Origin of the sequence: Microcoleus sp. PH2017_35_SFW_U_B, assembly GCF_020737865.1 — a bacterium.
Classification (GTDB): Bacteria; Cyanobacteriota; Cyanobacteriia; order Cyanobacteriales; family Microcoleaceae; genus Microcoleus.
On the sequence record NZ_JAEQDE010000034.1, the window covers coordinates 1 to 115343 of the forward strand.

The 115343-nt window shown below is 44.9% G+C and carries 98 protein-coding genes and 1 CRISPR repeat array (1 of these 99 running past the window's edge); of the genes, 44 read left to right on the forward strand and 54 right to left on the reverse strand.

Features of this window, described 5'->3' with window-relative positions:
- The first annotated feature begins 188 nt into the window (after nt 1-188).
- Nucleotides 189-635 (forward strand): HNH endonuclease, encoded by a 447-nt coding sequence (locus JGK36_RS08685; protein WP_293183517.1) that lies wholly within the window; start codon nt 189-191, stop codon nt 633-635.
- A 37-nt stretch (nt 636-672) separates the two neighbouring features.
- Here JGK36_RS08685 and JGK36_RS08690 read toward each other — a convergent pair whose 3' ends face one another.
- The 11 genes from JGK36_RS08690 to JGK36_RS08740 form a co-directional block, all read right to left on the reverse strand.
- The gene (locus JGK36_RS08690; protein ID WP_293196514.1) at nt 673-2595 is read right to left on the reverse strand and encodes a CHASE2 domain-containing protein; all 1923 of its coding nucleotides are present in this window, start codon (nt 2593-2595) and stop codon (nt 673-675) included.
- A gap of 71 nt (nt 2596-2666) precedes the next feature.
- Nucleotides 2667-3338 carry a response regulator transcription factor gene (locus JGK36_RS08695; protein WP_293196512.1) on the reverse strand — a complete coding sequence of 224 codons (672 nt, stop codon included), beginning with the start codon at nt 3336-3338 and terminating at the stop codon, nt 2667-2669.
- 172 nt (nt 3339-3510) lie between these two features.
- On the reverse strand, nt 3511-3648 hold the full coding sequence (locus JGK36_RS08700) for a hypothetical protein (RefSeq protein WP_293183511.1): 138 nt from the start codon (nt 3646-3648) through the stop codon (nt 3511-3513).
- 173 nt (nt 3649-3821) lie between these two features.
- Nucleotides 3822-4856 (reverse strand): porphobilinogen synthase, encoded by a 1035-nt coding sequence (gene hemB, locus JGK36_RS08705; RefSeq protein WP_293196510.1) that lies wholly within the window; start codon nt 4854-4856, stop codon nt 3822-3824.
- Nucleotides 4857-4930: 74 nt separating this feature from the next.
- The gene (locus JGK36_RS08710; protein ID WP_293196508.1) at nt 4931-6160 is read right to left on the reverse strand and encodes an FAD/NAD(P)-binding protein; all 1230 of its coding nucleotides are present in this window, start codon (nt 6158-6160) and stop codon (nt 4931-4933) included.
- Between the two features lie 143 nt (nt 6161-6303).
- Nucleotides 6304-6954, reverse strand: coding sequence for a GTP cyclohydrolase I FolE (gene folE, locus JGK36_RS08715; protein ID WP_293153275.1), 651 nt, complete (start codon nt 6952-6954; stop codon nt 6304-6306).
- 322 nt (nt 6955-7276) lie between these two features.
- Nucleotides 7277-8332, reverse strand: coding sequence for a GTP-binding protein (locus JGK36_RS08720; RefSeq protein WP_293196506.1), 1056 nt, complete (start codon nt 8330-8332; stop codon nt 7277-7279).
- A 269-nt stretch (nt 8333-8601) separates the two neighbouring features.
- On the reverse strand, nt 8602-9171 hold the full coding sequence (locus JGK36_RS08725; RefSeq protein ID WP_293183503.1) for a Crp/Fnr family transcriptional regulator: 570 nt from the start codon (nt 9169-9171) through the stop codon (nt 8602-8604).
- 96 nt (nt 9172-9267) lie between these two features.
- The gene (locus JGK36_RS08730) at nt 9268-9948 is read right to left on the reverse strand and encodes a metallophosphatase (protein ID WP_293200889.1); all 681 of its coding nucleotides are present in this window, start codon (nt 9946-9948) and stop codon (nt 9268-9270) included.
- A gap of 237 nt (nt 9949-10185) precedes the next feature.
- A complete protein-coding gene (locus JGK36_RS08735; RefSeq protein ID WP_293196502.1) occupies nt 10186-11001 on the reverse strand; it encodes a metallophosphoesterase family protein in 816 nt (271 codons plus the stop codon).
- A complete protein-coding gene (locus tag JGK36_RS08740; RefSeq protein ID WP_293183497.1) occupies nt 10998-11774 on the reverse strand; it encodes a GTP-binding protein in 777 nt (258 codons plus the stop codon). The genes JGK36_RS08735 and JGK36_RS08740 overlap by 4 nt, the downstream gene beginning before the upstream one ends.
- Nucleotides 11775-12079: 305 nt before the next feature.
- Here JGK36_RS08740 and JGK36_RS08745 point away from each other — a divergent pair, with 305 nt between their 5' ends.
- Entirely contained in the window at nt 12080-12901 is an 822-nt protein-coding gene (locus JGK36_RS08745; protein ID WP_293196500.1) for a class I SAM-dependent methyltransferase, read from the forward strand.
- 202 nt (nt 12902-13103) lie between these two features.
- Here the strand turns inward: JGK36_RS08745 and JGK36_RS08750 are convergent, their stop codons facing one another.
- Nucleotides 13104-13805: an alpha/beta hydrolase gene (locus tag JGK36_RS08750; RefSeq protein ID WP_293183493.1), complete on the reverse strand. Its 702-nt coding sequence runs from the start codon at nt 13803-13805 to the stop codon at nt 13104-13106.
- Between the two features lie 145 nt (nt 13806-13950).
- Between JGK36_RS08750 and JGK36_RS08755 the strand changes: the two genes are divergently transcribed.
- The gene (locus tag JGK36_RS08755; RefSeq protein ID WP_293149848.1) at nt 13951-14430 is read left to right on the forward strand and encodes an NUDIX domain-containing protein; all 480 of its coding nucleotides are present in this window, start codon (nt 13951-13953) and stop codon (nt 14428-14430) included.
- Between the two features lie 337 nt (nt 14431-14767).
- Nucleotides 14768-16438, forward strand: coding sequence for a hypothetical protein (locus tag JGK36_RS08760; RefSeq protein ID WP_293183491.1), 1671 nt, complete (start codon nt 14768-14770; stop codon nt 16436-16438).
- A 248-nt stretch (nt 16439-16686) separates the two neighbouring features.
- Here the strand turns inward: JGK36_RS08760 and JGK36_RS08765 are convergent, their stop codons facing one another.
- Nucleotides 16687-17424, reverse strand: a complete 738-nt coding sequence (locus JGK36_RS08765) for a class I SAM-dependent methyltransferase (protein ID WP_293183489.1) — start codon at nt 17422-17424, stop codon at nt 16687-16689.
- A gap of 122 nt (nt 17425-17546) precedes the next feature.
- Here JGK36_RS08765 and JGK36_RS08770 point away from each other — a divergent pair, with 122 nt between their 5' ends.
- Entirely contained in the window at nt 17547-18761 is a 1215-nt protein-coding gene (locus JGK36_RS08770) for a transposase (protein WP_293183487.1), read from the forward strand.
- An 11-nt stretch (nt 18762-18772) separates the two neighbouring features.
- Here JGK36_RS08770 and JGK36_RS08775 read toward each other — a convergent pair whose 3' ends face one another.
- Nucleotides 18773-18970, reverse strand: coding sequence for a hypothetical protein (locus tag JGK36_RS08775; protein WP_293149854.1), 198 nt, complete (start codon nt 18968-18970; stop codon nt 18773-18775).
- A gap of 19 nt (nt 18971-18989) precedes the next feature.
- Here JGK36_RS08775 and JGK36_RS08780 point away from each other — a divergent pair, with 19 nt between their 5' ends.
- A complete protein-coding gene (locus JGK36_RS08780; RefSeq protein ID WP_293183485.1) occupies nt 18990-19253 on the forward strand; it encodes a hypothetical protein in 264 nt (87 codons plus the stop codon).
- A gap of 106 nt (nt 19254-19359) precedes the next feature.
- Here the strand turns inward: JGK36_RS08780 and JGK36_RS08785 are convergent, their stop codons facing one another.
- Nucleotides 19360-19500, reverse strand: a complete 141-nt coding sequence (locus JGK36_RS08785) for a hypothetical protein (RefSeq protein WP_293183483.1) — start codon at nt 19498-19500, stop codon at nt 19360-19362.
- An 89-nt stretch (nt 19501-19589) separates the two neighbouring features.
- On the opposite strand from JGK36_RS08785, the gene JGK36_RS08790 reads away from it, so the two are divergent.
- Both JGK36_RS08790 and JGK36_RS08795 read left to right on the forward strand, forming a co-directional pair.
- Nucleotides 19590-22133, forward strand: a complete 2544-nt coding sequence (locus tag JGK36_RS08790; RefSeq protein WP_293183481.1) for a mannose-1-phosphate guanyltransferase — start codon at nt 19590-19592, stop codon at nt 22131-22133.
- A 253-nt stretch (nt 22134-22386) separates the two neighbouring features.
- The gene (locus JGK36_RS08795) at nt 22387-22938 is read left to right on the forward strand and encodes a single-stranded DNA-binding protein (RefSeq protein ID WP_293183479.1); all 552 of its coding nucleotides are present in this window, start codon (nt 22387-22389) and stop codon (nt 22936-22938) included.
- A 210-nt stretch (nt 22939-23148) separates the two neighbouring features.
- Here the strand turns inward: JGK36_RS08795 and lipB are convergent, their stop codons facing one another.
- The gene (lipB, locus tag JGK36_RS08800; protein WP_293183477.1) at nt 23149-23922 is read right to left on the reverse strand and encodes a lipoyl(octanoyl) transferase LipB; all 774 of its coding nucleotides are present in this window, start codon (nt 23920-23922) and stop codon (nt 23149-23151) included.
- 151 nt (nt 23923-24073) lie between these two features.
- Between lipB and raiA the strand changes: the two genes are divergently transcribed.
- Complete coding sequence (gene raiA / locus JGK36_RS08805) at nt 24074-24727, forward strand: ribosome-associated translation inhibitor RaiA (RefSeq protein ID WP_293183475.1); 654 nt, start codon at nt 24074-24076, stop codon at nt 24725-24727.
- A gap of 104 nt (nt 24728-24831) precedes the next feature.
- Here raiA and JGK36_RS08810 read toward each other — a convergent pair whose 3' ends face one another.
- The 5 genes from JGK36_RS08810 to JGK36_RS08830 all read right to left on the reverse strand — a co-directional run bounded on the left by JGK36_RS08810 (nt 24832) and on the right by JGK36_RS08830 (nt 35398).
- The gene (locus JGK36_RS08810) at nt 24832-25290 is read right to left on the reverse strand and encodes a peroxiredoxin (RefSeq protein ID WP_293183473.1); all 459 of its coding nucleotides are present in this window, start codon (nt 25288-25290) and stop codon (nt 24832-24834) included.
- A gap of 33 nt (nt 25291-25323) precedes the next feature.
- On the reverse strand, nt 25324-28338 hold the full coding sequence (locus JGK36_RS08815; protein ID WP_293183471.1) for a hypothetical protein: 3015 nt from the start codon (nt 28336-28338) through the stop codon (nt 25324-25326).
- 17 nt (nt 28339-28355) lie between these two features.
- Nucleotides 28356-31985: a helicase-related protein gene (locus JGK36_RS08820; protein WP_293189919.1), complete on the reverse strand. Its 3630-nt coding sequence runs from the start codon at nt 31983-31985 to the stop codon at nt 28356-28358.
- Nucleotides 31982-35002 (reverse strand): hypothetical protein, encoded by a 3021-nt coding sequence (locus JGK36_RS08825; protein ID WP_293189917.1) that lies wholly within the window; start codon nt 35000-35002, stop codon nt 31982-31984. Before JGK36_RS08825 ends, JGK36_RS08820 begins: the two co-directional genes overlap by 4 nt.
- 126 nt (nt 35003-35128) lie before the next feature.
- On the reverse strand, nt 35129-35398 hold the full coding sequence (locus JGK36_RS08830; RefSeq protein WP_293183463.1) for a YciI family protein: 270 nt from the start codon (nt 35396-35398) through the stop codon (nt 35129-35131).
- 164 nt (nt 35399-35562) lie between these two features.
- On the opposite strand from JGK36_RS08830, the gene JGK36_RS08835 reads away from it, so the two are divergent.
- Complete coding sequence (locus JGK36_RS08835) at nt 35563-36135, forward strand: Uma2 family endonuclease (RefSeq protein WP_293196498.1); 573 nt, start codon at nt 35563-35565, stop codon at nt 36133-36135.
- 136 nt (nt 36136-36271) lie between these two features.
- On the opposite strand, the gene pheT is transcribed toward JGK36_RS08835, so the two are convergent.
- Nucleotides 36272-38737 (reverse strand): phenylalanine--tRNA ligase subunit beta, encoded by a 2466-nt coding sequence (gene pheT / locus JGK36_RS08840; RefSeq protein ID WP_293196496.1) that lies wholly within the window; start codon nt 38735-38737, stop codon nt 36272-36274.
- A gap of 113 nt (nt 38738-38850) precedes the next feature.
- Nucleotides 38851-38994, reverse strand: coding sequence for a hypothetical protein (locus JGK36_RS08845; RefSeq protein WP_293196495.1), 144 nt, complete (start codon nt 38992-38994; stop codon nt 38851-38853).
- Between the two features lie 279 nt (nt 38995-39273).
- On the opposite strand from JGK36_RS08845, the gene JGK36_RS08850 reads away from it, so the two are divergent.
- From JGK36_RS08850 to JGK36_RS08870, 5 genes are all read left to right on the forward strand, one after another.
- Complete coding sequence (locus JGK36_RS08850) at nt 39274-40905, forward strand: serine/threonine-protein kinase (RefSeq protein WP_293149884.1); 1632 nt, start codon at nt 39274-39276, stop codon at nt 40903-40905.
- 296 nt (nt 40906-41201) lie between these two features.
- Nucleotides 41202-44297 carry an MASE1 domain-containing protein gene (locus tag JGK36_RS08855; RefSeq protein WP_293196494.1) on the forward strand — a complete coding sequence of 1032 codons (3096 nt, stop codon included), beginning with the start codon at nt 41202-41204 and terminating at the stop codon, nt 44295-44297.
- Nucleotides 44298-44650: 353 nt separating this feature from the next.
- Nucleotides 44651-46435, forward strand: a complete 1785-nt coding sequence (locus JGK36_RS08860; protein ID WP_293189913.1) for a PAS domain-containing sensor histidine kinase — start codon at nt 44651-44653, stop codon at nt 46433-46435.
- Between the two features lie 260 nt (nt 46436-46695).
- Nucleotides 46696-47181, forward strand: a complete 486-nt coding sequence (locus tag JGK36_RS08865; protein WP_293196493.1) for a hypothetical protein — start codon at nt 46696-46698, stop codon at nt 47179-47181.
- 5 nt (nt 47182-47186) lie between these two features.
- Nucleotides 47187-47483, forward strand: a complete 297-nt coding sequence (locus JGK36_RS08870) for a hypothetical protein (RefSeq protein ID WP_293196492.1) — start codon at nt 47187-47189, stop codon at nt 47481-47483.
- On the opposite strand, the gene JGK36_RS08875 is transcribed toward JGK36_RS08870, so the two are convergent.
- Entirely contained in the window at nt 47476-47964 is a 489-nt protein-coding gene (locus JGK36_RS08875) for a WbuC family cupin fold metalloprotein (RefSeq protein WP_293196490.1), read from the reverse strand. The two genes, JGK36_RS08870 and JGK36_RS08875, sit on opposite strands and share 8 nt — an antisense overlap.
- A gap of 76 nt (nt 47965-48040) precedes the next feature.
- On the opposite strand from JGK36_RS08875, the gene JGK36_RS08880 reads away from it, so the two are divergent.
- Nucleotides 48041-49267 carry a tetratricopeptide repeat protein gene (locus tag JGK36_RS08880; RefSeq protein ID WP_293189905.1) on the forward strand — a complete coding sequence of 409 codons (1227 nt, stop codon included), beginning with the start codon at nt 48041-48043 and terminating at the stop codon, nt 49265-49267.
- A 282-nt stretch (nt 49268-49549) separates the two neighbouring features.
- Here JGK36_RS08880 and JGK36_RS08885 read toward each other — a convergent pair whose 3' ends face one another.
- Complete coding sequence (locus JGK36_RS08885) at nt 49550-50422, reverse strand: S-methyl-5'-thioadenosine phosphorylase (RefSeq protein WP_293189903.1); 873 nt, start codon at nt 50420-50422, stop codon at nt 49550-49552.
- Nucleotides 50423-50629: 207 nt separating this feature from the next.
- Here JGK36_RS08885 and JGK36_RS08890 point away from each other — a divergent pair, with 207 nt between their 5' ends.
- The gene (locus JGK36_RS08890; protein ID WP_293149903.1) at nt 50630-50836 is read left to right on the forward strand and encodes a hypothetical protein; all 207 of its coding nucleotides are present in this window, start codon (nt 50630-50632) and stop codon (nt 50834-50836) included.
- A gap of 549 nt (nt 50837-51385) precedes the next feature.
- Here the strand turns inward: JGK36_RS08890 and JGK36_RS08895 are convergent.
- Nucleotides 51386-52219, reverse strand: a complete 834-nt coding sequence (locus JGK36_RS08895; RefSeq protein WP_293196488.1) for a Tab2/Atab2 family RNA-binding protein — start codon at nt 52217-52219, stop codon at nt 51386-51388.
- A gap of 104 nt (nt 52220-52323) precedes the next feature.
- Nucleotides 52324-53750: a CRISPR direct-repeat array (repeat unit 37 nt; unit sequence GTTTCAATCCCTGATAGGGATTTATGGGTTTTCCGGC).
- Nucleotides 53751-54221: 471 nt separating this feature from the next.
- Between JGK36_RS08895 and JGK36_RS08900 the strand changes: the two genes are divergently transcribed.
- A complete protein-coding gene (locus tag JGK36_RS08900) occupies nt 54222-55520 on the forward strand; it encodes a valine--pyruvate transaminase (RefSeq protein WP_293183441.1) in 1299 nt (432 codons plus the stop codon).
- A gap of 456 nt (nt 55521-55976) precedes the next feature.
- Here JGK36_RS08900 and JGK36_RS08905 read toward each other — a convergent pair whose 3' ends face one another.
- Entirely contained in the window at nt 55977-56147 is a 171-nt protein-coding gene (locus tag JGK36_RS08905; RefSeq protein ID WP_293183439.1) for a hypothetical protein, read from the reverse strand.
- Here JGK36_RS08905 and JGK36_RS08910 point away from each other — a divergent pair.
- Nucleotides 56136-56696 carry a Uma2 family endonuclease gene (locus JGK36_RS08910; RefSeq protein WP_293183437.1) on the forward strand — a complete coding sequence of 187 codons (561 nt, stop codon included), beginning with the start codon at nt 56136-56138 and terminating at the stop codon, nt 56694-56696. The genes JGK36_RS08905 and JGK36_RS08910 overlap by 12 nt on opposite strands.
- A gap of 179 nt (nt 56697-56875) precedes the next feature.
- On the opposite strand, the gene JGK36_RS08915 is transcribed toward JGK36_RS08910, so the two are convergent.
- The 5 genes from JGK36_RS08915 to JGK36_RS08935 all read right to left on the reverse strand — a co-directional run bounded on the left by JGK36_RS08915 (nt 56876) and on the right by JGK36_RS08935 (nt 65445).
- Entirely contained in the window at nt 56876-59086 is a 2211-nt protein-coding gene (locus JGK36_RS08915) for a caspase family protein (RefSeq protein WP_293183435.1), read from the reverse strand.
- A gap of 526 nt (nt 59087-59612) precedes the next feature.
- The gene (gene sat, locus JGK36_RS08920) at nt 59613-60794 is read right to left on the reverse strand and encodes a sulfate adenylyltransferase (RefSeq protein ID WP_293183433.1); all 1182 of its coding nucleotides are present in this window, start codon (nt 60792-60794) and stop codon (nt 59613-59615) included.
- 557 nt (nt 60795-61351) lie between these two features.
- Nucleotides 61352-62434 (reverse strand): DUF6745 domain-containing protein, encoded by a 1083-nt coding sequence (locus tag JGK36_RS08925; protein ID WP_293189892.1) that lies wholly within the window; start codon nt 62432-62434, stop codon nt 61352-61354.
- A gap of 242 nt (nt 62435-62676) precedes the next feature.
- The gene (locus tag JGK36_RS08930) at nt 62677-63222 is read right to left on the reverse strand and encodes a hypothetical protein (RefSeq protein WP_293178481.1); all 546 of its coding nucleotides are present in this window, start codon (nt 63220-63222) and stop codon (nt 62677-62679) included.
- Nucleotides 63223-63972: 750 nt separating this feature from the next.
- Nucleotides 63973-65445, reverse strand: coding sequence for a site-2 protease family protein (locus JGK36_RS08935; RefSeq protein WP_293189890.1), 1473 nt, complete (start codon nt 65443-65445; stop codon nt 63973-63975).
- 30 nt (nt 65446-65475) lie between these two features.
- Between JGK36_RS08935 and JGK36_RS08940 the strand changes: the two genes are divergently transcribed.
- From JGK36_RS08940 to JGK36_RS08950, 3 genes are all read left to right on the forward strand, one after another.
- The gene (locus JGK36_RS08940) at nt 65476-66195 is read left to right on the forward strand and encodes an MBL fold metallo-hydrolase (RefSeq protein ID WP_293178475.1); all 720 of its coding nucleotides are present in this window, start codon (nt 65476-65478) and stop codon (nt 66193-66195) included.
- Nucleotides 66196-66373: 178 nt separating this feature from the next.
- Nucleotides 66374-66934 (forward strand): sugar O-acetyltransferase, encoded by a 561-nt coding sequence (locus tag JGK36_RS08945; protein WP_293178472.1) that lies wholly within the window; start codon nt 66374-66376, stop codon nt 66932-66934.
- Between the two features lie 176 nt (nt 66935-67110).
- Nucleotides 67111-67575, forward strand: a complete 465-nt coding sequence (locus tag JGK36_RS08950) for a hypothetical protein (protein WP_293178469.1) — start codon at nt 67111-67113, stop codon at nt 67573-67575.
- 238 nt (nt 67576-67813) lie between these two features.
- Here the strand turns inward: JGK36_RS08950 and JGK36_RS08955 are convergent, their stop codons facing one another.
- The gene (locus tag JGK36_RS08955) at nt 67814-67978 is read right to left on the reverse strand and encodes a hypothetical protein (protein WP_293178467.1); all 165 of its coding nucleotides are present in this window, start codon (nt 67976-67978) and stop codon (nt 67814-67816) included.
- A 289-nt stretch (nt 67979-68267) separates the two neighbouring features.
- Here JGK36_RS08955 and JGK36_RS08960 point away from each other — a divergent pair, with 289 nt between their 5' ends.
- Nucleotides 68268-70646: a cache domain-containing protein gene (locus tag JGK36_RS08960; protein ID WP_293189887.1), complete on the forward strand. Its 2379-nt coding sequence runs from the start codon at nt 68268-68270 to the stop codon at nt 70644-70646.
- A 162-nt stretch (nt 70647-70808) separates the two neighbouring features.
- On the opposite strand, the gene JGK36_RS08965 is transcribed toward JGK36_RS08960, so the two are convergent.
- The 3 genes from JGK36_RS08965 to JGK36_RS08975 form a co-directional block, all read right to left on the reverse strand.
- On the reverse strand, nt 70809-71087 hold the full coding sequence (locus JGK36_RS08965) for a hypothetical protein (protein ID WP_293189885.1): 279 nt from the start codon (nt 71085-71087) through the stop codon (nt 70809-70811).
- An 8-nt stretch (nt 71088-71095) separates the two neighbouring features.
- Nucleotides 71096-72676 (reverse strand): SDR family NAD(P)-dependent oxidoreductase, encoded by a 1581-nt coding sequence (locus tag JGK36_RS08970; protein ID WP_293189883.1) that lies wholly within the window; start codon nt 72674-72676, stop codon nt 71096-71098.
- Nucleotides 72677-73004: 328 nt separating this feature from the next.
- Nucleotides 73005-73604 (reverse strand): cytochrome b/b6 domain-containing protein, encoded by a 600-nt coding sequence (locus JGK36_RS08975; protein ID WP_293196486.1) that lies wholly within the window; start codon nt 73602-73604, stop codon nt 73005-73007.
- 659 nt (nt 73605-74263) lie between these two features.
- On the opposite strand from JGK36_RS08975, the gene JGK36_RS08980 reads away from it, so the two are divergent.
- The gene (locus JGK36_RS08980; protein ID WP_293178452.1) at nt 74264-74818 is read left to right on the forward strand and encodes a glutathione S-transferase family protein; all 555 of its coding nucleotides are present in this window, start codon (nt 74264-74266) and stop codon (nt 74816-74818) included.
- 159 nt (nt 74819-74977) lie between these two features.
- Here the strand turns inward: JGK36_RS08980 and JGK36_RS08985 are convergent, their stop codons facing one another.
- The 3 genes from JGK36_RS08985 to JGK36_RS08995 all read right to left on the reverse strand — a co-directional run bounded on the left by JGK36_RS08985 (nt 74978) and on the right by JGK36_RS08995 (nt 76979).
- Entirely contained in the window at nt 74978-75115 is a 138-nt protein-coding gene (locus tag JGK36_RS08985) for a photosystem II reaction center protein K (RefSeq protein WP_293149949.1), read from the reverse strand.
- Nucleotides 75116-75175: 60 nt separating this feature from the next.
- Nucleotides 75176-76306, reverse strand: a complete 1131-nt coding sequence (gene tgt / locus JGK36_RS08990; protein ID WP_293178449.1) for a tRNA guanosine(34) transglycosylase Tgt — start codon at nt 76304-76306, stop codon at nt 75176-75178.
- A 226-nt stretch (nt 76307-76532) separates the two neighbouring features.
- The gene (locus JGK36_RS08995; RefSeq protein WP_293178446.1) at nt 76533-76979 is read right to left on the reverse strand and encodes a hypothetical protein; all 447 of its coding nucleotides are present in this window, start codon (nt 76977-76979) and stop codon (nt 76533-76535) included.
- A 548-nt stretch (nt 76980-77527) separates the two neighbouring features.
- Between JGK36_RS08995 and cobS the strand changes: the two genes are divergently transcribed.
- A complete protein-coding gene (gene cobS / locus JGK36_RS09000) occupies nt 77528-78322 on the forward strand; it encodes an adenosylcobinamide-GDP ribazoletransferase (protein WP_293178443.1) in 795 nt (264 codons plus the stop codon).
- Here the strand turns inward: cobS and JGK36_RS09005 are convergent.
- On the reverse strand, nt 78319-78945 hold the full coding sequence (locus tag JGK36_RS09005; RefSeq protein WP_293178440.1) for a hypothetical protein: 627 nt from the start codon (nt 78943-78945) through the stop codon (nt 78319-78321). The two genes, cobS and JGK36_RS09005, sit on opposite strands and share 4 nt — an antisense overlap.
- Nucleotides 78946-79187: 242 nt before the next feature.
- Here JGK36_RS09005 and JGK36_RS09010 point away from each other — a divergent pair, with 242 nt between their 5' ends.
- Entirely contained in the window at nt 79188-79487 is a 300-nt protein-coding gene (locus tag JGK36_RS09010; RefSeq protein ID WP_293189879.1) for a hypothetical protein, read from the forward strand.
- Nucleotides 79488-79683: 196 nt separating this feature from the next.
- Complete coding sequence (locus JGK36_RS09015; RefSeq protein WP_293178434.1) at nt 79684-79851, forward strand: hypothetical protein; 168 nt, start codon at nt 79684-79686, stop codon at nt 79849-79851.
- Between the two features lie 273 nt (nt 79852-80124).
- Here the strand turns inward: JGK36_RS09015 and JGK36_RS09020 are convergent, their stop codons facing one another.
- Nucleotides 80125-81873 carry a hypothetical protein gene (locus JGK36_RS09020; protein WP_293178431.1) on the reverse strand — a complete coding sequence of 583 codons (1749 nt, stop codon included), beginning with the start codon at nt 81871-81873 and terminating at the stop codon, nt 80125-80127.
- A gap of 373 nt (nt 81874-82246) precedes the next feature.
- Between JGK36_RS09020 and JGK36_RS09025 the strand changes: the two genes are divergently transcribed.
- Nucleotides 82247-82480, forward strand: coding sequence for a hypothetical protein (locus JGK36_RS09025; RefSeq protein ID WP_293149962.1), 234 nt, complete (start codon nt 82247-82249; stop codon nt 82478-82480).
- A 44-nt stretch (nt 82481-82524) separates the two neighbouring features.
- Nucleotides 82525-82740 carry a hypothetical protein gene (locus JGK36_RS09030; RefSeq protein WP_293178495.1) on the forward strand — a complete coding sequence of 72 codons (216 nt, stop codon included), beginning with the start codon at nt 82525-82527 and terminating at the stop codon, nt 82738-82740.
- Nucleotides 82741-83349: 609 nt separating this feature from the next.
- On the opposite strand, the gene JGK36_RS09035 is transcribed toward JGK36_RS09030, so the two are convergent.
- The 5 genes from JGK36_RS09035 to JGK36_RS09055 all read right to left on the reverse strand — a co-directional run bounded on the left by JGK36_RS09035 (nt 83350) and on the right by JGK36_RS09055 (nt 86979).
- Nucleotides 83350-84426, reverse strand: coding sequence for a transposase (locus JGK36_RS09035; RefSeq protein WP_293178428.1), 1077 nt, complete (start codon nt 84424-84426; stop codon nt 83350-83352).
- A gap of 219 nt (nt 84427-84645) precedes the next feature.
- The gene (locus JGK36_RS09040) at nt 84646-85302 is read right to left on the reverse strand and encodes a hypothetical protein (RefSeq protein ID WP_293178424.1); all 657 of its coding nucleotides are present in this window, start codon (nt 85300-85302) and stop codon (nt 84646-84648) included.
- Between the two features lie 33 nt (nt 85303-85335).
- Complete coding sequence (locus JGK36_RS09045; RefSeq protein WP_293178421.1) at nt 85336-85530, reverse strand: hypothetical protein; 195 nt, start codon at nt 85528-85530, stop codon at nt 85336-85338.
- Between the two features lie 50 nt (nt 85531-85580).
- Complete coding sequence (locus JGK36_RS09050; protein WP_293178418.1) at nt 85581-86546, reverse strand: N-acetylglucosamine kinase; 966 nt, start codon at nt 86544-86546, stop codon at nt 85581-85583.
- Nucleotides 86547-86622: 76 nt separating this feature from the next.
- Complete coding sequence (locus tag JGK36_RS09055; protein ID WP_293178492.1) at nt 86623-86979, reverse strand: zinc ribbon domain-containing protein; 357 nt, start codon at nt 86977-86979, stop codon at nt 86623-86625.
- A gap of 216 nt (nt 86980-87195) precedes the next feature.
- On the opposite strand from JGK36_RS09055, the gene JGK36_RS09060 reads away from it, so the two are divergent.
- Both JGK36_RS09060 and JGK36_RS09065 read left to right on the forward strand, forming a co-directional pair.
- Nucleotides 87196-87522 (forward strand): phasin family protein, encoded by a 327-nt coding sequence (locus tag JGK36_RS09060; protein ID WP_265235356.1) that lies wholly within the window; start codon nt 87196-87198, stop codon nt 87520-87522.
- A 256-nt stretch (nt 87523-87778) separates the two neighbouring features.
- On the forward strand, nt 87779-88384 hold the full coding sequence (locus tag JGK36_RS09065) for an FKBP-type peptidyl-prolyl cis-trans isomerase (RefSeq protein WP_293178415.1): 606 nt from the start codon (nt 87779-87781) through the stop codon (nt 88382-88384).
- A 178-nt stretch (nt 88385-88562) separates the two neighbouring features.
- Here JGK36_RS09065 and JGK36_RS09070 read toward each other — a convergent pair whose 3' ends face one another.
- From JGK36_RS09070 to gloB, 4 genes are all read right to left on the reverse strand, one after another.
- Nucleotides 88563-92663, reverse strand: coding sequence for a replicative DNA helicase (locus tag JGK36_RS09070; RefSeq protein WP_293178412.1), 4101 nt, complete (start codon nt 92661-92663; stop codon nt 88563-88565).
- Between the two features lie 277 nt (nt 92664-92940).
- Nucleotides 92941-93399: a 50S ribosomal protein L9 gene (gene rplI / locus JGK36_RS09075; protein ID WP_293127513.1), complete on the reverse strand. Its 459-nt coding sequence runs from the start codon at nt 93397-93399 to the stop codon at nt 92941-92943.
- 350 nt (nt 93400-93749) lie between these two features.
- Nucleotides 93750-98843, reverse strand: coding sequence for a PAS domain-containing protein (locus JGK36_RS09080; protein ID WP_293196484.1), 5094 nt, complete (start codon nt 98841-98843; stop codon nt 93750-93752).
- 731 nt (nt 98844-99574) lie between these two features.
- Entirely contained in the window at nt 99575-100348 is a 774-nt protein-coding gene (gloB, locus tag JGK36_RS09085; protein WP_293178406.1) for a hydroxyacylglutathione hydrolase, read from the reverse strand.
- Nucleotides 100349-100572: 224 nt separating this feature from the next.
- On the opposite strand from gloB, the gene JGK36_RS09090 reads away from it, so the two are divergent.
- The 7 genes from JGK36_RS09090 to JGK36_RS09120 all read left to right on the forward strand — a co-directional run bounded on the left by JGK36_RS09090 (nt 100573) and on the right by JGK36_RS09120 (nt 108011).
- Nucleotides 100573-100776, forward strand: a complete 204-nt coding sequence (locus JGK36_RS09090; RefSeq protein ID WP_293178403.1) for a hypothetical protein — start codon at nt 100573-100575, stop codon at nt 100774-100776.
- Nucleotides 100777-101128: 352 nt separating this feature from the next.
- Nucleotides 101129-102130, forward strand: coding sequence for a UDP-glucose 4-epimerase GalE (galE, locus tag JGK36_RS09095; RefSeq protein WP_293196480.1), 1002 nt, complete (start codon nt 101129-101131; stop codon nt 102128-102130).
- A 47-nt stretch (nt 102131-102177) separates the two neighbouring features.
- Nucleotides 102178-103101, forward strand: coding sequence for an alpha-1,2-fucosyltransferase (locus JGK36_RS09100; RefSeq protein ID WP_293196478.1), 924 nt, complete (start codon nt 102178-102180; stop codon nt 103099-103101).
- Nucleotides 103101-103928 carry a hypothetical protein gene (locus JGK36_RS09105; RefSeq protein WP_293178394.1) on the forward strand — a complete coding sequence of 276 codons (828 nt, stop codon included), beginning with the start codon at nt 103101-103103 and terminating at the stop codon, nt 103926-103928. Before JGK36_RS09100 ends, JGK36_RS09105 begins: the two co-directional genes overlap by 1 nt.
- A gap of 116 nt (nt 103929-104044) precedes the next feature.
- Nucleotides 104045-104752, forward strand: coding sequence for a bifunctional 2-polyprenyl-6-hydroxyphenol methylase/3-demethylubiquinol 3-O-methyltransferase UbiG (locus tag JGK36_RS09110; RefSeq protein ID WP_293178489.1), 708 nt, complete (start codon nt 104045-104047; stop codon nt 104750-104752).
- Nucleotides 104753-104766: 14 nt separating this feature from the next.
- Nucleotides 104767-105924, forward strand: coding sequence for a glycosyltransferase family 4 protein (locus JGK36_RS09115; RefSeq protein WP_293178391.1), 1158 nt, complete (start codon nt 104767-104769; stop codon nt 105922-105924).
- A gap of 86 nt (nt 105925-106010) precedes the next feature.
- On the forward strand, nt 106011-108011 hold the full coding sequence (locus JGK36_RS09120; protein WP_293178388.1) for an ABC transporter ATP-binding protein: 2001 nt from the start codon (nt 106011-106013) through the stop codon (nt 108009-108011).
- Nucleotides 108012-108046: 35 nt separating this feature from the next.
- Here the strand turns inward: JGK36_RS09120 and JGK36_RS09125 are convergent, their stop codons facing one another.
- Complete coding sequence (locus JGK36_RS09125; protein ID WP_293200893.1) at nt 108047-108199, reverse strand: hypothetical protein; 153 nt, start codon at nt 108197-108199, stop codon at nt 108047-108049.
- Nucleotides 108200-108210: 11 nt separating this feature from the next.
- Between JGK36_RS09125 and JGK36_RS09130 the strand changes: the two genes are divergently transcribed.
- From JGK36_RS09130 to JGK36_RS09145, 4 genes are all read left to right on the forward strand, one after another.
- Nucleotides 108211-109410 carry a glycosyltransferase family 4 protein gene (locus tag JGK36_RS09130; RefSeq protein ID WP_293196474.1) on the forward strand — a complete coding sequence of 400 codons (1200 nt, stop codon included), beginning with the start codon at nt 108211-108213 and terminating at the stop codon, nt 109408-109410.
- A 91-nt stretch (nt 109411-109501) separates the two neighbouring features.
- Nucleotides 109502-110452, forward strand: coding sequence for a glycosyltransferase family 10 (locus JGK36_RS09135; RefSeq protein WP_293196472.1), 951 nt, complete (start codon nt 109502-109504; stop codon nt 110450-110452).
- Nucleotides 110453-110567: 115 nt separating this feature from the next.
- Nucleotides 110568-111542, forward strand: a complete 975-nt coding sequence (locus tag JGK36_RS09140) for an Npun_R2821/Npun_R2822 family protein (protein WP_293196470.1) — start codon at nt 110568-110570, stop codon at nt 111540-111542.
- Nucleotides 111539-112411: an Npun_R2821/Npun_R2822 family protein gene (locus JGK36_RS09145; RefSeq protein ID WP_293193359.1), complete on the forward strand. Its 873-nt coding sequence runs from the start codon at nt 111539-111541 to the stop codon at nt 112409-112411. Before JGK36_RS09140 ends, JGK36_RS09145 begins: the two co-directional genes overlap by 4 nt.
- A gap of 15 nt (nt 112412-112426) precedes the next feature.
- Here JGK36_RS09145 and JGK36_RS09150 read toward each other — a convergent pair whose 3' ends face one another.
- The gene (locus JGK36_RS09150; RefSeq protein ID WP_293196468.1) at nt 112427-112669 is read right to left on the reverse strand and encodes a hypothetical protein; all 243 of its coding nucleotides are present in this window, start codon (nt 112667-112669) and stop codon (nt 112427-112429) included.
- A 79-nt stretch (nt 112670-112748) separates the two neighbouring features.
- Here JGK36_RS09150 and JGK36_RS09155 point away from each other — a divergent pair, with 79 nt between their 5' ends.
- Nucleotides 112749-113774, forward strand: coding sequence for an Npun_R2821/Npun_R2822 family protein (locus JGK36_RS09155; RefSeq protein WP_293193361.1), 1026 nt, complete (start codon nt 112749-112751; stop codon nt 113772-113774).
- A 52-nt stretch (nt 113775-113826) separates the two neighbouring features.
- Here JGK36_RS09155 and JGK36_RS09160 read toward each other — a convergent pair whose 3' ends face one another.
- Nucleotides 113827-114207: a hypothetical protein gene (locus JGK36_RS09160; protein ID WP_293178373.1), complete on the reverse strand. Its 381-nt coding sequence runs from the start codon at nt 114205-114207 to the stop codon at nt 113827-113829.
- A gap of 19 nt (nt 114208-114226) precedes the next feature.
- Here JGK36_RS09160 and JGK36_RS09165 point away from each other — a divergent pair, with 19 nt between their 5' ends.
- Complete coding sequence (locus JGK36_RS09165) at nt 114227-114385, forward strand: hypothetical protein (RefSeq protein WP_293178370.1); 159 nt, start codon at nt 114227-114229, stop codon at nt 114383-114385.
- Here the strand turns inward: JGK36_RS09165 and JGK36_RS09170 are convergent.
- Nucleotides 114382-115343: the 3' portion of an AarF/ABC1/UbiB kinase family protein gene (locus JGK36_RS09170; RefSeq protein ID WP_293193362.1), read on the reverse strand. 715 nt of this gene lie beyond the right edge of the window; the window shows 962 of its 1677 coding nt (coding positions 716-1677); its start codon lies off the right edge, out of view — the gene reads right to left on this strand; its stop codon occupies nt 114382-114384. The genes JGK36_RS09165 and JGK36_RS09170 overlap by 4 nt on opposite strands.

Consider the following 115343-nt stretch of genomic DNA (forward strand, 5'->3'; position numbering starts at 1 on the left):
ATACAGGTGAACCCTAATTAAATGTTTTGTAGTTACTCAATAATTCTTGTCCAATATACCATATTCTGTTAATATAAAGTTTAGATGCGTTCGCCCTGAACTCACTCCAGATGAAGTTACAGAACTAGACGCGATCGGAGAGTTAGATCGAATTTTTACCTATATCAACGCTATGCTTGCTGCCCAAAATGCCAATCAGTGATGTAGCCAAACAAGCCATACGCAAAAGAGCCAGCTATTTGTGTGAATACTGTCATTCGCCAGAACGTCTGAGCGCAAATCGGTTCACATTTGATCACATTATCCCAAAATCTCTGGGTGGGCCTGACGAAATAGATAATCTTGCACTTGCCTGTCGTCGTTGTAATGAAAGACGGTATAACTTTGTGGCTGGAGTCGATCCAGAAACCCAGGAAATTGTCCCTATTTTCAATCCTCGTCAGCAGAAGTGGGAGGAACATTTTGTTTGGCTAGACAACGGAGTTGTGATTCAAGGGATTACACCCATCGGTCGAGCAACCTGCATCCGCCTTGATTTAAACGATACACGCTATCCAGATGATGATTCTATCCGAGCAACCAGACGATTTTGGATTCAAACGGGGTTGCATCCTCCAGCAAGCGATCTATCCTAGATTTTGAAGACCCGCACCCACGATCGCTTCTCGAAAATCACCAGAACCACCGCCGTTTGGCTGACCAACTTAACTCGCACACGGTTCCCTTCGGTACATTTTGATAGCGCCGAAACGTTCCACCTAATTGTTTAGCTAAATTGTTTGCCAATTGCGTTCCTAATCCTGAAGATTGAATGTTAGTGTTTGAATCTTGAATTGTCGCTTCTATTTCAGACAGTTTCCCATTGCCATTATCTACCACCCGAATTACTTGCCGATCGCCTTCTTGAGTGCAAATTACTGTCAACCGAGTGGTTTCAATCGCGTGTTTGCCGACATTGCAAAGCGCTTCTTCGAGAAAGCGGCAGAGTCCTCGTTTGTGTTCCAACCGCAGATGCGATGTGTTCAAAGGATCGAACTGCACTATTTTGAATTTGATCGTTTGGAGGTAGGGCAGTTCTTGTTCGAGGGTGTTGGAATAGACCTTGTATAGCAATTCATGCAACGGGGCTTGCAGGGCTAATTCGATCGCACTTCCCATTCGCAAATGCGGTTCATCGGCGATCGCATCTCGCTGCACCGATCCGTAAACTTCCCGTAATTCTTGATTCAGGCGTTGCAAATCCGTTAAAAATGATGGGGGTGGATCTTGCTCCTGAGCAGTTCTCAAAATCACTACCAATGTTTGTAAAGGCCCGCTATGAATCGCATTAAAAGTTTGCTCGATCGCAAATTGACGTTCTTCCAACCGCAGTCGCAATTCCTGCTGGTGACGATAGAAAAGTGCCGCCGCCCGGCCAGCCCCATTTAGCACCAAAATCAGGAACACAGGTACGATCGGCATCCACCACCCCATCAAAATTAATCCGTAACAAATCGCGATCGAGCTAATACTGGCGATTAAGAGCCCCAACAAAATTTTCCACGGCGATCGCAGAAATCGCCCCAAACTCATCCCCAAGAGTCCCCAGACCCCAATCCAGAGAGTTTCCCAGTCATCTCCCCAAACCTGAATCAACGGTCTGCGATCGAGCACCGCGCTAATAATCTGGCTGGTTTCGTGGGCTTGCATTTCCACTCCGTAAATCCGTCCGGGATTGATACCTGCGATCGCACCTGAACTTGCCAAATCCTTTGCACTAAAAGACATCATCCCAATCAGCACAATCTTGCCTCGAATCCAGTTTGGATCTACTTTTCCCGCCTTGATTTGTGCTAGAGAAATGACTCGAAAAGGTGCCAAACCGCTGCGAACATTCAGCAAAATCTGATTACCGCCTGCATCCGCCCCCACATATCCGCCAGAATTGGGCCGCATTCTGGTCAATTCAATATTGCCAAATCGCATCGCCTCTCGATCGCGAATTCCATTACCTGCCTTAATTCCTCGGTTTGCTAAATAGCGCTCAGCCAGACGGATTGCGAAGGAAAAACGGTATTCTTGGCGATCGTTGTAAGTGCCCAATAAACTGCGGCGCTGATAGCCATCCCCATCGAGGACGAAATCTGCAAAGCCAATTTGTTCCGATCGCAGTGCGGGTGGAGGTGCGACGATAAAGCCATTGCGATCGGGCAAAGCAATCTCCACTCCGATCGCATTCTTGCTGTTACGAAACACCGATGCTAGTTCAGCGTGGCCCGGTTCAACCGGAATATCGCGGACAATATCCAGCCCGATCGCGATCGGTTCATAAGTCTGCAATCGTTTGAGTAAATCGGCAATTTCGCGATCGGGAATCGGATAAGTTTTGGCGCGTTGAATATCTTCCTCAGTGATAGCGACGATCGCAATCCTTTCATCCATTGGCTCAGGAGGACGTAGCCGCAGAAATCGATCGAACGTCACCAACTCCAAAAACTGAAGCGCACCGGTCAATCGAGCGATCGTCACAGCGACAATCACCATCAACCCTGGAAGCGATCCTCGCCCCCAAGTCGCGAGTTCTGCTTTCACTGCTTGCCATCGATCGGGCTTCACTAATAGACCTCTACAATAATTATTGTGGAACAGGCATCTTGCCTGTTCGAGACTGGCTTTTTTGGAGAGGTCTAATCAATCAGTCCTTCTTCCCGAGCTCGAACTTCCGTTTGAATCCGCAGATTTTTGTCATCTTCGGGATAAACTTCTAGCACATCTCGAATCTTAGTCCAGTAGTATTGCACAGTGCGTTCGGAAACATTCATGCGTTTGGCGATCGCAATATCCTGCAAGCTCTCTTGAAAAGCAAATTGTAACACCTGCATCCAGGCGGGTTTGAGTTGCAGCCCATTGCGAATCTCTCTAGGTGTATAAATCCGCTCGTGCAGCGCCCAATCTACCATTGCCAGCAAGTCTTTCATCGGCTGACTCTTATCAACAACCGTGAATCCGCCCATGTGATTGTCGATCGACGGTTTCAGCCAAACCAATGTGCGAACATGGGCGCTTTGCACCACAATATTCAAACTCGGATAATGCTCCATCAGCGTTTTCAGGAGTTGAAGCCCTGAATTAGCCTGAGCAGTTTCGCCGATCGCCTCTGGCATCACCAAATCCACAATCACCAGATCCGGGACGATCTGCGCTACTTGCTGAAGGGCTTCCTGAGCCGTTGGAGCCGTCAGAATATCTGCCTGTGGATACTCCTGCCTTAAAATATTAAGCGTGCCGTCTAACACCATCGCATGGTCATCCACGACTAAAAAAGTTCGTTTGTCCGATCGAGGTAAAGTCTGGGGCATAGTTGATTCGTTGCCGCACAACATCATCATTGGATTTTAGATTTTAGATTTTAGATTTTAGATTTGTGACAAGCGTTGAAACTAGGGGATTCAAACTGCTGAAATTCTCATTCAAAATTTGTACTGAGTGAGGTCGAAGTATCCCAAATCCCAAATCGTCTCGGTCATCTTCTTACCATAGAGTAATTACCGGGCATCCGTCCTGCATCTGTCCGCCAAATGTGGTTGTGGAAGTCAGCAACCAGAATTGCACTAAAGCGCAGTTCTGTTGATTATGTTCCAAAATCTGCACTTCATCGAAATTATTCATCTCTCTCCTCTGCGCTCTCTGCGCTCTCTGTGGTTAAATCATTCCCATACCACAATGATATTACGTACAGATAACTCGATCGGAGATTTGATTATATTTCCATCGTAATTCTCCCATAATTCTTGTGGAACAGGCCAGAGAGCCTGTTCCTAAAAGCGCTTAAAACAATTCCCTTATTTCAACATCAAAGCAACTTCCTTGGCAAAATAAGTCAAAATCAAATCGGCACCAGCCCGTTTGATACTCGTCAAAGTCTCCAAAATAATCCGTTTTTCATCAATCCAACCCAACTTTCCAGCAGCTTTGATCATTGCATATTCGCCGCTGACATTATAAGCAGCTACGGGTAAATTAGTTGCTTGGCGCACTTGGCAGATAATATCGAGATAAGCCAAAGCAGGTTTTACCATCACAATATCTGCACCTTCTGCGATATCCAAAGCAACTTCTTTCAGCGCTTCTTTAGCATTAGCAGCATCCATTTGATAAGTCTTTTTGTCTCCAAATTTGGGGGCAGAATCGAGGGCATCCCGAAACGGGCCATAATAAGCAGAGGCATATTTTGCGGAATAAGCCAAAATTGCTGTATCGATGTATCCTGCGGCATCTAAGGCTTTGCGAATTGCACCAATTCTGCCGTCCATCATGTCGGAAGGTGCGACCATATCTGCACCAGCGGCGGCTTGAGAAACTGCCATTTTTACTAACACTTCAACAGTCGGATCGTTGAGAATTTTACCGCTTTCATCAACTAAACCATCGTGTCCGTGTGATGTGAAAGGGTCGAGGGCTACGTCGGTAATTACTACTATTTCGGGGATGTTTTGTTTAATGGCTTTGACTGTTTGTTGAACCAATCCTTCTGGATTATAGCTTTCAGTTCCGGTGTCGTCTTTTTTGGTTTCTGAGATTACTGGGAAAAGGGCGATCGCACATATCCCCAAATTCCAACATTCGGCGATTTCTGTTAGCAATAAATCCAGGGAAAAGCGATAACAACCAGGCATCGAAGCAATCTCAACTTTTTGCCCTTCTCCTTCCATCACAAACATCGGATAGATGAGATCGTCAACTGTCAGATGATTTTCCCGTACCATGCGACGCAAACCGGGGGTGCGACGCAGGCGGCGGGGACGAATGGCGATCGGGGAGGGATTTTGATTATTCTCGGTGGGAAGGGCGGACTCGACGTTATTTGCGGATGACATAGGAACTGGAGTTTATAGAGAATGATAATCATTATTATCGCAGTTCCGTCACCCAAATCTATATTTATTAGGAATTACCCAGCAATTTGAGCTAATGAAACCCTAGCCCTAGACTTAATTAAAGCTGGCACAATGCGCGAACTTGCCATCCTTGCACCGGAAAGATTTCGACCAACCGGCCCTACTTGCAAAGCGGCTAAACCACCCATAATAAATAACTCGCATCCTGGCCAACGCAAATACTCGTCCAAAACAGGCAATCCTTTAACTATTTTAGTTGGATAAGCTTCTAAAATTTCTGTCAGCAATGGTTCGGCTGTTACATCTAATTTTGTTCCTGTTGCTAACCAAATTCTATCAACGAATAGCTGATTTCCATCCTGACAGTAAACAGTCCATTGATTGTCATCCCATTTAACCTCAATAATTTGACATTCTGGGTGAAATTCAAGACACGAATCCCGCGAAATTCGACGCAATTGTGTCATAATTTCAGGAGTCATAGAGCCGCCGTTGCGAGCTTGTTGAATCATCTCCCACCGCTTCTCCCAGTCTGGTTCATTTTCAAAACCTTTGAGATATTTGGGCCCTAACCAACCCGGTTCGGCATCAAATAATTTTTCTTGTAACTTTCGTCTTGACATTAATATTACTTGGGCACCGCGCCCGATCGCACCTACTGCCAAATGTCCGCTAGTTAAACCGCCCCCAACGATTAAAATCCTTTCTCCCTGCAACTTTAATCCCTGCAAATTAACTTGATGGGAATGGCAAAGTTTGTCTGGTGGATAGGGCGTTTGAATTTGATTTGTCCACTCCGGTAGTTGGGGTTTACCGCCGCCTGTGGCGATCGCCACACGACGCGCAATCGCACTTTCTCCATCCTCAAACCAAAGCCGAAAACTCCGTTGTAACGGTTCAATCCGAGTTATTTTTGCCTTGATGACGCGATCGCCCAATTCCCATCTCTTAACCACATCGCCACAAAATTCCTTAAACAGCCGACTTCCTGGCAAATCGTAGGGCGCAAACAACTCGTTAGGGCGAGATTCGGCAAACCGTCGCAACTCAAAAGCATTGGGATCGGGATGGTGCACCGCAGGCGATCGCAAGTGTGGAATTTCCAAAGCCGCAAACTGCCTCTCCCACTGAGTTAGCCAGCCACCACTGGGGTCAAAAACCCAAAATTTGTCCCGCTTCTTCTGGCATTTTTGCAGCAAATGAGTAACCAGGGTTAAAGCGTGAGGCCCCGCCCCGACTACCGCTAAATCGATTTGCGATCGCGTAACACTGGTGATTTCCATTTCAGTTTAGATAAGATTTTTTACCGCAGAGGGCGCAGAGGGCGCAGAGGGAGGAAAGGAAAAGAGAGAAATATGGTAATCTAATATGACTCTCTTTTCTTTGTTCAGCCTGCAAATACGGAAGTTTTCGCAGACAATTCTAGCTAGTGAAAACTTGATTTGTGTGCGATTAAACTCATAAATTCTTGACGAGTTCTGGAATCTTCAGCAAACACGCCACGCATTGCTGAAGTCGCAGTCCAAGAACCTGGTTTTTGCACGCCACGCATTACCATACACATATGAGTTGCTTCAATTACAACTGCTACACCTTGAGGTTTTAGCAATCCTTGAAGTGCATCAGCAATTTGTGCAGTCAAGCGTTCTTGTACTTGCAATCTGCGGCCGTACATTTCACAAATTCGAGCGATTTTTGACAGTCCAATTACTTTGCCGTTGGGAATGTAAGCAACGTGTGCTTTGCCAATAATTGGCAGAATATGATGTTCGCAGGAACTGAAAATATCAATGTCCCGCACTAATACCATTTCGTTAGCATTCTCTGTGAACACCGCTCCGTTGAGCAGTTCGTCGAGAGATTGACGATAACCTCCAGTTAGAAACTGCAAGGCTTTGACAACTCGTTTCGGTGTATCTCGTAACCCTTCACGGTCTGGGTCTTCTCCCAATCCTAGCAGCAATGTACGCACTGCTTGTCTCATTTCTTCATCTGAGACAGGGGGTTGAGATTGAGTAGGAATTGATGACACTACACCATTTGGAGAAGTCAGTTCTGGGCGAGTAGATAAAGTCATGCTTGCAGTTTGTGAGAATGTTTAACAGTCGGTATGGACTTTTGGTTGCTACCTGATTATAACAAGATTTACAAAATGTAATATTAAAATATTGAGATTTTTTTGGATGAGTTTTATCGATATAAATGTAAAATTTGCCGTTAGTATTTACACGATTTGTGAACAGCAAAAATTGCAACCACTAACGGCGAAATTAAATAGATATCTCCCCAAAAAATTGTCTTGAACAGGCATCCTGCCTGTTCCACACTAAATATTGTCGATACCTAATGTAAAATGTGTCGGCTAGAATCCTGGACGTGATACTTAGATTGATGAAATCTTAAACTAAGCAACTGTTAAGTTGTTCTCGAATTTGAGCAGTATCTAAGTTGCGGCCGATGACTACGAGTTGATTTTTGGGTGGAGTCAACCATTCGTAAGCGTTTAATTCATAGCGCGCGCCGCTAAGTTGAAAAATGTGTCTCATCGGACTGTCTTCAAACCAGAGAATGCCTTTTGCTCGAAATACATCTAAGGGCATTTCTTCGGTGAGAAATTCTTGGAACTTGTGGAGATAAAAAGGTCGATCGCTCTCAAATGATAGCGAAACAAATCCGTCATTGTCTAAGTGATTGGAGTGATGTCTGTGATGGTGATGTTCGTGATGATGTTCGTGATGATGATCCTGTTCGTGATGGTGTTCGTGATGCTCGTGTTTTTCCTCTGCTTCAACACTATCAAAAAGATCGGCTTGTGTTAAACCTACACCCAAAATTAAGGGTAAAGGAACTTCACCGTGTTGAGAGTGGAGAATTCTCGCTCCTTCCTTAACTGTGCGAATGTAAGCTTCTAACTCTTCTACTTTTGCTTGAGGAGCTAAATCAGTTTTGTTCATCAGCACAATATCTGCAAATGCCACTTGTTTTAAAGCTGCTTCGCTGTCAAAATGTTCGGGAGTGAATGTTTCGCTATCGACTACGGTGAGTACAGAATCTAAACTGGTTAAATCCCGCAATTCAGTGCCTAAAAATGTCAATATGATCGGTAGAGGATCGGCAACTCCGGTGGTTTCAATCACCATGCAGTCGATGGGTTCTTCCCGTTCTAAAACTCGGTAGACGGCATCGACTAAGCCTTCGTTGATGGTACAACAAATACAGCCGTTGCTCAATTCTACCATGTCATCTTCGGTAGAAATTAAAAGCTGCGAATCGATGTTGATATCGCCAAATTCGTTAACTAAAACTGCTACTTTTAAATCTTGGCGGTTTTTGAGTATTTGATTGAGTAAAGTGGTTTTTCCACTGCCGAGAAATCCGGTAATTATAGTTACGGGCATTCCTCTTTTGGGAAAATCGGAAATTAAATCTGGGGTTTGTACAGTGAGATTAGTCATTGTCCCTCATCTATTAATTGTAGAAGCCCTGCTGTTAATTGGGAAAGGCACTGCGCTTCCCAAGGCAATTGTCGTTAGCGCAGTCCTCGAAGAGGATCGCACTTGATAGCTGAAATCCAGGCGATACGGGCGATCGCACTAGACTAAGTATGATAATCATTCTCATGATATCTAAAATGTGCTGTAAGCGCAAGCCCTAGAATTATTGCTCAGCTAGCTGATGACTCTTGAACACTTGACTGTCATCTCTTTTCCAGATTAATCCCATGTTACAAACGGGAATTTAAAACAATGTATTGAGGGCGAGTGCGATCGATAATTCCCTCCTGCTCCAGCCGACACATCAGGCGCGTGACGGTAATCCGCGTAATTCCCATCGCCTCAGAAATCTCCTGGTGAGTCAATCTCAGATCGATTAAGATTCCTTGTGCTACTTCCCGACCAAATTTTTTTGCCAACCAAGCTAATAGTTGCACCAATCTATCCCGCAGATATTCGCTACGCACAATGCAGAAAAATTCTTGAGTTTGCTGAAAGTGTCTGAAAATTTCATCTAAGGATTGATAGCACAAATTTTGAGGAATGTAACTCACTTCTACATGAGTTTTGCACTCAATTTGATAAGGTTCAATGCCTGACAGCGAGTGACCGAGTACGTCTCCAACTCCCCAATATCCGAGGGTTATTGGTGTTCCCTGTTCGCTCCAGGTCATGGTTCGGACGGCTCCCCGTTCAATTCGCAGTAAGCCGTTAAAGGGCATGGGTACTAACTGACGGCAGGTGAAAGTCTGCTGTCTGAGATTAGAGTACAAGGCTGGAGTGTAGGTTGAAAGAGTCATAGGATTTAGGTTTAGCGCGATCGCTACTTTGGATACTATTACAGTCTAAGTTAATTGATAATCTATATCAACTAGCTGGAAATTCCAATTCCGGAGTCAAGAAGGTTGAAACCCTTTGCGGGTGCTGTAAGAGACGTTTCGGAACTTGACTGTATCGGTATCTGGGTCGTACAGGGTATAAGTTGCTCGATCGGCGATCCGCCCGACATTCCCAACTCCGATCGCCCTTCGTGCAGTTGCAGACACGGTTCCAGGAGGCTCCTGGGAGTCCAAAGTCATTACCCAGTTATTGAGAATAGTTGGCTGTAATTGATACTCAAATGCTAAGCCCGATCGCCCGCAAAACAAATTATTAGCATCAGCACGGATTACGCGATCGAGCATCACAGGCGGCGGAGTCTCCGGGGTAAGCTCATCAGACGCGCTAACGGTACTCCCATGAATCAACAAACAATCCAATTCATGAAAACCAAAATTCAAAGAGCGCAACCACTCTACAGTTTTTCGGCTGACAGAATCCCAGAGCAACTTAATCGTCTCAGCACCGTATTTTTGTTGCAATTCTGTCGCATCAGGGCTAGAACCTATTCCATATAAGTTAAAACACTGTTCTTCCCACCACCCGATACAGATTTGAGGTGCGATTTCTCCTCGTTTGGGCGATCGAACTCGCTGCACTAATTTTTCGCAATCGGGATTCGGGCCGACTAAATCGCCTAAAATATACAATTCGTCAACATTCCCTTCGATTCCTGTTAATATTGCCCAGTTTTTCATTGTTTATTGTTGTTGATACTAAAGGTTTTTTTCGGAGATTGTTTTGAACGAACCGCGAAGGCGCAAAGGACGCGAAGTAAGATAAAGGAAAAAGTTCTGAATCTCTCCTTTACTCTTAGTCCGCGTCGGCGGACTTCGTTTTTGTAGTAGCGGTTTCAACCGCCGATTCATATCGTTTCTGGTTGCATTGGAATGATTGAATTGTCAATTGTCAACTGTCAACTGTCAACTGTTTATCTATCTCTCACAAACATGAGTCGGATCGTCAGCTCTTTCGGCATATTCCAAACCTCTAGCCAAACGCCAAGCAAAAATCGGCGGCAAACCTTTTTCAATAATTGCAGCGCAAGTAGTTTGATAGTCATATTCCACTTCTCGCAATATCACCTGTTGCGCGTCAACATCATAAATCACATAGGTAGCATTCGGTCTACCGTGGCGCGGTTCTCCTACAGAACCAACATTCACAATCCGCTTTAAAGGAGCAGTAAAACTCAAATCTTTGTCTCCTTCAATGCTTGGCCCGCTGACTCTAACCTGCATATTTCCAGCATCTAAAGTACGGACATATGGTACATGAGTGTGACCGCAAAACAGCACATCAGCACCCGCAGAAAATACCCGCTCTAAGGCAGAAAAAGCATCCATTGTCGGCAGTAAATATTCATGATTGCTGTGAGGGCTACCGTGAACAAAACACATATTGTCTTCTCGCAGACTGTGTGGCAAAGTGGCTAAATATTCTCGCGTTTCTGGGAAGATTTGATTGTTAGTCCATTCGTGAGCTAATTTGCCTCTTTTTTCGGCTAAAACTGAGGGATAGCTACATTCGCAGGAGTTCAAACCTTCGACAATATCTTCATCCCAACAGCCGACGCAAGTGGGAATGTCGAGCGATCGAATCATTTCTACTACGGCGTGGGGATTGGGCCCGTAGCCGACTAAATCTCCGAGACAAAAGATTTTATCGGCTTGTTGTTCGTCAATGTCTGATAAAACTGCATTTAAGGCTTCATAGTTGCCGTGAATGCAGGACATAACTGCTATTTTCATTCTGCTTCTTCTCCTAATGAAAGTGATTCTTTGACTTGTTGTTGGTAATTCAACATAATTGTTTCGGAGAGACAGCAATCTTCTAGAGTTTGTCCTAATGCTGTTTCATCAAGATTTTCGCCGACTATTTCTATGCCGCTAAATCTTTGGGGGCGGCCTTCTAGCCAGCGGGGAAGTGGCAATTCTTCGTGGGCAGTTTCTTGGAATTTCGCGGCGAAGTCGAAGTAGAAAGATCGCCCGTCGGCTATGTCAAAGATGCCTTTGGCTCGGTGGATTTTGCCGTAGGCTCCTTGGGTCATTTCTTCGTACCAAAACAGATCGAGGCTGGCTGGATCGAGGACTTGTCCGCTGGCGGGGCTGCGCCAAATTGATAGTTTTTCCGGTTCGCCGCTAACGGCTATGCCCTCTACAATTACATCCGCCCATTGATGCCATTCGGTGTTTTTGATGTCTGGTGGTACGACAGCGAATCGGCGACTGGGGAAGCTTTGAAGCAGGTTTTCTATTGATGTTAATTGTAGGTAAAATCCCAGTTCAATGTAAGCTGAAACGCCGTTGTTTAGGTGTTTCGCGAACTCGGATTCTTGGCCGTCTGTCAGGATGGTGATTTGGGGGAATTCGGCGACGATGCAGGTTTGGTCGATCGGCACATTGCCGGTTCCGGGACACCAATACAGTACGGGTGCTGTCTCGACGGCTATCTGCTGTCGAATCCAGGTTGTTTTGCCACTTCCGGGCGGGCCCGCTACGGCGGTGATTGTAGGTTGACTCATAATACAATGATAATCGTTCTCAGTCAAATTAGCTCTTAGATATTTAGATTTAATTTGGCGATCGTACCCGATGCCCCTCCATAAGAGAGGTAGAGCCTCCGAACATCGGTTCCAATAATCCGATTTCCCGCGTGCCTGCCCTACACTAGATCTCTTGCAAAAATCGTTTTAATCAAATTTTGGAACGGGCAAGATGCCCATTCCACAGAAAAAAAAATTGTGGAACGGGCATCTTGCCCGTTCCTAGCTATTTTGCAAGAGGTCTACTATAATCGGGGCATCACTCCAGGAAGAAAGAAGACTTTATGCCAGCAGAAGGTTCGTATCAAGCCAGTACGTACAATCTGGAACTTGACGCAGAAATCCAGCGATTAAAAGCTCAAGTTGTGCTCAGTTGGGAAAAAGAAGCACGCACCTTAAAGTGGTTCGGTTTAGCCGACGGGATGAATGTTTTAGAAGCGGGTAGCGGGCCGGGATTTTTTACCGAACAACTTTTAAAATTACTGCCAAACAGTTTGTTAACAGCCGTAGAAATCGACCCGGTATTGCACGAGAAAGCTCTAGGATATTTGCAGGACAAAGGAGGCGATCGCGTGAATCGCATTCAAGCATCGATCGCAGATACTGGTTTAGAGGATAATACATTTGATTTTGCGATCGCCCGTTTGCTATTTGTTCACCTCCCAGATCCCGTCGCAGCAGCCAGAGAAATCTTCCGCATCTTAAAACCGAGTGGTAAACTGGTGATTATCGATAGCGATGCGGATCTATTTTGGCTGACAAATCCACCTTGGTCAGTCGAGATTGTCCGGGAGAAATTCAAACAGGTGATGGCCTCTCGGGGCGGTAATTTATGCGTAGGGCGAAACCTGTGCCGCATTCTGAAAGAAGCTAAGTTTGGTAACGTCGATTTAGAAGCCGTTGTCAGCCACAGCGATATCATCGGCATTCAAGCCTTTGAACCTTTGCTGGACTCCGGGCCGATTTTACAAATGGTCAAACAAGGGCTGATTTCCGAGTCGGAAATAGAGAGTTATCTAATTTACCGGGATGAGTTTGCCGCTGCGGGCGATCGATCGATCGATGATGAGTTTTTGGTTGATGGCTTGCGGGAAAAAACTCAATAGATATCTCCCATAATTGTTGTGGAACAGGCATCCTGCCTGTTCTTGAAGCTCTTTTTGCCAAATGTCTAATAGAAATATCGAATAACTCTCAAGTCGGGGGCGGGTTTATGAGATTGTCGATTATTGGCAATTATTGTTGGTGAACCCTTCTATTTTCTTCTTCTTTCTTTCTTCGTGTCCTTCGCGTCTTCGCGGTTCGTTTCTAACACAAATACCCAACCCAATTCGGCAAAACCTCCAGCGAACCATACCACCTCCCCGGAGAGCGAGGCGAATGCCAAACACCCTCCAGCACCAAATTTTCGGCCCCATCCAAAAGAGCAGCTTCAATCGGCGTAATTCCATCGCCCCAAGTTTCGCCCTTCCCCACAGTCAACTCGTAACTTTTATAGGCCAGCCAAGTTCCAAAACTAGGCTTACCAAAAACAGATTTCCCAGCAACGCAGACGTAACGCACCTGCGGGTGGAAAGCACCGGGATAATGAATTTTGACAAAATCTAGATTTTTGCGCGTCCAGCGCTCTTGAGAGACGTGTGGCGTGCCTAAACTAATTAAAGTGTTGACCCAAGGGTGAGCTTCCCACAAACCCGCATCCGACCGCACGTCGCCGTGAATTGTATAAGGCTTTTCGCCTAAATAAATCCGAGAAATCCAGCCGCCTGCGGAATGACCGATGAGATTTACTTGAGAGACGCCGTATTGCTGTAACATTTGTTTGACCGTGCGATCGAGCTTCCGCAAAATTGGCACCATCGATCGCCCGCCAAAAGTCGGCAACCAATCTGCCTTGCCCAGTGGTACTGTTACAGTTGGGAAACCGCGATCGACCAAAGATTTTTCTAATTCCCGATAGTCTGAAGCAGCAGCAAAATATCCTGGCAAAATCACGGTAGGTAATGGCATTATCAATTTTAGATTTTAGACTTTAGATTTTTCGGCCGGGGTGCTAGGATCTATTTTTCAACTTCAAAGACGCTTGCCGAAGCATCCTTTGGATGGCTAACATCTCTTGCTCGTTAAACTTTTTGCTTGGGGAATATCTACTTCTATGGCTCGCGAGCCGATTCCAACATTGTATTTTACCCTAGTTGTCGTTCACTTAGAAGACCGTTTTCTACTGGTACAAGAGCGCAAGTACGAGCAGCAGTGGTATCTGCCAGCAGGGCGAGTAGAAAAAGGCGAGACTTTGCTTGAAGCTGCTCAGCGCAATACTGTCCAGGAAGCGGGCATTCCTGTGATCGTGGAGGGAATTCTCAGGGTAGAGCATACGGTGATGCCTAGGGGCAACGTGCGCCTGAGGGTGATTTTTGTGGCTCGTCCTGAAGATAAGACGCCACCCAAGAGCAAGCCGGACGAGTTTACTTTGTGTGCTGGTTGGTATTCTCTCAAAGAGTTAGACCAGTTGTCGCTGCGCGGAGAGGAAGTTCGGGAAATGTTTCAATATATGGCAAGCGGCGCTCCAATTTATCCGATCGACTTGCTGAGCGTTGAGGGAGCTCCTTTTAAAACTTACCGCTATCGGTGGTAAAAAGAAGGAAGAAGGAAGAGGGAAGAGGGAAGAGGAAAAAAGACTTATGCAGTCAGCTTTTTAGTCATCCGTCCAAATTCCTTTCTGTAACCGAATTGGAAACAGGGGTCGATCGCAGCGGCCGATCGTGTTTAATCGATTAATGCAGTTTGCCAGCCGGGAAATGACGGTATTGCAGCGGTCTTTTTTGTGAGAAGGCACTAGCGATCGGGCAATTTCCAGGGCGATCGTGCTATGCTTGTACCTTTAAATTGCAAATTTTTTAGTTTTGACCCGCTCCCCATAAAAAAATATCGGTAACAAATAACCAATAACCAATAACCAATTCTCGATCGTCATGACTGACTCATCCTCCCTAGCCAACGCCCTTTCCGAACCGCTGCGCCAGCCTTTTTGGTGGGCAGCCCTAGCTTCTGTGGGCCTTCACGGAGTGCTCGGAGTAAGCGCCCCGACAATCTCAAACATCATCTATGGTGGTGGCAATTCCTCAAAAAACATCCCCGGTTCCGTCGGATTCGTACAACTAACTCCCGCAGAAGCCGGCCGCCTGCCACAAACCATACCACCGCGATCGTCCAATAAGCCGTTTTCGATCGCACCAGTTCCCGTTCCCACCTCGCCCAAGTTAGCTCCCCCTTTGCCCCCTCCACCGGTTAACTTGCCCGCCCTGCCACCGGGAATGCCACCTCCTGGATTCTTTGCGCCTCTCGATCCCCCTCTCCCGCCATTAACTGCCCCAGCCGCCCCGCAGTCACAAACTTCAGTTCCAACGGTCAAACCCCCCTCTCTCAAAACACCAACTTTCGTCCCCCAAGGGCCTCCCAGCGGTTTGATTTTCCCGCCATTACCCGGTAATTTCGATCGTAATATCCCCCCACCGCCACCAGGAGTAACAGGATTACCCCAGCTTCCTGGCGGCACCTCCGAAGATGAGGCAGAGACTCTCAAAAGGGTTATAGCCAGTAGAGGCGGACTCCCGCTATTCCCAGACGGAGCTCCAGTCTTTACCCCGGAATTCCCCATTGGTGGGAGGAATTCAGGGCCCGATGGAGTACCGAAATTGACTCAAAAAGATCCCAATAAACGGAATCTCATCGCAGAAACTCCCGAAGAAAGAATCAGGAGGCAACAATTTGACCAGGGACAGCAACAGCTAGAACAGCAGGGAGTTCCCGGTTCAAACTTACCCAAGGACAGAGAGACATTGCTGGCTGCTGCTAATACCTATGTTGCTTTGTTTAATGACTTCAAAAGAGCTTACCCCGACTTGGAAATGACGGGGCCGACTCCTGTGACTGTCGCTTATCCCAAAGAAGCTTGCTCGCAAAAACTCGAAGGAACGGCAGTTTTCGGAGCAGTTGTCAGCCCTCAAGGTTTGCTCAAGGCAGAGCCTAAGCCGATCGTCCCCACAGGTTACGGTATTCTCGATACTGTGGCTAAAACAGCGATTATTAACCCTAATCTGACATTTCAAGCAGCCAGCACCCACAAGCTTTACCAGTTGGCTGTCGCGTTTAAATACGACGAAAAAGTTTGCAGTGGCATTCCTGTCACCCCATCCACAACCCCAACCAGGCCCACAGGCCCGCAGCCGCTAGCGCCAGCCCCGACAGCACCCAAGCCGACAGGCGAACAGTCACCAGCCCCTGCGGAAGTGAAACCGCAGTTTGAGAAGCCTCCGGCGCCCTCTAACAAACCGCAACCAGGGGCCCAACAGTCGCCACAGCCCTCACCAAAACCCGCAACCAAACCGTCGCCCTCACCTCAACCGAAACCAGCCCCCGAACAATCTCCTTCTCCCCAACCGAAACCAGCCCCCGAACAGTCCCCGCAGCCAGAAGCTGCACCTTCTCCCGCCGCTGAAGTGTCCCCCTCCCCAGAAGCTGCGCCTTCTCCCGCCGCTGAAGTGTCTCCCTCGCCAGAAGCTGCGCCTTCTCCGGAATCTACGCCTTCTCCCGCCGCCGAAGTTGCGCCTTCTCCTGCGCCTTCTCCTGCTACGGCCAATTAATTGTTAATTGGGTGGGAATTGGTATTTGGTAATTGGCGATCAGTCAGTAGGGTGCGTCAGTTGCAATATTTGTTGCCTAGCAAACCAATTTATATTTGCTGGCGCACTCTACATTTTTAACTGGATCTGACCTAAAAAAATCCCACCCAATTACCAATTCCCCATGCCCCATGCCCCATGCCCTGGGAAGGCCAATCCCTCCGCTTCACCCAATTCCCCATGCCCCATGCCCCATGCCCCATGCCCTCTCAATTGTATTGGACTTTATACATTTGGAATAAGTCGCCGTTTTGTTTTTTTACTACTTTAGCGCCTGCCACTTTAATCATTTTTTCCCAGTCTTCTATTGTCTCTAAGAATACTTCGCCTGCTCGATAAGTTTCCAGAATTGCCCAATCTTCTGCTAGAGGTGCATTGGGATTGAGGACATCAAACACAAAATGACCGCCTGGTTTTAATACTCGCTTCACTTCTGCCATGACAATAGCCCAATAATCTATGGGAAAATAGCAACTAAAGCCTGTGGCGATGCACAAGTCAAATTGATCCTCTTCGTAATTTAAGCGATGGGCGGGAGCCAATTCTACGCCTTTAAATAGCTTGGAATTAAGTTGAGGGCCGCGAGCGTTTAAGGCATCTCGGGCGGCGCTGCTGATTTCTTGACCGTAAAAAAGGGCTTCCCAATCCCGCCAAGGATAGATCAGAAAGCTGACTCCGCAGCCAATATCTAAACAGCGCTGATTTTTTTGGGGTTTGGCAAGTTTCCAGAAGGGAGAAACTGTTTTTTGTTGCAGTGTTCCGGCGACTGATTCGAGGAAAATCGGCATTGCTTCGACTTCTTCGGGTAAGGCGAATGCTTCTCCTCGATATTCGCGATCGAACCGAGATGCAACCTGCGATAGTAAAGCTTGCCAGCTATCTGATTTGTCTTTGGCAAACCAAGTCTGCTCTTGACCTGCTGCTGGGCGTTCCGACTTTTTAGACATTCTTTAATTACCAAGAAATTGGGTCTAAAGCCCCGTCCTTCTAGGACGGCTTTAATTTTTTAATTATTGCACTATTCCATTTCTATCTACCATCTTAGCCCTAGATAAGCTATTATAGAGATATGCTAAACATGACCTACGAGTACAAACTAGAACCCACTTCATCCCAATCTCAGACCTTTGACCACTGGTTAGAAGTCTGTCGCAAGGTGTGGAATTATGCTCTTAGAGAGCGGAAAGACTGGTACAACTCAAGGTCATGTGCAATCAACGCCTGTAGCCTAAAATCCGAATACATTATTCCCGTTGATAGCCCTAGACCAAACTTTGCCGTGCAGTGCAAATCTTTGACCACCGCTAGACAAAGTAATTCAGAGCTAAAAACTGTCCACTCCCAAGTATTGCAGCAAGTTCTCAAGCAATTAGAGAAAGCCTTTACTTCTATGTGGGAATCAGGTTTTGGCTTTCCGAGGTTTAAGAAGAAAGGCAGAATCAGAAGTTTCCTGTTCCCTACTCCTAATCAAACCGTAGTAATCGGGAATAGGATTAACCTACCCAGTATTGGCTTAGTTAAGTTCAGAGATTCTAGACCTATCCCTGATGGTTTTGTAGTCAAGCAAATCAGAATAGTTAAAAGAGCCTCTGGATACTTTGCCATGTTAGCTTTAGCTCTAGATGTAAGTATCCCTACTACCATGCCTCATGGCTATGCCCTAGGAATCGATCTAGGTTTAGAGAAATTTCTCGCTACCTCCGATAATGAACTAGTTGCCAGACCTAAATTCTTTGTGGATGCTCAACGCAAGCTGAAATCGCTGCAAAAAGTAGTCAGTCGCAAAAGAATCGGGTCAAAAAACTGGCAAAAAGCTCAAAAAAAAGTAGCAAGATACCATCAACATATCAGTGACAGTAGGAAGGATTTCCATTTCAAAACCGCCCATCATCTCTGTAATCAAGCAGGAATGATATTTGCTGAAGATTTGAATGTCAAAGCAATGGCAAAAGGGATGCTCTGCAAGCACACTCTAGATGCGGGATTTGGACAATTTCTATCTATTCTGGAATATGTTTGTTTCAAGAAAGATGTATTTTTATTAAAGGTAGATAAAAATGGTACATCTCAAACCTGCCCTCAGTGCCAGACTCATACAGGAAAGAAGCCTTTGAGCTTAAGAATTCATCAATGTCCTGAGTGTGGATATGAAGCAGATAGAGATGTAGCAGCAGCGCAGGTAGTAGTCCAGCGTGGGCTTGCAGCGGTAGGGCATACCGTCAAGATGCTTTCAGAGGGTAAAGCTACTAGGCTCCCTGTGATGAAAGAATCCCCGTCTCTTTAGAGCGGAGAGTGTCAACTTCTAGAGCCTTTGAGTGCTTTTGTAAAGTTTTGACGGTAAGGCTTATTAAAAATTAACGCGGGCCACAGCAGCGACAGTTTCAGCTTATTTGCAAAACTTCTGTCGAAATTAGTGCGATCGAAACCATTCCAAAATTTCCAAATACCGCCGCCGTAAGCGACTAGCAACACTAATCCAATTAACGGTTCCATTAAATAACCCCCTAAGCGAGTGATTGGATTTTTCGTCAGCGAGCCTGTATCGCTATTCTTAATCTATCATTTTTCAACTGCTCTGGTGCAGAGATACGCCCTTGTAATTCTACCTTCAGCTAGAGACTTGAAAATCCCCGATCGCCACAGACTGAAAAATATAGCAGAAGGAAGAAGGAAGAAGGAAGAAGGAAGAAGGAAGAAGGAAGAAGGAAGAGGGAGGAAGGAAGAGGGAGGAAGGAAAAAACAAGAAGCAATATTCAGCAAGGGTTTCAGCAATTAAGAACAGTCCAGTCGTCGGCTGCGGTTGCTATAAAAGCCAAGCAGATACCTTTCAGGGTGCAAGATGCAAGAAACGACTTCTGGCAAAAGTCGATGATTCTGAGGATTTACGCAACATTCCCTACAAATTGGAGTTCTATCGCGCCCTTTCTCAGCTTCCACCCAAAAGTTGAAATCGGTGGCTGTTGGGCGACGGCTTCTCCTTCCTGGATTTCTGAGACGTGGGATAACTCAAAGATAATTAACACTGATAGTTAGTACCCCACAGGTTACAGCAGGCAAGCTTTTTCTAGCGGACAATAACGGTAGAGAGGTTTCTAAGTAAGGAGGATTGTTTATGCGTGCTGTGCTGATGGCTGGGGGGTCGGGAACGAGGCTCAGACCTCTGACGTGCGATTTACCTAAACCGATGGTGCCGATTCTGAATCGCCCGATCGCAGAACACATTATCAATTTGCTAAAAAGGCATAATATTACGGAAATTATTGCGACGCTGCACTACCTTCCCGATGTCATGCGCGAATATTTTACTGACGGCAGCGAGTTTGGCGTTCAAATGACCTACGCTGTGGAGGAAGACCAACCGCTGGGTACGGCTGGTTGTGTCAAAAATATTGCGGAATTGCTCGATCGAACTTTTCTGGTCATCAGCGGCGATAGCATCACAGACTTCGACTTGACAGAAGCTATCAAATTTCACCGCAGCAATAAATCCAAAGCTACGTTAATTTTAACTCGCGTTCCCAACCCAATGGAATTCGGGGTAGTAATTACGGAAGAAAATCACCGGATCAGTCGCTTTCTGGAAAAGCCTTCTAGCAGCGAAATTTTCTCCGATACCGTCAATACCGGCACTTACATTTTAGAACCGGAAGTATTGGACTACCTGCCGGCAAATCAAGAGTGCGACTTCTCGAAAGACTTGTTTCCGCTGCTGTTGGAAAAAAACGAGCCGATGTACGGTTACATCGCGGAGGGTTACTGGTGCGATGTGGGCCAGTTGGATGTTTACCGGGAAGCTCAGTATGACGCATTGCGGGGAAAGGTCAAACTGGATTTGAGTTACTACGACGAAGTTCGATCGGGACTTTGGGTAGGTCAAAATACTTTTATTGACGATAGCGCGATCGTCGAAGTACCTGCCATGATCGGCAACAATTGCCGAATTGGAGCCCGAGTTAAAATTAACGCGGGTTCAGTAATCGGAGATAATGTGACAGTCGGGGCTGATGCTAACATTAAACGTCCGATCGTCTGGAATGGAGCAATTATCGGCGAAGATGCTCATCTCAGGGCCTGCGTGATTTGCCGCAGTACCCGCGTAGACAGGCGCGCCCACGTCCTCGAAGGTGCTGTCGTCGGTTCAATGTCCATTGTCGGAGAAGAGGCGCAAGTCGGCCCTAGCGTGCGAGTCTGGCCGAGCAAAAATATTGAATCCGGCGCTCTGTTGAATCAAAATTTAATTTGGGGAGAACAAGCTAAACGGAATTTGTTCGGCCAGCGGGGCGTTCAAGGACTGGCCAATGTGGATATTACCCCGGAATTTGCCGTTAAATTGGGCGCGGCTTACGGCTCAACTTTGAAACCAGGGGCTTCGGTATCGGTTTCTCGGGATCAGCGCAGTATTTCGCGGATGGTTTCGAGATCTTTGATTGCGGGTTTGATGTCGGTGGGAATTAATGTAGTCAATTTGGAATCGACGGCAATTCCGATCGCGCGCACGGTTTCGTCTACGATCTCAATTGCTGGCGGCATTCACGTTCGGATTTCGCCCGATCGCTCCGACCACATTTTAATTGAATTCTTCGATATCAAAGGTATCAATATCACTAAAGCTGCGGAGAAAAAAATCGAGGGCGCTTATTTTAAGGAAGATTTACGCAGGGCTCTGATTCCCGAAATTGGAGATATGTCGTACTTTAACCAAGCACTCGACGTTTACAACCGGATGTTTGAGCGGCAGATGAATGTTGAGGCAATTCGCTACAGCAATTCTAAGGTGGTGATCGATTACGTTTACGCGGTTTCCGGAGCAATTCTGCCACAAATGCTCGCCAAATTCGGCTGTGATGCGGTGGTACTCAATGCCAGTCTCAAGCAGACTTCTCTGAGCAACGGAGAACGGGAATATTTGCTCGACCAACTCGGCCGGGTGGTAAAAGCACTCAGCGCTAATTTTGGCGTGCAGGTGTCTGCGAACGGCGAACAGCTCATTTTGGTAGACGAGTCGGGAATAGCGATTCGTGGGGAAATGCTGACGGCGCTGATGGTAAATTTGATGCTGACTTCCCATCCCAGAGGTACAGTAGTAGTACCGGTGAATGCGTCTTCTGCGGTGGAGGCGATCGCCCGCCGCTATCAAAGCAAGGTAATCCGCACTAAGGCAAACCCAAGTGCATTGATGGAAGCCTCTAACAGGAACCCGAATGTGGTTTTGGGCGGTAGCGGCAATATGGGTTTTATTTTCCCGCAATTGCATCCGGGGTTTGACGGAATGTTCTGCATTGCTAAAGTGATAGAAATGATGACGATTCAGGAGCGATCGCTCGGACAGATCAAAGCGGAACTTCCCCGCGTCACCCACCGCAGTTACAGCGTCCGCTGTCCTTGGACGGTAAAAGGTTCGCTCATGCGGCATTTGGTAGAAACTCATTCGCCCGATCGTTTAGAATTAATAGATGGAGTGAAGATTTTTAACTACAGCGACGACAATTGGGTATTAGTTTTGCCCGATGCTAGCGAACCCACCGTTCATATCTTCGCCAACAGCGAGGACAGAGATTGGGTATCTGAAACTTTGAAAGAGTACCGCGCCCTCGTTCACGATTTTGTGACCCAAAGCGAAGAGGCGGTTCGACAAGATAAATTTGGTAATGGGTAATTGGGAATTGGGAATTGGGAATTGGGAATGGGTAATCGGTAATGGGTAATCGGGTATTATATTATGTCCGGTTATGCAACGATAATTCAGTTCTTAGTAAGGACTTTAGTCCTTATTAATTCATATATAAAGAGAGGACTAAAGTCCTCACTACAAACCCTCGCTTTCCCAATGACTAATTCCCTCTTTGCCCAATTCCCTCTTTGCCCAATGCCCAATTCCCAATTCCCAATTCCCAATTCCCATTTAAGTTATGAATAGCTGCATTTTAATGGCGGAAATAATTCAACAACCGCAACTCCGTTATACTCCAGACAATCAACTTCAAATCGCTGAGATGCTGGTGCAGTTTCCAGGGTCGAGACCTGAAGATCCGCCAGAACATTTGAAGGTGATAGGATGGGGCAATTTAGCTCAAGAAATTCACGACAAATATCGCGAGGGCGATCGCGTGATTATTGAAGGGCGGCTGGGTATGAATACGATCGACAGAGATGGTATCAAAGAAAAGCGCGCTGAACTGACAGCCCAAAGAATTTACACTCTCGGCGCCGATGCGATGAGCGCTGCACCCGCAGCTAGAACCGCCCCCGAACCCGCTCAAATTCGCGACACCGCCCCGGCTAATGTGCCGAGCAATGTCGTTCCCATGAGTTCCCGAGGTCGCAGTTCTAACAGCGCTCCAGCCCCTGCTAACCGCCCGTCTAGTTCTGATTGGAACTCGCATCAGTCTTCTGAGTCCGATCGCAAGCCTGGTTCCTCAAGCGAAGCTGACAATCCAGATTACGATCCGATTCCGTTTTAAGAGCCGATTCCGTTTTAAGAGCCGACGGCGAATAGATCCGACGGCGAATAGATCCGACGGCGGTTGAAACCGCGTCTACACAGGCAAAACCCGCCTCCGCGGGTTGAAAAACGGGTGGTTAAATTTACGTTATTTTCTTCAGTCTGCGGAGGCAGACTTCGTTTTTGTAGACGCGGTTTCAACCGTACGTCATCGTTTGTAGACGCGGTTTCAACCGTACGTCTTGGTTTGTAGACGCGGTTTCAACCGTACGTCATCGTTTGTAGACGCGGTTTCAACCGCCGTTTGATCCGATCGCACAATTTCCCGATCCGATCGCACAATTTCCACCCCAAAAACGCGAGCAAACTCAGCAACAACGATCGCCCTAACTCGATCGACCTCAATCCCCGGAATAAACTGCTCTAAACTACCAATCGGTCGATCGGGAATCCCGCAAGGTACAATTTGCCCAAAACCTGCCATATCCGGGCAAACATTCAAAGCAAAACCGTGCATCGTAATCCAGCGACTGACTTTAATGCCGATCGCACCCACCTTGCACCCATCCACCCAAACCCCAGTCATTCCCGGAACCCGCGAACCCTTCAGCCCGCAAACTTCCAGCACTCCCAAAAGCACTTCCTCCAACTGCCGCAAATACCAGTGCAAATCCTGCTGGTGGCGGCGCAAATTTAAAATAGGATAGCCCACCAACTGGCCAGGACAATGGTAAGTCACCTCCCCGCCCCGCTCAACTCGGTGCAACTCCGCATGAGTTTGGCTCGGGTCAAACTTCAGAAATTCCAACTTCGATCCCAGCCCCAAAGTATAAACCGGCGGATGTTCCAGCAAAATCAGCACATCAGGCAAATCTGGATTGTCCCGGCGCTCTTGCACCAGTTTTTGCTGGATTTCCCAAGCTTGGGAGTAGGGTACTTGTCCCCAATCGAGGAGCAAGCACGGTTCGGGGATCGCAGGTTGATGAATGAGAGGGGAAATCATGAAAAAAATCAACAGTGTTTTTACGGAATATTTACGCAGTTAAAATCAAGAATTGTCAACATATGAAAAAAGATTTGGAAGATAAGTGTTTTCTAGAATACATAGTGCTATTGTATAAACTATACCCACGTTACAGAAGGGAGGGAGCTCTATGAAGCTTGTTATCCAGGGTAAAAATATAGAAATCACCGATGCCATTCGCGAGTACGTCAATCAAAAAGTTGAAAAGGCAGTTAGCCATTTTCAAACTTTGACGACGGAAGTGGATATCCATCTATCGGTGGCTCGTAACCCCAGGATCAATCCTAAGCAGACTGCTGAGGTGACTATCTATGCTAACGGCAGCGTGATTCGGGCTGAGGAAAGCACGGAAAGCCTGTATGCTAGCATCGATTTGGTCGCAGACAAGATAGCTCGTCAACTGCGGAAATTTAAGGAAAAACGCCACGACAACAAGACCCAGAGTAGTGCCAAAACGGTTACGGCAGTTGAAGAACATCCTGTAGTAGCAGATTTGATTGGCGATCGAACTCCCGAACTTCCACCCGAAGTAGTACGGACAAAGTATTTTGCCATGCCTCCAATGACTGTGCAAGAAGCTTTAGAACAATTGCAGATTATCGACCACGATTTCTATATGTTTCAGAATGCAGAAACAGGCGAAATTAATGTGCTTTACGAACGCAAGAGTCAAAGCGGCTATGGAGTTATCCAGCCTCGCAATGCTAACGGCCACGGTAATAGTAAGAATGGCAAAACCGCCCACAACGTAGCACATGAAAAATCAGGTGCTGCGAAAGGTTAGATAATTGCTAATAGCAAAGAGAGGACTAAATTCCTCTCTTTGTCTTACTCTTCCTCTGTGTTCTCTGCGCTCTCTGCGGTTAAATCAATCCGATCCAATCATATCTAACCTTTAATACCTTCCAAAGTTTTGAGAGACTCAGCAACGTGCGCCTTAAAATCCAGCATTGAGTCAAAAATATGCTTGACAACACCTTGTTTGTCAATGACGTAAGTGACTCTACCGGGCATAATCCACATGGTAGCTGGAACCCCGTACAATTGCCGCACTTTATTGCCAGTATCGCTCAACAATGTGAAAGGTAACTGATATTTGGTAGCAAATTTTTGGTGAGACTGCTGCGAATCATCGCTAATCCCAATTACTTCTGCACCTGCGTCTTTGAAAACTTCATAACTATCACGAAAAGCGCAAGCTTCCGCAGTACATCCGGGCGTGTCATCTTTGGGGTAAAAGTAGACGATGACATTTTTTTTGCCTTTAAAATCCTTGAGACTGACTGATGAGCCAGTTTGAGATAATAAGCTAAAATCCGGTGCGATGTCTCCTACTTTGACAGTCATATTTATTTAAGTGAGTGTTTTGTTTATTGATTATTATACAGTCTCAGTTACGTTCAATACTTCTCTTACCTTATTCAAAAAAGCCAGCGAATTAAAAGTAGCACTACCACCAGCGTGAGTGAATTCAGATAAAGCACCAACTGAGTCATTGCCAATAATGCGATCGAACGGATCTAACTTGAGACTGATTTTTTGACGAGCTTCGTACCGAGAAAAGTGAAATATTGTCAAATAGTGTAGCAAAGTATCTTTAATTATACCATCATAAATCAAACCTTGACGAATATCTTCATCGTCTAGGATACCTTCATAAATATTCAATAGCGTCGAATAGGAAATCACTCCATTATAAAAGTTCTTATCCCCTTGTTCAACTTTAATCCCGTTAAACAAATTAAAAAACACAATAGCTTGTTTCCTCCTATCCGAAAACAACTCGGCAAGCTCTGCTGTATCTTGAATATAAAAAGATTCTCCCCGATGCTGTTTGGGACTATGTACATAATATTTGTCACAAAATACCGGGTAAATCCTAACATCTTCCCGTTCTCCTTTCAAAACTCGGATGATATCTTTCGACATAAAAAATAATTTATCATCTCCATCATTTTGAGTAATATGCAGCGTACTCATATAAGGTGCTTGAGATATATATAAAAATTTTCGATACCCTCTATTATATAACTGACTAACAATATCTGCGAGAATTAAAGGCTGAGTATAAAGACGCTGAAGGCTGTAATTTTCCGAGAAAGTTTTCAGCATTCCCACCTGAATAGTACCATCTTCTTGACACCTAATTCCGGTGACTTCGCCAAAAAAACAGGCTTTTCTGCGATCGCGCCTCCCGCCATTTTTCCCATCGCTATCCCTAGTCGATACTGTAATAATTGCTAAATTATCCAATTCTGGAGATAACTGTACATTGTTAAATCGAAACTTTTTAGGCAGGATTGAATACAGGGAACTCAAACCATTTTTGGCTGTCAAATGATACTTGTCACCCAGAATGCGAAATCCTTGGGAATTCGATCGGTGTTTTTCGCTCAAAATGTGAGATAATACTTTAGAAAGGTATGCCATAAATTTTTCTGAAGGCGAAGGGTTTTCGTGGTAGCCTTCGTGAAGTCTTACCATCGGCACAAATAAATTATTGGGTAATTTTTGTAACAAGATTCCTAGGGAAATATATGACATCAGCGAAATAGCAAACTTGTAAACAAACGTTGCTTGTCTTTGCAAGCCTCCATTGCTGTCTAAACGTCGGTTGTTGTAGGGAAAAACCACGGATTTATGCTGAAAACTTTTATAAAAAACATCTCTAGAGCGATCGGCTTTAGGAATCCAAAACACTGGTAAAGCCTTAATACCTTTAATATTGTATTCCATGCTGAAACTTTGGGATTCATCAGTTGAAAAATAGCGAATATCTTCAATTTTAATACAGACTGGTAATTGACAAATTGCTCTTTGATTAACATTAGGTTTTTCCACAGAAATATACTGAAGTGTTTCCTTCGGATTGCGCCCCACAACCTCATTGAAAAATTTTCCGGTTGTTAAGATACGATCTATATTGTGAAGCAGACCTCTTTTGATCGAAATCAGTCGCGATTCTGTGCGAGGTGATAAAATAGTTTTATCTAAGATATATTTTTGCAGTAATTGCTTAAGACAGTTAATTTTATAATCGACATTAATTTCTTGAAAACGCTTAAAAAATTTGCAAAAAAGCACCTTTTTATGCTCTTCGTTAGAACTTTGTAATATCGGTAAAACTACTCGCTCAAATCCTGCGATCGGATCGTATTCTAATTCTAATTCTGGGTTGTAATCGGCTGCTAGGGGGTTTTGAGATGATGCAAAGACAAAGTGATACAAAAATGCTGTTTTTAATGCCTTGCGGAAGAAGGTTTCATGATTGGCTGGTTCCTCCAAAGCGGCGAGATGTTCCTCGCTGTCGGGATTTAACAAATTAAGATAGTAGTCGAATACCCGATCGCCTCCCCGCGATTGCACAGGATTGCCAAACTTGAGTTTGAGGCCAAAAATAAATTGGCGATCGCCCCCAGCATCATCCGTAGTTTCTCCCAGACTACCTGCTATAATCGGAACGATCGGTAAATAATCGAAAGCTTCCGATCGCGAAAACATATCTTTGTAATTAACCGGAGTTTTCTGATAGCTAACCAAGTAGTCACCATCAGGTTTATTGACATCGTTGATATATCCTTCTATTAACCTCAAACGCCGGATTAAATCTTGGAGATAAATCAAACCTCGCCTATTTTCTGTAGTTGAATCAATATTTTCTAAAAGATACTCCAAGTAAGTAATTTTCGCTTCTTTCTTCAGTTGTCCCAGAGTTTCCCGATCCACAACTCTAATCAGTCGGTGAAAATCAGAAGTTTCATTTTCTACCATTTCTTCAAGCAGGAAATTAAGTTCTTCCTTCTCCTCTTGATTTCCAGTATTTTCAGCAATATAACTCTTTAAACCTGCTTGCAATTCTTCTTGGAAAATATCTACATTGCGGATCGAAATAGTTACTTTATGAAACTTTAGCAGCGAATCATAATTAGAGTCTAAGCATTCCAAACTCAGCTTCTGTTTCTGTAAATCTTTATAGAAATTATCAAAGTCATACCTTAAACCTAACTGAGTTCCCTTACCTTTAAAAGACTCTAGCGGACTAATTAAACTAACTACAAATTGGTCAATTGTAACACTATCTCCCAAAACAGATTGTACTTTTCGGCGCAAACAAGCCTCAATTTCCCTAACTTGACTCCGAAAGCGCACCTCAACTTCCGGTAAGAAATTCACCGTAGCATAATCTGCTTGATTCTCACAATTACCCAAAGGATTTTGTACTTCTTTGCAAGTAGCGACTTGATTAGCAAGTGTATCAATATCTATTAGCAAACGTTTGCGATCGCCCGAAATGCTAAATGGGTTATTTCCCTGCAAAACTTCTAAAATTTTGTCCAGCAAATCGCCATAATCTACCGTTACTAAATCGCTATCATCTAATCTTAAAACGTTCACCCTGTCAACCCCCGATGTCAGATTTCCTTAGACAAAACCAAATTGAGTACATTCAACTCATTGGAACTCAAAAGATACTTATCCGTAAATATCTTTTCCCTAATCTGTTCTAAACTGTAGCTTCTAAATACAACAAATGGGAAATCTTGATATTTATCTCCTATAGGCAAAACATTACCAACAGGATACAGCGCCTTAATATATTGAGTCAAGATATTTCTAAAATCTTGATATTTCTGTTCTTGGGGGTTACTAGCAAAATATTCCCTGAATACTTCCCCAGCAATAAACGCAAATAATGGTAAGGCATAATACCGATCCTTGCGCTGACTGCTTTGCTCAAATCTCTGTGTCTTATCAACAGAGTTTGTTAGTTCTTTTACTAACTCCATCGCATCTTTAATCGCAAATTGTAAATCCTCTGAATAAGCACTAGCATAACTAATTATCTGCATATTATGCCAAAGTTCACTATTAGCATTTTTGGCTATTGTTGCCAGAGGCATAATGTAGGTTTCTTCCAAAGTTTGCGATGCGATCGGTACAACTAACAAACCGCCACTCATATATCCCATTTCCAAGTTATTCAGATTCAATAACTTCTCGAAACTTTCACTTACTAACTGGGAAAATCCATTGTTGAAAAAATCACGCTGCGAAAGATATGAAGTCTGAGATTTACTATTAGACTCAACATTCTCTCTCAGTGTAAAATCAGCTTGACCGAGTAAATCTTCTAGACTATCATAGACTTGTGGTAAACGCCGATCGCTCCTATTCTTCCTGTGCTCGCTCTTCAACTTATCGATTAAGTTTTTCATTTGGGATGAGAATGTTTCACCAGCAGCAAACACAGACTTACCGCCGATGGGTATGATGATAAACTTATCTGAACCAATTTGCCCGCAACCATAAATTCGCGTCATTATAGATGCTTTCAAAATCAACAGAATATTTAAAAGACTCAGTTTACTTTCCTGTATCGATATCTCTTTATTATCTTCAAAATACACTACCCGATCGCCCAAATAGAAAATCAATTCTTTGTCCTGATTATCAATCTCATCCTTTCCGCGCCCCCGATAAATTACCTGAATCAATTCCATCAGATTTTTCTCTATTTCAAACCTCGGAATCTCAACCAAAATGTGTTTTGCCTTGGGAAAAGATAGCCCGCGACTACCTGAAGCAGTCATAAATACTACTTTCGCATCTTTTTTCCATTTTTGAACTAACTCTTTTTCCTCCTCACCAATATTAGCGTGTATTTCGATATAATCTGTCCCTTTTTCAAACTTACCCCGATGTTCTCTAATCTTGTCTATCAAATTACCCAGTTTTTGTTTATCTTGAATATAAACTATCACTTGTTCAACATCAGAGCGTTGTAACAGGGCTTCTATATCTTGTAAAATTTCGCCTTGTACTGTCTTGGTTAAATCAGTTTCTCTATCTAGCAAAGTATCTTCACTAAACTTGCAAGATTCAATGAAAACTTTGTATGTTATGCTTAAGCTTTTAGCAGGATAGGAGTTAGTGTTAATCACAGTTGCGTCAGTATCTTTAAACTTAAAATTCTCCACTGACAGAGGCGAACCTGGATTTTTAGCTTTCCGAAAATAGATTTTATCCGGTTCAGCAGAGGTATCGCTTAGGTGTTGGCTAATTACAGCTTTGTCAACGATAGAAGCATCTGCAACGATCACCTTTGTATTAAACCCGTGAGCATTATTTTTCAATTCATAGGTGTTGAGGATATTGTTGATGCCATTTAAGAATTCTACACCTCCCTCGTCTCCCGTAATCTCATCGATCATGATAAACAAATGCTTGATGCGACTGGAGATGTCTTTCATGCGATCGGGAAGCACTTCACCTAGCTTTGTGTTGTAAGCATTCCTAAAAATTTTTTCAAAATGTTTTAATGTATCGCCCGCATCAGTTTTCTTTAAAGATTGGATGGAAACAGTCGCGACAATATTGTTGAAATCTTTAGTATCAATCAGGGTAGAAATGGCTTCACAAATGCTGTTAAGTACGCCCTTAGTATTCCGTCCACCATCTTCAATTACATTTTCTGTTTGTCTCTTGAGTCGGTCCGATCGCCTATTTTGACGCTTAGTTTCTCTGCTATCTTGAAAATTAACAACTTGTAATCCAAATTTTCCATGCCGTTGATTCGAGAGATACTGGACAGTATATTTATGACCGCTATCTTTAATTAAATCGCTATAGGTATTAATTGCTAATATTTTATCATTCCATAAATCCTCAGTACCAGGTTTTTTGAACTTGTCGATAATATCCAGATTTACCTGCTTCCTGGGACTGACATAAAAGAATAGAAATCCATCGTTTACATGATCTGTGAGAAATTTGGCGATCGCAGTCGTCTTCCCAATACCAGGATTTCCAGTCAAAAAGATATAAGTAGCAGCAGATTCCAGGGCTTTTTCAATTAGCTTAGCGTGAGCATTCCGCAAACTCAAACCTCCGCTCAATCCCAACTGCTGCATCAATTCATCCGGCACAATTCCTGCTGAATTGACAAACCCCTCAAGTCGCTCTGGGTGGCGCACAACATTGATTTTATCCGCAGACATTGCTAATATATCGTCAACAAGCTTTTTTCCTTGATCGAAGCTGTAGCAAGCACTCCGCTTGATTTTATTTAAAACTAATTTGCGGGCATCGACGATTTCTTGAGGACTCGAATCATACTTATAAATCGAGTAACAAGTTTTCAAAACATCTAAATTTTCGGGGCGGACAGACATAGTGCTAATTCCGCGATCGCTATATCCCACCGCATTAAATATTAGTCGCGAATCCTCAGCAAGTATCCCTATTTCTCGGAGAAATTGATAAAAACTATAAGCATAACCGCCAGCTTGAATTGATTTAGCACTCTCCTTATCATCATACTTAAAAGCAGTAAAATAGCTCTTCAAACCTTCCGAAAATTCAACATCACAACTTTCAGTATCTATGCGAAGTTTAGAAAACACACTTTTTGAGCGCAAATAGTTAATATCTCGTCTCAACAAACGCCGAATAATCTCCAAATAGTCCAGATTCGTCACATCCTCAGATGTCCTAATCGAAAACACCGACAAATCTACACACAAAATTCTAAATTGCCTACCATATCGTAGGAATATTAGAGTATCAGCTCTCAGAAACTCGCCTTTCCCTTTGTAACTTCCAATATATTGAGAAATATTATCAATCTGGTCAAATTGAGATATAACTTCTCCACACCACTGTTCATAACCTTTAGCGTAAGTACCAATACTGCTCTCATCGCAAAAACAGGATTGGTAATACAAAATTTCCAAATGTCGTAGTTTATTTGTCTCATTCCAACCTGTAGATTGTAGGTACTCTCGAAAAAAGTTTAAACCTGATAGAAAGCCTTTTTGTAGGAAAAATGTACTCCACTTTTCAGCCATCTTTCTTTCCAGGGGACTGGTTATTTTATCGGTGATTTTTCTCAGCATCTTCGGGAATTTTAACTCCTGCAATTCCTGAAGGTACAAGTTTCCAAAGTTATGCTTAATTTGCTTCTCTTTAATACAAGCAAGAATCCCAATATTAAACCCAACTTCAAACAAACGCCCCAAATCTTCTGCTATTTTAGATTTCATGACTGCGTGCCTCCTGTTGGTGTATTTAAAACTTCTTTAACTTTAGTCAAAAATGCCAAGGCATTAAACTCTGCAACTCCTCCCATATGCTTGTAGAGAGATAGTTTACCTACAGACTGATCTCCTATCAGGTTTTCGTAGGGGTCTAATTTAAAACTAATTTGAGCGTTTTTACCACTTGCTTTTTCGTAGCGAGAAAAGTGGAACAAGGTCAAATACTGCAAAATGTCATTTTTTAATTGAGTATTAGAAATCAATCCTTGATGGATATGTTCATCATCCAGTATATCTTGATAAATATTTAACAAGGTGGCATAGGAAATTACACCCCTATAATTACGTTCTGCTTCTGAGCCGACTACCAAACCATTAAACAAATTAAAAAATACCACAGAGCGTTTGCTGGGGTCTTTGACTAAAGCGGTTAACTCCAATGTATCCTGAATGTATAAAGAATTTACTCCCAATCTTTCTGACAGTTTAACTGCATAGTATTTGTCAAAAAACATCGGGTAAATTTTGATATCATTGTAGTTTTCTTTAAAATATTTAATCACATCTTTCGACATGAAAAATAAAGCATCTTCTTTTTGTGTCATGTGCAAGGTACTAGAATAGGGAGCTTTGGCTATGTAGAGAAAGTGTCTGAATCCCAATTTGTAAACTTTCCCTATTTCATCTCGCACCACAGTGGGTTCTTTAAACATCTGTTCGTGTTCGTAGGTTTCCGAGAAGGTTTTGAGCAATTGTAGCCTGACAGAACCATCTTTTTGACGAATTGCACCGACAATTTCTCCTTGCAAATTCGATAGCTTTTGGTTGCTATTCCACCTAGCATCACTCTCGCGACTGGAAACTATAACTATAGCCAGTTTGTCGAGTTCTTTTGGAGAATCTGACTGCTTGGCAAAGGTAAACTTTTTAGGCAATACAGAATATAGAGAACTCATTACATTGGGAGCTTTGTATTCTATATTTCTGATATCAATACCCTGAGAATTAGAACGATGTTCTTCATTTAGTAAATGCGATAACCTTTTAGATAAAGAACGCATGAACTCTTCTACGGGCGAATCTGACTGTTGATTGCTCAGTTGCAGTCGCAGTATGGGAATGAATAATCTACTCTGTTTTTCCAATAACAGTTTGAGGCAAGTATAGGCAAGTATATCGAAGGTAAATCGATACACAAAACTTTTTTTATTATCCCATTTGTTGCTAGCAAGACTGTAGGTAAATTCGACTAGCTTACGCTGTTGATAAAACCGATTATATATAGTTGTACACTGTTGCTCAGTTGGTCTCAGCAACACTGGCAGAGCTTTTACACCTGTGACATCATACTCCATACTAAAGCTTTGTAGGTCGTCACTAGCAAAATAATGAACATCACTAATTGCGATTTTAGCTGTGAGAGTACATAGGGAATTTTCACTAGCCTTTGCTTGACCAATAGCTATATATTTTAATACTTCTTTGGGCTTGGTTCGTAGCTCAGGCTTGAAAAATGTAGAGGTTGTAGAAATATTGTTGATACTATTATCTAAAATGTTTTTTCTGACCGAAATGTGAAGCGGAAATTCTTTCGGTGAATGCTTGTGTTTCAGAATTTTTTGTAGGAGATTCTTGAGAGTGTCTATTTTAGAGGCAACATTATATTGTTCAAAACCTTTTTTGATCCCTCGCAAAAGTTTTTGCTTTGATACTTCATCAGAACCTTTGAAGATTTTTAATACTTTTTCCTCAAATACTGGAATTGGATCGTATTCTAAGTCTGAGTTAATTGTATAACCCTCTGATGACGGGTCTTTTGCGGCAAAAACGAAGTAGTACAAAAATACTAACTTCAATAGCTTTCTGGCGAAAATCTCTTTTCTAGCAGGGTCGGCAAGTTCGGCTTTATGTTCCTCACTTTCAGGGTCAAGCAGATTGAGGTAATACTCAAAGACTGTTTTGCCGCCATAGGCTTGAACTGGGTTATTAAACTTAAGCTTGAGTCCAAAAATAAACTGGATATCTCCTTTGTTTTCGTCTTTGGTTTCTCCTAAATATCCTTCTATTTTGGGAATAATTGGCAACATATCAAAGGCTTCAGCACGAGCAAAAGCATCTGCATAGTTCAAGTCAGTGCCGGCATAGTTCACTAAGTAATCGCCATCGGCATTTTTGACTATATATTCATCAATCTGTTTGAGACGCTGAATTAGGACTTTTAAATAAATTAAACCCTCGGCATTGAATGGGTTATTGCTGGTGCTAATGTTGTCTTGCAGAAATTCTAGATAACATATCTGTGCTTGCTTTTTGAGTTTGCCGATAGTTTCGATATCTACAAATTCTTTGAGTCTGTAGAAATCTGATTTGGCATCTTCTTCTAAATCTTGAAGAATAAAATCTAATTCGTCGCGATCGCTCTCACTAGCGCTAGCAAACTGAGATTTGATATAATTTCCTAAGCCTTGTTTTAGCTCGGTGTTAAATGTACTGGTATTTCCAACGGTGATAGTTAGTTTGTGAAATTTTAGCAGTTCTTTGCTGCTAGGATTTTTTGTGATACTCAATCGCTGCTTTTGCAACCCGGAATATTTGCCAAAGGGATAGCTAAAGTCTAAATTGGCATAATTATTTTTAAACTTTTCCAAATCTGTAATTAAGTTGGCAACAAATTGTTCGATCGCAAGCTGTGGGTTTTGTTGATTAATTGCAGATTCCAGTCGAGTTTTTAAACTATTTTTGATTTTGGTAATTTGATTGGGAAAGCGTTCTTTGAAGCCGGGAGTAAAGTTGACTGTGGCGGTACGAGCACCGCGTTCGGAAGCACCTAAAGGATTTTCTACTCCCAAACCTGCGACTGCTTCGGCGATGCTGTCAATGTCGATGATTAACCGATCGCAATTACCATGTATCTTAAATGGATTCTGAGTCTCCGGCTTCTCTAAAATTGCTAAAATCTTGTCCAATAAGTCACCACAGTCAACGGCAACTAAATCCCCGCCTGTTGTTCTTAGGGTATTCACTCTGCAACCTCCTCGCACCGCTTGACAACTTATGCAATTCAGCTATGTTAGCCCACATTGATTCATTAGTCAAGCAAGTTGATTTCTGTATTTACTAGCCAAACAATTCTTAATTTCTCTGTCGCTTCAAAAAGCTTGAATCCACTCTTTCACTTGGTACTCAGTCCAAACCTTATTTACCCAATAGGGATCGGCTTCAACTAATTTTCGCACAGCCGCCTCATCTTCTGCTTCGTAAATTGCAAAAACTTTGCTTAAATCTTTGGTTGGCCCGATCGCAATTAACACTCCCGATTCTTTCTGTTTGGCAAGTCCGGCTAAATGAGCGTCTCGAAATGGAGCACGTTTTTCGAGGACATCTTCGCAGTAACTTCCCCACATTACATATTTGGTCACGGTTTTGAGCCTTGGATGAATTTATTTGAAATTTATTGTACAATAAGTGTAGCAGGATTTGATAATTTTTTTTAGGATAAGATTGATTGACTACAGAGGGTGCTGAGGGCGCTGAGGAAGAGAGGGGAGAAAGAGAGACGTTTGTTAAATAGGAGGAGATAACTATGACTTTACTAGACCTTCGGCTGCTAACGGTTCAAGAATATGACCGGATGACGGAAATTGGTATTTTTGATGAGGATGAACGGGTAGAATTACTAGCAGGACAGATAGTAAAGATGGCCGCAAAGGGAACAGCACACGGTGCGGCGGTAAAACGAACAGAGAAGCTACTGGAAAACCGTTTGGGAGAGAGGGTTTTGGTGCGACTGCAAGACCCTGTTCGGCTCGATAATTACTCGGAACCTGAACCGGATATTTCTGTAGTTATACCAGATCCACTTTACTATGAAGACCACCATCCAACGCCATCGGAAATTTATCTGATTGTGGAAGTTGCGGATACTACGCTGAGAACGGATTGCGGGATTAAAGCGAAAATTTATGCTGAGTCGGGGATTGCTGATTATTGGGTTTTGGATGTGAATAATCGGCAACTTCATGTTTTTCGAGAACCGAGTCAGGATGGTTATCAAAGTCGCGTGATTCTGGCGGATGATGCGAGTATTTCTCTTTTGCAGTTTCCTGATTTTTATTTTTGTGTACGGGAGATGTTGCGTCCTTTAGTTACAAATTGAATTTCCCGGCGGTTGGAAACCGCGTCTACACAAACAAAACCCACCTCCGTGGGTTGAAGGAAGTTAGCCGTAGGGTGTGTCGCCATCAAAAATCCCTCACTAAATATCGAAAATCTCATGGCGACGCACCCTACAATTAGCTTCTCAAACTAACGCCGAATTTCTCGACTAAAACATCGCGGACTTTTTGTTGGGCTGGTTCGACATCGCTTTCGCTGAGTGTTCGATCGCCCGATCGATAAACCAACCGAAATGCTAAACTACGTTGTCCCGCCGGTACGTTTTCGCCGCGATACTCGTCGAAGAGTTCCACGGAATCCAGCAAACTACCCGCCGCCTGCTTCATCGCGCCCTGCATCTCAACTACCGGAACTTCCACCGGCGCGAAAAATGCGATGTCTCTGTCAGAAGCCGGGAAACTCGAATAACCTGCGAATTTGCGAGTCGAGTTGTGCGTTAGCGAAGCCCTCGTAGAGGATCGACCTAACTCACCCAACAACACGCCTAAATCTAATTGAAACACATAAACCTGTTCCGGCAAACCCTTTTCCTGCTGTAATTGCGGGTGTAGCTGTCCGAAAACTCCCAACCGTTTCCCGTTTAACGATAGCGCGGCTGTGCGGCCAGGATGCAGGCGTGGATTAGAGGAATCGCTTGCATATTCCACAGCCAAACTCAACTGCTGAAACACACTTTCTAGGACACCTTTCGCTTCAAACCAAGTCAAAGGTCGATCGCGCCCACCTTGCTGCCATTTCCACACAGTCGGGTCGCCGCCAATAATCCCCGCTACGGCGTCTGCTTCTTTCTTCGCATCCCCTTCTTTCCAAAAAATGCGTCCGACCTCAAAACCGTTGAGCGCGCCGTTTCCTTGCTCCAAATTGTACTGGAAAGCATCGATCGAACCCGACAGCATTTCAGTCCGCAAAGCCGAATACTCGACAAACAGCGGATTTGCCAACACAACTTGATTATCTCCCTCGGTTTTTACTAAGGAATAGTGCATCAATTCTGTCAAACCGGCCGCCCGAAAAGCCGATCGCACGTTCCGTATTTGCGCGTATTCTGGAGATAGATAACCGGGTTCTGTTTCGCTGGGTAAAGTATCGCAGAAATTGTCGTAACCGTGGAGTCTCGCGACTTCTTCGATTAAATCAATTTCCCTTTCTAAATCCCGGTAGCGGTAAGGCGGAACAGTTATCGCAAATACTCGTGCTTTTTCCGTCGCAGCCACTTCGCAGCCCAGGGCTGTGAGGATATTTTTTACTTCCTCCGGTTCCAGATAGGGAGAACCGCCGGTTGCTCCTCTTTTTAACTGTCCTAACACCAAGTTTATGCGATCTAGACGCAATTCGATCGATCGCAAAAAACTCAAATCTTCCCCCGAACTCGCCGTTTTTTGCACCGTCGCAGTCCCGCCAGCCAACTCCAAAATTAGGGCAATAGCGCGATCGCAAGCCGTCGTTAAAGCTGCCTGATTCACACCCCGTTCGTAGCGGATCGAAGCCTCACTCCGCAGGCCTTGGGCGCGGGCAGAACGCCGAATCGTTGCTTGGTCGAAAATGGCAGCTTCTAAGACTAAATTTTGCGTACCTTCGTGCACTTCCGTGTCTTCGCCACCCATTACCCCAGCTAAGGCTACGGGTTTGTCACTAGCAGTAATTAACAGGTTTTGAGGTTGCAAATTGCGGTTTTGTCCGTCCAAGGTTTTGAAGGATTCGCCTGGTTTGGCAAAGCGCACGCCGATGCTGATGTCAGAAGTACCGGTGAAAGATTGCAGTCGATCGCGATCGAAAGCGTGCAGCGGTTGTCCCCATTCCAGTAAAATGTAATTAGTAACATCAACCACATTACTAATCGGCCGCACTCCCGCCGCCTGCAACCGCTGTTGTAACCAAGCCGGAGACGGTGCAATTTTTACCCCTGAAATTTCGGTACCAATATAAATCGGGCAGCCTTGCAGTTCCGATATTTCTACTGCCAAATTCGGACTTTTTTCGCCATGAATCGCCACATCATTAGTTGTCGGAATTCTCAAACTTGCGCCAGTTAGTGCTGCCACTTCCCGGGCTACACCCACCATGCTTAAAGCATCTGCACGGTTCGCAGTTGCTGTCAAGTCTAGAATCACATCATCTAAACCTAAAAGCGGACGAATATCGCTGCCTAATTCGGGATTTTCTAGATCAAAGATATGAATTCCTGCTGATTCCTTCAACAATCCCAATTCGGCGAGAGAGCAAATCATTCCTTCCGAAGGAACACCCCGCAATTTAGCAGGTTTAATTTTCAGATCGATCGTCGATAAAAAAGTACCGACAACGGCTACAGGTACATAAATATCCGCCCTCGCATTGGGTGCCCCGCACACAATATTTAAGGGTTCAGGTTTGCCGACATCAACTTGACAAACTCTCAATTTGTCAGCGTTGGGATGTTGTTCGCAGGCGACTATTTTGCCCAATACTACGCCGTCGGCCCATGCACGCCTGTCTTCGATTTCTTCGACTTCAAATCCTGCCATTGTCAGGGTTTCGGCTAATTCTTCCGGGGAACTCGTCACATCGACCAATTCCCGCAGCCAGTTTAGAGAAATACGCATAATTTTGTCAGTAGTTTGTTGTCAGTGCTCGGTAGTTATTCGTCATTAGTCTACGCCGGCGGGCTTCGACTGTGCTGTCCGAGAATTTATTCGGGAAAACTTTTCATACCATACTAATTAAGATTTGTCAAGACTATTGTGGTAGATATCAGCAAAAACGAGCGATCGCCCTTTCGATCGATGTCTGCTGTGGGATGAGTAACATTCTCAATCAGAGAATGAGGTATGCTAGAAACATCTAACAGCGCAAAAAGCACTTAAGTTTAGAAAGACTTTACATAAAAAAGGACAACTTTAGCAAGTCTTTAAACTATCTTCAAGGATAATCTACCGCAAAAACTCACAGCAACGAGATAATTAAAATAGGGAAAAGATATCGGCCTAAAAGACTTAGGTGCAATTCCAATTCGCACGCCGCAGCACGGCCCGCCGGCAACTGATAGAGCTGTATTTCTAGCAGATGCGGTTTAAGGGAATTTGTGCAGTCGAGCGATCGCCAGAGCAAAATCAGAAAAATATAGGCAAACTCAATCAACATGAGCTACTGCGTAAATCCGGGCTGTCCACATCCTCAAAACCCTCCTGACTCTATTCTCCAGTGTCAGACCTGTGGTGCGCGGTTATTGCTGCGCGCTCGCTACCAAGTCATTGAACCTTTAGGACAAGGAGGTTTTGGAGCTACATTTCTGGCAAAAGACATCTCTTTGCCTGGTCAACCGAGTTGCGTGGTCAAGCAACTCCGACCCAGTAGTTCGTCGCCGCGAGTTTTAGAAATGGCGCGGGAATTATTCAAGCGAGAAGCGAAAACCCTCGGCCAACTCGGCGATCACCCGCAAGTGCCGAGGCTGTTAGATTATTTTGAAACCGAACAGCAATTTTACTTAGTTCAAGAGTATGTTAAAGGCTCGACTTTGAAACAAGAAGTCAAACAATCAGGGCGTTTCAATGAATCAGATGTTAAAAATTTTCTATTAGAAATTCTCTCGGTAGTGCAATACGTCCACAGCCAAGGAGTAATTCACAGAGACATTAAACCCGCAAATATTATTCGCCGCGCTCAAGACAATCACTTGGTTCTGATTGATTTCGGAGCGGTTAAAGACCAAGTTAGCCAAACAATATTATTAGACCCCGCCGACCAAAGCGCCAACACGAAATTTTCAGTTGGTACGTTTAGTTTTGCTCCCCCCGAACAAATGGCGCTGCGGCCGATATTTGCCAGCGACATCTACGCCTTGGGCATGACTTGTTTGTATTTGCTGACAGCAAAGTCTCCCAAAGATTTAGATTTTGATGCGGTAACTGGCGAAATTGTTTGGCAGCCCCACGTTCAGGTGAGCCCAAATTTTGCGCGGATTCTTGAGAAAATGCTCAAGCCCATGGTCGGCCATCGCTTTCAATCGACAGGAGATGTCGTCAAAGCTCTGAATGGCGAATTTGAAGACGCAGATCTTTGCAACGGCTTGACAACTCAATTCAACGCAGGTGGCCGCACGGTTGAAGAACCAACGATATTTAATAGTGATGCTACTTCGTTGCCTTCGCCCCAGATGAAAAACGATCGAGATTTGCGATCGAAGCAAAGCATCCGCACTAGAACTTCCTTCAGTCAATCGGGAAATACAGGGATGCAGCCGAGAGTTTCCCGGACTTTGGCTGAGTCTGGCAGAACTTTCGGAACTGCGGCCTTGTCCAATGGCAATTTAGCAGGACAAAAGGTAACGAAAGCGGTTGTAAAGTGGGAAAGTAACAGCTTGCGAGCGGCATATTTTAAAGGTAAACGCGATTTTGCTGACTGCGAACTGTCGGGTTTGCAATTGCCAAAAGCGCAGTTGGCGGGGGGAAATTTTTATCAGGCTAGGTTGGTGAAGGCAAATTTGCAAGCAGCGGATTTGTCGGGGGCGAATTTGGGCCACGCGAGGTTGGTGAAGGCAAATTTGCGATCGGCAAATTTGACTGAAGCTTATTGCAGCACTGCTAATTTTGAAGGTGCGGATTTTCGAGGTGCTGATTTGACGGGCGCTTATTTGAGCAAGGCGAATTTGCGGGGTGCGAATTTGTGCGGCGCGAATCTAACTGACGCTACAGTTACTGAGGAACAACTCGCAAGTGCAAAGACAAATTGGTTGACTACTAAGCCCGATGGTAAGCGGGGTTTTGGATTTTAATAGAAGGAAGAAGGAAGTTCGGCAACGGATTCTGTAGCGGATGTAACGGATGTAACGGATGAAAGTCCGATCGAAGTTGTAAGAAGGAAGAAGGAAAGAAGTAAGGAAGAAGGAAAAAGGAATATTTTCCTAATCTCTCTCAATCTCCTCCAATCTTCCCCAATCTCCCCCTCTCCCCCAACTGTCAACTGTCAACTGTCAACTGTCAACTGTCAACTGTTGAACCCTTCCCCCAGTCAGGTGATTCGTCTGGAGGAAGCTCGATCGCCCAAATTCGCCTAAATTAAAAAATAGCAATGGAGGATTCGATCGCACAAAAAATGAAACTGCTCAACCGCCGGACTCGTCCCCTTCTGCACGCCAGCATCCTGGCCCTGGCCTACTTTGTCACCGGAAAACTCGCAGCGTCCATACTGGGACTGGTGAAAGCCGAAGCCTCCCCAGTGTGGCCACCTGCAGGCATTGCTCTGGCGGCAGTGCTGCTACAAGGGCGGCGGATGTGGCCGGGAATTGCCCTCGGTTCGGTACTGTTAAACTCTACCTTCGCCGCGGGTATACCCTCCCCCGTCATTGTGACATCGGCTTTTAGCGTCACCCTGCAAGCGCTGGCTGGGGAGGCTGTACTCGCCCGGCTCGGATTTTGTACTAAGCTCGATCGACTGCGAGATGTTCTGGGTTTGGTGGCGGGCGCTGTCATCGGGTCTACTTTGCTCGGTTCTGCACTCGGCAACTTGGGTACGTGCTTTTTTGGTTGGGCTCAGTGGAGCAATTTCTCTCGCAACTGGTGGACTACGTGGCTCGGAGACGGCATGGGAATTTTAATTGTCACGCCAGTGTTGCTGACTTTACACCACGCTATTAAAAGTTTTAAATCTCCCATAAATCCTCCGATTATTACTGACTTTTTATCATTGTTTAACTGGCTAAAGTGCCAATTGCCAGTTGCTAATTATGAATCATCAATTGCTAATTATCAATCGCTAACTGCTCATTATTTAACTATATCAAATAAAGCCAGAAATCGCTATAATATTATATTTTTAATTTCTGATTATTTAGAAGCACTCATTTTATTTGTTCTGCTGTTGAGCGTGAGTTGGCTAGTTTTTTGTTGTAAAACAAAGGGGGCGAGTGCTCTTTATCCGCTGGAATATTTGCCTTTTCCTTTCATAGTTTGGGCTGCCCTGCGGTTTCAACAGCAGGGAGCAATTTTTGCTTATTCGATCGTCTCTTGCATCGCGATTTTGGGAGCTGTGCAGGGAGCCGGCCCGTTTCTGGTCAAAAGCGAAAATTTGCAACAGGCGGTTTTATTTTTACAAGCTTTTACTGCTACGATCGCCATTGTCGCCCTGATGTTGGCTGCTGCTGTCGCTGAACGCCAGCAAGCTCTGGTTGAGGTACACCGAACCGCGGCCATGTTGCGCGACGCTCACGCTAGTTTAGCTAACGCTCAGCGCATCGCTCAATTGGGCAATTGGGATTTAAATTGCGCCGCCGTCGCCACAACTACAAACTGTGCAGAAGCCGCAGCACATCATATATCCAATATCGAATTGCGGTGGTCGGATGAACTTTATCGCCTCTTGGGTTTGGCTCCGGGAACTGTGAAACCAACACCAGAAGTTTTTTTGCAGGCGGTACATCCAGATGATAGAGAATTGGTGGCGCGATCGCAATGTCAAGCGATATTTGAGCGCAAATCCTATTGCATTAACTATCGAATTGTACTCGCCGACGGCTCTGAGCGCACTGTCTGCGAACAGTCGGCAATTAATTCTAACGTCATCGCCGCCACAGTCCAAGACGTTACCGATCGCCACCGCACAGAAGCGGCTTTGCGAACATCCTCGGAGCGCGATCGGTTGCTCTCAGAAATGGCCCTGAGAATTCGCCACTCCCTCGATCTCGAAGCAATTCTCAACACTACTGTTGCCGAAGTCCGGCAATTTTTCAAGGCAGACCGGGTGTTCATCGGTATTATGGACGGAGGCGGGGCAAATTTGGCTAGCCCGGCGCGCGGCAAAGTTGTTGCTGAGTCTGTCGCTGTGGAATGTCCTTCTCTTATAGGATGGGTGCTCGCTGACGAAAGTTTTATCGAAAAGCAGAAAGCTTTTTATGCTAACAACCTCGTCCGAGTAGTCTCCGATACTGCTACGGTGCAAGTCAGCAACATCATTGCCAAATTGTACAGCGACTATCAAATTCGGGCGACCTTAACTGTGCCGATCTTCCTCGGGGAAGAATTGTTCGGGATCTTGGCCGTCAACCAGTGTTCTGGGCCCCGCCAGTGGCAAGAATTTGAAATTGATTTGTTAGAAAAACTGGCTACCCAAGTCGCGATCGCCCTCTCTTCAGCCCAACTTTTGCAGCAAGTAAAAGATCTCAATGCCAACTTGGAATCTCAAGTGGAGGAACGCACCCGCCAATTGCAGCAAAAAATGCACGAACTGCAAGAAAGCAACCGCCTCAAAGATTTATTTTTGCACGCAGTTTCTCACAATCTCCGCACTCCAGTTATGGGAATGTTAATCCTGCTGAAAAATTTGCTCAACAAATCGGCCTCTGACTCTCTAGAGCATATTGCGGTTTCTCGATCGATCTTGAAGCGGATCGTTGAAGCTAGCGAACACCAGTTGAGAATGGTTAATGCCTTACTCGACGCTCACGCTAGCGAAGTTCAAGGTATTGTCCTAAATACAGTACCGCTGCATTTGCAGTCTTTAACTTCCGCAATTGTTGCTGAGTTAGAACCAATGCTGGCAAAAAATCAAGCAACTTTGACTTTGGAAATACCCGCAGATTTGCCACAAGTCAATGCCGACAGCAAACACTTGCAGCGAGTTCTGGAAAATCTCCTAACCAATGCTATCAAGCACAATCATCCGGGAGTCAATATAACTTTTAAAGCCGAGGTAATTGAAGTAGAAAAAGCACTGATTTTTGCAGAAAATACACAGGTTTTCACCTCCCGAAATAATTTCGTCGCCCGCTGTATCCCTAACCTGTCATCTGCTGCGGGCGATCGCACGGGGATGTTCGACACCCCAAAAAATCAAGAAACCCGGGCCAAATTTCACCTCGACGGCAGTTGCCAACTGCCCCGCTATCAGGGTCAAATTGGGAATACAGGTGGCAAATTGCCCGATGTCACCGTAAAAATGGTTCGCTGCACTGTAACAGACAATGGAGTCGGAATCAGTGCTAGACAGCGGGAATCTCTGTTTGAACTTTACGTTCAAGACCCCAATAGCCGACAATTAACAGGGCTGGGTTTGGGGCTTTACCTCTCCAAGCAAATTATCAAAGCTCACGGCGGCTTCATCGGCGTCGAAACCACTCCCGGAGGTGGCTCGACTTTCTGGTTTTCGCTACCGACTGTCAGTCGATTTTAGATTTTAGATTTTAGATTTTTAATTTACTTCACAGATGAATGTGGGAGGTTTAACTCTTAGTCTAAAATTTTAATTTCTCCACGACAACAGTCGGGCGCTTGTATCCGTTTGATATGATGTCCGAGCGATTACCATAACAAAAACGGTTCGTAGTGTGGACTTTAGTCCGCAAAAAGAGCGGACTAAAGTCCACACTACGAACCTATTTTATCGCGGTCAATCGACTGGACATCATATGAGGGCTGATTCAACTCAGACAATCGCTATTAACCCAATTATTAAATCTTCAATTATTCAATTATTCAGTCTTCAATTCTTCAATCCAAAATCCAAAATCCAAAATCCAAAATCGTATGTTTTATCCTGGCCATGAAAAATCAGTTCAGGCGTTAACGGTTTACGAGGTGTGGCGCGATCGCTTCCTGCGAGATCGGCTGAGCCCTGCTGTCCGAATTGCCATCTTTTTTGCCTTCACAATAATTGTCTATCTTCTGGGCGAAGCAATCTTCGCTCCCCGGGAATTTAAAATTGTTTATTTGTACACTAGCGCTGCTATACAATTTGGCTTGCTGACTTGTTTGGTGTTGCAAAAAACCTCGATCGGAAAACGCTATCCCGGTTTACTATTTTTGGGTTTTTCGTGGTCGTTAACAGTCGTTGTACAGCTTGGATTAGCCGCAGCAAAAATCGGAGACTTACCACTTTTAACTTGGAGTTTAGCGTTTCTCACTCAAGCGACACTGATGCCCGTCCGCTGGCGCCTTCACCTGATTTCTCAGCTCGGCGTTTTGTTCTGCCACGTTGGCATAAATTTAATTTTAAATCTAAGTTTTGCTAAGTATACTACTTTTCGGCTGAGCGGGTTTTACTTATATTTGTTTTGGTTTTGTTTGATCTGCGATTTGTCGGTTTATTGGTACGAATGCCTGCAACGGAAAGAGTTTAGTACCAGGCGCGAGTTGGAATCTGCTTACCAGCAGTTGGAAGTGGCTGAGGCGAAGTACCGCAGCATTTTTGAGAATGCCGGCGAGGGAATTTTTCAAAGCACTCCCGAGGGGCGCTACATTACGGCTAATCCAGCTTTGGCGCGGATTTACGGCTGCGATTCCCCGGAAGAAGTGACGGCAAAGTTTACTGATATTGAGCGACAGTTGTATGTCGATCCTGTACGCAGAAATCAGTTTTTGCGATCGATCGAGCAAAGCAACACAGTATCGGATTTTGAGTCGCAAATTTATCGCTCAGACGGCAGTATTGTCTGGATATCGGAGAAAGCGCGGGTGGTACGGGATAGCAGCGGCTCCGTGCTTTATTATGAGGGTTTAATTGAGGATATCACGCAGCGCAAACAGGCCCAAGAATCGCAGCGGCTGTTTATTCACGCTCTTTCACACGACTTGCGAAATCCGGTAGCGGGAATGTTAATGGTGCTGAAAAATTGGAAGACAAAAACGGGGGATTCGATAGCAATTCCCCGTTCTGTTTTGGAGCGGATGATTCAAGGTAGCGAGCAGCAATTGCGGTTAATAAATTCGCTGTTGGAAGTTCATGCTGGGGAATTGCGCGGTTTGGTTCTGCACTGCACAGGAGTAGATTTGAGAGCGCTAGTGAAAGCTTCGGCGGCTGATTTGGAGCCTTTAATCAATGATGCTCAAGCTACTTTTACAAATTTAGTGCCAGATGATTTGCCCGCAGTGAATGCTGACTATACTCAGTTGTGGCGCGTTTTCTCTAATTTAATTTCTAATGCTTTGAAACACAATCTTCCCGGACTAAATTTGAAAATTTTTGCTAAAGTAATCCCTAGGGGAAAAAATATCATAAATCAAAGTGAATCGAAACCAGATATCGATAAATTACCAATGCCCCATTCCCAATTCCCAATTCCCCATTCCCCAAGTATGATTTACTGTACCGTTGAAGATGACGGAGTGGGAATATTGCCGGAACAGTGCGAACATCTTTTTGACCTTTACGTTAGGGGCAATCAATCCAGACACTCCGTCGGTTTGGGTTTGGGCTTATACCTGTGCAGGCAAATTATTGGCGCTCACGGCGGGCAAATTGGGGTAATTAGCAGTCACGGTAAAGGGGCAATTTTTTGGTTTACTTTGCCCCTAGCTGAAAATAGCCGATGATTTTTTTGTATTTTTAACTACATTTGAGCGGGGATAATTTTTTTGTATTTTTAAATACATTTCATTGTTGGGTTTGATTGTATTATATCCGTTTAGCTCGGGTGCAGAAAAATCTGTCGATCGCACTATTGATGTTAATTTCAAGCAGTGGTAAGATCGCCGGAACATTTTCCAATTTTTTTTGTTCGATCTTCATATTTTATTTATAAAAATTATTTAATCTAGAAAATCCCTAAAACTAGAGAACAGAACTGCAATTTATGTTTGCCGAGAACTGCTCAGAAAATACAGATCAAAACGATCCAGCGAGGTACGACTCAGCCAAATATAACGAGCGGTCGTTCTCAACTTTAGTTCGGGCTATCCGTCTTTCTCAAGGTTACTTTTCTTTCGTTTTAGTCCACTGCAACTCCCTGGCTTTGCGGCAGCAAATAGTCGATCGCCTCCAAGCAACTTGCACCCAGAAACCGCAGCAACTGTTTGTGCCAAAATCGGCGACATCTCTCTACACGACAATCGCCACAGAAGTAGACGGCGCAAAGCCTCCAGCTTTAATGATTCTCGGTTTGGAGTCAGTGGAGTCGATCGATCGATTGCTAAGTTCTACCAATCTAGTATGCAGCGAGTTCAGCAAAAAGTTTTCCTTTCCCATCGTCTTTTGGGTAACAGATGAACTTCTCAGAAAAATCATTCGCACCGCCCCAGATTTATACAATCGGATGACAACAATTAGATTCATTAGTTAGTAGTCATGGGGCATTGGGCATTGGGCATTGGGCATTGGGCATTGGGCATGGGGCATTGGGCATTGGGCATTGGGCATGGGGCATTGGGCATTGGGCATTGGGCATTGGGCATTGGGCATTGGGCATTGGGCATTGGGCATTGGGCATTGGGCATTGGGCAACTGCGACCAAGAATTAGTACGTTCTTAATTGCTGAAACCCTTAATTTTCTTCCTTCTTCCTTCTTCCTTCTTCCTTCTTCCTTCTTCCTTCTTCCTTCTTCCTTCTTCCTTCTTCCTTCTTCCTTCTTCCTTCTTATTTAAATTCTGCTTCCCAAATCAAAACTAATTCCCGCGCCGCCTCAGTACCCTCAGCGGGAAAATCGGGCAAAAAGTCTTTATCCGCCGCCACCTCATAGGGCCCTTCCTTGAACTCCAAAATCACAGTATCCGCAGCCAAAGCTACCAACGTGTGAATAGTGCCCTCTGGAAGTTCCACAGCGCGAGTGGGCCCGGTTGCGCTAACTCGGAACGATCGCAAAATTTGACCGTCTTCGTTCAAAATCAGAATACCCACTTCTCCTTGAATCACGACAAAAAACTCAAAACCGTTAACTTCCGGGGCGCGCAGGTGGCGGTGAGGGCGCACGTAAGTACCCATTTGCAGCACGTTGACAAACCGCTGCACCTTTTCTGACAAATCGTGGAAATTGTAGTTTTGTCGCCCGCGGGGATTGCTGCGAGAGGAAGCTGCAACTTCGTCTAGCAATTCTTGCGTCAAACACTTAATCGGAGAAGGCTGCACAATAGATATCCTGTATTTAATAGTTTTTGAACAAATCGGCTAGGCTGAGATCATCTTTACCAGCATTTCTTGAGATATGAAAATCGCAAATCAGGTGCGTATCACTAAGGCAATGCGTTTGTCAAGTATTTTTAGAACAAGTATTAGCCCGATCGCCCTTTTGATTATTTTACTCTGTACCAGTAAGGTTTCTGCATCCCAAGCGAAGGCTGGGGGACTGTTAATTCAGCAGGAATTGCCCCAGCAGCAACTCAAAGACGAAATTCGCGATCGAGTTCAAGAAGAAGTGGACATTGCTTTTGGGCGCACGGGCCTGCTGCTAAATGGGTTGGTAATTGCCTTAACTTTGTTTCCGACAGCAGCCGGAGTCATTGTTTGGTTTTTGTTGGGCAAATTGTCCAAGCAGACAACAATTGCTCGCCAAGAAATCGAAAGTCTCCACTACGATACCATCTCTCAATTAAAACTATTAATTTCCGATGCTGAAAGTATCTTAGGTGAAATTCAATACCAAAATCACCCAGCAGATGTAGAAACAGATTTGTTATTACCGGATGCCCAAATTCAAGAATTTGCTCCGGTTAACTACGGCAATTATCAACAGTTATTGACGGCAGCCGACTATGCCAAACAGGGAGATGCTTGTTTCTTTGAAAACCGCTATGAAGATGCGATCGCAGCTTACAATCAAGCACTGCAAATTCAGCCGGATTTAGCCGATACTTGGAACAATCGGGGAGTTGTGCTGACTCGAATGCAGCGGTATCCCGAGGCGATCGCATCCTACGAACAAGCTACCACAATTCGCCCGACCTATCCCGACGCTTGGAACAACCGAGGCGTGGTATTGTTGGAGTTGCAGAAGTACCCGGAGGCGATCGGCTGTTACGAACAAGCCATCCAAGCTAAACCCGATTACGCCGACGCTTGGAACAACCGAGGCGTTGCGTTTTCCAAAATGCAGGAATACGAACAAGCAGTAATTTCGTACAATCAAGCCCTACAAGTCAAAAAAGATTATACTGACGCTTGGAACAATCGAGGCGTGGCACTGTCCAAATTGCAAAAGTACGAAGCGGCGATCGAGTCCTACGACAATGCTGCTAAAATTCGACCTGATTTTTACAGAATATGGTACAATAAAGCCCGATGTTATGCGCTCCAAGGTAAAATTGATTTAGCAATTGAAAATTTAAAGCGCGCCCTGAATCTCAATCCGAATTTGTGCAAAGAGTTGGCAAAAACTGAAGCAGATTTAGAAAAACTTCGCGAACATGATGCGTTTAAACAGTTGATCGGTTAATTGGGCATTGGGCATTGGGCATTGGGCATTGGGCATTGGGCATTGGGCATTGGGCATTGCCCCGCGCAGGGAATTGGGCATTGGGCATTGGGCATTGGGAAGAAGGCCTTCCCAGGGCCGAAAAGCATTGGCCTTCCCAGGGCATCGGCCTTCCCAGGGGATTGGGCATTAGGAATTTAGAAATTGGTAATTGTTAGCAATTAACTAATAACTAATAACTAATAACCGATGCCCGATGCCCGATGCCCGATGCCCCATGCCCGATGCCCTATTCCCTATCCCCTACAAATATTTCTGCAATAGCAAACCCATTTTCTCCTTGGTTGCGGGAGGTACTTTGTCCAGTGGAGTCAGAATTGCATATTTCAAAGCGGAATGTGCCTCAGAAACAGGGGGATTTTCGGTTAGCCTCCGCACAGTTTCTTGAATTACTTTTTGGGCATTTTCTGCATTGCGGTGCAAGTTGGCGATTACCATTTCTACTGTTACGCTGTCGTGTTCTTCATGCCAGCAGTCGTAATCGGTAACTAATGCTAGAGTTGCGTAGGCAATCTCTGCTTCTCTGGCTAATTTTGCTTCGGGTAAATTAGTCATCCCGATGACTGTCGCATCCCAACTGCGGTAAAGATTTGATTCTGCTTTTGTGGAAAATGCGGGGCCTTCCATGCAGACGTAGGTGCCGCCGCGATGCAGGGAAACGTCGGCGAGGTTCAAGGATTCGATCGCGCTTACCAACACTTTAGCCAATTCGCCGCAAATCGGATCGCCGAAGGTGATGTGACCGACTATTCCTTCTCCGAAAAATGTAGAAGCTCGATTTTTTGTGCGATCGATAAACTGATCTGGCACTACCATATCTAAAGGTTTGGCCTCTGTTTTTAGGGAACCAACCGCCGACGCTGAGATTAAATACTCAACTCCTAGACTCTTCATGGCATAGATATTTGCCCGATAGGGGACTTCCGAGGGCAAATAAGTGTGATTGCGGCCGTGTCTGGCCAAAAATGCAACGGGCGTACCGTCTAAGGTTCCCACAATGGCTGCATCAGATGGCGCGCCAAAAGGTGTATCGATTTTTACCTCTTCAACATCCTTGAGGGCTTCCATTTTATACAAACCGCTGCCGCCGATAATGCCGATTTTTGCCTGTGCCATTTTACCCTCTGCCTCAGTTTTACAACATTGATTCTATCGAGCTATTGTTAAGTTTGCGTTAAAATAATTTAATTTTTATAGCGATTGCGATCGTTTATACACTGTTTTGTCACAAGATATGTATGATCTTAATCACAATGTATCTTTACAAAATCTTTAAAAATAAAGGTACAGGGTTCTGTTATCTATTTTCAGGGTGTTAAAAAAATGACAGTCAGTTCTGCTAGCGTACCTAAGATCGCGATCGAGGCGATCGTCCAACGAATCTTTGCTTTCCGCCAAATTACGCCTCTCGACAGGCGGCTGCTGAAGTCTGCAATGCTTTCGACAAACCGTCTCAACGAAAAGGATCGGTGTCAGATTAACCGAGTGCATCAGGGCATCCAAGATGGATTGATTCTGGTTGTGGAATAGATAGACTTTTAAAAAGGGTGCTTCAGTCTGTATCTGCTGGCAGTTATTTTCGGGAGATCATCTGATTTTGGCGATCGAATTTTGAAATAAAAAATAAGATAATCTCGGATAGTTTCATTTGTCCGCAGCTAGAAAGGGCGATCGTTTTGTTAAAGTTTTACTGGCTGCGGATGTCCAGGATTCGGCATTAACTATTGCGAGTTAAAATTTAGCAGCCAAAAGTGTTTGTAGGGTGTGTCGCTATGAATAATCCCTAAAAAAGATTCAAAATCTCGTAGCGACGCACCGACAAGATTTGAGGAAACAACCTCTGTTTTGCTCGGCACCACAAAATTTGGTGCTTAGCAAATTTTTTTCATGCTTGTAAGCTGTACCGCATTTAATACGATTTTTGGAAAAAGATTGCTACACAATAAATGTTTGGTTTGTTTCTCAAAAATTTATTGTCAATAGAAAAAGGTACGTTGTTGCGCTTCAGCGCTCTTTATCTATATATCTAAAGAGGGCTGAAGCCCAACAACGTACCTTAAAGATTTAGGATTGGTATTATTAATTAAAATTTAGCAGCCAAAAGCCTGTATAAGTCATGCCGCTATCATCGGGCTGGACTAAGAGAAAATGCAATCCTTTACTCGATTGTTTGCGCTGTTGGTAAGTTTCGGCGGCGGCTTTTACTTCGCTATCTTCAAAGGTGGCGACAACCCATCGATCGGCTAATCCAGCTTCCAATATCAATCCGTCGGGAGCTCCGGCGATATAGTTCAAGGCGAAGGGTTTGGCTTCCTGAAGCCATCTAGCTAGGCGCATTGACTGTCGCCCGCCGTCAATTACTACTCCGGGTACGGGTACTGTTGAGGCTAAACCCAAGTTCAGGGGTAATAGCAATTCGGGCATTTCTAAGATGGGGATGGGACGCCCTTGGATGGCTTCTAGGATGTCGCCCGCCGGTAGGGATGCAAAACGCCAGGTATCGCCCCAGAGATTTTCGGGTAGGGGGATGGGTGGAGGAGTTTCTAGGTCGATCGCCCGATAAGCTTCATTAGTATAATTAGGCAGACTGGAATATTCTCGATCGCGTTGTTGCAGCAGGGTTTTGAGGGCGGCGGTGCGCCGAGTTGCTTCTACTTTGACGCCCAAAACTTTGCCCGCTGCTTCGATTAAACTGAGAGATTGAGGTCTAAATACTTGGATGATGTCGGGCAATTTCTGGGTTTGAACTTGCTGGAATTGGGCGGCTAGCCAATGGGAGTTGGCTTCCGACTGCCGGCAAAGGGCGCTAAATTGAAATGTTTGTGCGGAGTCGCAGATGAGGAGTTCCCACAATGGTTTGCCGGTTTCGTCTCGGAGAGGGCGGCGGTAGAAATCGGCTTGCCAAATACGCATGGGAATTAAAAAATCAAGTCAAGTTGACTCGATTATTTTAATCTGGTTTGGATTCGCGATCGGGATTTTGCGGTTTTCTCGCGGGGGCTTACGTTTTACCGCCGTTTCAAGCCCTAGACAGGGAAATATGGGTTTTCCGGCTAGCGGGCGCTACGTTGTCAGACTTCGATAAAAGTCAAGTTTCAATCCCTGATAGGGATTTATGGGTTTTCCGGCGAACAGAAACAATTAAGGCTGTGGCAGCTACCACGTTTCAATCCCTGATAGGGATTTATGGGTTTTCCGGCAAAACCGGGAAACCAAAAACCCAAAGAATCGTACTGTTTCAATCCCTGATAGGGATTTATGGGTTTTCCGGCATATGAGGTTTGCCGATTATAATTGCCATATCCAGTTTCAATCCCTGATAGGGATTTATGGGTTTTCCGGCTCAGTAACAGCAACAGCATTTTTGTTTCCAAAAGTTTCAATCCCTGATAGGGATTTATGGGTTTTCCGGCAAAAAGCTGATACAAGTGTGAGTGGCGATCGCATGGTTTCAATCCCTGATAGGGATTTATGGGTTTTCCGGCGCGACACCGGAAGCCACACTCGGAATTATTTAGCAGTTGCATGTTTCAATCCCTGATAGGGATTTATGGGTTTTCCGGCCAGCAATAGGCGCTCCGCAATGAGGGCAACTTTGGGTTTCAATCCCTGATAGGGATTTATGGGTTTTCCGGCTCGATTTTCCACTCAGTGGTTTTTCCACTCGATGGAATTGCTTCGTTTCAATCCCTGATAGGGATTTATGGGTTTTCCGGCCTACCTTTTCGCAATAGCTCACACTTCTCTGCATCACGTTTCAATCCCTGATAGGGATTTATGGGTTTTCCGGCGTAATTAAGCCGAGCGCTGGCGACGCATCTGTCATTTCGTTTCAATCCCTGATAGGGATTTATGGGTTTTCCGGCTCTGCATCGAATTTGTTCGACCTCCTCGGGGTCGCGTTTCAATCCCTGATAGGGATTTATGGGTTTTCCGGCATTTTAATTTAGGTAGGTAAATATGCCGATTGCTTTGTTTCAATCCCTGATAGGGATTTATGGGTTTTCCGGCTCAAGAATACGATCGAAAGCACGGCCAAAGCTGCGGTAGTTTCAATCCCTGATAGGGATTTATGGGTTTTCCGGCCTGGGTAAGCGAACCGAGAGTCAATAGGGCGTTGGTTTCAATCCCTGATAGGGATTTATGGGTTTTCCGGCCCGAACTGGTCGGAGACAGCTATCTCAACAATAAAGACGTTTCAATCCCTGATAGGGATTTATGGGTTTTCCGGCGTTGGTTGTTTCTTCCAAAATCCACTCGGTTTTCGTTTCAATCCCTGATAGGGATTTATGGGTTTTCCGGGAATACGATCGATCGCAAATCCTTTACCTCCTCCAGTTTCAATCCCTGATAGGGATTTATGGGTTTTCCGGCCTGCAATTCTATCAGATGCCGATCGAGAGTTTAGTTTCAATCCCTGATAGGGATTTATGGGTTTTCCGGCGGCCCGCTCCAGAAGCCTTGCTGTATTTGGTTTTCAAGGTGCAGTTCCGTGAATCTAAAACTAAAGTACCATTCTAGCCTTCGGCTTGTCAATCCCCAATTTTTCATACTCACTCCAAAACGTTATCCTGTAAAGCTTCCAGACTTTCCGTGAATCGTTTTTTCAGAAGAGGGGCATCAAATCCTTGCGGAACATGAGTTTGAGCAAAAAAATTTCATACCTCTATTTTAACACCTACCGGTTCACGGAAACTAAGCAAAAAATATTGTTCGATCGCCCGATCGAACCAAACCACGCCCTCAACCCTACCCAAAACCCATCAAAAACAGATGCTGCGATCGCTTTCATAAGAGATCGCTTACGCTAACGTTCCTCGCAATGACATAATACGCGATCGATACGTAAGTCTTGACCCGATCGCACAAAAGCTATCATAAATAAACCATCAACCTCTATCATCCTCGCCGCATCATGAACCCTGCCCTCACTCAATTTGGCACTCAAATGTCTCAACTCACAGGAGTTCGGGCAATTATGAAAGATATTATAGAAACACTCAGATCCGGCCACGGGCAGGAATTTATCAACTTAAGCGCCGGAAATCCGGTGATTTTGCCGGAAGTCGAGCAATTGTGGCGCGATTGCACTGCGGAACTTTTATCGAGTCCCGAATACGGCGAAGTCGTTTGTCGCTACGGTTCCAGCCAAGGTTATCAGCCGTTTATCGATGCAGTATTGGCCGATTTTAACCAGCGTTACAACCTCAATTTGACCGATCGCAACATCCTAATTACTCCCGGAAGTCAATCAATCTACTTCTACGCAGCCAACGCTTTCGGAGGCTACACCACACCAGTCGCCGACACTTCCGATCCGAAATCTCAAATCCGCAACCTAAAGTCGATCGTCCTTCCGTTAAGCCCAGACTACACCGGTTACGGCGGCGTCAGCCTAATTCCCGAAGCAGTCATCGCCTGCAAACCCACGCTAGATATTGATGCAGCCGCCCACCGATTCAAATATCGCCCGGATTTCAGCCAACTTTCCATTGATGAAACCAGCGGTTGCGTCATCTTTTCCCGTCCCTGCAACCCCACCGGCAACGTCCTCACCGACGACGAAGTGCAGAAAATAGCCAATTTAGCAGCCGCTTTCGACGTGCCGGTGTTAGTCGATTCCGCCTACGGGCCTCCCTTCCCCGCCTTGAACTTTACCGAAATGAAGCCGATTTTCGGCGGCAATATCGTCCACTGCATGAGTTTGTCGAAGGCCGGATTACCGGGTGAAAGAATCGGAATTGCGATCGGCGATGAAGGAATTATTCAAATATTAGAATCTTTTCAGACCAATATGTGCATTCACTCGCCGAGATACGGACAGGCGATCGCAGCTAGGGCCATTAAGTCCGGCGCCCTAGCCGACATTTCCCTCAACGTAATTCGCCCGTACTATCAAAGCAAATTTGCAGTAGTTGAAAGCACGCTAGAACACGCAATGCCGAAGGATTTGCCATGGTTCTTGCACCGAGGCGAAGGAGCAATCTTTGCCTGGTTGTGGCTCAAAGATTTGCCAATGACTGATTGGGAAATGTATCAAGAATTGAAGAAAGTCGGCGTAATTGTCGTGCCGGGAAGTTCTTTCTTCCCAGGTTTGCGGGAAGATTGGCAGCACAAGCACGAGTGTTTGCGGATTAGTTTGACTGCGACAAATGATGAAATTGAAACTGCGATGAAACGTTTGGCTCAACTGGTAGAAAAACTTTATCTATAGCGGTTATCAGAAAGATGAGGTACGTTGTTGGGCTTCAGCCCTCTTGGTTGAACTGGTTATGTAAGCTGTCAGTCATATAGCGGTTCTCAGAAAGATGAGGTATGTTGTTGGGCTTCAGCCCTCTTGGTTTAAGCGGTTATATAAGCTGTCAATTATACCTCATCTTTTTGAGAAAGGCTATATCTTAATTTGTTATTAGATGACACGGCGGTTTTTACCGCCCGTCTTCTTTGTACTCGTTACTAGAACGAACCAGTTATAGCATTTATCAGAAAGATGATGAATGTAAATGGAGTTTTTGATGCCACCTCGCTTAGTATATAATCACTACTCTCAGAGGGCCCAAGCCCAACAACGTACCTTACTTTTTTGAGAACCGCTATATATCGTTTATGGTTGCATCGGAATGATTTAACCTTACTAGGGCGCAGAGGACACAGAGAGAGAAAAGAGGGATTAATACAGGAGGATGAAGAGTGGATTTGATATTAAACCAGAAGCGCCTTCTTCCTTCTTCCTTCTTCCTTCTTCCTTCTTCCTTCTTCCTTCTTCCTTCTTCCTTCCTTCTTCCTTCGATCGACTAGAATTTAATAAATAATTAGAGGCACGGTAGTTATGGCAGTGCAATTAATCAAAAGATTGCTCACCGTAGAAGAATATCATTTAATGGGTAAAGCTGGTATTTTTCCCCAGGGCGATCGCGTAGAATTGATCGAAGGAGAACTTGTACAAATGGCCGCAATTGGAACTCGCCACGCCGGATGTGTCAACCGCCTCAACAGACTCTCGGCTGCAATTCCCGAAACAAGAGCGATTATTGCTATCCAAAATCCTGTTCAGTTGACCGATCGCACTGAACCTCAACCTGATGTAGTATTCCTACAACCCCGTGCTGATTATTATTCAACGGCACATCCTACACCATCAGAAGTTTTGCTGTTGATAGAAGTATCTGATAGTACGGTAGATTACGATCGAGATGTGAAAGTTCCCATTTACGCGCGATCGCAAATTGCAGAGGTTTGGCTAGTAGATTTAGAAGCACAATGCTTAGAAGTATACCGCCAGCCAACACCCAACGGTTACAGTTTAATCCAAAAGTTTTGGCGCGGTCAACAAGTTTCGCCTCTAGCATTTCCTGATTGGGAAGTCAATATCGATTTCATACTCGGATAGTTGCAGCAAGGGGAGCATCTCAGTTTTTCATTTATAGTGCGAGCGTCCTCGCTCGCGAGTATTATACACCTCGCGAGCGAGGACGCTCGCACTACAATAAAAAATATTTTTTGCAACAATGAGATGCTCCCGCAGCAAGCATTCCCAATTACCCATTCCCAATTCCCAAATTCCCAAAATTAAACTACCCGATAAACAAAACTTAAAGTCGCCCAAACATTCACATCCAAAGCCAAATCATCCGTCGATATCCCCAGTTTCTGCACGCCCGGAATACTAGCCACGTGCAAATCTTCCAACACAGCCCGCGCCACATTTAAAGGATTCAACAACATCACCGGCAAAGTATCCCTTGTTTGCTGCATTTCCGCTGCTATTGCAGCCAAAGTGCGATCGAACGAATTCTCACTAACTATAATAAAAGTTTCCGCCAAACCCACAGCCCCAGACACCGCCAAGCCCAAAGCCCCAGCCGCTGGCACGCTTAAATTATCCCCAGGGGCGATCGCCATTGACATCGCACCAGCATCACTTTCAGCCTGATAATTCATCGCCAACAACCGTCCAGCGGTATCCGAGGAAAACACCGCAGCATAAACCGGGCGATCGCTCTCGTTATATAATCTATATTGAATTCGGCTGCCGATCGGCAAACTTAGTATACCCAAGTTACTCGATTTCTCGCTTGGAGCGCTCAGGGGTTCCAACCGGTAATCACCACTCGCCCGCACCGACTCCCGCTGCACCATCACCCGGGCTTGCGGCGCTAGAGTTGCCAAAACCGCCCGCACCTTCAGCCGCGAAGATGTCTCATTGACAGTCAGCCGCAGCAACTTCCCCGCCTGTAAAGCTTTCAACTGCGGAATCAACCGCTGCACCGCCACCTTAACGGCTTCTCCCCCGTCGCCCTGAGTGTCGGGAATCAGCATTTGGCTGACAGAAAACAAACCGTAGCGGCCTTGATACAAAGCAGGCTCGTAAGCCGCAGGAGTCTGAGCGACAATGGTTTCAGAGACTCTCCCGAACCGAAAGTCAGCCGGTTGCTCGCTCCCTACGGCTGAAACTTGCGGTACAGTCGCGAAAGCACTGGTAGCATCCACCCGCTCGATTCGTTCCAAACCAGAGTCTAAAGCTACTGTCAAACCGATGTTTCGCGGCAATACCCGAATTTCTTCCCTCACCAAATCGCCGGCTGTTAATTGCCCTTTTGTACGATCGAGCTTATCTAAAATTTGAGCTTTTGCAGACAAACCGGTGCGCGATCGCAGCAACAGTCGTGAAGTATAGTTGCTATTCTCTAGGGAATCGCTGTCGATCGATTTAACCGACGAATCCACAGCAAACACCGAGCCCTCGCAGCACTCCAAAACCCCAGCCGACAACCCGCCCAGCCACAACTGCACAGTTTTGCCGCCATCTTCCACCGCCGTCACAGCCCCGTCAGCAGCAGCGGAATTTAACATTAAACTTGTGGCAAAATTCAGCGCCGGTGCGGTTGTTAAATTGTCAGGGCGAATTTGCGGTTGCTGCGATAATCCCGCTATTTGCTCGACTGCGCCCGCCGCCCGACTAAAACTGACGCTGAAACTGCTAGCCGGAGTCGCTAACCACAGACTTTGGGTGAGGGCGTAGGTAAACAAACCCGCAGTAAATCCGTTCCATTCTTGTTCCCCGGCGATTTGGGAATTGGCGGCCGCACTCAGCAGGGCGATCGCAGAACCATTGTTTTTGCCTGACTGGAGACCTTCGGCAAACGTTAATTCTGCGAGGCTTGGCTGCCCGATGGTGGGGCGCGGACGGGAACGGATGCGAAAGTTGCCGTTTTTGAGGAAACCCGGGTAGGTGTGACTGGTGTCGAGGATGGCGATCGCATTTTCTGTGGCGAGCGATCGTACCAACTGCAACACCGTTTCCTCTAAAATATCGTTGACCGATCGATTTTCTAACAGCGGTACCACGTCATCAGCAGGTACTAAACTGTTTTGCATTTTTGCCGGAGAGTCTCCAACACTAACTCGACTACCGCAGCCGCTAAAGTGAAAAACCACCACATCACCCGGTTTTGCTTGTTCCCTCAAATGAGTTACAAAAGCCGTCTCGATATTGTCCCTGGTAGCGCCAGCATCAGTCAAAGTCAGAATATCCGACGGCGCAAACCCAAACCGATATACCAGCAATTCCCGCTGCAATTCCACATCCGTCACACAGCCGTGTAGGGGCGAATCTGGATATTGGTCAACCCCCACCAACAAAGCCAATTTACGCGCTGTTGGCTGGGCTAAAGCTTCCAAGTAGCGCGATCCCAACCGCAACCATCCAGCCTCGCTGATTCCGATGGCGGCCAGCACCCGGCCAGCTTGCTGCAAAAATTCCCGCCGCTTGAGTCCCATTTTTAAAGAGTTTTGAATTTTATGTTTTGAATTTCAAGTTAAATACCCCTCTCTAATTTTAGGGGCTTTCATTAGATTGTGACTTATACCAATTCTGAAAACTTATACAACATTAGTAGGATGCGTCGCAAATCTCAAAACCCTGGAATCCAGTAGATGCTGACTGTTAATTCTTAAGATATAGCGGTTCTCAAAAAAGTGAGGTATGCCCTAATGCCCGGTTTTGCGGGTTTTGCCGGCGCAGGCCTATTCCCTATTCCCAGTCGTACCTCATATGAGATCTCGAAAGGCTATAACTTCGGGAGCATCTCATTTTTGTAAAAAGCATTTTTTTCTTATAGTGCTGTCCCCGCTCGCGTATTATTACGATACGCGAGCGGGGACAGCACTATTAAATGCAAAACTGAGATGATCCCATAACTTCTAAGTTTTAACTTTTGAGTTTCAAGCTTAAATTTTACAATTTAAAACTCAAAACCCCCAACTCAAAACTATTCAGAATGCCACCAATACCAAAGTTCAAGACTTAAATCTCGTAACTAAAAATATTCATAGCCTTCGCCAATTCGGCGGCGACTTCGGGTCGAGAAAACTGCGGTGGTGGCAATTTTCCAGCGCGCAGCATCTCGCGCACTTTGGTTCCCGACAAATGCACCCGCTGTTCCGGAGTGCTGGGACTTGTTTTAGTTGTACCCATTTGTTCCGTCACCTTGCAATAGAAAGCGTGCTCGAATTTCATCGGCACAATTCCCAATTCAGAAGGCTCGAACTCGTCAAAAATGTGTTGGGCGTCGAAGGTGCCGTAATAATCGCCAACTCCAGCGTGATCGCGCCCGACAATAAAGTGAGTGCAGCCGTAGTTTTTGCGAATTAAAGCGTGAAAAATTGCTTCTCTGGGGCCGGCGTAGCGCATAGCCGCCGGATTAATTGCCAAGATTACGCGATCTTTTGGATAGTATTTATCTAGCAGGATTTCGTAGCAGCGCATCCGCACGTCAGCAGGGATATCATCATCTTTAGTTGTCCCGACTAACGGGTGCAAAAATAATCCGTCTACTGTTTCTAAGGCGCATTTTTGGATGTATTCGTGGGCCCGGTGGATGGGGTTTCGGGTTTGGAAACCGACTATGGTTTTCCATCCTTTTTCTTTGAACAGTATTCTCGATTTCGCCGGGTCAATTTGATATTGCGGAAACCGCGCATCTAGTTCGCGTTCCAGCAGCCAAACTTCGCCTGCGAGGTTCACTGACCCGGATTGGTCTACTACTTGAACGCCCGGGTGTTTGAGATCGTCGGTACGGTAGACGTTGAGGGCTTCTTCTTCTTTGCTGTAGCGGTATTTTTCTGCAAGTTCCAAGATACCGGCAAATTCACCAGCCGGGGAGTCGAGGCGGACTAAGGCGCCTTCGGTGAGGGTGTCGGCGACTGCTTCGCTGACTGAAAGGGTGATGGGAATCGACCAGGGGAGGCCGTTGGAGAGGCGCATTTCTTTGACTACCGATCGATAATCAGCTTCTACCATGAACCCTTTGAGAGGACTGAAGGCGCCGATCGCGATCATTTGCAAGTCAGAGATCGATCGATCCGAAAGCTGGACTCGCGGCAGGGACTCTGCTTTGTCGAAAAATTCCTGTCTTTGGTCTAGTGTAGCAATGCGGTTGACCAGGATGCCGCCGTGAGGGGCAATGCGGTCTGAATGCTGGCTCATGTCTATTTGAAGTTGGTGGTTTTAGCTGCCAGAATACATAGTACCAAGCCCAGGCAGTAAATCTACATTATTTTTTAATTTTTCTGAAGTTTTGCAGAATGCTGATGAAGGCGGGGCTGCGATTCTTTAAGGAATGAGAATTAAATAACTTACAATTTTAATTAGACCTCTTGCAAAAATCCTTTTAACCAAATTTTGGGACGGGCTAGAAGCCCATCCCACAAGAAAAAAGATTTTTGTGGGATGGGCTTCTAGCCCGCTTCTAGCCCGTCCTAACTATTTTTGCAAGAGGTCTATTATTGTGGGATGGGCGTCCCGCCCGTCCCGAAAAGACGGGCGGGACGCCCATCCCACAAATATGTATAAGTTATTAACTTTTCGTTCCTAAACTCCAAACTCGCACTCCAAACACTCAACTTTTTTGTCCGATCGCGTGCGATCGATTACCATCATAAAAAAAGGTTTGTAGTAAGGTTTGTAGTGCGGACTTCAGTCCGCAAAATACCGCGGACTTCAGTCCGCACTACGAACGGCTGGTTAATCGATCGCACACAATATCACGTTTGCACTTGAAATTTTTCGGGTGCTATTCCCCAATTTACCCAGCTAATTGCTTCTTTAGCCGTTAGCACTTTTGGCGGCACTCGCAAAGCGTGAATGTGTCCCGTACTCGGACAAGTCATCTTCAACAAAAATATTGGCTCTATGTCAACATCATTCTCAATTTTCAACAAAGTATATTCTTGCCAAGTATCCAATTCTATTGCTTGCAATTCTTGACAAATTTTCGGATAGCCGATCGCCCCAATCAACACTCGCCGCACTTCCGCATTCTTTTCTCTTAGCAGCCATGAAGCCTCCCAAGACTCCGGCGCAACTTGACCGATGCTTTCGGGTAACAGCACGCCACGATAAGAGTATACTCTGAAGTTGTCAGCAAATTCGATGGCGGGCTGACATAAAGCGTGGAGCAAATATTCGCTGTCAAAATTAATTCTTCGCGGGCGATCGCACACAAAGCACTTTTTCTCAAACGGGTAAATCCAGCCGCAGTTTTCGACTAAGGCTTTAAAGGCTGAGTACAAAGAGCGATCGCACTCCAATCCTAACACCTCAATACAAAAATCTACCCAACTTCCGTGACAGGCCGAAAGTTCGGATAAGATCCAGTTATTATTATAGGTTATATTGACAAAAAATTGGTGAAATCTGCTGCCCAACTTCTTTGCTAATTTGGCATAAACTTCGTCTTTAACGTGAATTTGGAATTGACTTATCAGTTGAGCATATAGCGGGTTATAGAGTTGGCTGTAAATCTGATTTTCCAGTTTCCGGTCGAGTTGACTTCTTAATGTATCGTACAATTCATTATGAATTTTGTCTCGAATTTCGCTACCAGTTTCCAGACCCGAATCGCGTATCCTTAGCCGTTCAAGAGCTTCCAAAGCTATGTAAGGGCTGTCACAGAAAATAATTTCCGGTTCGCCCAAGCCGATGATGTTGTAGGCGGTGTTGATGGCGGCTGTCGCGATCGGGCGATCGAGTGGTGCGATCGACAGTCCAATTTGCCGCCACTTTTCGCGATAAATGGGAGTTAGCGCTGTTTGTTCGGGAGTTAGTGCGATCGTTGGTACTTTCATCTTGTTTTATTTTCGATTGAATAATTAATTTAGTGCGATCGTTAGGACTTGATTCCTCAAAAATAGAGAAGGACTGAAGTCCTCACTACAAACCTATTTTAGGATAGTAATTATAGCGGTTCTCAAAAAAGTGAGGTATGCCTGCGATGCCTATGCCCTATGCCCTATGCCCTATGCCCCATGCCCCATGCCCCATGCCCCATGCCCTATGCGTACCTCATGTTAGTGAGAAAGGCTATAGATTATTTGTATAAATTAACAATTTTTTGCAAAACCCCTAAAATTAGAGGAAGATTATCGAGATAATAAACATCATCATCAATAATTAAATTATTTCCTTTTAATTTAAGAAACCGCCAGACAACCCCCGAAGTTACACAGCCAAATACGGCAGGGATTGAGTTTTTTTGGCGTTCGTTAAATAGCTGAGCCGCCACCATTTGTGCAGCACACTGCGGCAGACAAGATTCTATTTCTCCGCCTTTTGTTTCTCTAAGTGCAAAAAATGGAACTTTAATTTCAAAATTCAACGGTGTCCCAGACAGTAGAAAGTCGCATTCTCCATGCAATCCCTGAGAAACATCTACATCAAATGCCCAACCGGAAAAAACAGAAAATTGTCTGTGATTTTTTTCTCTAAATTCTAACAAAATAGGAGAAATAATCCGTTCCGAACGTTCTTTTGCTGTTGTTACAGCAGTGTTAGAACTAATTTCCAGAGCTCTCCAAAGCCATTGGGATGGTTCTAAAGGAATAATTTTGGCACTCAAAATTGGACTGAGTGACATCTCCAATCCAAACCGCTCTTTTAATTGTTGGAAAGTGAAGGTTCTGTAGGACATATTTATCAGATAACTCGTTCAACAGTTGACAGTTGACAGTTGACAGTTTGAGAGCGACCTCTAACTAGAAGGAAGAGGATTGGAGTAATGAATATTATGATTTTAATTTCTCTCTCAAAGGGAGAGGTTTTCAACCAATTCTTTATGGTGAAAATAAACATCACTTTGAGATAGAAATCGAGTTGAAAAATGATAAACTAGCTTAAATAGTAAGGGAGCATCTCATTTTTATAAAGAGCATTTTTTTATGTGAGTGATGTCCCCCATCGCACGGGTTAGACAAAGCCCGGGCGATCGGGGACAGCACTATAAAGACAAAACTGAGAGGCTCTCAATAGCAATCCTTAAGGAATTTGTGAACGTCTCTCTTTTTTCTATCTCGCGACGATAAGTAAATCCTAATTTTTTCTTCCTTCTTTTTATCCTGAGCGACTTGTCAGCCAGCGTAGCCGAAGCGAGCCTTCTTCTCTCTGGCATCTTTCCAGGAAGTATCGAGCGCGCAAAGCATTTGTAGTGCTTTTCTCAGCTCGCAAGTCATTGACAGTTGACAGTTGACAGTTGACCGACTGAATGCCTAATGACTAATGCCCTAATGCCCAATCCCTCCGCTTCGCTTCGCCCAATCCCTCCGCTTCGCTTCGCCCAATGCCCAATGATTAATGACAAAAAAGAGATGCTCCCTCTTCTCTCTTCCTTCTAAACATTTAACCACTGAAGGAGTATCTTGGGCGCTGGCAACAAAATAATTAACAAAAGCCCGATCGCCAGCAACCCCAAAAAATCTCGCCTATCGTCCAATTCGCTGACATCATTCAACGCAGGTTCGTCGTTGAGAGGCGTCAAAAACAAAATAATTGCCCACAACAGCAAACCTTGTTCCAAAAAAGAAAGCAGCAGCATACAAATTCTGGCAAATTGCCCGATCGCCATACTAGCCCGCTGGCCAAACATCGCGTGTACAATATGCCCGCCGTCGAGTTGTCCCACAGGCATCAAATTAAATGCAGTCACGATCAAACCCAAATAGCCCGCCACCGCTACCGGATGCAAATTAATCGCAGTTTCCGCATTGAAAGCGCCGCCCAAGGTTAACTTGCTCAACAAAGTCATCAGCAGCGAAAATTTCGGACTAAAAGAGTCAAAATTTAACATTCCCGACTTGTCAGACAGCGGTACAATTGTCGAATGATCCAAACCCCAAATCAACAACGGCACTGTCGCGACCAAACCCGCCAGCGGGCCGGCAATACTGACATCAAATAAAGCTCGGCGGTTGGGAATTGGACTCCGCATTTGAATGAATGCACCAAAAGTTCCCAAGAAAAAAGGAACCGGAATAAAATAAGGCAAAGTCGTGCGAATTTTGTAGAATCTGGCAGCTAAATAGTGACCGGATTCGTGAATTCCCAAAATTGTAATGAGAGCCAAGGAATAAGGCAAACCCTGAAGCAACACATACGGGTTGGACTGCAAAATTTTTTCAGTGACTCCGGCAATTTGCGAGCCGACAATTGTAGTCGTAAACACCGTAATCAGCACCAAAGCTAATGCAAAAAATGGCCTGGTTACAGATTCAGTTTTGACCGAAGTTTCCCCGGATTGGTGGCTGGGATTGGGAACTATCGCAAAAAAAGGTTGACCACTCAAGCTATTTTGAAAGATGACTAAAAAGCGATCGCCAAAATGCTTCTGGACATTCTCCCGAATCGCCTGATAAGCCGCCTCCGGGTTCGTACGCAACTGTCCCCGACAAATGACAGCCTGCGCGCGAAATTCTAAATCTTGCAAAAAGTAAATTGACCAAGGAAAACAATCGCGCAAGCTCGCTTCTTCCTCGGAATCGATCGGGCGCAGGGGCGGTTTGGGCTCTGTCGGTTCACTTCCAGAGCCTGCTATCTGCTCAGCCGTGGAGGCGGTAATTTGCTTGCGCCCCAACTGTACCAAAAACCAGTACAAAAAAGGGCAAACCAGAAAAGGTATAATTACCAACTCGGGCGGTACTTTTTTGCTCGCGCCGTTAACTAAAAGCCAACCGCTCCAAATCAGCGCCGGCGCCATCATTACCAGCCACAGCAGCCATACCGGAGTTCGCGTGATGCGGCTGGTGCTGCTCTGCAACAAGTAGTAAGAGATCAACCCCAATACAAGCAACCATAGTAAAAAAAACATAATATTTATTCCATGCCTCTGAATATATCCTTGAAACAACAGACTTCAGTCTCCAAACAGCCCAGGCTCGTGCTGGAAAATATTTTTGCTTTCCCACCTAACCGGGATACGCTGGGTGCGACAGCTTATTTCATTGTAGAAAACGAATCGAACATCCTGGTAGATTGTCCCGCTTGGGATGAGATTAACCTAGCCTTTTTGCGGGAAAACGGCGGCGTGCGGCTGCTGTTTCTCACCCACCGCGGCGCGATCGCCAAGGCGCGGGAGATTCAGGAAGCCACGGGCTGCGATATCCTGATTCAAGAGCAGGAAGCTTATTTGCTCCCAGGATTGCAACTGACGGTTTTTGAGCGAGAATTTGCTGTGAGCGATCGCATAAAAGCATTGTGGACTCCCGGCCACTCTCCTGGTTCATCTTGCCTTTATGATACTGGCAGCGGTGGAGTGTTGTTTACCGGCAGACACTTGCTCCCCAATCGAGAAGGCGCTCCGGTACCGCAGAGAACGCCAAAAACTTTTCACTGGCCGAGGCAAATTAACAGCGTGCAGTCAATTATCGATCGATTTTCGCCTTCGACTCTTCAATATATCTGCCCCGCTGCGAATACTGGTTTTTTGCGGGGAAAAGGATCGATCGATCGAGCTTTTGAGCAATTAACTAATCTGGATTTAACAGTTTGTTTGCAGAATCAAGAACACCGGGCGGTTGAAACCGCGTCTATACAAGCAAAACCCGCCTCCGCGGGTTGAAGGAGACGGCGGTTTCAACCGCCGTCTTATCAATCGCGTATTGGGTTGAAATTACCTTATTTTCTTCAGTCCACGGAGGTGGACATTGTTTCTGTAGACGCGGTTTCAACCGCCGTTTTATGTTATTCCGCCGATTATTACCGCCGATTATTAGGGCCGATTATTACCGCCGATTCTTATGGAAAAAACCGAAAAACAAAAAATGCTCGCCGGCGAATTGTATCTAGCTGCGGATGAACAATTAATTGCCGATCGCCAGCGAGCCCGCCGCCTCGCCAGAATCTACAATTCTACCCGCGAAGACGAACCTGAGAAACGGTTAGAAATCCTTGGCGAATTGTTCGGTGCAATCGGCCCCAAAATTGAAATCGAGCCGCCTTTTTACTGCGACTTCGGCAGCAATATTTATGCGGGAAACGGATTGTACATGAATTTTGGCTGCGTGATTCTCGACTGCAATCGAGTTAACATCGGCGAAAATTTGCTGTGCGGCCCCAACGTGCAAATTTACACTGCTTTTCATCCCACCGATCCGGAAATCCGACTTTCTGGCCGAGATCTCGCCTCTGAAATTAATATTGGTAATAATGTTTGGATTGGCGGCGGAAGTATTATTTGCCCGGGAGTCACTATTGGCGACAATAGCACGATCGGCGCAGGCAGTGTTGTTGTCAAAGATATTCCCGCCAACGTCGTGGCGGCGGGGAATCCTTGCCGAATCATCCGGCAGTTGCCTTGATGTGGTAGGATCGACTAACTGGCGCGATCGGCTTTTTGGAGCTTTAAACAAAAATTTTAGAGACTAGAACCGCCAGTTTGAGATTTTTCAGGTAAAATCCCCCGAAAAAATCTCCGGCAAAAATCTCAAATCGCTTAATTTCTCCCTCCCGGTTTCTCCACTACCAACCTTTTCTTATGACGACTGCAACAGTTTATCCCAGCGCACCCGAACTCGGCACCGACGACTACATAGTAGTGGGTTTAGCCACCTGCTTCATCAAAGAAGAAGGCGAAGTTCATCAAGTAAAAGTAATCGAACCTATCCCCTCAGCAGCTTTGCAAGCAATTGTCAAGGGAATTCCCACATCTTATGAAATGGCTTGGGGGACGACTTTAGGCTCGATACTCGACGGCGAATCACCCAAAAGGCTGCCGGAATTCCCCGCCGAAGCTCAGTTTAGCGAAGAATTTGGCTTTCGGGCGATCGCCGCAGCCCGCACTTACAAAATCCGCCCCGAGGCTCAAGTTCACATTCCCTTAGGAACAGTTCGCAACGACTTTACCTATTCCTTAGAACGCAAAAGAGTGCTGAACACCGAGCGCGTCATTCGCACTGAAGACAATGTGAAACAGCACGAACACACTCACAAGGTTCTATAAATAAATCGCCAAACAGCAGCTATTTAGCACCGCAAAAAGTTTTGAGATTTGAATTAAAGATTTAACAACAAATTTTTCGTTCAACAATAACTCAAAACTTTTAATATTTTATGATTGCGGCAACGCCATACATATCAATGTAGGGTGCAGTCCGCACCTTATCTAATTGCACAAAAGCAATATATTTCAACATTACCAAACCAGTCAATCCACCTAATTAAACATAAAATATGAGTGGCTAACAAAGCTGGCTGTGTATTCCCTCTCTCTTCTTCCTTCTTGTTCCCTCTTCCTTTTTTTGACGCTCGCGAATCCGAATGGCATCTGCCTTCTTGCCTCTCTCTTCTTCCTTCTGACTGATGAAAACTGTCAACTGTCCCAGATTTACTCTTTTTTTCAACATCGGGTGCTTGTGGGCTATCTTGCCCAATTGACATAAATTATTAATAGCAGTTAACAAAACTATGAAAAATTTGAATAATTAAATTGTTGAATAAATATTGTAGTTTCTCAAAAATATGGTAGAATCTGATTCCAGTCAGACAAGGTGAGCGGGCCGGCGGGAAAAAATTCAAAAATCCCCGCAATTATTGCTAGTAGTTTCAGACTGCTGACAGGCGGGCAAGTTCATCGCTGGTGAGCTGAGAATTTCAATCTCACAAATTGGTCAAACCATGGGAAGCTTTGCGAAAGTGAAGTGGTGGAAATTAACTCAACTATTGCCAGCGAGATTTAAGGGCGAATACGATCTGCGCTACAAAATCGCGTTGTTAATTTTGGGCGTAACAATTATGGCAGCTAGCATCGCTGGTTGTATCAGCTATCAAAGGGTTCGCCGCTTGATTGTCAACAATTTAGAGCGAAATGTTTTGTTAGAAGTTAAGGAGCGCGGTAATAAGATCGATCGCTGGATCGGCACGAGAAAGACTGAGCTCGAAACCCTTGCTAACACTCCTCCGGTGCGATCGATGAATTGGTCTGTGGCAGGGCCTTATTTAAAATCCGAAGTAAATCGACTGCAAGACTTCAAGCATTTCGCATTAATCGAACCAGATGGTTCTTATTATACCACAAAAGTTGGCAGAGCTTTGATTAACGTTAGCGATCGCCAACACTTCAAAAAGGCAATGGCTGGGCAAGTATATGTTTCAGATCCTACCATTTCTCGCACGCTCAAAAAACAAAGTATTGTTCCCATTTCGGCTCCGGTGTGGTCAAATTCTCAGGAGAATCAACCAAAAAAGGCGATCGGAGTAATGAACGGTGTCATTACTATCGACAGAATTGGGGAAGTAGCGGGAAAGCTGGAATATGAGGCAGGAAGTTACGCTTTTGTACTCAATTCTCAAGGAGTGCCGATTGTCCATCCCGACACTCGGTTAATGGGAAATATTGACAAAGCTGCTCCCAGTCTTTTAGAGTCCGCAGATCCTAATTTGGCGAATGTAGTCCGGGAGATGGTTTATCAAAAAACGGGCATTGTACTGACTCAAATCAACGACGCCAGAGTTTATGTTGCCTATCTTCCTTTAGAACAAGCTGAATGGTCGATCGCCCTAGTAATTCCCAGCGACAATCTCGAAAAAGAACTGTTCGCCTTAAATAGATTAGCAGCAGCAGCCACCGGACTGTTCGCCGCAGCTATTTTCGCGGTAATTGTGGCACTGAAACTGTTTTCCCAAAAGTGCATCCGCACTCGCGCAGAAGCCCTTCTCCACCGATTGACAGGCCGCATTCGCGCTTCCTTGGAGCTCGATCGCATCCTGCAAACTACAGTAGACGAACTCGGTACTTTGCTAAAGCTCGATCGGGCAATTTTCGGCTGGTACGACCCGCGACAAGATACTGTAGAATTTTGCTGGGAATATTGCCGGGAAGGTTTACCGGGGCGCTTGGGAATCTTCGGCGCCCAAACAGGGCCCTCTGGAGATTTAGCTGCACGGCTGCATCGGTGCGAAACGATACTTCTCAAGAAAACCTCCGCCCCCGATGCCACAGACTCTCAGGAAGCAGTGCATCTCGAACTCACAGACAGCCACTACGCAGCAGTACCCGTACTGACTCAGACTAATCGGCTGGGATATCTGTTCGCTTGTGCGAATCGGCGGTTTGCGACTCCCGACGAAGTGGAAGTTTTGGAGGCAATTGCAGACTCACTGGCGATCGCAATTTCCCAATCCCAACTCCACGGGCAAATTCAAGAAGAACTCAAACTTTTAGAAGAAGTATTAGCACAACTCAGAAGAACCGAAGAGCATTTAGTACAAAGCGAAAAAATGACAATTGTCGGTCAACTCGCCACCGGAATTGCCCAGGAAATTAACAACCCAATTAACTTTATTTACGGCCGTCTGATTCACGTCAACGATTATCTCAATAATTTGCTGAAGATACTTCGCCTCTACCGCGAACAATATCCCACACCTGTGCCGCGAATTGCCCAAGAAATAGAGAGCTTCGACCTAGATTTTATCAGCGAAGACTTGCCACAAATTCTCAACTCTCTGAAAATAGGAACCGATCGCATACGCCAGAGCATCCTGGCTTTGCGGAACATTTCACTTCCAGATGAACCCAACAAAGAACGCGCCAACCTTCACGAAAGCATCGACAATATTCTACTGTTGCTCGCTCACCGACTGGAGAAAAAAATATTAGTAATCAAGGAGTACAGCAACCTACCACCAATTTTGTGTTATCCCGGTCAACTGAGCCAAGTATTCGCTAATATCCTCAGCAAGGCGATTGATGCTGTTAACAGGATTGACAAATTCGATCAAACTATTACAATTAAAACAGATATTGTCGAGCATTCAACAGGCAGATTTATTGCAGTATCGATCGCCCACAACGGTTCCCGAATTCCGCCGGAAATTCAACAGAGAGTATTTGACCCATTTTACCATACTAAATCATTAAAAAATTTTACAGGATTGGGGCTGTCGGTTTGCTATAAAATTATTGTAGAGTTGCATGGCGGGCGCATGACAGTTCAATCTCCAGTTCAATCTCAAATTCAATCTCCAACTGAAGGCGGTGCTGAGTTTATAATAGAATTGCCGATATTTTGAGCGGGTATTCCGCAGCCTAGGAAACCCGCCACAAATCTTGTCGCTCACCACAAAAAGCTTCATATCGGTTAGTAGTGAGGACTTTAGTCCGCATTCATGAAGGACTGAAGTCCTCACTACAAACCTAATTCTAAATTCTTCACCAAACTTGATATGATAGGATTAGGGGAATAATAAAGGAGCAGCCACAGCAAACAACCAACCTCCCATCACCAAAACTTCTACAACAATTAATACGATATTTCTGTTCATTTTTTCATTAAGAGCGATCGGACTATTATTCTTGTTACCATTTTTTACGGATTGGTTATTGAAAAAAGTCTTCTTCACATTTCTAGTCAGAGCAACTTCTGCTTCAGCTTCTGCACTAATTGGCTGACATTCTTCACTTTCACCACAAAGAAGAAAGAAATAAGAAATAAATAAAATTTTAATCCCCAATCCCCAACTTACCTAGAATTCAGAGTGACAGGTTCCTGATAATTAGAAGTGTAACCTGGTAAAACTTTTATACTCGGTTGGGCGACCCGCAATGTTAAAGAAAGACGAACTTTGCCACTTCTATTATAAATCGAACGATGTACAAGTTGATCGGTAAATAAAATAAACTCACCGGGTTTTAAAACTACCGGAATCGCCTTCTCTTCAACTTCATTGGGAACTCGAAAAAAATGATTCCCACTAAAGAAATCGGTAATTTTGACTTGACATTTTTTGAGGTCACTTTTCGAGATATATTCAAACCCGTTTGTCTCCGTTACTTCTGTTAAACCAATATAAATATTAATTGTTTTTCCCTCCCCAGTCAGTAAATTAGGATAAATATCTCGATGCCAAAAAGGAATTAATTGACGCGAGGGATAATTGACCCATAATTCTGACCGCCATAATTGTAAATTGTCTCCTAAATAAGCTGTCAGTATTTTCAATAAATTATCATCTTGACACAGGTGCAACACCGCAGCCGAATCTAAATGTCTTTCCATATAGAATTGGCCTTTGTAACATTGAACCAGCAGTAACATAATTGAACCAAATTGGCACCTCAAAAGGGCTTTTAATGCCTGAGTCAATAAAACTTTAACGGGCGGTTTTGGTAAAACTTCCTTAAAGATACGATCGCAAATAGTCGCGAGTTCATCCTGATTCAACTTGAGATCGTAAGGCCCCCATATCCCATCAGTAGCATCATAATTATTTCTTTGTTTCTGGACGGATTGATTGCAGCCAGTCCATAATAAACTTTTTTCCCATAACTGTTGGCATAAATCATTATTTTGTGCTAATACAGGTAATGTTATTTCTTGTCCTGTTCGACCTAAAAATTTACCTGCGATCAACTCAAATTCTGGAGAATTTGCACATAAGAGACTGCTATAAGCTCCGTTTTCTGGACTAATTCCTAAACCGAGATATTTGCTCAAACGATGACCGATGGTAATATTAGATTGGACAAAACCTGGATGAACTGCGTTAACTGTGACATTGGTTAATTTTTGGGCAAGTTGTCTGGTTAAGAGCAACAGGCAAAGTTTTGACTGGTTATATGATTCGATAAAATTTAAGGGTGTTTTTTTGACAAATAAATCCCAGTTAATTTGAGTTGGTTTTAATGCTAAATCTGAGGAGACGAAAATCACGCGACTTGAGGGAAAATCTGGTATTTTAGATAATAATAAATAAGTCAGAAGAAAATGACCTAAATAATTTGTTCCCCAAATCAACTCAAATCCTTCTTGAGTCATGCCTCTGGCATCGAATATTCCGGCATTATTGACGAGGATATGTAAGGGCAAATTTCGGTCTTGAAATAGCTTGACACAGTGACGCACTGACTCTAAGGAGGCGAGATTTAAGGGTAAATATTCTATATTGGGATTTCCAGTGGTTTCACGGATGTAGGCGATCGCGCTTTTAGCTTTTTCTTGGGAACGACAAGCAATAAAGACATGATGTCCTAATTTAGCTAAACCTAAAGATGTCATTAAACCCACACCGGAATTACCACCTGTAACGAGACAAACTTGCATAAATTAATTGATTTTTGAGGTTGTTGGGAGTTATTATAGCCTTTGTCAGAAAGATGAGGTACGTTGTTGGGCTTCAGCCCTTCTTAGTTTAGTGGTTTTATAAGCTGTCAGTCATACCTCATTTTTTTGAGAAAGGCTATAGCCTTTCTCAGAAATATAAAGTATAGCTGACTATAAATGGAGTTTTTGATTCGGCATTGCTTACTAGATAATAAATATAAGAGGGCTTAAGCCCAACAACATACCTCATTACCTTTACGATCACTTGTTAAATAGTTTGGTCTGTGGTGATTTTACCAGAAATAATGCACAATCAATGGGTTCTCGATTAAGAGCGATCGACAAAAGAGCGAATTTTCCGCCACCAAACAGCCGGTGAATCCTCCGGGCGGTATTTGCGATCGAACATCGACAAAATTAGGGGCCAACCTCCCACCTTCGCACTCATCAACAAGTGTATTAGCAGACAAAACACCAATACCACCCAACCAGAGAGGTGCAAATAATACCAAACCTGTGTCAAATCCCCAGCCGGCAGCCATTCTTCCTTAACCATACTGCCAGATGCGATCGCAAAAGTGAGCGCTAACAACATCAAAGTATTCACAATCCGGTGCAAACTGTACCACCAAATCGGTGTTCCCAACTGCGCCAGTTTGGCAAAAGAATCTTGCTGCACCAACCGTCTTTGACCTGCATGGAAACTATACAATGCAAAAGCTGGCATCACTCCTAAAATTAACAGCTTGCCAAAAGTGCCGTGAATCCCGATAATGTCTGCAATCCGAGGCACGGGGACTTTCCCGAAGCGCCCGTCATAGGTGTTGTACACTATAAATGCGCTCAAAATTGATAAAAGGGCGATCGCAGCGTTAGCCCCGTGCAGTAATCTCAGCAGCAATGGTTGGTAAGGTCGAGATTGTGGCATTCTGAATTTTGTGACTTGATAAATAGTCTGCCATATAATACAGCTAATCCCGGCATTTTTCAACAGTCAATTGTGAAACAAATGTGACGTAAAAATGAATGAATTATGAAATATTGCTATTTTACTAAAGTTTAGTGTAAACTAAAACAGTCGATTAGAATATTGTAATTATAACATCTCATAGTTAACAAAAATGGATGGCAGAATCTTGTTTTTACACTTAACAGAAGTGCCATTAGTTATGGGTCAGTAATCGGTAGCGCTGTCCCCGGCTCGCGAACGTTATTAGTCATTAGTCAGTAATCGGTAGCGCTGTCCCCGGCTCGCGAACGTTATTAGTCATTAGTCAGTAATCGGTAGCGCTGTCCCCGAAAAGTGAACGTTATTAGTCATTAGTCGTTTTCCCCACCGTAACATCGGGAGCATCTCAGTTTTGCAAGAAGCATTTTTTATGGTAGGTAGTGCGAGCTTAAGAGCTCGCACTGTAAATGCAAAACTGAGATGATCCCGTAACATCAGCATTCTCAGAAGGTTCTAATTTCAAATGGCTAATTCCCAATCAACAACTATCAACTGACAACTATCAACTATCAACTATCAACTGTCAACTGACCAAAAATGCTATAACAACAATATTGCATTACAAGGATAAAAATTCCGTGCTAAAACTTTACGGCCAAGGTCGCAGTAGGGCCTCAATTGTCAAGTGGTATCTCGAAGAAATAGCGGTTCCTTACGAATTCGTCTTGCTGGATATGCAAGCAGCGGAACACTTGCAGCCTGAGTTTCTGGAAATTAACCCGATCGGCAAAGTACCAGCTATTGTGGACGGAGATTTTAAACTTTGGGAGTCCGGGGCAATTTTGCTGTATTTAGCTCAAAAATATGGTAAGATGCCGGACACTGTGGAAAAACAAGCCGAAATCGTGCAGTGGGTCATCTTTGCTAACGCCACTCTCGGCCCGGGAATATTTGTCGAAGCCAGCCGCGATCGCGAAACCCCGAAATTGTTACAACCATTAAATAGCATTTTCGAGAAACAGCAGTTTTTAATGGGCGATGAATTCGGTGTCGCTGACGCAGCAGTCGGATCGATGTTGATTTACATTCCGATGATGCTACAAGTCGATCTCAGTCCTTACCCGGCTGTTTTAGATTACATGAAGCGCATCTCAGAAAGACCGGCATTTAAAATTGCGATGGGCCAGGGCTAAACATAGCATATCAAAATTATTCAGATCTCTGGGCTCTTTCTCTGCGTTCTCTGCGGTTAAATAATTCCAAAATAACCGTAAACGAGATCGGCTCAAAAACTCAACAGCTAAAAGCAGGGGCAATTGGTAAATTGCCCCTGCTTTTTAATGAAATGAAACTTATCTGAACCCGACAGCCGCTTGCCAGACAAAAGCCAGCAGCAAGAAAAACACGGGAATCACTGGCAAAACATTAATCAAAGGATCAAAGATCGCATAAGCTTCGGGGAGTTTAGCCAACAGTAATGCAGCTTCCATGAATCAACCTACCTATCCAACACAATTTTAATAATTGTCGCATATCTTCACCAAAGCCAATCAAGATCGATCGACAGTTGGTGCCAGCCAGTGGGCAAACTCTTCAGTAAATCGATCGGCCAAAATCGCCTCCCGCATCCTCCCAGTAAAGCGAATCAACTCTGTCACGTTGTGCAGCGCCAGCAAAGTATAGCTGAGTGCTTCCTTAGCCCGCGCCAAATGTGCCAAATAAGCCCGGCTGAATTTTTGGCAGGTATAGCAAGGACAAGACTCATCCAGCGGAGCAAAATCCTCCCGAAACCGAGCATTTTTCAAATTCCAGCGTTCCCCACGCACAAAAGCCGTGCCGTGACGGCCCAGCCGAGTCGGAATCACGCAGTCAAACATATCTACGCCACTCGCCACAGCCAAGGCCATTTCGCGATAGGTGCCAATCCCCATCAAATAACGGGGTTTATTTGCCGGTAACAGGGGCGCAGTAACTCTCACAATATCTGCGATCAAATCCCCCGATTCGCCGACGCTAACTCCGCCGATCGCATAACCGGGCAAATCCAAGTCTACCAACTGGTTCGCTGCGCGCGATCGCAAATCTGGGAAAACGCCCCCCTGCACGATGCCGAACAAAGCTTGCTCCGGGCGTGAGTGAGCTTGCATACAGCGTTGCAGCCAGCGGTAAGTGCGATCTGTGGCCGCCTCCACCTCGTCCCGTGTAGCGGGGTAAGGCGGACACTCATCGAAGGCCATAATCACGTCAGCGCCCAACTCGTTCTGAATCTCGATCGACTTTTCCGGCGTTAAATTAATGATGCGGCCGTCGCGGGGAGCTCGAAAAGTCACCCCATTCTCAGAAATAGTCCGCATTTGGCTCAAGCTAAACACCTGAAAGCCGCCCGAATCCGTCAGAATCGGGCCAGGCCAAGCCATGAATTTGTGCAATCCGCCCGCGCCGGCGACAATCGCTTCCCCGGGCTGCAAGTGCAAATGATAAGTATTTGCCAAAACCATTTGAGAACCTGCGTCCTCAAGATGTGCCGGTGTCAAGGTTTTGACATTAGCCAGCGTCCCCACCGGCATAAATTTAGGCGTTTCCACAATACCGTGGGGAGTCGCAAAAACCCCTGCACGTGCTTGGGTATGGCTGCAATTAGCCTGACATTTAAAAGAAAATTTTGCCTTGTCTTCAGTCATTAGTCACCGTCGATCGTTAACCGCTACTGGGCAGTCCGTGTTATGTAATCTATTGTTGTTGACATCGCGACAAAAAAAACCATGACCCCGCCCAAAAACGGAGACAAGTTTCCGACAATCGTCGTGGAGAGCAAAAAATTTTAGACCTTAACTCTACCTCCCAGATTCAAAGCTGCGAGGAAATCTAAAATCTAAAATCTAAAATCTAAAATCGACTGACTGACGATTAAAACGGAGAATCATCCTCATCCAATTGCAGATCCCAATTTCCTGAGAGTACCTGATCGACCACCGCATCCAACGCCGCAGCATTTAAATTGCGGGCGACTTGTTCTTGCAAGGGATTGGAGAGAGGAATTAACCGCAACTGCCGTCCATCTTGCATCAGGTCAAAATAAGAACCTTCTTCTGGGGAGTGTTTCAGTTCCAGGTAATCAAAACTATATACGTTCAAATAAAGCGCGTGGTTGGCAATCAGGGTAGAACGATCGGGGTTGGCGAAGACTTCGAGCACATAACCTTCCCCTTCGCTGTAAATCTTGCCATCTTGGATGTGAAGGTAGCGGACACGTCCTAAATCAAACAGCAATCTTTTGATATCGCGCTTGTTGACGACAATGCCTGTATCGATGATGCAAGGAGCAACTACCCTGTTATTTAATTGGTCACTCATGGAGCAAAAGCCTCTGTTGTAATATGTTCCCGACTTGGAAATCAGGGAGTTAGCTAGAATTCTGGATACGGGAAACGCGGATCTTAAGTTTAGCCATTTTAGATTGGGATCTTCGGGATCGCTGCCGGCAGAGGTTTTCCGGGGAAAAGAGCTCGGGCAGGAGGAATGCCCGATCCAAAGGACTAGGCTGTTACAATTCCAATTCTGGCACAGGCTAATGGATTAGCAACCGCATACAACATGAAAAATTTTCTACCTTATCAAAAAATTGGGTTGAAAACCCCGTCCTTATAGGACGGCTTTTTGCCATTGTTAAGTAAAATAACAAATCCATCTTCACAAATGAAGATGGTAGAATAAACAGATCAGACAAGATTTAAAAACCTACCCCCTCCCGGTGGGAAAGTCTACGCCTAAAACATTTTTGAGGACATATGATTACGCACTTAAGCGTGCAAACGTAGTCAGCCTGGGAACCCTAGCAATAGGGATATTTTGACAGAAATGTCTTAAGAATCCCCGTACCTTGATAGTCGGGGAGTGTCAAGATGGATGATAAATTGGTTCGCTCTACGATCGACTTTTTCCGGAATCAAGGTGCCGCCATCGCAGCGGCCGTCGCTTTTTATACTTGCTTGCCGGTACCGATGTCTTGGACTTTGGAGTTTCGGGGCATTGCTCGCTTGGCACCGGCGATCGGGCTTTTGATTGGTGGGATGCTGGGACTCGCGGATTTTGGGTTGCAGTTGTTGGGTATGCCTGCTCTGACTCGATCGGCCTTGGTGGTAGTTTTAGGCATCGCGGTGACTGGCGGGCTGCACCTAGACGGGGCGATGGACGCGGCGGACGGGCTGGCAGTCCCCGACCCGGTTCGCAGGCTGGAAGTGATGCGGGACAGCGTTACAGGGGCTTTTGGAGCGATGGCTGCGATCGCGATCGTCCTGCTCAAAACTGCCGCGCTCTCGGACTTGAGTAACTATCGGTGGTTGGCTTTGATGGGTGTGGCGGGTTGGGGGAGGTGGGCCCAACTGGTGGCGATCGCCCGCTATCCGTATCTCCGCCCGGAGGGGAAGGGAGCTTTTCATAAAGAATCGATTTATTCACCTTTTGATTTTATCCCAGGAGTGCTGTTGCTGCTGAGTTTGAGCGTGTTGCAAGTTGTCTTGGAGGGCGATCGCTGGCTGTTGGCGGTGGGGATGGCTTTGGGGGGAAGTGCGATCGGAATTTTTGCCGGAGCCTGGTTTAACCACCGTTTGGGCGGCCACACGGGCGATACTTACGGTGCTGTTGTTGAGTGGACTGAGGCTTTGTTGTTATGTCTGTTGGCGGCATTGCAAGGTTAAATTGTTTCTGAGTTAACAGCACCATTCTGGATCATCCAAACGAAAAAGCTGAGGATTTGCTCGACTGGGGGCAGAGGATAGACGGATAAGTCGATCGTCACAATTTGGTTTTCGAGTTTGATAAATTGCCATTGAATGCCATTACTCACGCTCCCATAGATGATGGGGATGTTTTTTTCTTTGGCTTGATTAAAGCGTTGAGCGGCAACCATTTCGGCAATACATTGACCCAATCCGCTTTTGAGGTCGGTCTTTTTAGCTTCGACAATTACAACGGCGGGGGCTTCAATTTCTAGCACTTCGGACGATCGCGCCAGCAGAAAATCAAACACTCCATTCAGTCCGACAGCTTCGTCGATCGTGAAATCTTCGCCGGAGAAAAGGCTAATTTGGCGATCGAGAATCCGCCTCACTTCCAGCAGCACCGGATAGATAATCCCTTCCGATCGCGCTTTTTCACTTCCCGATGTAGCGACGATGGGGAGGCTATCTTGGAGGGTGCCGCTGAGGATGTCTGAGGGTGCGATCGGGCTTAGCGGAGGTATAAAGCGAGTTCCTTCTTGGACTGTCAGACCGAAAGCTTGTTTCGCTTTGGCGATCGTAGTAAATTGACTGTATGGCATAATTTTTTATCCTTCACGATTATAAATTTTGTTTCGGTTTAAATTACGGTATAAATTAAGTTAAACTCTAAAATAGTTACTTTGTTATCGATTGTTAAAACTATTACTTGAGTGCCGAACTATCCGGCTGCCGAAAACTAGAATAGGCGGAAATCCGAACTCGCATCTGATGTATTTTATCCTGCCTGCTGCCAATTGCTGCGTTAAATTAGATAAAGCTAACCTCAATTTGTGTAAAAGCTATGGAATACTTGATTGCTGCGATCGTCCTCGGAATGCTAATTTGGGCTGGGATCGAGATTGTCCAAACAGTCCGCAACTGGGAACCGAATCAATCTGAGTTTAACAGGAAGATGCAAGCCGAAATGGGGCAGTACGAGGCTAATGGTTTTGTAGCTGACGGCGCGATCGACTCTGGGGCGAAAACAGTCGGACACGCACTCCACGCCAGCCACTGTGCCGCCGAAGCCGCGGGTTGCGAAACTGCTCCAAGTGCGATCGCCCATGCTGCTGAAAGCTTATCGCACCTGCTGCACCATTAAGCGGGGCGATCGGGTAAAAAACATCATAGTCTCTTGGCAGCTTTGGAAGGTTGATTAACAGTTAAAATGAAGTCCACTCCTAGCTGACTAAAGAATAAATGTGAAAATTCCCACTCAACTGCGACAATTTTCATCCCATTTGCTGTTAATTACCGCGCTAGATCAGATCCAGAAAACCTCAACCTTTTAAAAAGCTATGGAATATTTAATTGGTGCGATCGTCCTCGGAATGTTGATTTGGGCCGGTATCGATATTGTGCATACCATCCGCAACTGGGAACTCAATCGCTCCGAAATCAACCAAAAAATTCAAGCTGAAATGGTCAAAGAGACATATTGCTGTCAATTTTGGGATTCTGAATAAGCACATAAAGTATAAAGTATCGTTCTGACGTATAGCGGTTCTCACAAAGATTCGCGGACGTTGTTGGGAAGAGAGCCCTCTTGGTTTAAGCGGTTATATAAGCTGTCAGTTATACCTCATCTTTTTGAGAAAGGCTATACCATTTATTGGCTGGTGCGTCAGCTTCAAAATTGTTAGTTTTTGGCAAAAATAATGCGAACTGACGCACCCTACTGATTCGGGTACTTAATGAATGGAAAATTTTAATTTAAATTTTCCATTCATTTATCATTTTTACCCCTTAGCCTCAACCCAAACCGTCATCCCCTCAACCCTCAAACCTTTGCCGCGAGTGCCGCAATATTGACCGTTAGAACCAACAGGAGTATCACCCACATTTTGAATGTGAGCGGTGTAAAATACATCGTAATTATCAGCTTTCACCCCAGTCAGCCGTGCTGCAAATCCTTCAATGCGCTTGGCTTTACCCCGGAAACCGGCTAATTCCCCTTCCTCAATCCAAGCAGTATCGCCAACTCCTTCAACGTGAGCCATGTACTGCAAATTTAAACCGGGAACCGGAGGCTCTATTTTAATTTGAAAACCTTCGACTCGGCGGCCTTGAGCTTTAGTACCGGCGTATTCTTTATCGCTAAAAGTGCGATCGCCAATTCCTTGAATGTGCGCCAACACTTTCAAACCCACAGGCCCCACAACTTGAGCACTCGCAGACGGCCCAATCCAAACCTTGATCCCTTCTATTCTCAAACCTTTGCCGCGAGTGCCGCAATATTCGCCGTTGGAGGATACGTTGGTGTCACCGATATTCTGAATGTGAGCAGTATAAAATACGTCATACTTATCAGCTTGCGGCCCGCTCAACCGCACGGCAAATCCTTCAATTCGTTTCGCTTGACCGCGAAAACCGGCTAATTCCCCTTCGCTAATCCAAGGGGTATCGCCAACACCTTCAACGTGAGCCATATACTCGACTGTTAAGCCAGGAATTTGTGGCTCGATATTAATCTGAAATCCTTCAACGCGGAGGCCTTTACCTTTAGTGCCCGCGTATTCTTGAGCGCTAAAAGTGCGATCGCCAATTCCCTGAATGTGCGCCAAAACTTTCAATCCCAAACCGCCCTCTACTGGCACTTGTTGAATCTCGCGAGGTGCCCCAAACACAATGTTGCCGAAACCGGTTGCTTGGAGGGATTTAGGTACTTCCACGCTAGGAACGATAATCACCTCGTGCATGGGCGCCGTCGCGGCGGGGGATTCCAAAATTTGGATTTGTGGTGCAACTGTAACTTGTTTCGGCGCCGCATTTCCCGAGGGGATGATAATAACTTCCGGTAGAGGTTCGGTGCTGATTTTTGGTTCGGTTGCTGCTTGAAATACGGGCTCGACTTTCGCAGGTGCTGCTTTTACCATCTGCGAAACGGTTAATTTGCCTCTGGAAATGGCGACGGCTATTTGTTTCCCAAAAGCGGCGCTGACTGTTTCTTCGAGGATCACCCACTGTTCGTCATCTAGTTTGTCTTGCTGCTCCACCAGGGCGAGCACTGCTGCAACTGGGTGTTTGCCGCCCACTAAGGATTCTGCGTCGGAATGCAGTTGAGTTGGGGCGGATTCGGAAATGGCGCGGTGAAGTTCCCGAGCTCTGCCATGAACTGATTGTAAGGGCGCGAAGTCGCTTTGTTCGCGGTGGGCGATCGCCAATACTCGATCGAGCACTTTCAAAGCTGCATCGCGAATTCCTGCTTTACCAGCGGAAGCTGTGGCTGTCTCGACTAAGTTTTGAATGTCTTTGAGGGAAGCAATTTCCCCTGGGGCGAGGGCGGATTTATTGAGTTCGAGTGCTTTTTTTTGGACTTCTGCAAAGTTTCGGCTGTAGGCGCTAATTTCTTGAAGTAAGCTGTCCGAGGGAGGAAAGCCCGAGTCTTGCAGTTGTTTGGCTGCTTGGGAGAGTCGATCGGCTAAATTAGCATAAGTTTCCGATAATCTGGCTATTTGTTGTAACAAATCTTTAAGTGGTGCTTCCATAGTCTTGCCGTAAATATTTAACTTGCTGATTATAGACGGTGAGAGCCTTCTGAAGGTAGAAGGTAGTAGTCATGAGTCATGAGTCATGAGTCATGAGTCATGAGTCATGAGTCATGAGTCATCAGTCATTAGTCAAAGGGAATAAGAAAAATGCTCCCCCCTCTCCCCCTCTCCCCCTCTCCCATCTCCCCCTCTCCCCTCTCCCCCGCGTGATCCATGTCACACCCGTGCAAACACTTAGTCACACTTTGCGAGTCCGGCTGTCACGGCCGGCCATTAAAAATGTCACACAAATTGAGCAATAGCCGTCACTGCGGAGTCAGTGAAAACCGTTGATACTGAGGCTATTCAACAAATAAAACTCCCAAGTGTTATGGTACTGATTCGCGATCTCGCCCAACAAGCTCTGAGCCTAGGTTATTTAAGTCTTGAAGCCGAAAATCAACTGCGGCGGATGTTAACCACCACAAAGTATGACCTGGAAGACTTAAATGCTTTTATGAATTTGCAACTAGCAGCCATGTCCGGCTTGGTAAAACAAGAGTCTCGCGAACTCAAACAATTTGAAATATTTGGCGAGACCGCCTCGGAAACTGCTTGTTGGTAATTATTTTGCTTTGGACACCTTGAATTTTAGTAAGGAACATTTCGATCGTGCTGATTCGTGAAGTTGTAAAACAAGCTATTGACGCTGGATATCTGAGTTTGGAAGCGGAAAATGAAATGCAGCATATTTTTTCCTCGTCAAAGTGTGATTTGGAAGATTTGAATGCTTTTATGAGCTTGCAGTTAGCTGCGATGGCGGGTCGCGTGCGGCAAGAGTCTTTGGAATTGATGAATTTGCCCAATATTTATGGAAAAAATTAATCGTGTTTATTCGGTCTTTGGGCTGGACACACATTGATTAGTATGCCTGACAATTAACTAATATTATAAGTTTGTTTTTCCCTAATTATTATAACGCAATACCGTTAACTTAAGGCAGATTACCCCTACTCCCCCGAGCGAAGCAGGACAGTTTAATTGTCGTAAAAATAAACTTTAAACTACCGAAAGCATCGCTCAAAGGTCGGATAGCATCTGGGATGCAACTGTTATATAAATAAAAGGTACGTAGTTGGGCTTTAGCCCTCTTTTTATATAAAAAGAGGGCTAAAGCCCAACTACGTACCTAATTATAACGATGATAACTTATCAGACATAATACCCATGAAACCTTTCACAAAACTAACTAATCTATGGCTAGATGATGATCTAATCGCAAATAAGACTTGTCCCCTCAAACCAGAGTCTATCTGTCTGTTTTAACGGCTGAAAACAAGTACAGATCCACGCTAGTTTGGCGATCGACTATTTGGGACGACTTCGACGCTCCAATACTTTAATTACTGCTATATAAATCCTAGACAAGTCTAGTCATTACTTCTCGTTTCATCGGGGGCATCGGAGCGGCTATCCCTCAACGAGCTTTCAAGGTTAAGCCAACCTTGATATGTTCAGACTGGCATTCAGATCGCGATCGATAGATATGCCACACGAACAACAATCATACGTGCGTTTTTTAAGCGGCATATCTTGAATATTCCCACAACTAGAGCAAGTTTTAGAACTTGGGTACCACCGACTAATTATCATTAGTTCGGAACCAAATTTTCGACACTTATATTTTAGTTGTCGTCTGAATTCATGAAATCCACAGTCAGCAATTGCTTTAGCCAACCTATGATTAGCCATCATTCCTGCTATGTTTAGGTCTTCAATTACTACTTTCGCGTGGTTTTTGCTTAAATAAGTAGTAACGTGATGAAGAGTATTATTGCGGAGATTGGCAATTCGACTGTGTTGACGAGCCACTTTCATTCTCGCTTTAAATCGGCGATTGCTGCCTTTCTTTTTTCTAGATAGTTGTTTTTGCAGTCGCTTCAGTTTCGCAGCCTCTTGGTAGTAATACTTGGGATTTTCAAACACAACTCCTGTCGAAAGTGTAGCTAAAGTTTTCACGCCTAAATCTACACCAACAACTTCATATTGTTTGGCTATTACTTGCTGACTCTGCTCGTAAGCAAAAGATAAATACCAGTCATCAGCAATCCTAGAAATTGTTATTTTAGAAGTAGTAACATTTGGCAATCCTTCAAACGTCCGAATCCAGCCAATTGTAGGCAATTTAATCCTTACCCCGCCAACTCTCATCGGCTTGCCACCAGCATCAAGAGTGAAAGCATCGTGTTGAAACTTCTTTTTAAAATGGGGATAAGCACCCAGTCCTTTAAAGAAACGATCGAACGCATTACCTAATTGGTCGAAAGCATATTGAGTGATCTTTTGACAAATCCCTTTTTCTTTAATCCATTCCAGCTCTGGCTTGACGTAATTATTGAAAAACTTTTTGAGAATATATTTGTTGGGCTTTAATCCATCTTGGTACAAGTTTTGCCAAGTCGCCAAACCCCAATTGTAAGTAAAACGAGCTATTCCAGCGTGTTTACTCATCAATTGTTTTTCGGCACTTGTTAATTTTAACTTTGTCTTGATTGATAACAGCACAAGCATCAATTAAATAACTTTCTCAATAGTACGCTTTGTCGTCTAGGTTTGTCAAGTGTTTCTATTACCTTATTTGTCTAGCCTTTGTCAACCTCCCATCCAATAATTCCGCCAACAAACATGGCCAAGCACAACCTTAATAGTATGCCTAGCCAATTATCGGGAGACCACAAGTTTGCGATCGACAATGTTTTGCTGCAAATACTTAATCTGAAGATTTTAATATTACCGCAGCACGATGTCCGATCGCAATCTCACTGATAAATCTTCTTCCGGGCGAATCACGATCACGTCAACACTGCGCCGCCCCAACAATACTCCCGCTAATGCGCCGATGCCAGCGCCTCCCAATACTTCTTCAGTGGCAATTGCCTTGTCCCCGGTAATGCCTGCTAGGGCTGCTGCTGCTGCTGCGCCTAATGCTGCACCTTGCGCTACTGAACCTGTGCCGGCACCTTTTTGAACTCTTTCGGTTCTGGTAATAACTCCGGAATAGCCATCAATCCGATAGCGTTGGCGGCGGCTGACAATTAACTCTCTGGCAACAAATTGAGTACCCCTTTGATTGCCCCTTCTAACCGGTCGCAATTCCCCGACAATTTGGCTGCCTGCGGGGATTAATACTCTTCCTTGATCTGTGCGGATGTCTCGCGATACGGTTAAAGTTAAAGGTGCAGTTTCATCGCGGGTAACAACAATTTTTTCTTTTTCGTAGCTAACTGGAATTACACTGCCAGACGGAATTCGGATGCTATCATATTGTGAAATTCGTTGTTGAGCTTCTGCGGGAGTAGCTACCACCAGAGGCGCGCTGGTTGCAACTGTAATGCCTACTGCGAGGATTGCTGCTGTTGCTGAGCGCCATTTGTGAGAAGTAATCATATAATTTGTCTCCTTGGTTTTGTTTTGTTTTACTTAGGAATGTACTACTGCTAAATCTGTTTCGCGTTTCGGATTCATTTGATGTTTTAATGATGGCAGGTAGAGATTCTGCAAGTTGGGAAGATAAGGTAGATAATCAAGAATTTTTAATTTTGGCAAAATCTCGAAAATTGGCAAGGCTGGGGCGATCGGGAAGATAAGGAAGATAAAGGAGAGATTGGGATTCATCGTCCTTTTAGCAGTTAAGCTGAAATCCTAGCAGGAAGCGCCGGACGAGCTTAATTCTTGAGAGCGTTTAATGCTAACAACGCTGCACCGAAAGCTGGTTCGGATCGGGGCAAAATTACCTTAGCATTCGGGGCGATCGCACTTATCGCACTTTCAAACCTACCCCGGAAATTAGCTTCTGAACCCCACACACCTCCAATCGTCACAATTTCAAATTCTTCTGTGGGGCTAAACAGCGCTGAAATAGCTGTTTTGGTGGAAAATGTTAATTCTGCCACAGCACGACTAATAATGCCGTCAGCGACGCGATCGCCCTCTGCTGCTGCTCGATCGACAATCGGCGCTAAAGCTGCAATTTCTGTCACTCCCCAACCGCGCCGGTAAACGACTTCTACCAATTCTTCCAGGTTATTTAGACCTAAATGCTGTTGAAATTTTTGGGCCAGCACGGTAAACTCCGAGCGTCCGTCATAGAACTTCAAAGCAGCTTGCAAACCCGCAATCGCGATGTCATATCCGCTACCTTCATCACCTAAAATATATCCCCAACCGCCGACTCGTTTAGTTTTCCCTTGACGGTTTTGCCCGAAAACGATCGAACCAGTTCCAGCAATAACGGCGATACCGACTGGATTGCCGACACCGCCCACAAGTGCGATCGCGCAGTCGCTGCAAATTACGATATTTCTGGGCAAGAGCGATCGGGTTACTGGTAAAGTATTCGTCAACTGCAAGTTCTGCACTACAAATTGCACTATTTCAATATCTTTTGGACGCGCGACGCCTGCTAGTCCCAGACAAATTGCTTCTATGTTGAGATTGCTATTTGGCTCTATTTTAGCGGACAGAACTGCTCGTTCGATTGCCACTTCAATTGATTGTTTTGCTGTCTCGATTCCCTGCGTTTGATAATTTGAGGGCCCTGCTTCCCCCCGTCCCAAAACAACTCTGTTTTCGTCTATTAAGATGCAGATAGTTTTAGTTCCGCCGCCGTCGATGCCGAATACGTAACTCATGGATAATTTAGAGAATGAACCGCATAGCAAGCCCGACATACGCAGATATCTCTATTCTACGCTTGATATAATTAGATTAAATCGACAGGGCAATGCTAATAATAATTAAACCAAATAAAGCCAGCCAAACGACATTTCGCTGACACCAATTTTTGATTGATTGGGGCCAGCCACCACTGATATAACGGCTCGTCTGTGGTACCAGCGGCTCAGCTCGATCGTGATAAAGCGTGCATTCTTTGGCGAAGGGACGCTGCGGGTAGTTGCAGGTGTCGTCTTCGTGGTAAGTACAGGTAGCGCACAGAAATTCTGCGGATGCCGATCGATAGAGGGGGATACCCGGATGACCGAAAGCTTTGAGAGGGGTTTTGCAGTGGGTGCAGGCGATCGCTCGGGAGTCTACAGGTTGGTGACAGCGGGGACACTCAGGCATTGGATAGCAGGGTGATGGGGTAATTTTGTCGGGAGGCTTATTAGCGGGTTTTCCGAACGCCGATTGGCGGGTTAAACTCGCCAGCAGGCTGCTGGATGCTCCAAAATAGAAAGGTAGGTCAGTGCTGATGTAACTAAAATTGTACAAAGGGTTTCGCAGCGACCGCAGGCGACCTGAGCCGATCGGGTATTTTGGGGCAAACAGTAGGAAAAATCTATGGATAACAATAGCAACTTACTCAAACAACTGGTAATGCTGGGCATTGGTACTACATCCTTGGTGGCGGAGAAATTGCAGGAAGCCAGCGAGCAATGGGTCAAAGATGGCAAAATCAATCCCGAGCAAGCCAAAACCTTTGTCGATGACGTGACTGAACATCTCAAGTCCGAGCAGGGCAATTGGGATACGCAGTTGCAGCGCCAACTCCGGAATATGCTGCAAGATATGGGCGTTCCCCGACAGTCGGAAATGGATGAGTTGCGCGGCAGGCTCGATCGTCTCGAACGTCAGATGCGGGATCTAGAAAACCGTAACTGGCGCTAAGTGCGATCGCGCGCTCTCGCTGCGATCTTGTGATAAAATTGTCACCCGAACGCAGAAGGCTCAATCAGGCACTTATGAATGAAAGCAGAAGGTAGAATTACAAAGATTCTGACTTCATACTTTCTTTTGCCTTTAAAATTAACTGGCAGCCGCTATTTTTGGGCGGAAAAGTTCAGATAAAATTTTGTAGTTCTTGTTGTACTAGATGTCTTAGATATCTGAGATATCGCGGTTAAAAGTGTCAGGAGGATTAATTTTGCAAGGAATTCTGGTCAGCTTGGGCGTAATGCTGGTTTGCTTTGTGTTTTTGATAGTCGCTCAAATGAGCGGCTATGTACCTACAGCAGTTGCCTCCGAAGTGAATAGTCCTTTAACCGATGCTGCGCTTGAGATACTCTCAGCGAAGTCTTTCACTGAAGATAGCTTGCTAGTAGCTGATGCTAATTTACCAAAAGAACCAGCTACTATTGCTGGCAATAACATGACTGGAAATACAGAGAAAACTGAAAATACTGAGAAAACTGTTACCACAGGTTCAGGTCTGAAATATGTTGAATTGAAAGAAGGTAATGGGGCGACTCCAAAAATCGGTCAGACGGTTGTAGTGCACTACACTGGCACTTTGGAGGATGGCACGAAATTTGATAGTTCGCGCGATCGCAATTCTCCTTTTCAGTTCAAAATTGGCGTCGGTCAAGTAATTAAGGGTTGGGATGAAGGTGTCGGTACAATGAAAGTTGGAGAACGCCGCAAGTTGATTATTCCGCCTGAATTAGGTTATGGTGCTCGCGGTGCGGGCGGGGTGATTCCTCCTAATGCTACGCTGATTTTTGATGTGGAATTATTGAAAATCGCTGGCTAGGTAGCTCAACCTAATTAAACTTAAAACTTTGGCGATATTTAGAAACCCGGTTTTTTTAAGAAACCGGGTTTCTGTTATAAGTTCGTAGTGAAGACTTCAGTCCTCTGATTAGACTATTAGTCAATTAGGACTGAAGTCCTGACTACAAACCTATTTTACCGCGTTCGTTTGAGTTGATTTAAGAGCGCTTCGGAGATGCTAAATTGCGGAACGAGGTAAATTGGGCGTCAAATAATAGTTTGATGATGCCTGTGGGGCCGTTTCTGTGTTTGGTGATGATGACTTCGGCAATTCCGCGATCGGGCGAATCGGGATTGTAATATTCATCGCGGTACAACATAATTACTAAATCAGCGTCCTGCTCGATGCTATTATGAGCGTACAATCCTTGTGTAGAAAAGTTTTGAACTTTATCTACTGTTAGATCGTAAACCATATCTTCGCCGATGAAATCTATTTTTTTTATCTTATCCCAATAGACATCGCTAACAGCAATTTTCCTAATTTCCTCAGAGCCTAGAAGAGTCCCTAACTGCGTAGCTCGTTCTCGGCTGACATCACATTGATAGGAACTGTCGCCACAATAGCGCACGCCCAAAACTGATTTAATTTGTTTAGTTGTTAAACCTAAATTTTCTCGGGCAATATTAACTTGGGTTCGCCAAACTTGGTTAGGAATTAAATCTCGGTTTGTATTAGCCCGTCCAGAATTTTCTAGATATATTTTGACTAGGGCTAAACTTTCTTGTTTATAATTGCCAACCGCACCAATCCGATCTACAAATTTCTCTATATCTTGCTTCCCACTTACCCATATTTGATATTGAGTTCGTCCTTTATTACCTTGGCAAACTGATTTTAAGGAGGCATTAATATTCAATCTTAATAATAACGATTGAACTCCCCGCGCTAGTTTTTTGCTACTAGACGCATAATAAATACTGGGATAGTGGGAATTGTCTTTACTCGTGCGGATACAACCATCGGTTGCCCATAGGTGTCGAAGGAAAAGAGCGATCGATTCTTGGGGTTGGGTAAATACTAAACTGGGAATAAATTTTTCATGGGAACGTAAACCAAAGACTTCTAATTGTTCTAGCCATTTAGTAATCGGATTTTTAATATTGGGAGCGAGATGATAACTAGCAGGGAGATAAACTTGATACCAATCACGTTCGCGTTTGATACGGGAATTAATTTCATCACCAAATACTTCTCTACCCAAGTGTGCCACTAATTCAGCTAAATCTAATTCTCGCGTCGTGTACTGAATGGTATGTCGAGGTAAAGTACAACCATCACCAATTAAATGTCCTAGTAAAGCTAATTCAGCATTACCCATCGTCTGCACTTCAGTACAAGGAATTGAGCGAGGTGTAGCAATTCGATCACCTATTTTTAATTCATCTAAACGCTTCCAACCATCTGATGTAAAGAACTTATGATTGCCTGTTGCTGTAATCGATTTCCCCAAGCAAGTTGTCATCTCCCATACTGGCTTGATTCCAGTAGAAAAAGCATTAGTCACCATTGCTCTTTCCTGTTTCATGGTATCTAAATTTAATCCCCAAACAGCAAAGCCAGATTTACCGACTAAATCGCGAATCGGGACTTCTAATCCACTATCAGCCATAGTAACTAAACTATCACCACTCAGACATCCACTTTCCCGTAAATCCGACATCATCGGCCGCTTATTTGTCCTCGCTTCCACACTTCGACTCAACTGAGACAAAGCAATAATCGGCACGTTGATCTCGCGGGCTAAACCTTTGAGACTTCTGGTAATTCGAGATAATTCTTGCACGCGGTTGTCGCTGCTACCTTCCATTAATTGCAGGTAATCTAGCAAGATTAATCCGAGAGATCCGCCTTGTTCTGCTTGGAGGCGGCGGACTTTGGAGCGAATCTCCATCACGGTAATATTAGGAGTATCATCAATAAACAGCGGTAGTTCTGATAAGTTACCAATGGCTGTACTGATTGGCTCCCATTCGTTTTGACTGATTCTGCCCGATCGCAACCTATTACTTTCTATTTTGGCTTCACTGGACAGAATACGCTGCACTAGCTGTTCTTTCGACATTTCCAAGCTAAAAACGGCAACCGGTAATTTTTGCCCTCCGGCGGCGATGTGGTGCGCGATGTTGGTACAAAAGGCCGTATTGTGAACGCAGATATCATTAGCAACAAAATTGTGTGTCTCCGGGATAGTTAAGTCATAGACTTGCTTGTTTCCCATCGGTTCGATCGAAACTATTTCATCCCAGTAAACCTCGCTATCTGCAAGTTGTTTCAGCCACGAATTATTTAAAGCAGTTGCTAAAACCAAAAGTCTTTGCCTGGACAGCGCACGTTGACCAACGTGAATATTGGAATAACCTTTGATGCCTGCGCGTTTTGCTAAGGATGCCCAAGATTCGTTGCCTTTGGCTAATGCTATGTATTCCCAAACCTCGACAGGAATTAAATCACGGTTATTGTGAGATTTTTTGTTTTCTAGTGCTTCTTTAACTTTAAACAATGCTTCTTCTTTGCCAAAAATGCCAATCTCTGATATAAATATTTTGATAGATATAGCATCAGTAATATCTATAAACCAAGCTGGATTACGAGTATTTTTATATTTAACTAAACGTTTTTTGAGGGCGGCAATGATGCCAAATCTCAGCAGTAGATGCTGTACGTGTCTAGCTAGTCCTTCGCTGACAGAACAGTAGCCTAGTTGAGATTGACCGCTGGTAAGTAGGGTAGCCCAGCCGTCAGTGGAAAAGAGGCGGTTGAGGAAAAGGGCAATTTGCGATCGCTCCAATCTAAAAACTATGTCTGGTACTGTTTTCTGGTGAGCATTTTTTCCCATCAGACCTAATTCTTCTAACCAGTATCTCAGCGGGTTTTGATGCAAGGTATTAATAGCCTCCATTCCCGGGCCGGCTAGTTTTTTGGGAGCGACATCTAAAGTTTCACAGATGCGACTAAATAATTTTTGCTTTGGGAATGCCAATCCTAGCACCCAATCCGAGGCTAAATCGGGTGAAACCTTCAATATTTTAGCAAATTCTTTAACATACAAATGTTGTTCTTTAAGGACTTTTTGCAAATTCAGACCAAAGAAAGATATTTTGTCTTTGTAACTGTCTCGATCGCCCATGACGTAATATTCTGGTGCGCGTCTCCCTTGATCGTTGTATCGCAGCCTAAGACCTCCGAAGCTAGTAGCAGCCTTAGCAAAGTCTTCTAGTATAGCAGTATTTCCATTGGTGAAGTGCGGCGCGCTGCGTGTCAAACACCCATCGCCAATTAGATAAGCCAATAACTTAACTTCACAGTCACGAATGGTTTCTTTACCAAAAACATCCATCCTGCGGGGTACAGCAATTTTATCGCCTGCTTGTATTTCCCCCAACTGCCGCCAACCCTTAATTGTTAAAAATGGGTGTGTAATTGTAGTTTCTATAAAGCGTCCCAATCTGGTTGTGACGCGAAATACAGGCTTAATTCCATCATCTATAAAAGCAGATGGTCTAGTTAGATGAAACTTCCAATCTTTTCCTAAAGTTAGTAATTCAGCTTGACGTTTTTGATAGATTTCTTCAATGGTAGCAAGGCTTCCATCGCTTTGAAGCGTTATGGTAGAGCTTGCTTGGCATTTGCCCATTGCCGGCCTGGCAGCAACGATGATTAAATCCGATCGCTGAAAGCCGCCTGTCATGGCATCTAAATCATAAAAACCGCACGGAATACCGGGAAGCGTGAGGCCTTCATTGCGATTTTCTAAGTCTTGAAATGTTTGGTTTAGGGTTTCGCCGATCGATACTAAATCTTGTTGCGGGCGGTCTTGAGTGATGCCGAAAACTTCTTGTTCGGCACGGTCTAAGACTGTTTCTAGTGGCGCTGATGTCTCGTAACCTAATTGTACTATGTTGTTGCCCGCTTCGATCAATCGGCGCCGCTGATATTTGTCTTCGACTAAAGCTGCATATTGGTCGATGTTGACTGCTGAAACTGTGCGATCGACTAATTGTGCTAATTTAGTTAATCCTCCGACTTGTTCTAACTGGTTGCGATCCGTCAGCCAAGTCGTTACGGTCATTAAATCCGTCGGTTGACCTTGCAAAAATAGCCCTAATGCCGATCGATAAATGACTTGATGAGCGGTGATGGCAAAAAACTCTGGTCGCAAGATTTCAGAAATTCGGGAAATAGCTTCGGGGTCGATTAAAATCCCGCCCAAAATTGCTTCCTCTGCCTCTATATTTGTCGGCATCAAATCGCTCATTAGTCAATAGTTATTGGTTATTGGTTATTGGTTATTGGTTATTGGTTATTGGTTATTGGTTAGTGGTTATTGGTTAGTGGTTATTGGTTATTGGTTAGTGGTTAGTGGTTATTGGTTAGTGGTTAGTGGAAAAACAAATGACAATGCCCTATGCCCTATGCCCTATGCCCTATGCCCAATTCCCTATGCCCAATTCCCTATGCCCAATTCCCTATGCCCAATTCCCTATGCCCTATGCCCAATTCCCAATTCCCAATTCCCAATTCCCAATACCAAATTACATCGGGACAACTTGAACATCAACTTCGGCGGTAACTTCTGCGTGGAGTTTGATTTCAGCTTTGTATGTACCAGTGCCGCGAATTTCGGGCAGGGTGATGCCGCGCCGATCGACTTCTTGACTGGTAGAGTTGAAGATCAGCTCTGCTACTTCTTGGTTGGTGACTGTACCAAAAATCGCGTCTCCTTCGCCGACTTGCTTGGAGATGATGAAAGGCCCGGCTGCTTCCAGGGCGGTTTTGCGGACTTCGGCTTGCTGCTTGAGCTCTAGCTGGCGCAGTCTTTCTTCTTCTCTGCGGCGGGCTGCTTGCTTGAGAATGCCGGGAGTGGCTTTAAATCCCATTCCTTGGGGTACTAGGTAGTTGCGGGCGTAGCCTGGGGCTACTTCTACTACGTCGCCAGCTTTGCCGAGTTTGCTGACATCTTTGTTTAAAACTAATTGGACGCGCTTGGCCATGATCGTTGATTGTGGGGTTTTAACTGCAACTTTCTATAATAGCGAAGTTTGACGGGCGATCGCAAGGGAGAAGGAAGAGTTGGCAGTTGGCAGTTGGCAGTTGGCAGTTGGCAGTTGGCAGTTGGCAGTTGACAGGACTAAGAGTCCTTCTTAATCAGGTTCGTAGTAAGGACGAAGAGTCTTCTCCGATTTCTGCACCACCTTCGCTGTAGACGGATGAATGCACCAAAAATGATATCTCATCCTTATTCCGTGGGACTTCTGTCAACTGTCAACCGTCAACCCTTCGACGGATCTGACTGACAAGCTGTCAACTGTCAACTGTCAACTGTCAACTGACTGCGAACCTATTATGGGTTTTTTAGCTTTGGGCCGATCGCCCGCGCTACTGTAGCAACTAACTGGGTTGGATCGATCGGCTTAGATAAGTGCTTTTGAAATCCGGCTTGCAAAACTTGACGCTCGTTGGCTTCTCCAGCATAGGCTGTTAGGGCGATCGCTACCAACTCCCGACCCTGTACCCCAAGCTGAGTGCGGATGTGACGAATCAGCATATACCCGTCCATCTCGGGCATTCCGATGTCGCTGACGATCAGATCCGGTGCAGTTTGGGCGATCGACAGCAGCACCTCAGCAGCAGATGACAGGGAAATCACCTCTGCACCCGCGTCCTCTAGCACGAAGGCGACAAAATCGCGCGAGTCCGGCTCATCATCTACTACCAAAATTCTCAATCCAGCGAGCGGCAAAGATGAAAGATTGGCACTCTCAGATGAATGACGTTCTGTCTCATCCTGCGTTCTAGAATCATCATTTAATAGCGGTAATCTCACCGTAAACGTCGCTCCTTGACCTTCTCCGGGGCTTTCTGCAAACACCCTTCCGCCGTGAAGTTCAATCAGTTGGCGGACGATCGCCAATCCCAATCCCAAGCCGCCAAATTTGCGAGTTGTGGCGCCGTCTTCTTGTCGGAAATGCTCGAAAACATAGGGCAAAAAATCGGGAATAATCCCTTTACCCGTGTCTGAAACTTGAATTTGAACTTCGTGTGCGATTTGCGCTAATTTAACTTCTACTCGACCGCCTTCGGGCGTGAATTTCACCGCGTTAGATAACAAGTTCCACACAATTTGCTGCAAGCGACCTGTATCGCCGACAACGAGTCCGATATCTGGATTTAAGATTGTTTGAATTTGAATCTTTTTAGCTTCGGCTGCTAGTTGCACGGTTTCCAAAGCAGACAAGATAATGGTGCCGACATTCACCGGAGCAACATTCAATCTGAGTTTTCCTTGCAGAATCCGAGACACGTCGAGCAAGTCTTCGATTAATTGAGATTGCAGTCGGGCGTTGCGTTCGATCGTCTCGAAGGCTTGGGCGGTTTTAGCCGCGCTCAGTTTGCCGCCGAGCAGCAGTTGCGACCAGCCTAAAATCGGATTTAAGGGCGATCGCAACTCGTGAGAAAGCACCGCCAAAAACTCGTCTTTAATCCGGTTAGCTCGTTCGGCTTCCGCGCGCGCCGTTTGTTCCAATTGCAGAACCATATCGCGCTCGGTTTCCACTTGTTTGCGCTCTGTAATGTCGATCGCAGAACCGATATAACCCTCAAATTGTCCGCTGTCGGTAAATCTGGGAGCCGCCGCATCCAGCGCCCAAGAATATCCGCCATCTTTGCGCCCCAAGCGAAATTCCATGCTGTAATGTTCCTGGCGTTCGTTGGCCCTCAAAAATCCGTTAAGGGCGTATTCTCGGTCTTCTGGATGCACCGCGTTTATCCAACCAAATCCCAAACCTGTTTCCTCAGTTTGACCTGTGAATTCATACCAGTTGTCGCTCAAGAAAGTGCAGTAGCCTGTAGAGTCTGTTACCCAGACCATAAATGGAGCGTTGTTAGCCATATAGCGGAATCGCTGTTCGCTCTCTTGCAGCGCGGCTTCTGATTGTTTGCGTTCTGTGATATCCCGACAGACAATCACTCCGCCTGTGATTTCTCTGCTGGTATCAACTACCGGATAACCGCTGATACTGATCCAGCGATCTTCGCAATCTTGGTGGCGGACAAATATCGCTACATCATTGACATATTCACCTTTGATTGCTCTGGTTAGAGGTAGTTCCTCCTCGGGGAAAAGGGTTTTTTGGTCTGGCAAAAATAGTCCGTAGGTGCTCGACCATTCCTGAGAGGATTTTTCATTGGTTAGCTGACCGAATATTCTCACGGCGGCGCGGTTAAACAGCACAAACTCCCCTTGTTGGTTGGCGAGAATCAAACCGTCACCAATGCTGTCTATAATTACTTGGAGTAACTTCGTTTTTTCTTGCAGTGCGACTTCGGCTCGCTTGCGTTTTGTGATGTCGTTGGAGATGCCAATCAAGCCGATTACTTCTCCGGCTTCGTTGCGGTAGGGAGCTTTCATTCCCAGAAAAGTCCGAACGCCATCGGGAGATTCTTCGACGATTTCTGTTTGACCGGATTCCATAATCCGCCGATCGTTTTCCGAGACTGTGGCTCCCAGTTCTGCTACTGCGTATAAATCGCGATCGCGCCGGCCAATTACTTCAGCAGCAGGTTTTCCCAGCGCCTCCAGGGTGGCTGGATTGGCATAAATAATACATCCTTGTCGATCTTTAACAAAAATTGGCGTGGGCGCTGACTCGTTAATTACGTTCAAAATTGCATTTTTTTGCCGCAGTTCTTCTTCTGTGCGTTTGCGATCGCCAATATCGCTCCAATAAGCCGTAAGTCCATCGGCTGCTGGATAGACGCTGACTTCTATATACCTTTGAAGCGACGGCGAAAACTCTTCAAACTTGACAGAAACTTGCTCGGAAACGACTCGATGAAATTCTTGATACAGCCTTGAGTTGGATTCTGCTTCGGCGGGGAATATCTCCCAGATCGATCGACCTAACAAGTCGTTTCTCGATCGCACCAGAAGTTTTTCAGCAGTGGCATTAACGTAGGTATAGCGCCATTGTGCATCGATCGCGATAAAGGCATCGGTAATACTTTCGATAATATTGCTGACTTGCTGGTTTGCCAATTGCAGCGCGAGTTCAGCGTTTTTGCGATCGGTGATTACTTCGGAAAAAATCATGATCCCGCCAATCTCACCGCTGTTGGTTCGCCAAGGGTGAATTTCCCAGCGCACCCAGTCTATCGAACCATCAGCGCGGGGAAACGGATCTTCTGGACACATTTCGACTGCTCCCGCCAGACAGCGCTGGTGGATTTGTCTCCAACGATCGGACAATTCTGGAAATATCTCGTAGTGCGATCGACCTACAATGTTTTGAGCGCCCAGCCCGTAACTTTCCAGCCAGCGATCGCTCACCAGCATATACCGCATCTGGCGGTCAAACATCGCCACCCCCGCAGGCGAATGTTTGACGAACAGCCGCAGTTGCTCTGACTGTTCCCGCAGGCGATTTTCCGCCTGTTTGCGATCGCTGATGTCTTTGAAAAGTATGGCGACTTTGCGGCTCTGGGGCTCGCTCGTGCGGAACGCTGAAACCTCAAACCAGCGGTTCATGGCTTCGGAGCCGTGTTCAAAGCTCGCTGGTTCGCCTGTCAGCGCAACTTTGCCGTAGATCTCGAACCAATAATTTTCGAGTTCTGGAACGAGCTGCCGCGCAGTTTTGCCCGCAGCTTGTACGAGTCCGGTTTGTTTCTCAAAGGCCGGATTGATTTCCAAAAAGCGGTAATCGATCGGCTTTTGGTTGTCGTCAAACAGTATTTGGATGACGCAAAAGCCTTCGTCTAGGGACTCAAACAAAGTGCGGTAGCGTTCCTCAGAGTCGCGCAAAGCTGCCTCCGCTCGTTTGCGATCGCTAATATCCACAAACGCCGAGACACAGCCGCAGACTGCGCCCTGTGCGTCAAATAACGGCACCGCATTCATCAACCAATCAAACGTCGCCCCATCCGATCGCACCATTTGAAATTCCGCATCTCGCAATTCGGCACCCGAAGCCGCCGCCCGCTGCATTGGGTGCTCTTCTGGCGGGATTTCCTGGCCGTTGCTAAGCAGTCTGAAGGGAAGGAGTGCGGCTTCGTCTCCGCTTGCAGAAACATTGGCATCCGGCCGCACTGTTAGCATCGACTGAGCAAACCTGTTAGTGCGAATTACATTACACTCTGGATCGTGGGCGATCGCGATCCCGACGGGTACAGCATCAAATATTGATTGCAGTTCGTTAACTCTGCGCTGTAGTTCCTGGTTGAGCCGTTGAATTTCTTTTTTGCGAGCTTTGCGATCGGTAATTTCGTGCACCATCACATTCACGCCCAGCACGCGATCGTCCTGGGCTTTCAGCGGATAGAGACTCAACAGCCAACTACGTTCTACTCCCGGCTGCGCTGAGTTTTCCCCGTGAATTTCGAGCTGTTCGACGGGAACTTTAGTGGCTATAACTTCTCGGTAAAGCGGCTCTAAATCATCAGCTTGTTGCGGCAAGATTTCGCGCAATGTTTTACCGATGTGGGCGGCGGCGGGAACTCCGTTAATTTCTGCGAGGCGCGAGTTGATGCGGACAAATCGCAAGTCGGTATCGATAAAGCAAAGTCCGATCGGCGCGCTAGCATAAATTGCCTCGATTTCTGCTAGTTGTTGGTGCGCCGTTTGCCCTTGTTTAATAAAAGCAGCCCGATCGGCTTTCTGCTCGGTAACATCTTGAAAATAAACGGCAATTCCCGATGCGATCGGATAAGCTCGTACCGCATACCAAGCATTGAGCGGCCCATAAAAAGATTCAAAACTAACTGTAACTTGCTCTGTGGCGCAGCGGCGAAATTCCTGATCGAACAAACTGCCCGCAGACTCGGGAAACTCTTCCCAAACGGTGTTGCCGATCAAATCTTTCGAGAGTCGATTTATCCACCGCGCCGCTTGAGAATTAACGTAGGTAAACCGCCAGTTTCGATCCAAAGCAAAGAACCCGTCGGAAATACTTTCGAGGGTGTCTGACTGTTGTTGGGCGGGCGCGTCACCGACGAATCTTGGCCCAGGTTGACCGATTTCTATAAAGGTGGTAACTACGGCGTAGGGAGTCGATCGATCTCCCTGAAATAAAGGTTGAGAATTGATCTTCAACCAAATCAATTCTCCCTGTGGTTGATAGAAGCCCATGATGACATTTGAGCAGGGTTTCCCGGTTTGCAGCGCCACCATAGACGGGTGCATCTCCCCAGGAAAATCCGAGCCATCTTCACGCAGAGTCTGCCACGGACAGTTGATGGAAGTGTTTCCCTGCATTTGTTCTGCTGTCATCCCCAACAGTTTCTCGGCGCGAGAATTGCACGCCTGAATGCTGCCGTCTGCCAATTGCAGAACCATCCCTACATCTGTTTGCAAAGCTGCACTCGGGTTGAGTGCTTTGTTAGAATCCTCTGAAACAGAGGAGTCTATTTTCGCTTGGGGTTCAGTATTGCCTAGATTTTTCATCTTTTAACAAAGATCGTTTTACTTGTGGCAAAGCTAATCGTACTCATCAATTATATATAAGGAAATAATCACAAAAACTTTTGATGCAAACAGGCTGACAATTCAAACCTCAGAGAGATGTCGATCGTTCTGCTGGAATTTCAATATCTCGACAATTTATTTTATACCAGAGCTCCACGCCTTGACCAGTTGTGTAAGCAAAGGCGAGAGGCAATTTTCTGGCTGTGGCAAATGAGCGATCGGTCTCATCATTATTCAACGTTTCTGTAGATTGCGATCGCCTGCTGTTGCTTGTTTTCGAGGGCGATCCGATCGCACTTGCGCGCAGGTAACGAAAAACCCAATTGCTTTAACTAAACCCGATCGCAAATTTTGGCAAGGCTATCTTGGTGTTAACGGTAAATGGCGATCGCATTTACCCAATATAGCGGTCTATTTTTCCTCCAGTGCCACGGCTCTTCTGATGTTTAGACCGATCGCCTTTTACTTTGGTTCGTGCCCCCAACTTAACCCAATACAGACATTTATAGCCCTTCTCAAAAAGATGAGGTACGCATGGGCATAGGGCATATGTCATAGCTCACTTTTTTGAGAAGGGCTATACCAGAAAGAATTGGTTGAAAGCCTCTCCTTTTTAAAGAAAAATTAAAATCAGACGATTCATTACTCCAAGACCCTTCCTTCTTTTGTCAACTGTCAATTGTCAACTGTCAACTGTCAACTGTCAACTGTCAAAATCGGTCTTTCATCCCGCGCAATCGAGCGAAGGTTTGCACTGAATCTTGACTGTTGGCGACTGACTGAAGACTCGGAAAATCCCAGCGCAAAAAGGGGTTTGTGCTTTTCTCGATGCCGATCGATGATGGTATTGTAGGTTGCGATCGGCTGCGAGCTTCTTTAACTGCTGCCAAGCGCTGCTGTAACTCAGGATTGTCGGGATCTACACTAATGGCAAATTGCAAGTTTGTCAGCGTGTATTCGTGGGCGCACCAAACTCTGGTATTGTCGGGCAAGTTTCGCAATTGTTCGAGGGAAGCTAGCATTTGGGCGGGAGTGCCTTCTTTGAGTCTGCCACAGCCTCCAGCAAACAAAGTGTCTCCACAGAACAATTCGCCCGTTTCCCCTGGGTTGCTGGGCGGGAAATAGTAGGCTATGTGGGCTTTTGTGTGGCCGGGCACGAAGAAAATTTCGGCGGTTCGATCGCCAAATTCAACGCGATCGCCCTGATGTAAAAATACTTGCTGTCCGGGAATTCTGCCTCGGTCTTCGGCGCCGCCGTAAACTGTAATTTGGGGGAAGCGATCGATCAGTTGCTGGTTGCCGCCTACGTGATCGCGATCGTGGTGCGTGTTGAAAATTGCGATTAATTCGGCTTTGAGCGATCGCACTTGCTGCAAGACCGGTTCTGCTTGCGCTGGATCGACCACTGCTACTGTATGGCGATCGGGGTCGTACAGCAAGAAAATGTAATTGTCCGACAGTACCGGAATCCGATAGACCTGCATAGAAAACAGCCTCTCTAGAAAAAATATTATACAATTAAAATATTGTGAGCGTGTTCCGAAGGCATAATGCAGAATTCTATAATCAGCGCATCTATCTTTGGAAGTAAAACTCTGATACATTGTTTCTGCTGTTCCACAAATTGCTTTGCAGTCTGGTACAGACGATTTTTAGGTCGAGAACTCCCAGCAGCTTTAAATATTCTGACATAAATGCGATCGAATAAATGCGAACATCTCAAAACAAATCCAACTTAACAATTTCTCAAATGGTCGATCGGATTGTCACGTCTGGCAAAATCTCTCGCCGGGAACATTTAGTTTTGACTTCTACGATCCTATCTGATGATAAAATTTCAGAGGAGGATCGATATCAAATCAATCGGATATTTGATTACATCCAAATTGGTCGCCTCAAGTTCATCGATTGAGCTGGTAAATTCACAAGATAATCCACAGTTGCAGTTAACGCCGATCCCCCCTAACCCCCCTTAAAAAAGGGGGGGACAAGAGAATTCTCACAGCCTCCTTAAAAATGGGGGGGACAAGAGAATTCTCACAAACCTTAAAAATGAGGGGACAAGAGAATTCTCAAAGCCCTCTTAAAAATCGGGGGACAAGAGAATTCTCACAGCCTCCTTAAAAAAGGGGGGGACAAGAGAATTCTCTTTCGTCCCCCTTCTTAAGGGGGATGCGAGGGGGATCTCCGGGGCATAAACAGGCTTAACCCAACCGTATTGCAATCTCATCGACAGTTACAGCTACAAAACAACCCAGAATAATATGAGTACAGAAAAACCAACAATTTTGGTAACAGGCGGAGCTGGATATATTGGCTCTCACGCAGTATTAGCGCTGAAAAATGCCGGTTACGGTGTAGTGATTTTAGATAATTTAGTTTACGGCCACCGAGATATAGTAGAGCAGGTTTTGCAAGTAGGGTTAGTAGTTGGTGATACAAACGATCGCGCACTTCTCGACAACTTGTTCGCCACCCACAACATTGCAGGGGTAATGCACTTTTCTGCTTACGCTTACGTCGGCGAATCTGTTACAGATCCAGCTAAATATTACCGGAACAACGTCATCGGCACGATTACACTTTTGGAAGCGATGATTGCTGCTGGGATTAAGAAATTGGTGTTTTCTTCTACTTGCGCGACTTACGGCGTACCGCAGAAAATCCCCCTCACCGAAGACCACCCGCAAAATCCGATCAATCCCTACGGTGCTACTAAGTTAATGGTAGAAAGTATCTTGTCAGACTTTGACGCGGCGTACAATTTTAAGTCTGTTTGTTTTCGCTATTTTAACGCCGCTGGAGCCGATCCGAACGGGTTGTTAGGAGAAGATCACAAGCCCGAAACTCACCTGATCCCGTTGGTGTTGTTCGCTGCTTTGGGAAAACGAGATTCGATCGCAATTTTCGGCACCGATTACGATACTCCTGACGGTACTTGCATTCGCGATTACATTCACGTTAACGATTTGGCGTCAGCTCACATTTTAGGGCTAGAATATTTGCTAAATGACGGCAAATCAGATTTCTTTAATTTGGGCAACGGTGGCGGGTTTTCGGTAAAAGAGGTGATTGAAACAGCCCGCCAAGTGACGGGAAAAGAGATTAAGGCTGTGGAGTGCGATCGGCGTCCGGGAGACCCGCCTAGTTTGGTTGGCAGCAGCAAAAAGGCGATCGAAACCTTGGGTTGGTCTCCAGAATATCCCGACATTAAGGATATTGTAACTCACGCTTGGCAGTGGCACCAAAAACGTCATCACCCTTAGTCTGTAGGGTGCGCGCCGCGCACCTTACCTTAACCAAAATAGCGACTATGTTGATAATATCTGCTAAATCGGGACAACTAGGCAACAGACTGCTGCTTTTTGCCAATTTCATAGCTTGGGCGATCGAGCATAATTGCACTGTCCTCAATCCAGCTTTTGAAGAATATGCAGAATTCTTTGTAGACACGAACAAAGATTTATTGTGCTGTTATCCTCCTCCATATTTTACCGTATCAGGTAACAGATTTATCAGAAATCAATATTTTAAACTCATCAATAATTTAAGCAATAAAAATATCTTTAAAACGCAAGAAATTACCAGAGAAAAGCCGTTTAATTGGATAAATTATCGGGATATTCAAGCAATAAAAAATAGTTCAATTGTTTGTTTTAAAGGCTGGTTATTTCGAGATGGCTGGTTTGTAGAAGATTTGCCAAAGTTGTATAAGTACGCCGATGAGATTAGATCCTACTTTACACCATTACAACAATATAAAATCAATGTAGATAGTTTGATATTGAATGTAAAAAATAACGCAGATACGATCGTTGGAGTTCACATCCGTCAAGGGGATTATGCTCAGCACCAAAAGGGGAGATACTTTTACACAACTGAGCAATACTTAGAAGTGATGAATTCAATAGTCAAACTATTTGAAAGTAACAAAATCAAGTTTTTGATTTGCTCTAATATTCAGCAAAATCCTAAGTTATTTGATGATTTTAACTGCGTTTTTGCTAACGGTCATTTAATCGAAGATATCTATGCTTTGGCTGAGTGCGACTATATTGTCGGGCCGCCTAGTAGTTATACTATGTGGGCTTCTTTTTATGGCGAAAAACCTCTTTATATGCTCAAAAATATCAATAAAGTAATTAACTTGAAAGATTTTGTGCATTTTTATGAATGGGAAGGAATTTTTAATTATCGAGATAACTGGAACGAGAGTTTTTGGGAGTGGACGCACTAATGAAACTAGCAACTAAGGGATTTATCACTATTTTAACAGGTCTTTACTCTTTCCAAGATTGCGTTCATTTTCTGGCGTCCGTCAGGAAATTTCACCAGGAACCAATTATTATTTTAATAGATAGAGTACCTCGAATTTTATATCCTTTACTTCAGGTGTTTGGAAATGTCATATTGCAAAGAGCACCCTCTCACGAAAATCCTGTTTTAGCGTCGCGCCAAGCCAAGCTGTCTTTGTACGGGGAATCTCTGTTTGAGAAAACTATTTATATGGATTGCGATATTTGTTTGCTGTCGCCAATAGATGAGGTTTTCGGCTATCTTGATGAGGTAGATTTGTTGGTGACAGAAGATGTGCAGCCTGCGATTGCGAAAGCGAGCAATTTATTAAGAGTCAAGCAAGATATTCTGTCAACTTTGCAGTCTGTGGGATTGCCACTAAACAAAAATACCATTCAATACAATGGCGGATTTATTGCTTTTACGAAAAGCAGTACAAATCAGGAATTGTTCGCGGAATTTAAGAAATATTTCGAGATAGTAGTGGCGCATCAAAATGTGCTACTTTTGAAAGACCAGGGTGCTTTTGCTGCTGCTATTGAATCTGTGAAACCGCAAATGAGAACATTGTCCCCTGTGTACAACTATTTGGATAAGTGGAAAGATGCTTATGCGATCGACAAACCGATAAAAGTCATGCACTGCACCTACCCCTACCGCCCGCAGTACGCAAAGAACGTCACGCGATCGCTTTTTACTCGAATAGTCGATCGCACCGCTAAAATATTTTTACCAAATCAAATTAACAATCCCTGGCGCTTAAAATAAACTTGACCAACTTACTACTCTAGGCCGTGCAACATTATACCAAAGAATTATATCAATACTTACAAACAACCTCCTACGAATCAGCCATAGAAATTATCCCTATCCTTTGGGAATTCGTGCAGCCCAAACGAGTAATTGATGTCGGTTGCGGTACGGGGACTTGGCTGTCCGCATTCCAAGAATTCGGCGTTGAAGATTTTTTAGGAATAGACGGTGATTGGGTAGATATCAAAATGCTAGAAATCCCTGAAAACAAGTTTTTAGCATTAGATTTAACCCAACCTTTGCGCGTCCAACAACAATTTGATTTAGTTGTTTCTCTAGAAGTAGCAGAACACTTGCCCCCAGAGTGTGCCCGAGTATTTATAGAGTCTTTAGTGAAGCTTGGCCCAGTGATTTTATTCTCTGCCGCAGTACCATTTCAAGGGGGAACAAATCACGTTAACGAACAGTGGCCAGACTATTGGGCGAAACTCTTTCAAGAGCAAGGATATGTGGCGATTGACTGCATGAGACATAAAATATGGCAAAATGAGCGAGTTAAATGGTACTACGCCCAGAATATACTTATATTTGCGAATCGGGAATATTTAACAACAAATCCAGTCTTGCAAAAAGAGGCAGCGAGAACTAACATTTTTCAGCTTTCCTTAATTCATCCGCAGCTTTACTTGCGAACGGCATCAGCAGCTACCAAATTAAGACAAGAAATCAAAGATATTTTAGCCTTAAAAGATCCAAGGATTTCACTGAAAAAAATATTTTTTGCTTTGCTACCCTTGACAAAAGATCGTTTAAGCAGGAAAATAAAGCAACTTTTTTAATAAAAAATTACCAAGTGAAAGTTTCATTAGTGGTGAGCGATTTGTCTGGAGGAGGTGCAATTCGTGCTTTTCTACTAGCTCAAGTCCTAATCGAGCTTAAATGTGATGTAGAAGTTGTGGGATTTCAGTTTGGTAAGGAATTGTATGCTATTCCTCCGACAGGCATCCCCGTATGTGCGATACCGGGGAAAAACTATCCAGGGTTTTTGATGGATGTTCAAAAATTATTGAAAAAAATCGATGGGGATATTATTTATGCAGTGAAACCTAAGCCTACAAGTTTTGGTTTATCGCTGCTCAAAAAACTCGATACTCGCCGCCCTCTCATTTTAGACATTGATGACTGGGAACTTAGCTGGTTCGGCGGTGACGAATGGAAATATCGCCCTTCTTTTAAGCAACTTTATCGAGATATTTTTAAACACAATGGTCAATTGCGAGAACCGGATCATCCGCTATATGTCAAGTGGATGGAAGGTTTAGTTTCCCGTGCTGATGCTGTCACCGTTGATACAGAGTTTTTAAAACAGCGTTTTGGTGGTGTATATTTGCCTAATGGTAAGGATACTGAAATGTTTGACCCTGTTAAATACAATCCTGAATTGAGCAGAGAGCGTTACGGCTTGTCGGGCTATAGAGTTCTGATGTTTCCCGGGGCGCCGCGACCTCACAAAGGTGTTGAGGATGTTTTGATGGCCCTCGAACAGTTAAATGAGCCCGATTTAAAATTAGCGATCGTCGGCGGAAGTCCTTATGATGATTATGATGATAGACTTATGCAACAATGGGGTCGTTGGGTTGTTAAACTGCCAAAATTTCCTGTGGAAACGATGCCGGAAGTTGTAGCGGCTGCTCACGTTGTCGTTGTTCCTCAGCGAGACACTCTGACAGCGGTGGCTCAGTTTCCGCTCAAGCTGACAGATGGCATGGCAATGGCTAAGCCTGTTTTGTCTACGCGCGTGGGAGATATTCCTACAATTTTAGGCGGAACTGGTTATTTAGTCGAACCTAGTTCTCCCGATCAAATTTCCCAAAAAATTAAATGGATATTTCAAAATTTTACAGCCGCCAATTTCCAAGGAATGAAAGCTCGGGAAAGATGCGTGAAAAAATATAGTATTCAAGCAATGGCACCGATACTTTCAGATATAATTGCAGGTAGCTATAGGTGAAATTGAAGCGACTGAATGGAGGAAGAAAAACTGGCTGTAATTAAAGAATATTTTGAGATGCCGTACTGTTTAGCTGGGAATGCTTCATGTCTGCCAATAAGCTACTCCTAAAATTTGCGAGACGATATCCGGGCAGGATTGTGTTAACTGTGATGCTGGGCTTTGCTGGGGCTTTATTCAGCGGTATCAGCACTACTCTGATTGTACCAGTGCTTTTAATTTTTTTGGGGGAAGCTATCGAGCTGCGCGGCGCTCCACCTCTCATTAAAAGTTTGATGTATCCCTTTGAGGGAATGCCGGAAAATCAGCGTTTAATGTTGATGACCGGGGCGATTGTTCTGGCAATTATATTAAAAAATCTTGCTAGCTATATTAATACTTTAGTCGCCACTTCTCTGACGCGCTCTCTGACTTTTGATTTGCGAGAAGCAGGTTTGCGGTTGTTGTTAGAAGTAGATTTAGATTTTTATTCTAAAACTAAAGTCGGGGATTTGATTAATAGATTGGGCGGAGAGATTGGCCGGACTGCGAGTGCAGTTGGTACGGCAATTGGAATGTTTACTACCTCAGTCACTGTTTTGGTGTTTCTGGGTTTGCTGCTTTCTATATCGTGGAAGTTGACGTTGACATCTACGCTTTTGTTGGGATTGGTTGCTTGCACAAATCAATATATTATTAACCGTTCTAAGCATTTTGGTCTCGTGCTTTCTGAAATGTCGAAAGATTATTCGGTGAGGGTGCTGGAAACCATGACTGGGATTCGGCTAGTTAAGTCAACGGGTAACGAAGAAAGGGAGTATCAGCGGATTAAGCATTTAATTCAAAGGCGAGAACACGCGGATTTTCAGGCTCAGGTAAATTATGCGGCGATTGCCCCAATTAACGAAGTTGTTAATTTGATCGTGATAATTTTGATTGTATTTATCGGTCGTACAATATTTGCTAATGAAATTGAGTCTATTTCAACTGTTTTGCTGACCTATTTATTGGTACTTTTTAGGTTAATTCCTTTGATTTCTCAGTTGAATAGCGGGCGGAGTCAATTTGCTAATACGTCAGCTAGCGTAGAAGTAGTTGATGATTTTTTGAGCTGCGATGAGAAGCCGTTTATGCTGAACGGTTCTGTGCCATACACTCATTTGCGATCGGGAATTAGTTTTAATAAAATATCTTTTAGTTATCCGAATCACAAAAATTTAGTTCTTCAAGGAATTGATTTATTTCTACCTTACGGCACTACTTTGGCTTTGGTAGGAACTTCGGGTTCTGGGAAGTCAACTTTGGCAGATTTACTGCCGAGATTTTACGATCCTACTGAAGGTAGTATCTCGATAGATGGTAGAGATTTGCGCGAATTTGAGCTAAAAAGTCTCAGAAAGGCGATGGGTATTGTTAGCCAAGATACGTTTTTGTTTAATGCTTCGGTGCGCGAAAATATTGCTTACGCTAGGCCCGATGCGACGGAGGCTGAAATTGTGGAAGCGGCGCAGGGGGCGAATGCTTATGAGTTTATTGAACGGTTGTCGGAGGGGTTGGATACTCAAATTGGCGATCGCGGTGTGATATTATCGGGAGGGCAGCGTCAGAGGATTTCGATCGCTAGAGCTTTGCTGCAAAACCCGGAAATCTTGATTTTAGATGAGGCAACGAGTTCGCTGGATACGGTTTCGGAAAGATACGTGCAATCGGCGATCGAGAAACTGAGTTGCGATCGCACAACCTTAGTCATCGCCCACCGCCTCTCCACAGTCCAAAAAGCCGACAAAATCGCCGTGATCGATCGCGGACAAGTCGTAGAAATCGGTTCTCACGAAGAATTGCTAGCCAAAGGAGGTTACTACACTCGCTTGTATTCAATGCAATTTGCCGAAGAAACCGCTCGCGATGAAGCTTTGATTAGAGGTTCTTACGAAATTCGCACTCGCCTGACTCCGATGATAGCTTACCTGAAGTTGCTAGTAGATGAAATGGTTGATTCTCCCGAAGAAAGAGATGAGTTAATCAGAGAATCATATCACTCGGCTGCTAATATTTTCAAAACTTTGGAATTTATAGAAAATACTATTAAACGTCAAGCAACAAAATAGTTATTGGTTATTAGTTATTAGTTATTTGTTATTTGTTATTTGTTATTAGAATAGTAGTGCGAGCGTCTCGCTCGCGATCCAGCCGCGATCCAGCCGCGATCCAGCCGCGATCCAGCCGCGATCCAGCCGCGATCCAGCCGCGATCCAGCCGCGATCCAGCCGCGATCCAGCCAATTACCATTACCCATTACCAATTCCAATGTCGAAATACTATGTATTTTTCACCAGAAATATCTTGCCACAACCGAATGTAGCCAGCTTAGTTCAAGTTGCACACTCAGCAAATGCCGCAGCAAATCTCGGTTATCCAGCAGTTTTGGTATATATCCGTAAAGGATGGAAGGCTTTTAATCCAGTTGATTGGTTTCATCCTTTTCAACCGAGAAAACCCGATGCAAAACTTGCTCAAATATACAATATTCAAGAGCAATTAAAAATAGCATACTTACCGATGCCGTGGCCGATCGACCTTTTGAACAGCAAGTGGACAAGTTCCAGTACAATAGTCTCAAAATACTACTTGCCAATTCACCTGCTGAAATCGACTAAAATTGTTCATACTCGCGACTGGAACTTTGTTAAAGCTGCCATTAAACACGGGATTCCTGCTATCTACGAACAACACCACCACGAAGATAAGAAATTTGAGCCGGAGGTTGTTAATAATCCTCTCTTTCAAATTGCTGTAACTGTTGCAGATACTGTGCGATACAGCATGATTCAAAATGGGATGCCAGCGGAAAAAGTCATTATGCTGCACAATGGTTTTAACCAGTTGTTTCTGGCGAGACAAACAGACGCAGCGGAGAATTGGCGGCAGCGATTATTAGCAGGTGGAAGGCAATATTTAGCGGTGTATGCGGGTGGGCTGTACCCGTTTAAGGGTGTGGATATGCTGGTGGATGTGGCGCGGGTGTTGCCGGAAGTTCAATTTGCGATCGCCGGTGGTGACTCATCTCAAGTAACAGCATACCAGCAGTTAGCCACAGACAAGCAAGTCAAGAACATCAATTTTCTCGGCTACCTGCCTCAAAATCAACTAGCCAGCTTGCTGCAAGCCGCCGATGTTTTGACTCACCCTCACTGTCAGACAGAGGCCGCGACATTCACATCTCCTTTGAAGTTCTTTGATTATATGGCATCGGGAACTCCTATTGTTGCGACGGAGATTGCATCTTTAATGGAATTCAAATCTGGAAATATAGCTGCCATTTGGTGCGAACCTGATAACCCGCACAAGTTCGCGCAAAGCATTCGAGATAGTTTAGCAAAATATCCGAGGAGAAGCGAAGGTTATGCAGAAACATTGGGTTTTGTCAAGCAATTTTCGTGGGAAAATAGGATCGAGAGGATTTTGAGTTATGTGGATGAAGAAGTGCGATCGCAAATTATTCATTAGTTTTGTATAATTTTAAATTACCTATTCCTAGCCCCGGCGGTTGAAACCGCGGCTACATAAACAAAGTCCGCCTCCGCGGACTAAGAGAGAAATGAACCCAATAATTATCAGTGCAATCACCACCTATCCAGGCATGAATCAAAGCGATTGGCTGTGGCAACAAACACCTCACAACTTTGGGGAATGGGGCAACATTCAAATGCTCGCCAATCACCCGGAACCAGATTTTTTGCTCATGTATCAATTCGACTTTCCCCGACAGCCTAAACAGCAGTCATGGCTCGACAAAATACGCCGACACGGGCATAATAAACCAGAAAATGACATTCGAGATAAATTCCGCAACGTCCCCCAAGAACGGATTATTTATCTAATCAGAGAACCGCCTTTAGCAGAAGTTATTGAAATTACCAAAGCCAACTACGAACAAGCAAAACTTTATTGCGGTTACGTTTCCGGGCCGGATGATTTTGCGCCCAATCCCAATTATATGCCCGCGATTTGGTATCACTCAAACTCGTTTCGAGAATTGAATGAAATGCCACCACCAACTAAAACTAAATCCTGTTCTTGGATAACTTCGGGCGTTAGTCGCACAGCCAACCACCGACGCAGATTAGATTTTATCAATTTGCTGCAAGAAGCAGAATTAGATTTTGACCTTTACGGGCGAAACTTGCCAAGTTGGGCGCAGGGAAACGGCACGGTTAATAATAAATGGCACGCTGTCGCGCCTTACTATTACAATTTGGCTGTGGAGAATTATGCAGAAAATGATTGGTATGTCAGCGAAAAACTTTGGGATGCTTTATTAGCTTGGAATTTGCCGATTTATTACGGCGGTTCGGCGGCGGATAAGTTGTTGCCGGCGGGAAGTTTTTTGCGGCTTCCCAGTTTGGATGAGAAGGGAGTAGAATTTATTAAAGAGGTGATTGCTACGCCGGATTGTTGGCATGAAGCGAGGGATAAAATTGCTGAAGCTAGGCAAATCATTCTCCACGAATTGAACTTGCTCAATTGGCTGTCTAATTTTGCATCTTAGGAAATAGTACAAAAAATAGGTTCGTAGTGCGGACTGAAGTCCGCAGCCGGAGAGCGGACTGAAGTCCGCACTACGAACTAACCTTAGTTATTACGGTCAATAGATAGGACATGATATGAAGGGAATTTGCACGCTAGCAAACGATGTAGTTTACGACCAACTAATTGCTTTTCTCAACAGTATTGAAGTTATTTTAGGCTCAAATACTCCTGTCTGTATTTATCCTTTTGACGAACATATCCAGCAAATTCAAGCTGAAATTGCCAAGCGTTCTAATGTTTTTCTGTATGAAGATACTGCATCAATTCAGCGATGGGATGAATTTATGCAAGCCGCCGCACCTGAGCGCTTAAATCGCAAAAAGTTCCGGCTTTACGGCGCGCACCGCCGCTTTTGCGCTTTCGACGGCCCGTTTGCCAAGTTTATTTACATGGATGCTGATACTTTAGCAATGAATTCGCTAGATGCGGTTTTTGATAAATTAGATAAATATGATTTTGTGGTTTATGACTTTCAATTTCGCGACCCAACTAAAGTCTACAACATTGATTCGCCAAAACTGCTGGAAGTTTTTGAGCAAAATCGGCTCGACTCGGAAATATTTTGTTCTGGATTTTACGCCAGCAAGCAAGGAGTTTTTGACCGTGATACTAGAGAATGGCTGTTAGGTAAACTGCTATCTGGGGAGGCGGAAATTCTCTATGCAGGTGCGGGAGAACAGCCGTTGCTCAATTATATGGTGATGAAAACGGGGATGAACAGCTATAATTTTGGTTGCAGTCTCCCGGATGATGAAAAAACTGGTTGCAGTGTCACTTCCCCACATTTTCAAACCCGAGATAACATTTTGTACGACAAGGGAAATCGCCTGACTTACCTTCATTATATTGGGGTGCAGCCGGATTTAATTCGGAGAGTTTGTGCTGGCGAAAATATTGAGTTTCCCTACCGCGATTTGTTTCTACATTACCGCTATCTCCGCGAACCCTCGAAGCGGCCGGTTTTTAGGGAACCGCTAAAGTCTTATGCTGATATTTCTGCGCCGAGTTTGCTAGAAAGAGTCTTGAGAAGGTTGAGGATAAATTTATGAGTCGCGGTATTTATATTGTTGCTAATGATAAGGTGATGGAAAGTGCGATCGCCCTTTTAGCCAGCATACGCCTGTACAATTGTCAAGTACCAGTTTTTTTAATCCCGTTTGACGACAATTATCTGCAAGTCGCTGCCGCCCTCAGCAGCCTCTATGGTGTGCAATTGTACCCAAATCTGGGGTTTGTGGAACAGTTTACCAGGGAAATTGGCCAAATATTCGATCGCAACTTTCTAGCCCTTCCCAACAAAATGCGGAAACTCTGCGCCTGGTTTGGCCCCCTCGACGAATTTCTGTACATCGATACCGACATCATCGTCTTTGAAGACATCGCAGCCAACCTCAACAAACTCTCAGAAGTAGACTTTTTTTGCTGCGACTATCACCACCTCAGCGAAAAACTGCGAAATATATTTTCACCCATTGTCAAAGAACAAAATATCTTTACCGACTCACAGCTTCAAGATGTATTCAACAGCGGTTTTTGGGCTTCCCGAAAAGGCACGATTGCAGAATCGCAAATGTATGAAATTTTGCGGGAATGTTCGGAACATCGAGAATATTTTGACTTTACTCAAAATGTCACAGACCAGCCTATACTAAATTATATGATTCTCAAGTTAATTTTCAAACGCTGGAATCTTGTTAAAGATTCAGCAGCAGAACCTGGAAGCTGGGCTGGTTCTACACATTTTCAGGAAAGAGATTATGTGCTTTATGACAAAGGCAAAAGATTAAAATATATTCACTGGGCTGGAATACCAATTAAATCCGGTACTCCTTATTGGAAACTTTGGCGATATTATCGTTATTTGGATGAAAGAAAACCAAATTTAATGCAAAAAATCCTTCAGCCTTTCAGTAGATGAGGATAAACTGATATGTTATATTATTATCAACAAGCTTTGAGGAACAGGCAAGATGCCTGTTCCACAATTCATAAATTTTATTGTGGTTTTGACTTTAAACAAGCTTTGAGGAACAGGCAAGATACCTGTTCCACAATTCATAAATTTTATTGTGGTTTTGACTTTAAACAAGCTTTGAGGAACAGGCAAGATGCCTGTTCCACAATTCATAAATTTTATTGTGCTTTTAACTTTAAACAAGCTTTGAGGAACAGGCAAGATGCCTGTTCCACAGTCAATCATTTTTATTGTGGTGTGGGCATCTTGCCCGCACCTAAACAGTTACTTATTAACAACTATGACTGATGGTATTTATATTCTAGGCAATGATGTGGTTTTTGATCACTTAGTCGCTTTATTGAATAGTCTCGAAGTTAATGGGGCGAAAACTATTCCTGTTTGCATCATTCCCTACGATGATAACTTGCAAAAAGTTCGAGTAGAAATTGCCTCGCGAAGCAATGTTACTCTATTTGACAATGCCGATTCCATCCAATTTTGGGAAGACTTCGCGACTGTAGTTTGGACATCTCACCAAAAAGCTCAAAAAGTTTGGCAAGCTAAAGGTTGGGCGCCAGTTCACTGTTTGGGAATGCACCGAAAATTTTGCTGTTTTGATGGCCCTTTTGACAAGTTTGTCTATTTTGATGCCGACACTCTGTTAATGGGTTCTCTGGATTATATTTATCAAAAACTTGATGAATTTGATTGGGTAGCTAACGATTTTCAATACAAATCTGACCTCAATTATGTCTTTGATTTATCATCAGAAAAACTCGCAGCATTTTTTGAGATTGAAAAACTGGAATCTCAGATTTTTTGTGCTGGTTGGTTTGCTGCAAAAAAAGGTATTTTAAATCGCAATAACTTAGCCGAACTTTTAGATAAATTGACTTCAGGAGAAGCAGAAATTTTGTCTTTGCGGGGAACTGACCAACCTTTATTTAACTATTTAGTCGCCCGCAGCGCTATCTCTTTTTATAATTTTGCTTATCATCAACCTGCACTGATAACGGGAAATCATTGGTCTTCTCAATTTGATGTGATAGATTATGTTTTATACGACAAAGGACGGCGGCTGACTTATTTGCATTACATGAGTATTTCGGCTGCAAAATTTACTCGATTGTGTGCGGGCGAAGATGTTGAGATTCCTTACCGCGATGTATTTCTGCACTACCGCTATTTGAATTCGCCGGAAACACGACCAAAACTCGCGCCTCCCAATTTGTTACTGCGCTTGCAGAGGAATTTCAAAAGTTGGGGTATTCAAAGGGTTAATAATGTTCTATTTAAGTTGCGGATTTTAATAAAGAAGGACTAAAGTCCTTACTACGAACCAACCCTCTTCGTTGTAAAAGAGGGTTGATGTTTAACTATGGTTCTTCAAAAAAAGAATCCAAGTCTAAGGCTTGGGAACCTCCGCGTTGTAGTTCAATTAAAACTTTGGCTAGTTGAGTCCAAACTAGCCATGCTGTTAGTAGTGTCAGGGGCAGGGCTAGAACGTAGGACAGTAATTTGGGGAAGCCGAATATCTCCATTCCTGAAGCTAAAAATACGCAAATTCCGCCGGCCATTCCCAAAAAAGGCAACTGCAATTGTAGACCTTTTAGGTTGGACAAAGTACGGCTAGAACGATTTTTAGACCAGAGTTGTACGGCTTGTTTGAGAGTTGCTTCAAAGGCTAAGCCTGATGCCATACCTGCTATTAATCCAGCAGTCATTAAAAAATAGGGAGGTTCTGGAAAGTAATACACGAATAATTCTTTTGGGGTAATGGGAAAATTGGGAATTGGGGATGGGGAATTGGGAATTGGGAATTGGGAATTGGGAATTGGGAATTGGGAATTGGCAAAAGTAGAATTATTTTTCTTCCTTCTTCCTTCTTCCTTCTTCCTTCTTCCTTCTTCCCTCTTGCTTCTTCCTTCTAATTAAAATCGATTCAGCGCGGCTGTTCCTGCTGTGGAGAACTCTGTCAAAGCGCCTAAAGCAACGTTGAACAAGCGACTTGGTTGCAGGTCTTCTTTGACTAAGTTCCAGAGGCTGCCAACTTCTTCGGTGTGAATTCGATCGTCCTCAATCAAGGCTAACATTACCTGGCGTCTCAAAAACGACCCTTCCTCTGACAGCAAAAATTGCAAGCCGAGTTGGGCTGTGGGTAGCAGGTCGAAACTGCGATCGGATCTGGCGATCGCAATCATCTCCTCTAATCTATTCCACTGGAATTTGCCATCTTTGAATAATACCTCAATCAGGCGACGGCGCAATGCCGGAGATTCTCCGTTTAACAAACGTCGGGCTACATAGGGATAGGCTACCTCAACTATCTTGAAATCTGGATTGAGGCTAAGGGCTAAACCTTCTTCTGTGACGAGAGACCGAATAATTAAGGCAAATTTGGCGGGGACTCGGAAAGGATAGTCGTACATCAACTCCGAAAACTCGTCTGTAATCGTCTTGAAGTTAAAGTCTCCTACCTTTTCGCCGACGATATCGCCGAGGACAGATTCCAGCGCCGGGACGATCGGCATAATATCTGTATCTGGTGTCAAAAACCCAAGTTTTACAAAATCCTGGGCTAACTCTAAATAATCTTTGTTGATCAAGTGAACGACAGAATCAACCAAAGTTTCTTTAGTTGTTTCTTCCATCTGATCCATCATCCCAAAATCGATGTAAGCCATGCGGCCGTCCGCTAAGGCAAACAGATTTCCTGGATGGGGGTCTGCGTGAAAAAAACCGTGTTCCAGTAACTGCCGCAAACCGCTGCGAACTCCGATTTCAATTAAGCTATTAGTGTCTAAACCGGCGGCTTTGACACTTGCCATATCTGTCAGTTTGATACCGTCAATCCATTCGAGAGTGAGAACGCATTTTGCAGTATAGCGCCAGT

Excerpts from the sequence above, each read along its gene's own strand:
- JGK36_RS08835 (WP_293196498.1), top strand. The coding sequence starts at position 35,563 with ATGACTTTACTAGACCTTCGGCTGCTAACGGTTCAAGAATATGACCGG.
- JGK36_RS08770 (WP_293183487.1), top strand. The coding sequence starts at position 17,547 with ATGCTAAACATGACCTACGAGTACAAACTAGAACCCACTTCATCCCAA.
- JGK36_RS09130 (WP_293196474.1), top strand. The coding sequence starts at position 108,211 with ATGTCGAAATACTATGTATTTTTCACCAGAAATATCTTGCCACAACCG.
- JGK36_RS08860 (WP_293189913.1), top strand. The coding sequence starts at position 44,651 with ATGTTTTATCCTGGCCATGAAAAATCAGTTCAGGCGTTAACGGTTTAC.
- lipB (WP_293183477.1), bottom strand. The coding sequence starts at position 23,922 with ATGATTTCCCCTCTCATTCATCAACCTGCGATCCCCGAACCGTGCTTG.
- JGK36_RS08740 (WP_293183497.1), bottom strand. The coding sequence starts at position 11,774 with ATGAGTCAACCTACAATCACCGCCGTAGCGGGCCCGCCCGGAAGTGGC.
- folE (WP_293153275.1), bottom strand. The coding sequence starts at position 6,954 with ATGACTTTATCTACTCGCCCAGAACTGACTTCTCCAAATGGTGTAGTG.
- JGK36_RS08895 (WP_293196488.1), bottom strand. The coding sequence starts at position 52,219 with ATGCGTATTTGGCAAGCCGATTTCTACCGCCGCCCTCTCCGAGACGAA.
- JGK36_RS08865 (WP_293196493.1), top strand. The coding sequence starts at position 46,696 with ATGTTTGCCGAGAACTGCTCAGAAAATACAGATCAAAACGATCCAGCG.
- JGK36_RS08810 (WP_293183473.1), bottom strand. The coding sequence starts at position 25,290 with ATGACTGTCAAAGTAGGAGACATCGCACCGGATTTTAGCTTATTATCT.
- JGK36_RS09070 (WP_293178412.1), bottom strand. The coding sequence starts at position 92,663 with ATGAGCGATTTGATGCCGACAAATATAGAGGCAGAGGAAGCAATTTTG.
- JGK36_RS09100 (WP_293196478.1), top strand. The coding sequence starts at position 102,178 with ATGTTGATAATATCTGCTAAATCGGGACAACTAGGCAACAGACTGCTG.
- JGK36_RS09055 (WP_293178492.1), bottom strand. The coding sequence starts at position 86,979 with ATGCCTGAGTGTCCCCGCTGTCACCAACCTGTAGACTCCCGAGCGATC.
- JGK36_RS09025 (WP_293149962.1), top strand. The coding sequence starts at position 82,247 with ATGGTACTGATTCGCGATCTCGCCCAACAAGCTCTGAGCCTAGGTTAT.
- JGK36_RS09060 (WP_265235356.1), top strand. The coding sequence starts at position 87,196 with ATGGATAACAATAGCAACTTACTCAAACAACTGGTAATGCTGGGCATT.
- JGK36_RS08885 (WP_293189903.1), bottom strand. The coding sequence starts at position 50,422 with ATGGCACAGGCAAAAATCGGCATTATCGGCGGCAGCGGTTTGTATAAA.
- JGK36_RS08720 (WP_293196506.1), bottom strand. The coding sequence starts at position 8,332 with ATGACTAATCTCACTGTACAAACCCCAGATTTAATTTCCGATTTTCCC.
- JGK36_RS08735 (WP_293196502.1), bottom strand. The coding sequence starts at position 11,001 with ATGAAAATAGCAGTTATGTCCTGCATTCACGGCAACTATGAAGCCTTA.
- JGK36_RS09165 (WP_293178370.1), top strand. The coding sequence starts at position 114,227 with ATGGGAAAATTGGGAATTGGGGATGGGGAATTGGGAATTGGGAATTGG.
- JGK36_RS08795 (WP_293183479.1), top strand. The coding sequence starts at position 22,387 with ATGAATAGCTGCATTTTAATGGCGGAAATAATTCAACAACCGCAACTC.
- JGK36_RS08900 (WP_293183441.1), top strand. The coding sequence starts at position 54,222 with ATGAACCCTGCCCTCACTCAATTTGGCACTCAAATGTCTCAACTCACA.
- JGK36_RS09015 (WP_293178434.1), top strand. The coding sequence starts at position 79,684 with ATGGAATATTTAATTGGTGCGATCGTCCTCGGAATGTTGATTTGGGCC.
- JGK36_RS08775 (WP_293149854.1), bottom strand. The coding sequence starts at position 18,970 with ATGGAACCGTTAATTGGATTAGTGTTGCTAGTCGCTTACGGCGGCGGT.
- rplI (WP_293127513.1), bottom strand. The coding sequence starts at position 93,399 with ATGGCCAAGCGCGTCCAATTAGTTTTAAACAAAGATGTCAGCAAACTC.
- JGK36_RS08950 (WP_293178469.1), top strand. The coding sequence starts at position 67,111 with ATGACGACTGCAACAGTTTATCCCAGCGCACCCGAACTCGGCACCGAC.
- JGK36_RS08710 (WP_293196508.1), bottom strand. The coding sequence starts at position 6,160 with ATGGAAATCACCAGTGTTACGCGATCGCAAATCGATTTAGCGGTAGTC.
- JGK36_RS09045 (WP_293178421.1), bottom strand. The coding sequence starts at position 85,530 with ATGAATCCCAATCTCTCCTTTATCTTCCTTATCTTCCCGATCGCCCCA.
- JGK36_RS08925 (WP_293189892.1), bottom strand. The coding sequence starts at position 62,434 with ATGAAAGTACCAACGATCGCACTAACTCCCGAACAAACAGCGCTAACT.
- JGK36_RS09090 (WP_293178403.1), top strand. The coding sequence starts at position 100,573 with ATGCGAACATCTCAAAACAAATCCAACTTAACAATTTCTCAAATGGTC.
- JGK36_RS08955 (WP_293178467.1), bottom strand. The coding sequence starts at position 67,978 with ATGTTGAAAAAAAGAGTAAATCTGGGACAGTTGACAGTTTTCATCAGT.
- JGK36_RS08755 (WP_293149848.1), top strand. The coding sequence starts at position 13,951 with ATGGCTCGCGAGCCGATTCCAACATTGTATTTTACCCTAGTTGTCGTT.
- JGK36_RS08945 (WP_293178472.1), top strand. The coding sequence starts at position 66,374 with ATGGAAAAAACCGAAAAACAAAAAATGCTCGCCGGCGAATTGTATCTA.
- JGK36_RS09120 (WP_293178388.1), top strand. The coding sequence starts at position 106,011 with ATGTCTGCCAATAAGCTACTCCTAAAATTTGCGAGACGATATCCGGGC.
- sat (WP_293183433.1), bottom strand. The coding sequence starts at position 60,794 with ATGAGCCAGCATTCAGACCGCATTGCCCCTCACGGCGGCATCCTGGTC.
- JGK36_RS08725 (WP_293183503.1), bottom strand. The coding sequence starts at position 9,171 with ATGACTCTTTCAACCTACACTCCAGCCTTGTACTCTAATCTCAGACAG.
- galE (WP_293196480.1), top strand. The coding sequence starts at position 101,129 with ATGAGTACAGAAAAACCAACAATTTTGGTAACAGGCGGAGCTGGATAT.
- JGK36_RS09040 (WP_293178424.1), bottom strand. The coding sequence starts at position 85,302 with ATGATTACTTCTCACAAATGGCGCTCAGCAACAGCAGCAATCCTCGCA.
- JGK36_RS09140 (WP_293196470.1), top strand. The coding sequence starts at position 110,568 with ATGAAGGGAATTTGCACGCTAGCAAACGATGTAGTTTACGACCAACTA.
- gloB (WP_293178406.1), bottom strand. The coding sequence starts at position 100,348 with ATGCAGGTCTATCGGATTCCGGTACTGTCGGACAATTACATTTTCTTG.
- JGK36_RS09005 (WP_293178440.1), bottom strand. The coding sequence starts at position 78,945 with ATGCCATACAGTCAATTTACTACGATCGCCAAAGCGAAACAAGCTTTC.
- JGK36_RS08870 (WP_293196492.1), top strand. The coding sequence starts at position 47,187 with ATGGGGCATTGGGCATTGGGCATTGGGCATTGGGCATTGGGCATGGGG.
- JGK36_RS09010 (WP_293189879.1), top strand. The coding sequence starts at position 79,188 with ATGGAATACTTGATTGCTGCGATCGTCCTCGGAATGCTAATTTGGGCT.
- JGK36_RS08915 (WP_293183435.1), bottom strand. The coding sequence starts at position 59,086 with ATGGGACTCAAGCGGCGGGAATTTTTGCAGCAAGCTGGCCGGGTGCTG.
- JGK36_RS09080 (WP_293196484.1), bottom strand. The coding sequence starts at position 98,843 with ATGAAAAATCTAGGCAATACTGAACCCCAAGCGAAAATAGACTCCTCT.
- JGK36_RS08750 (WP_293183493.1), bottom strand. The coding sequence starts at position 13,805 with ATGCCATTACCTACCGTGATTTTGCCAGGATATTTTGCTGCTGCTTCA.
- JGK36_RS08890 (WP_293149903.1), top strand. The coding sequence starts at position 50,630 with ATGACAGTCAGTTCTGCTAGCGTACCTAAGATCGCGATCGAGGCGATC.
- JGK36_RS08930 (WP_293178481.1), bottom strand. The coding sequence starts at position 63,222 with ATGTCACTCAGTCCAATTTTGAGTGCCAAAATTATTCCTTTAGAACCA.
- JGK36_RS09145 (WP_293193359.1), top strand. The coding sequence starts at position 111,539 with ATGAGTCGCGGTATTTATATTGTTGCTAATGATAAGGTGATGGAAAGT.
- JGK36_RS08790 (WP_293183481.1), top strand. The coding sequence starts at position 19,590 with ATGCGTGCTGTGCTGATGGCTGGGGGGTCGGGAACGAGGCTCAGACCT.
- JGK36_RS08685 (WP_293183517.1), top strand. The coding sequence starts at position 189 with ATGCCAATCAGTGATGTAGCCAAACAAGCCATACGCAAAAGAGCCAGC.
- JGK36_RS08935 (WP_293189890.1), bottom strand. The coding sequence starts at position 65,445 with ATGTTTTTTTTACTATGGTTGCTTGTATTGGGGTTGATCTCTTACTAC.
- JGK36_RS08910 (WP_293183437.1), top strand. The coding sequence starts at position 56,136 with ATGGCAGTGCAATTAATCAAAAGATTGCTCACCGTAGAAGAATATCAT.
- JGK36_RS08765 (WP_293183489.1), bottom strand. The coding sequence starts at position 17,424 with ATGTCTAAAAAGTCGGAACGCCCAGCAGCAGGTCAAGAGCAGACTTGG.
- JGK36_RS08855 (WP_293196494.1), top strand. The coding sequence starts at position 41,202 with ATGGAGGATTCGATCGCACAAAAAATGAAACTGCTCAACCGCCGGACT.
- JGK36_RS08970 (WP_293189883.1), bottom strand. The coding sequence starts at position 72,676 with ATGCAAGTTTGTCTCGTTACAGGTGGTAATTCCGGTGTGGGTTTAATG.
- JGK36_RS08995 (WP_293178446.1), bottom strand. The coding sequence starts at position 76,979 with ATGAGTGACCAATTAAATAACAGGGTAGTTGCTCCTTGCATCATCGAT.
- JGK36_RS08880 (WP_293189905.1), top strand. The coding sequence starts at position 48,041 with ATGAAAATCGCAAATCAGGTGCGTATCACTAAGGCAATGCGTTTGTCA.
- JGK36_RS09050 (WP_293178418.1), bottom strand. The coding sequence starts at position 86,546 with ATGAGTTACGTATTCGGCATCGACGGCGGCGGAACTAAAACTATCTGC.
- pheT (WP_293196496.1), bottom strand. The coding sequence starts at position 38,737 with ATGCGTATTTCTCTAAACTGGCTGCGGGAATTGGTCGATGTGACGAGT.
- JGK36_RS08985 (WP_293149949.1), bottom strand. The coding sequence starts at position 75,115 with ATGGAAGCTGCATTACTGTTGGCTAAACTCCCCGAAGCTTATGCGATC.
- JGK36_RS09125 (WP_293200893.1), bottom strand. The coding sequence starts at position 108,199 with ATGGGTAATGGTAATTGGCTGGATCGCGGCTGGATCGCGGCTGGATCG.
- JGK36_RS08700 (WP_293183511.1), bottom strand. The coding sequence starts at position 3,648 with ATGAATAATTTCGATGAAGTGCAGATTTTGGAACATAATCAACAGAAC.
- tgt (WP_293178449.1), bottom strand. The coding sequence starts at position 76,306 with ATGACTGAAGACAAGGCAAAATTTTCTTTTAAATGTCAGGCTAATTGC.
- cobS (WP_293178443.1), top strand. The coding sequence starts at position 77,528 with ATGGATGATAAATTGGTTCGCTCTACGATCGACTTTTTCCGGAATCAA.
- JGK36_RS09020 (WP_293178431.1), bottom strand. The coding sequence starts at position 81,873 with ATGGAAGCACCACTTAAAGATTTGTTACAACAAATAGCCAGATTATCG.
- JGK36_RS08730 (WP_293200889.1), bottom strand. The coding sequence starts at position 9,948 with ATGAAAAACTGGGCAATATTAACAGGAATCGAAGGGAATGTTGACGAA.
- JGK36_RS09105 (WP_293178394.1), top strand. The coding sequence starts at position 103,101 with ATGAAACTAGCAACTAAGGGATTTATCACTATTTTAACAGGTCTTTAC.
- hemB (WP_293196510.1), bottom strand. The coding sequence starts at position 4,856 with ATGTCATCCGCAAATAACGTCGAGTCCGCCCTTCCCACCGAGAATAAT.
- JGK36_RS08695 (WP_293196512.1), bottom strand. The coding sequence starts at position 3,338 with ATGCCCCAGACTTTACCTCGATCGGACAAACGAACTTTTTTAGTCGTG.
- JGK36_RS09135 (WP_293196472.1), top strand. The coding sequence starts at position 109,502 with ATGAACCCAATAATTATCAGTGCAATCACCACCTATCCAGGCATGAAT.
- JGK36_RS09155 (WP_293193361.1), top strand. The coding sequence starts at position 112,749 with ATGACTGATGGTATTTATATTCTAGGCAATGATGTGGTTTTTGATCAC.
- JGK36_RS08760 (WP_293183491.1), top strand. The coding sequence starts at position 14,768 with ATGACTGACTCATCCTCCCTAGCCAACGCCCTTTCCGAACCGCTGCGC.
- JGK36_RS08850 (WP_293149884.1), top strand. The coding sequence starts at position 39,274 with ATGAGCTACTGCGTAAATCCGGGCTGTCCACATCCTCAAAACCCTCCT.
- JGK36_RS08975 (WP_293196486.1), bottom strand. The coding sequence starts at position 73,604 with ATGCCACAATCTCGACCTTACCAACCATTGCTGCTGAGATTACTGCAC.
- JGK36_RS09035 (WP_293178428.1), bottom strand. The coding sequence starts at position 84,426 with ATGCTTGTGCTGTTATCAATCAAGACAAAGTTAAAATTAACAAGTGCC.
- JGK36_RS08820 (WP_293189919.1), bottom strand. The coding sequence starts at position 31,985 with ATGAAATCTAAAATAGCAGAAGATTTGGGGCGTTTGTTTGAAGTTGGG.
- raiA (WP_293183475.1), top strand. The coding sequence starts at position 24,074 with ATGAAGCTTGTTATCCAGGGTAAAAATATAGAAATCACCGATGCCATT.
- JGK36_RS08745 (WP_293196500.1), top strand. The coding sequence starts at position 12,080 with ATGCCAGCAGAAGGTTCGTATCAAGCCAGTACGTACAATCTGGAACTT.